Origin of the sequence: Rubrivivax gelatinosus (assembly GCF_004340905.1) — a bacterium.
GTDB lineage: Bacteria > Pseudomonadota > Gammaproteobacteria > Burkholderiales > Burkholderiaceae_C > Rubrivivax > Rubrivivax gelatinosus.
In genome coordinates, this window is record NZ_SLXD01000016.1 from 1 (window position 1) to 114,222 (window position 114,222).

Here is a 114,222-nt window from a genome sequence, read left to right on the forward strand (position 1 = left end):
CATCGCCATCAGCGTCTCCTCGTGAGCGGTGCTGCCAGCGTAGAAGTTCACTGGCTCACTGCGTGAGACTGCTGAGGCACGTTGCTAATCAGGAGACCCGAAGACAGGAAAACCCCCAGCGGGCTTCGAAAACCAATGCGCGATCAAGATCAGCGTCGCCCTTCATGGCGCTGGCATCGAGATGAAGTCCTTCAAGGGCGCCGCCATTCACCTGAATGGCAAGAAGACAGCGATTCGCGCGTCGGAGTTGGCGGGATGGCTAAAACTACAGCCGTTCTGCGGCCTGCCAGCCAAGGCAGCCGTGATCACGGGCAGCGACTGGCAGGAGAGAATCAAGGATCGCACCGGCATCGTCTACTTCGAAGACTATTGGGCGCGCCAAGGGGAAACCGCGACTCCGACAGGTGACCACATCGATCTGTGGGACGGCAGCGGGCTCACTTACAGCGTGGTCAACCGTGTACGCAGAATGGGAGTTCAACAACTGCGCTGGCTTCCCTGGCCGCTGGATGGTCTCAATTTCAGCGACCTTGCCGCAAGCCGCCAAATCCTGTTCTGGGAGATCAAGTGAAGGCCCTCGCCGGCAAACTCGCCGTGGCGGCTCTTCTCTGCGTGCTGGCGCTCGTATCCGCCTACGCACTGCATTGGCGCAGCGCGAACCTCTCAGAGCGAGCGCGCCTGCCCATCGCACCCGAGGCGGACTTTTCGGCGATGGCCATCGCCACCCGCGCGATCACGCCGGCCACCCCCGGCGCTCCGCCCATCAAGGCGTGGGAACGCTGCGCGCTGGGCGCAGCACGGTGTGAACAGCGGCCGCGGGCAGTGGAGGCTCGCTGCCAAGCCGGCGTCGCGCTGATCGCCGAGGCCGACTGGCCTGCCTTGCGACGCATACCGACCGAAGACCTGCCCGGGGTCGAACACCCGGACTCGTACCGGACGATGAAGCTTTGCCCGCCGTGAGCGCGCGCGACGTTCAGCGACTCAATGCGTCAGCGCGCCAGCTCCGCCCGCATCGCCGCGATGACCGCCGCGTAGTCCGGCTGGCTGAAGATCGCGCTGCCGGCCACGAAGGTGTCGGCCCCCGCATCCGCCACACGCCGGATGTTGTCGACCTTGATGCCGCCGTCGACTTCCAGCCGGATGTCGCGGCCCGAGGCGTCGATGATCTGGCGCGCCTTCTCGATCTTGCGCAGCGCACCGTCGATGAAGCTCTGCCCGCCGAAGCCCGGGTTGACGCTCATGATCAGCACCAGGTCGACCTTGTCGATCACCCACTCCAGCACGTCCAGCGGCTCGGCGGGGTTGAAGACCAGGCCCGCCTGGCAGCCTTCGGCCTTGATCAGCTGCAGCGTGCGGTCGACGTGCGTGCTGGCGTCGGGGTGGAAGCTCACCAGGTCGGCGCCGGCCTTGGCGAAGGCCGTGGCCAGCGCGTCCACCGGCTGCACCATCAGGTGCACGTCGATCGGCGCTTCGGTGTGCTTCCTCAGCGCCTGGCAGACCATCGGGCCGAAGGTCAGGTTCGGGACGTAATGGTTGTCCATCACGTCGAAGTGGATCCAGTCGGCGCCGGCGGCGACGACGTTGCGGACTTCCTCGCCCAGGCGGGCGAAATCGGCCGACAAGAGCGAAGGAGCGATGCGGTACGTGGTCATCCGGAAATTCTAGGGGCCTGCCTACAATGCCCCGATGGCCCAGCCCCGGTTCGATTGCAGCGTGCGCGTGCAGTACCTGGAGGACCGTTCGGAACCGCCGGACGGCCCCTTCGCCTTCGCGTACACGGTGACCATCCGCAACACCGGCGACATCGCGGCCCAGCTCGTCGCGCGCCACTGGGTCGTCACCGACGCCCAGGGCCAGGTGGAAGAGGTGCGCGGCCTGGCCGTCGTCGGCCACCAGCCGCTGATCGCCCCGGGCCAGAGCTTCGAATACACCAGCTGGACGATGATCGCCACGCCCATCGGCCGCATGAGCGGCACCTTCTTCTGCATGACCGAGGACGCGCACGCGTTCGACGCGCCGGTGGCCGAGTTCGCGCTCGTCTCGCCGAGCCAGCTGCACTGAGCGGCCGCCCGCGCCGATGACGCAGCCGACCTGGGACCTCAGCGCCCTCGTCAAAGCCGCCGACCCCGCGGCCGCCCCCGCCGCCCGCCACCTCTGGCTGGTGCGCCTGATCGAATGGCTGCGCCACGCACCGGCCTCGCGCCGCGCCGACGCCCCGGTCGGCCCGCCGCTGGCGCGCCTGGGGCTGCTGCTCAAGGCCGCCGACGGCCAGCCCGAGTTCCGCGCCCGGCTGCAAGGCATGCTGGCCGGCTTCTGGCGCGAGGTCGACAAGGCGGCGCTGTTCGCCGAATTCGGTTTCGGCGCGCGCCATTCCCTGTTCGGCGAGGTCGGCCGCCGGCTGCGCGTGCAGTGGCTGCCGCAGACGCCGGACACACCCGACCTGGCCGAACTCTTCCAGCTGCTGTTCCGCCCCGCCGACGCACGCTGGATCGAGCGCCTGGACGACGCGACGCTGGAACGCATCGCCACCCTCGTCGACCCCGACGGCGCCAGCGGCTGGCGCACGGCGATGCTCGACGCGATCACGATCCTCGTCAGCGCGGTGCATTCCAGCGGCTACCTCTCGCCGCTGCGCCGGCGCATGGACAGCCAGGCGCTGGCCGGAGAGCCCTTCCGCCAGCTCACGCGCGCGGCCGACGCGGTTCGCGAAGCCGTCGTCGAGGGCCGCCACGCCGACGCACTGCGCGAGGCCAACCTGCTGCGTGGCCTGCTCGACGCCTGCCGCCGGGCCGCGGCCAGCGTCACCGGGCACCTGGAGGAGTACGGCGTCTCGGTGGACATCGTCTACGAACTCGACCAGATGGCCCGGCGCACGCAGCGCATCGAGATGCTGCTGGACTGCGTGCTCGCGCCGCAGCCGATGCCGGCACTGCGGGCGCTGGTGCTGGAACTGCTGCGCGTGGCCGAAGACGACCGCGGCCTGCGCCGGCTGCTGGCGCGCCACTACTCGCTGCTCGCGCGCCAGGTGGCCGAACGCAGCGCCGAGACCGGCTCGCACTACATCACGCGCGACCGCGGCGAATGGCGCGAGATGCTGCGCATGGCCGCCGGCGGCGGCGCGGTCATCGCCGGCACCACCTACCTGAAGTTCGCCATCGCCGCGCTCGGCCTGGCGGCCTTCTGGTCGGGCTTCTGGTCGGGCGTGAACTACGCCGCCAGCTTCGTCGTCATCATGCTGCTGCACTGGACGGTGGCGACCAAGCAGCCGGCGATGACGGCCCCGGCGATGGCCGAATCGCTGGCCGCCGGCACCGGCGACGCCGAGATCGAGGCCTTCGTCGACCGCGTCGCGCAGCTGATCCGCTCGCAGGCGGCGGGCATCATCGGCAACCTCGCGGTCTGCGCGCCGATCGCGCTGACGATCCAGCTCGCCTGGGAAGGCATCTTCGGCGTGCCGCTGGTCGGCGAGCGCCAGGGCGAGTACGTGCTGCACTCGCTGACGCTGCTCGGCCCGACGCTGTTCTACGCCGCGTTCACCGGCGTGCTGCTGTTCGCCAGCTCGCTGATCGCCGGCTGGGCCGAGAACTGGTTCGTCTACCACCGGCTGGACAGCGCGATCGCCTGGAACCCCCGTTTCGTCGCCCGGCTGGGCGCGCCGCGCGCGCAGCGCTGGGCCGCCTGGTGGCGCGCCAACATCTCGGGGCTGGTCGCCAACGTCTCGCTGGGCATGATGCTCGGGCTGGTGCCGGCGCTGGCCTCGTTCTTCGCGCTGCCGCTGGAGGTGCGCCACGTGACGCTGTCCACCGGCCAGTTGGCCGCGGCCGCCGGCGCGCTGGGGCTGGACGTGCTGCGCGCGCCGGCGTTCTGGTGGTGCGCCGCCGGCATCCTGCTGACCGGCGTGCTGAACCTGACGGTGAGCTTCTGGCTCGCGTTCAAGGTGGCGCTGCGCTCGCGCGGCATCCAGGTGCGCGAGCGCCAGCGCATCACCGCGGCGATCTGGCGCCGCCTGCGGCGTGATCCACTGTCCTTCGTGCGGCCGCCGAAGGGCTGAGCCTGGACGCAGGACGCCGGAAGGCGTTCTGCGCCTGCCGAAGGCCCGAGCGCGATTGCACGCGCGAGGGCTGATCAGCCCCTGCCCGCCCAGCGCAGCGTCTGCCGCCGCACCACCTCGTTGAGCAGGTGCTCGCGCGCCTGCGTGGCGCGGATCCAGCAGGCGTCGTTGCCGTGGCCGACCAGTTCGCGGCGCAGGTACTGCAGCGCGCCTTCGGCGCGCAGGTCGGTGGCGTGCGGCTCCAGCCGCACCAGCAACGCCTGCAGATCCTCGCGCAGCGGGCGGTGCTCGCCGCTGCCGGGGTCGACGTACAGCGCGTCCAGCCCGAAGCGGCAGGCCTGGAAGCGGTTGAAGGTGTAGGGCAGGTAGTCGTCCTCGGCCGGCTGGAACGGGCGCTCGATGCGCAGCCAGCGTGCCAGGCACTGGATCAGCCCGGCCATCGCCGCGGCCTTCTCGATCGTCAGCGGCGTGTCCAGCACACGCACCTCGATCGTGCCGAACTCGGGCTTGGGCCGGATGTCCCAGTAGAAGTCCTTCATGCTCTTGACGACGCCGGTGCGCGTCATCTTGGCGAAGAAGACGCCGAAGTCCTCCCAGGTCAGCACGAAGGGCGCACGGCCCGACAGCGGGAACGCGAACACCGAGTTCAGCCGTGCCGAGTGGAACGCGGTGTCGGTGCCCTGCACGAAGGGCGAGGAGGCCGACAGCGCGATCAGGTGCGGGATGTAGCGCCCCAGCCCGTGCAGCAGCACCAGCGCCTCGTCGGCCGTCTGGCAGCCCACGTGCACGTGCTGGCCGAAGATCGTGAACTGCTTGGACAGGTAGCCGTAGAGCTCGCTGATCTGCTTGAAGCGCGGCTTGTCGAAGATGCGCCGCTGGCTCCAGTCCTGGAACGGGTGCGTGCCGCCGCCGGACAGCGCGACACCCAGCTTGTCGGCCGAGTACACGAGCGCGTCGCGGATCTCGGTGAGCTGCGCCAGCGCGTCGGCGTGGTCCTCGCAGATGCCGGTGGACAGCTCGATCATGCTGTCGGTGATCTCGGGCACGATGCTGCCGGGCAGCTTGCGCTTGCCCAGCACACGCAGCAGGTCGGCGGCCGCCGGCGTCAGGTCGTAGTCGTGCGTCGAGACGATCTGCAGCTCGAGCTCGACCCCCAGCGTCAGCGGGCGCGAATCGGAGAACTTCTCGAGGCTCATGCCGCCACCTCTGCCTCGGGCGAACGCCAGGTCGGTTCAGGCCGGTGTTCACCGGCCAGGCGCAGGCCCCACTGCACCGCCAGCGGCCCCAGCAGCTCCATGAAGGCGATGGCCGACAGCACGATGGGCACCACGGCCGGCGCGAAGCCCGGGTGCGTGAGCTGCAGGTCGGTCAGCAGCACCAGCACCGTGCCAGACAGCGGCGTCAGCGCCAGCGACAGCCCGGCCGCCTGGCGCCAGCCGATGCCGCTCCAGCGCGCGAACGCGAACACCGACGCGGTCTTGGCGATGCCGCGTGCGAGCAGCAGCACGATCGCCAGGCCGCCGCCCACCAGCACCGCGTCCAGCGTGACGACGCTGCCGACGACGACGAAGAGCATCAGCACCAGCACCCCCCCGGCGGTGCCGAAATGGCGCGGCCAGACCCAGGGGCGTTCGGTCGAGTTGCGCAGCAGCACGCCGGCCAGCAGCGGCACCAGCAGCGTCGACAGGTTCAGCAGCTGGGCGATGGTCAGTGCCAGCACGATCATGCCGAGCAGCAGCAGCGCCGCGTTCTCGTCGCGCAGGTCGAGCCGGCGCGCGACCCAGGCCACCAGCCGCGACAGCAGCGCCGCCAGCAGCACCGAGCCGCCGAAGGCCCACAGCGGCTGCGACACCGCACGCACCCAGTCGCCGCCGACGTCCAGATGCAGCCAGCCGATCACGAGCTTGTGCGCCAGCACCGCCAGCAGCGTGTTCAGCGCCGTCAGCACGATCATGCGTTCGGTCACCTGGCCGGCGGACTTCAGCTCGCTGGCCACCCGCGCGATCACCGCGCCCGAGGCACAGGTGCCCAGCGTCGCGCAGGCCAGCGCCACGTTGGCCGGCTGGCCGAAGGCGCGCAGCGCCAGATAGATCGCCGCCAGGCTGGCGAAGGCCTCGAGCGCGCTGGTGGCCAGCAGCGCCGGGTTGGCCTGCAGCCAGCGCAGGCGCACGCGGCTGCCGAGTTCGAACAGCAGCAGCGCCAGCGCCAGGTCGACGATCAGCCGCGCCGGCCCCTGCAGCACGCCGCCGCCCCAGCCGCCCAGGCCGATGGCCAGGCCGACCGCGCTGTAGCCGATGATGCGTGGCACGCCGAACGCACGTCGCACGCCCTCGCCCAGCAGCGCGCCGGCGACGAGCGCCAGCGCGCCCCAGAACGGCATCTGCGGGACCAGCGGCCACGACTCGATCTGCAGGTAGCCTGCAATGTCTTCGAGCATCCCTCTCTCCTTGTCAGCAGGAGAGACCTTGGGGCCGCGGCGGAGTTCCGTGCGCGCGCCCCCGGCCGCCGTCGGATCAGGCCTCGTCGTCGGGTCGGCGCTCGCCCCGGCGCCGCCCGGCGAACATCGTCCACCAGACGATCAAGACCAGCAGCACGAGTGCCGCCAGCGCCTCCAGCACAATCAGCACCATGCCCTGGATTCTCGCGCCGCGGCGCCACCGGGTCGCGGCCGGGGCCGCGGCCGTCGCGCTCGCCGCCTGCACCACCGTACCGCTGCCGCCGGAGCAGCCGGCTCCCGTCGAAGAGGCCCATCCTGCCGTCGCGCCTGCGCCGGCTGCCGACGCCGTCGATCGCGCCCGCTCACGCTGGATCCCGGCCGACTGGAGCGAACTGCCCGGCTGGACCGACGACCGCGTCGCCGAGGTCTGGCCGGCGCTGCGTGCCAGTTGCGGCCGGCCGGCGCCGGGCTGGGCCGAGGTCTGCGCGCGCGCGATGCTGGAACCCCCGGCCGACGACCGCGCGGCACGCGAGTGGCTCGCACGCTGGATGCAGCCCTGGCGTGTCGAGGCGCCCGACGGCCAGGTCGAAGGGCTGGCCACCGGCTACTTCGAACCGCTGGTCGAGGCCCAGCGCCAGCCGCGCGGCGCGTTCCGCGTGCCCTTGTACGGCCTGCCGGCGCCAGGCGTGATGCCCAGCCCCGGCTGGACGCGCCAGCAGCTGGACACGCTGGCGCCGGCCCGGGCCGCGCTGCGCGGGCGCGAGATCGCCTGGGTCGCCGACCCGCTGGACGCGCTGCTGCTGCAGGTGCAGGGCTCGGGCCGGCTGGCACTGACCGAGCCCGACGGCAGCCGGCGCCTGGTACGCCTGGCCTTCGCCGGCCACAACGAGCAGCCCTACAAGTCGGTCGGCCGCTGGCTGATCGAGCGCGGCGAGCTGACGCTGGACACCGCCTCCTGGCCGGCGATCCGGGCCTGGGCGCGGCGCAACCCACAGCGTGTTCAGGAGATGCTTTGGGCTAACCCTCGGGTCGTCTTCTTCCGCGAGGAGCCGCTGCCCGACCCGAACATCGGCCCGCGTGGCGCGCAGGGCGTGCCGCTGGTGCCGGGACGTTCGATCGCGGTGGACGCCGGCAGCATCCCCTACGGCACGCCGGTCTGGCTGGACACCACCGAGCCGCTGTCGGCGACGCCGCTGCGCCGCCTCGTCGTCGCCCAGGACACCGGCAGCGCGATCGTCGGCGCGGTGCGCGCCGACTACTTCTGGGGCTGGGGCGCCGACGCCGAAGCCCAGGCCGGGCGCATGAAGCAGCCGCTGCGGCTGTGGGCGCTGTGGCCGCGCGGAGCGCGGCCTCAATAGGCGCTGCCCCGGGGCGTGCGGCCGCAGCAGTTCAGCCGCGCGCCAGGCGTTCGCGCAGCCGCGGCCAGAACAGGTTCAGCGCCAGGCCGGACATCACCAGCACGGCGGCACCCAGCTTCCAGCCCGGCAGCGGCTCGGCCAGCATCAGCGCCGAAGCGCCCATGCCGAACACCGGCACCAGCAGCGCCATCGGCACCACGGTGGCCGCCGGGTGGCGCGCCAGCAGCCAGCCCCAGGCGGCGTAACCGAACAGCGAGTTGCCCACCGACTGCCAAGCCACCGCCGCCCAGGCGCCGGCGTCGGCACGCGCCAGCGACACCAGGATCAGCTCCGGCCCCTCGAGCAGCAGCGACAGCGCCGCCAGCGGCGGCAGCGCGAACAGGCTGGACCAGACGACGTAGCCCAGCATGTCGACCTTGCCGCTGTGGCGTGCGACGAGGTTGCCGCCGGCCCACGAGGCCGCGGCGCAGAGCACCAGCGCCAGCCCGAACGGCGTCGTCTGCGCGTCGGTGTGCCAGGCGATGACGCCGATGCCGGCCACCGCCAGCGCCAGCGCGCCCCACTGGAACAGGCGCACACGCTCGCCGGCGAGCACGATCGCCAGCCCGATGGTGAAGAACACCTGGGTCTGGATGACGAGCGAGGCCAGCCCGGGCGCGATGTGGCCGCGCATCGCGACGTAGAGCAGGCCGAACTGGCCGGCGCCGATCAGCACGCCGTAGGCCGCCAGGTGGCGCCAGGGCACCGGCGGGCGGCGGATGAAGAAGGCCGCCGGCAGCAGCACGAAGGCGAAGCGCAGCACCGCGAACAGCAGCGGCGGCAGCGTCGCCAGCGCCAGCTTGATGACGACGAAGTTGGTGCCCCAGACCGCGACGACAGCCAGTGCCAGCAGCAGATGGCGGCCGGGCAGGCCGCCGCCGTGCCCCGCTGCGGCCGTCACGCGACGACCACCCGGCTCTCGCCCTGGCGCAGCGCGTCCTGCAGCGCCTGCTCGGCGCGTGCGACGGTCTGCTCGACGGTTTCTCCCGCATGGTGTTCGACGAGCCCGGCGGAGAGGCTGAAGCGCAGTGCCGGCGCCTCGGGCAGCGCGCGCGCGCCGGCCACCGCCTCGCGCAGCCGGTCCAGCCCGGCGCGCGCCAGGGATGCCCGCGTGTCCGACATCAGCAGCATGAAGCGGGTCTCGTCCCAGCAGGCCAGCACGTCGGCGACCCGCACGCGGTTTGCCGCCTCCTGGGCGATGCCGCGCAGCAGCCGCGTCTCGCCGCCCTCGCCCAGCGCACGCGCCTCGGCGGCGAAGTCGTCGATCTGCAGCATCGCGATGCAGAAGGTGTGGCCCGACCGGATGCAGCGCTGGTGCTCCTGCTCCATCAGCTCGACCATGTGGCGGCGGTTGATCAGCCCGGTGAGTTCGTCGCGCGTGGCGAGCTGGCGGATGCGTTCCAGCGCGGCGCTCAGTTCCTCCTTCTGCTCGCGCGAGATCAGCCGCAGGCGCGACAGCCGCGCGGCGAGGATGGACGCCGCCGGCATCATCGTCGCCACCATCAGGAAGTGGCCCAGCTCGATGGCCGGCGGGTAACGCGCCGGATCCAGCAGCGCCATCGTGCCCATGGTCGCGCCGAGCACGCCGACGCCGAAGACGCAGACCCCGGCCATCTGGCGCATCGTCGACCTGAACATGCCGTACATCAGGATGACCATCACGACGGGGAAGACGCCGCCGCGGCCGGGCCCCAGCAGCGCGTAGGCCGCGGCGCTGCAGGCGATCGCGAAGTCCATCTGCAGCACCGACAGCGAGGGATCGGCCAGGCGCTCGGTCCAGCCGCTGCGGATCGCCGTGTACAGCGCGGCCATGCCGGCGAAGGCGACCGCCGTCCAGACCGCGACGCCGGTCGCCGGGGCGACGCCGATCCAGACGAAGTAGTGCATCGCGGCGATGCCGGCGCACATCGTGGACATCGCCAGCAGCGACTGCAGCAGCCGCGCCCGGCGGACCGGGTCGGGTGTCAGCAGGGCGTCGAGCAGGCGCATCGGCCTCGGGGTCCTCGCGTCAGAGAGCCAGCCCCCGAGGGTATCGCACTCGCGAGTCGGCGAATTGACGTCTAGGCCGGCACCGGCTGCAGCAGCGCGCGGTCGCGGCCCTCGCGTTTGGCGCGGTACATCGCCTCGTCGGCACGGGCGATCGCGGCGTCGAGGTCAGCCTCGCCCGCCCCGCCGCACGAGGCCACGCCGGCGGAAAAGCTCACCGTGTAGTCGGGGCCGACGACGGTCAGCGGCGCCGCGCGCAGGCGCTCGCGAAGCCGCGCCAGCACCGCCAGCGCCTGCTCCGGCGTGGTGGCCGGCATCAGCAGCAGGAACTCCTCGCCGCCCCAGCGTGCGAGCATGTCCTCGGCGCGCACCGTCTGCCGCGCCAGCTGCGCGAAGTGGCGCAGCACCTCGTCGCCCGCCGCGTGGCCGCGGCTGTCGTTGACCTGCTTGAAGCGGTCGAGGTCGATCATCGCGACGCACAGCGGCGCACCCGGTTCACGTGCGGCGCGCCGCAGCCGCTCGCCGGCGGCGCGGCGGTTGGTCAGGCCGGTCAGATCGTCCTGCGTGGCCAGCCGCTGGATGCGCTCGAGCGCGGCGGCGAGCTCGGCGCGCTCCTGCTGCGAGCGGCGCTTGAGCCGGCCGATCAGCGTCGCCAGCACCGACGAGACCGCCAGCACGATGGCGGCGAACAGCAGGTGCATCAGCTCGACACGCGGGTCGTAGCGATCGGGCTCCGCGGACGCCTTCCAGGCCATCACCAGCGCGATCGACAGGAACGAGCAGGCGGTCATCAGCCGCGTCTGGCGAGGGGTCAGCGTGAACATGCCGAACAAGGGCATCAGCACGAGCAGCAGCACCGCCGCGCCCCGCGCCGGCCCCGAGACGGCGTAGGCCCAGCTGATCGCCGCGACGGCCCAGGCGCCCTGCAGCATCGACAGCACGGCGTCGGAGGCCAGCCGCGGGCCGACGCCGCTGCGCATCAACAGGTAGAAGAGCGTCGCCCCGATAAGACTGAAGACCGCCAGCCGCATGGTGTGCGCCTCGTCGGCCAGGCCCAGCGTCGCCGCCGCGTGGTGCGCCAGCGACATCACGATGCAGGTCGCCCAGCCGACCAGGGTCAGCAGCGTCTGCAGACGCCGCTGCGGGTCACGCCCGAGAAGGAGATCGCCGAGGGGGACGGAGGCCGAGGTCAGCATGCCTCGGAATCGGCAAATCCGCGGATCACTTGAGCAAGGTCATCACGTTTTGATCAAATGCGTGAGCGGCAGCACGGCGCCTGCCTTGACTTCGCCGAGCGAGAAGCTGGTGTGCAGGTCCTTCACGTTGGGCAGCTTGAACAGCGTCTGCATGGTCCAGCGCGAGAAGGCGTCGAGGTCGGTGGCGACGACGTGCAGCTCGAAGGTGCCGGCGCCGCTGATGTAGTGGCAGGCCACGACCTCGGGCAGCGCGGCCAGCGCCAGCTCCAGCGCCTGCGTCGCCTCGGCGTTGTTGCGCTCGGCGTCGATGCGCACGAAGGCCAGCACGCCGAGGCCGACACGGCGGCGGTCGATCTCGGCGCGGTAGCCGGTGATGTAGCCCTGCTGCTCGAGCCGGCGCACGCGCCGCCAGGTCGGCGCCGGCGACAGGCCGATGCGTGTCGCGAGTTCGGCGTTGGACAGCCGCGCGTCGTGCTGCAGCGCCGCCAGGATCGCGACGTCGTGGCGGTCCAGACCCTGGCGCGAGCCGTCGGCAGCCTCGCCCTCGGAAGTCGTGGTTTTCCCTGAAACCGTCGTTTTGAGCACGTTTCTTTCTCCGGGTTGCGGCCTGCCGAAACGGCATTGCCCAAATCGTCGCCGACACGGCAAGACCCGGAAAGACAGGGCCAACCCTGCTGCCTACACTGGTCCGCAACCATCGGTCCGCCAGAGGCCAGCAGGAGACGAGATGAACGCACCCATGAGCGATGCGGTCCGCGAGGCGCTGGCCCGCGTGTCGCTCGACGACAAGTACGCCCTGGAGTCCGGCCGCGCCTTCATGAGCGGCGTGCAGGCGCTGGTGCGGCTGCCGATGCTGCAGCGCCGCCGCGACGAGCTCGCCGGCCTGAACACCGCCGGCTTCATCAGCGGCTACCGCGGCAGCCCGCTGGGCGGCTACGACCAGGCGCTGTGGGCGGCCAAGAAACATCTGGAGGCGCAGAACATCGTCTTCCAGCCCGGCGTCAACGAGGAACTGGGCGCCACCGCGGTCTGGGGCACGCAGCAGCTGGACCTGTTCCCCGAGGCGAAGAAGTTCGACGGCGTCTTCGGCCTCTGGTACGGCAAGGGCCCGGGCGTGGACCGCTGCTCGGACGTCTTCAAGCACGCCAACATGGCCGGCACCGCGCGCCACGGCGGCGTCGTCGCGATCGCCGGCGACGACCACGTCGCCAAGAGCTCGACCGCGGCACACCAGAGCGACCACATCTTCAAGGCCTGCGGGCTGCCGGTGTTCTTCCCGGCCAGCGTGCAGGAGATCCTGGACCTGGGGCTGCACGCGATCGCGATGAGCCGCTTCAGCGGCCTGTGGACGGCGATGAAGACGATCCAGGACATCGTCGAGAGCAGCACCACCGTCGACATCGACCCGGGCCGCGTGCAGATCGTGCTGCCCGAGGACTTCGCGATGCCGCCCGGCGGCCTGCACATCCGCTGGCCCGACACGCCGCTGGAGCAGGAAGCGCGGCTGATGGACCACAAGTGGTACGCCGCGCTGGCCTACGTGCGCGCCAACCGGCTCAACCACGACGTCGTGCGCGGCGCGCACGACCGCTTCGGCATCATCGCCAGCGGCAAGTCCTGGAACGACACGCGCCAGGCGCTGGCCGACCTGGGCCTGGACGACGCCGCCTGCCGCGCGCTCGGCATCCGGCTGCACAAGGTGGCCGTGGTCTGGCCGCTGGAGGCGACCGCGACCCGCGCCTTCGCCGAAGGGCTGGACGAGATCCTCGTCGTCGAGGAGAAGCGCCAGATCATCGAGTACCAGCTGAAGGAAGAGCTCTACAACTGGCGCCCCGACGTGCGCCCCAACGTGCTGGGCAAGTTCGACGAGCCCGAGGGCGAGGACAGCGGCGGCGAATGGAGCCGCCCCAACCCGAGCGAGAACTGGCTGCTGCGCGCCAAGGCCGACCTGACGCCGGCGATCATCGCGCGCGCCATCGCCCGGCGGCTGAAGAAACTCGGCGTGCCGGCGGAGGTGGCCGCACGCATGGACGCCTGGCTGGCCGTGGTCGACCGGCGCGAGCGTGAACTCGCCGCCGCCGGCCCCGACACCGGCGCGCGCCCGCCCTGGTTCTGCAGCGGCTGCCCGCACAACACCAGCACCCGCGTGCCCGAAGGCAGCCGCGCGCTGGCCGGCATCGGCTGCCACTACATGGCGACCTGGATGGACCGCGCGACGACGACCTTCTCGCAGATGGGCGGCGAAGGCGTCGCCTGGGTCGGCCAGGCGCCGTTCTCCAAGGACGGCCACGTCTTCGCCAACCTCGGCGACGGCACCTACTTCCACAGCGGCATCCTGGCGGTGCGCCAGAGCATCGCCGCCGGCGTCAACATCACCTACAAGCTGCTCTACAACGACGCCGTCGCGATGACCGGCGGCCAGCGTGTCGGCGAGCGCCCCGAAGGCCACTCGGTGCCGCAGATCGTCAAGAGCCTGGTCAGCGAAGGCGTGGCCAGGCTCGTCGTCGTCACCGACGAGCCGGGCAAGTACAGCGGCGTGATGCTCGAGCCCGGCGTCACGGTGCACCACCGCGACGAGTTCGACCGGCTGCAGAACGAGTTCCGCACGATCCGCGGCACCAGCGTCATCGTCTACGACCAGACCTGCGCCACCGAGAAACGCCGCCGCCGCAAGCGCGGCACGATGGCCGAGGCCGACTCGCGCGTCGTCATCAACGAACTCGTCTGCGAAGGCTGCGGCGACTGCAGCGTGCAGAGCAACTGCCTGTCGGTCGAGCCGCTGGAGACCGAGTTCGGCCGCAAGCGCCGCATCAACCAGAACAGCTGCAACAAGGACTTCTCCTGCGTGAAGGGCTTCTGCCCGAGCTTCGTCACGGTGCAGGGCGGCACGCTGCGCAAACCGGCGCCCAAGGCGCGGCCGGCGCTGGACGCGCTGCCCGCGGTGCCCGAGCCGGCGCTGCCGGTGGCCGAGCAGGCCTGGGGCATCCTCGTCGCCGGCATCGGCGGCACCGGCGTCATCACCCTCGGCCAACTGCTGGGCATGGCCGCGCACCTGGAAGGCAAGGCCGTCATCACGCAGGACGCCGGCGGCCTGGCGCAAAAGGGCGGCGCCGCCTGGAGCCACGTGCAGATCGCCGAGCACCCGGAGATGCTGCGCACCAGCAAGGTCGACACCGCCAAGGCCGACCTGCTGATCGCCTGCGACGCGATCGTCGCCGCGTCCAAGGCCACGCTGGCGACGCTGGCGCCGGGCCGTAGCGCCGTCGTGCTGAACACGCACGGGACGCCGACCGCGGCGCTGATGGGCAACCCCGACTGGCAGTCGCCCGCCGGCGCCTGCGAGGCGGCGCTGCGCGCCAGCGTCGGCGACGCGGCGCTGGGCGCCTTCGACGCCGAACAGGCAGCCGAGCGCCTGCTCGGCGAGACGATCTACACCAACCCGCTGCTGCTGGGCTACGCCTGGCAGATGGGCCGCATCCCGCTGTCGCGTGCGGCGCTGATGCGCGCGATCGAGCTCAACGGCGTGCAGGTGCAGAAGAACCAGGCGGCCTTCGAATGGGGCCGGCGCTGCGCCCACGACCTGGCCGCGGTGCAGTCGCTGACCGCCGCGCGCCAGGTCATCGACATCGTGCGCCGGCCGTCGCTGGACGAGATCGTCGCTCGCCGCGCCGACTTCCTCGTCGGCTACCAGGACGCGGCCTATGCCGCCCGCTACCGCGGCTTCGTCGAGCAGGTGCGCGAGGCCGAACGGCCGCTGGGCACGACGAAGCTCGCCGAAGCCGTCGCGCGCTACCTCTTCAAGCTGATGGCCTACAAGGACGAGTACGAGGTCGCACGGCTGCACAGCGACCCGGCGTTCCACGCCAGGCTGGACACGATGTTCGAAGGCGACTTCAAGCTCGTGCACCACCTGGCGCCGCCGATGTTCGCGTCGCGCAACGAGCGCGGCGAGCTCGTCAAGCGCCGCTACGGCCCCTGGCTGCACCACGTCTTCCCGCTGCTGGCGCGCTTCAAGCGCCTGCGCGGCACGGCCTTCGACCCCTTCGGCCGCAACCCCGAGCGCGTCGTCGAACGCCGGCTGATCGCCGACTACCGCGCCGCGATCGAGGAGATCCTCGCGGGGCTGGACGCGGCGCGGCTGCCGCTGGCGCTGGAGATCGCACGCCTGCCCGAGGACATCCGCGGCTACGGCCACGTCAAGGAACGCCACCTCGCCGCAGTGCGCCCGCGCTGGGAGTCGCTGCTGGCACGCTGGCGTGCCAACACCCCCGCGCCTGCCGCGCCGCAGACCGCCAGCGCCCGATAGACTGGGGCGCATGAAGCCGCCCGCCCCACCCGCCTGGTACGCGCTCGGCACCGCGATGCGCGCCGACCTGCGACGCGTGCCCTTCATCGTCGGTGACCTCGTCGTCGGCGCGGTCGCGGCGGGTGAACTCGACGCGCTGCGGGCCTTCGACGAACTGCAGGTGCACGACGACGGCGTCGTGCTCGCCGTCGCACCCGACGAACGCGACGCTGCGCTGGCGCGCCTCAACGGCGCCTTGCGCGACGCCGGCCGGCTGCGCGGCTGGCGCGACGAGCCCTTCCCGCTCTACGACCCGGCGACGCTGACGGTGCTGGCGCACTTCGAACGCGCCGCAGCACGCTACTGGGGCACGCTGACGCTGGGCGCGCACGCCACCGGCTGGGTCGCCGGGCCCGACGGTCGGCCGGCGGCGCTGTGGATCGCCCAGCGTTCGTTCACCAAGTCCACCGACCCCGGGCTGCACGACAACCTGATCGGCGGCGGCGTGCCGATCGGCCAGACACCCGAAGAGACGCTGGTGCGCGAAGCCTGGGAGGAAGCCGGGCTCGATCCCGAACTGATGGCCCCGCGCCGCCCCGGGCGCGTGCTGCGCACCGCGCGCGACATCCCCGAAGGCCTGCAGCACGAGCTGATCCACGGCTGGGACCTCGAGCTGCCGGCCGGCGTCGTGCCGCGCAACCAGGACGGCGAGGTGCACGCCTTCCGGCTGCTGGACGTGGAGGCGGCCCTGGCGCTGGCCGCCACTGCGGCGATGACGGTGGACGCGGCGCTGGTGACGCTGGACTTCGCCGTGCGCCACGCCCTCGTCGACGACGACGCGACGCTGGCGCTCCTGGCGCCGCTGGTCGTGGGACGGTCCGGCTAGGCACCGGCTCAGGGCCCGCGGCGTTCAGGCGCTTTCACCTGCGCTCACCGGGGCGATCAAATCCGTTGAACCGTCGTGCGGGGGCCGGCCGGAATACTGCCGGTCATGACACACCCCGCCCGCTACGACGCCGTCGCCGTCGCCTTCCACTGGCTGCTGGCGCTGGCCATCGTCGGCGCCTTCTGCGTCGGCTTCTACATGGCCGACCTGCCGCTGTCGCCGACGCGGCTGAAGCTCTACAACTGGCACAAGTGGGCCGGCGTGCTGATCCTCGCGGCCTCGGCGGCACGCCTGCTGTGGCGGATGTCGCACCGCCCGCCGGCCGACCTGCCGGGCCCGGCCTGGCAGCAGCGTGCGGCGCACGCAGCGCACTGGGCGCTGTACGCGCTGTTCTTCGCCGTGCCGCTCTCGGGCTGGGCCTACAGCTCGGCGGCCGGCTTCCCGATCGTGCTCTTCGGCGTGCTGCCGCTGCCCGACTTCGTCGCCGCCGACCGCGCCTTCGCCGAGACGATCAAGCCGTTGCACGGCCTGCTGGCCTACACGCTGGCCACCGTCGTCGTGCTGCACGTCGCCGCAGCGATCAAGCACCAGTTCATCGACCGCGACGGCCTGATCGACCGCATGCGCCTCGGCCGCCGCTGACCCTTCACCCGGAGAAAGACCCGACCATGTCCACCCCCCTGCTCTCCCGTGCCGCCGCGCCGCTGGCGCTGGCCGCCGCGCTGCTGGCCACGCCCTGGGCCGTGAAGGCCCAGACGCCCGCGACGCTGGTGCCCGCGGCCAGCGAGATCACCTTCACGACGACGCCGATGGGCGTGCCGGTCGAAGGCAAGTTCGGCAAGTTCTCGGCCCAGGTCGCACTCGACCCGAAGAAGCCCGAGACCGGCAAGGTCGTGCTGACGATCGACACCGGCAGCGCCCGTTTCGGCACGCCCGAGCTCGACGGCGAGATCGGCAAGCCGGTGTGGCTGTCGACGGCCAAGTTCCCGCAGGCCATGTTCCAGTCGACGCGCATCAGCGCCGCCGGCGGCGGGCGTTTCCAGGTCGCCGGCAAGCTGACGATCAAGGGCGCGTCGCAGGACGTGGTCGTGCCGGTGCAAGTCACCCAGGCCGGCGGCACCAGCACCGCCACCGGCACGCTGAAGATCAAGCGCCTGGCCTTCAAGGTCGGCGACGGCGAATGGGCCGACACCTCGATGCTCGCCGACGAGGTGCAGATCCGCTTCAAGCTCGCGCTCACCGGCCTGGCGCCGCTGTGAGCCCCGTTCACACCACCCCCGCAACAGGAGTCCCGATGAAGACCTTCGCCACCGCCGCGCTGCTCGCCGCCGCCGCCTTCGCCGCCCAGGCCGAACCCGTGACCTACAAGGTCGACCCGACGCACGCCGCCGCCTTCTACGAGATCGCCCACTTCGGCACCAGCACCAACCGCGGCCGCTTCCCGGTCAAGGAAGGCACGGTGCAGATCGACCGCGCAGCCAAGACCGGCCGGATCGACATCACGATCGACGTCGCCAACGTCGGCACCGGCGTCGCCGCGATGGACAAGCACCTGAAGGGCGCGGACTTCTTCGACACCGAGAAGCACCCCACCGGGCGCTTCGTCGCCGACAAGCTGACGTTCAGCGGCGACAAGGTCACCGAGGTCTCCGGCGCGCTGACGCTGCTGGGCAAGACCCACCCGGTGACGCTGAAGGCGACGAACTTCAACTGCTACCAGAACCCGATGCTCAAGCGCGAGGTCTGCGGCGGCGACTTCGAGGCGACGATCAAGCGCAGCCTGTGGGGCGTGAACTACGGCCTGCAGTACGGCTTCGCCGACGACATCAGGCTGCAGATCCAGGTCGAGGGCGTGCGCCAGTAAGACCCTCGCCTGCGTGCCGACAGGGCCGCCGTGTGCGGCCCTGTTCCGTTTCGCTACACGCGCGGGCACGGGGAACAGGGGGTTACACCGGGTTGCCCGGGACCAAGGGGGACTCAATAGTCGTCCGGCCGCTCGCGACAGATGAGCAACCCCTAGGAGACACCCCATGCACGACGCCCCCCCGCCGGCGCCCCGCCGCCGTTTCCTGAAGAAGGCCGCCGCCGGCGCCGCCGGCGCCGGTGCGCTGGCCGCGCCGATGGTCGCCACCGCGCAGACCGTCACGCTGCGCTTCCAGAGCACCTGGCCGGCCAAGGACATCTTTCACGAGTACGCCCAGGACTTCGCCCGCAAGGTCAACGACATGGCCGGCGGCCGGCTGAAGATCGAGGTGCTGCCCGCCGGCGCCGTCGTGCCGGCCTTCCAGCTGCTCGAGGCCGTCGCCAAGGGCACGCTCGACGGCGGCCACGGCGTCATGGCCTACCACTACGGCAAGAACACCGCGCTCGCGTTGTGGGGCTCGGGCCCGTCCTTCGGCATGGACGCCAACATGCTGCTGGCCTGGCACAAGTACGGCGGCGGCGACGCGCTGCTGGCCGAGATCTACAAGAGCCTGAACATGGACGTTCGCTCGTTCCTGTACGGGCCGATGCCGACGCAGCCGCTGGGCTGGTTCAAGAAGCCGATCGCGCGTGTCGAGGACCTGAAGGGCGTCAAGTTCCGCACCGTCGGCATCGCGGTCGACGTCTTCACCGAGATGGGCGCGGCGGTGAACCCGCTGCCCGGCGGCGAGATCGTGCCGGCGCTGGACCGCGGCCTGATCGACGGCGCCGAGTTCAACAACGCCAGCTCAGACCGCGTGCTCGGCTTCCCCGACGTCAGCAAGGTCTGCATGCTGCAGAGCTTCCACCAGAGCAGCGAGCAGTTCGAGATCCTGTTCAACGGCGCCAAGTACAACGGCCTGCCGGCGGACATGAAGAAGATCATCGAACACGCCGTCGAGGCGTCCAGCTCGGACATGAGCTGGAAGGCGATCGACCGCAACTCGCGCGACTACATCGAGCTGAAGACCAAGGACGGCGTCAAGTTCTACAAGACGCCCGACGCGATCCTGCGTGCCCAGCTCGCCGCCTACGACAAGGTGGTCGAGAAGAAGTCGGGCGAGAACCCGTTCTTCAAGCGTGTCATCGAGAGCCAGCGCACGTTTGCCCAGCGCGCCGGCGCCTGGCAGAAGGACTACGGCGTCGACATGAAGATGGCCTGGAACCACTACTTCGCGCGCGGCTGACGCGACGCGCCTGCCGAGCCAGGCCACCGGCGGCCCCGGTGGCCTTTTCTTCGGTCCTCCGGTCCTCGTGACCGCCCCTCCCGAGGGAGTCGATGCAATCCTTGCTGCTCGCGGTGGACCGGCTGTCCACCTGGATGGGACAGCTGTTCGCCTGGACCATCGTGCTGCTGACCTTCGGCATCAGCGCCGAGGTGTTCTCGCGCTACGTGCTCAACGAGCCGCACGACTGGGCGCTCAACGGCCAGATCATGCTCTACGGCGCGCTGTTCATGATGGCCGGCGCCTACACGCTGGCCAAGAACAACCACGTGCGCGGCGACGTTCTCTACGGCTTCTTCAGCCCGCGCACACAGGCCGCGGTGGACCTGGTGCTGTACCTGCTGTTCTTCCTGCCCGGCATCGTCGCGCTGACCTGGGCCGGCTGGACCTACGCGATGGAGTCCTGGGCGATCCGCGAGAAGACCTTCTCGGCGACGCCGCTGCCGCTGTACCCGTTCAAGTTCGTCATCCCGCTGGCCGGCGCGCTGCTGCTGCTGCAGGGGGCGGTGGAGATCGTGCGCTGCGTGCTCTGCCTGCGCGACGGCCGCTGGCCCTCGCGCGGCGAGGACGTCGAGGAGGTCGACGTCGACAAGCTGAAGGCGATGGTGCACGTGAAGGACGAGGACATCGCCGCGCTGGACCGCTACGTGCAGGCGAAGGAGCACTGAGTGAAGCTGCGCAAGGAACTGTGGTTCGGCTTCACGCTGATGGCGCTGATCCTGGCCGGCGTCGCCGTCGTGCTGGGCCGCGCCGAGACCATCACCAGCGGCCACCTCGGCCTGCTGATGCTGGGGCTGATCGTCGTCGCGATCATGCTCGGCTTTCCCACGGCGTTCACGCTGATGGGCATGGGCATGATCTTCACCTGGATCGCCTACGAGCGCGACACCGGCAAGACGCTGGACCTGATGGTGCAGTCGGCGTTCAAGGTGATGAGCAACGACGTGCTGATCTCGATCCCGCTGTTCGTCTTCATGGGCTACCTGGTCGAACGCGCCAACCTGATCGAGAAGCTGTTCAAGAGCCTGCATCTGGCGATGGCGCGTGTGCCGGGCTCGCTGGCGGTGGCGACGCTGTTCACCTGCGCGATCTTCGCCACGGCCACCGGCATCGTCGGCGCGGTCGTCACGCTGATGGGGCTGCTGGCGCTGCCGCAGATGCTCAAGAGCGGCTACGACATCCGGCTGTCGGCCGGCGCGATCACCGCCGGCGGCTGCCTGGGCATCCTGATCCCGCCGTCGGTGATGCTGATCGTCTACGGTGCGACGGCCGGGGTGTCGGTGGTGCAGCTCTACGCGGGCGCCTTCTTCCCCGGGCTGATGCTCGCCGGGTTGTACATCGTCTTCGTCATCGGCCTCGCGATCGTCAAGCCGGGCTGGGCGCCGCCGCTGGCGCCCGAGCTGCGCGTCGTGCCGCTGCCGCTGGCCACCGCGCGTTTCGCCGAAGGGGCGCAGCGCGCGCTGCCGGTGCTGCTGGCCGCGCTGAAAGGCCGCCGCAACGCCGACGTGCCCACCGGCCACCTGCTGCGCCAGCTGGCGATCGTGCTGATGCCGGCGCTGCTGTTCGCCGCGGTGGCGACCGGAGCACACCGGCTGGTCACCGCGCCGGTGCCGGCGCCGGAGACGGTGGCCTCGGGCGGGCTCGCCGAGATCGGCGAGGAAACCGCCGCACGCGACGAGGGCGGCCTCGCCGAGCCACCCACCGAGGGACTGGCCGAGCCGCCGGGGTCGGGTGAGCTGGCCGAACCGCCGTCGTCCGGGGCCGTCGAAGAACCGCCCGGCGCCGAAGCCGCAGCCCCGGCCGGGGGCAGCGTCGCCCAGCCTGCAGGCGCCGCGGACGGCGCACCCGCCGCGGCCGCTCGACCGGCCCCGCGCGGCTACTGGATCGGCGTCGGCACCGGCGCGGTGGCGCTGCTGGCCTTCTACGCGCTGCTCAGCTTCCAGCGTCTCGAGATCTTCAAGATGCTGCTGAGCTCGTTCTTCCCGCTGATGGCACTGATCATGTCGGTGCTGGGCTCGATCGTCTTCGGCCTGGCCACCCCCACCGAGGCTGCGGCCGTCGGCGCGCTGGGCGGCTTCGTGCTCGCCGCGGCCTACCGCCAGCTGACCTTCGGCGTCGTCAAGGAGAGCGTGTTCCTGACCGCCAAGACCAGCGCGATGGTGTGCTGGCTGTTCGTCGGCTCGGCGATCTTCTCGTCGGCCTTCGCGCTGCTGGGCGGCCAGGAACTGGTCGAGCAGTGGGTGCTGTCGATGAACCTGACGAAGACCGAGTTCCTGCTGCTGTCGCAGGTGATCATCTTCATCCTGGGCTGGCCGCTCGAATGGACCGAGATCATCGTGATCTTCATGCCCATCTTCGTGCCGCTGCTGGACAACTTCGGCGTCGACCCGCTGTTCTTCGGCCTGCTGGTGGCGCTGAACCTGCAGACCGCATTCCTGTCGCCGCCGGTGGCGATGGCCGCCTTCTATCTGAAGGGGGTCAGCCCGCCGCACGTGACGCTGAACCAGATCTTCGCCGGCATGCTGCCGTTCATGGGGATCCAGATCATCGCCATCGCGCTGCTCTACGCCTTCCCGGCGATCGGGCTGTGGCTGCCGCAGCTGCTGTACCGCTGAGACAAGCGCGGCGGGGCGAACCCCGCCGCGCTTGAAGGCTTCAGTCGGCCAGCGAACGTGCGAAGGCGAACACCGAGTTCGGCGCCCGTGTGGCCACCGCACGCGGCGCCGGACGCGGCATCGCCAGCGCGCGGCGCCGCGGCGTGACCTCGATGTCCACGCCCTTGGCGCGTTGCTCCTCGAGCAGCGACTCCAGCGTGATGCCGGACATGTGCTGCATCATCACCGCGTCGAGTTCGGCCCACAGCGCCTGGCCGGGCGTGACCTCGGCGGCAGGCGCCGGCCGGTCCTCGACCGCAGCCACCACGTCGGCGATCGTGATCGCATCGGCGCGACGGCCCAGCGTGTAACCGCCGCCGGGGCCGCGCGTGCTCTCGACGAGCCCCTGGCGGCGCAGACGGGCGAAGACCTGCTCCATGTACGACAGCGACACCTGCAGGCGGCCGCAGATGGCAGCCAGGGCCACGGGGCCGGCCTGCTGGCGCAGGCCGAGATCGACGAGGGCGTTGACCGCGAATCGGGTCCGGGTGCTCATGCGCATGGCAGGTTTCCTTTCTTGAGTCCGACGGAGAATCTAAGGTCGCATTCACTTCGCGTAAATGCGATATTTGAAGAAGCAAGGTTCGCAAAACTCGAAGCATGAACTTCAAGCACCTGCACTACTTCTGGGTCGCCGCCCGCGCGGGCGGCGTCGTGAAGGCCGGCGAGCAGCTGCACACGACACCGCAGACGCTGTCGGCGCAGATCAAGCTCCTGGAAGACCGTCTGGGACGCCGTTTGTTCCGCAAAAGCGGGCGCAAGCTGGAACTGACCGAAGACGGGCGTGTCGCGCTGGGCTACGCCGACGAGATCTTTGCGCTGGGCAACGCGCTGGAGGCAGCGCTGCGCCAGCCCAGCGGCGGTGAGCGGGTGCTGGAGCTGCGCGTGGGCGTGGCCGACTCGGTGCCCAAGTCGGTGGCCTACCGGCTGCTGGAGCCGGCGCTGGCCCTGCCGGACCGCGCGCGCATGGTCTGCCACGAGGGCAAGTTCACCGACCTGCTGGCGCAGCTGGCGCTGCACCGGCTGGACCTGGTGATCGCCGACGAGCCGCTGTCGCGCCGCGTCAGCGTCAAGGCCTTCAACCACCCGCTGGGCGGCAGCCCGACGAGCTTCGTCGCCGCGCCGGGCCTCGCGCTGGACGGCGAGTTCCCGCGCTGCCTGGACGGCGTGGCCATGCTGGTGCCCGGCGCCGCCTCGCCGCTGCGGCCGCAGCTCGAAGCCTGGCTGACGCGGCACGGCGTGGCACCGCGCATCGTCGGTGAGTTCGACGACGGCGCGCTGACCCGCGCCTTCGGCCGCGCCGGCCGCGGCGTCTTCCTCTGGCCCACCGCGCTGGAGGCCGAACTGGTGGCCCAGGACGGCGTGCGCGTGGTCGGCCGCAGTGACGAACTGATACAGGATTTCTTCGCGATCTCGGTCGAACGCCGTCTCACGCACCCCTGCGTCGTCGCGATCACGCAGGCCGCGCGACGCGACCTGTTCACCGGATGACGATCGCGGCGAGCGTGCGCTCACATCGCACACACGCGCCGACACGCGGCCCGATGGCGGCGTGGAGCGGGGGTAGTGGCGGGTGGGCGTCATCGTCGGCGGAAGCGGTTGAGAGCGAGCATCACCGCTACAGAAGGCCGGCAAGGGGTAAAAGTTCCCCTTCGTCTTGTCGGACATCGCCGCATCCTGTCGCGCGCAGTCGCAGCACGTCGCCCGGCGCTGGCACCACGACGGTGCCTGCGTACAGTGCTTTCATCGCCCACGGCGCGCCCCGAACACCATGAGCCCCGCCTCCCGCAATCCCAATGACTTCGACTGGCCCCTGATGCGGGACCGCGTCATCCGCGCCTTCCACGTCTACGCCAACTGGCTGGTGGGCATCAGCTGGAAGCGCTTCATCGTCCTGTCGCTGCTGCTGCTGATCGCGGCGTCGATCCTTGAGGAGATGCCGCCCTTCCGCTGGACGGTCACCGAGACGATCGAGAGCGACCCCCCGGTGCGCACCGTGCGCAAGCCGGTGCAGCCGCCGGCGCCACCGGTGGTCGTCGCGCCCCAGCCGCCGAAGCCGGCCTCCGGCGCCTCCAGCGGTTCGCTGGACATCCGCATCAACGAACACGGCATCCGCATCACGCCCCCGGACGCCGAGCCGGCCGCCCAGGCGGCCTCCGCCGCCGCGTCGGCCGCCGAGATCGCCCAGCAGGCTGCCTCGACGGCCGACGACGGCATCACGATCAACGTGCCGGCCAACGTCGACCGCGAGGCCATCCGCGAAGCGATCCAGGAAGCCCGCGACGCGATCCGCGAGGCCATCGAGGACCAGAAGCAGGCCGCGCGCGACGCCGCCGACGCGGCCCGGGATGCCGCCGAAGCCGCCCGCGAGGCGGCCGCCGACGAGGAGGAGATCGTCATCGACAGCGGCGGCCGCCGCGTGCGCCGCATCCACTGGGGCGACTTCCTCAGCAACCTGGCGCTGCTGTGGATCCTGGGCTCGGCGCTGATCAAGGCGACCTACAAGGGCCGCATCCAGGCCGAGGCCAAGGCCGCGCAGGCCACCGAGACCGCCGAGGCCGAGGCGCTGCGCCGCCAGGTCGTCGAGGCGCGCATGGCGGCGATGCAGGCCCAGGTCGAGCCGCACTTCCTGTTCAACACGCTGGCCTCGATCGACCACCTGATCGAGACCGACCCGCAGCGCGCCAGCCAGATGCAGAAGAACCTGATCGCACTGCTGCGCGCCAGCATGCCGACGATGCGCGAGACCAGCGACGGCGGCGTGCGCGAGCTCGGCCGCGAGATCGCCGTCATCCGCCCCTACCTGGAGATCCTGAAGGTGCGCATGGAGGAACGCCTGGCCACCGTGCTCGACGTGCCCGAAGGCCTGCTGTCGGCCGAGTTCCCGCCGATGATGATCCAGACCCTGGTCGAGAACGCGATCAAGCACGGCCTGGAACCCAAGCCCGAAGGCGGCTCGCTGACCGTTCGTGCGCAGGTCGTGCACGGCAAGCTGCAGGTGACGGTGGCCGACACCGGCCTGGGCTTCGGCAAGGCCGCCACGGCCGGCACCGGCGTCGGCCTGGCCAACGTGCGCGAGCGCCTGCAGATGCTCTACGGCCTGAAGGCCACACTGGCGATCACCGAGAACCAGCCCAGCGGCACGGTCGTCACGATCACGGTACCGTACCGCCCGGTCGAAGGCGCGGCGACGGCCGCCGCCGCCACGGCCTGAACCCCGTCAGGACCATCCGATGAACGACAACGCCCCCGTGCGCGCCGTGCTCGCCGACGACGAGCGTCTGATGCGCGACCAGCTCCGCGCCCGCCTGGCCGAGGTCTGGCCCGAGCTGGAGATCGTCGCAGAGGCACGCAACGGCCTGGAGGCCGTCGAGCTCGTCGCCCAGCAGCGCCCGGACATCGTCTTCCTCGACATCCGCATGCCGGGGCTGACCGGCGTCGACGCGGCGCGCCAGATCGCCCAGCTGCCGCCGCGCGACGACGGCGACGAGGACGAACCGCTGCCCGAGATCGTCTTCATCACCGCCTACGACCAGTACGCGGTCGAGGCCTTCGAGCAGGGTGTGGCCGACTACGTGCTCAAACCCGCCGAACGCGAACGCCTGCAGCTCACCGTCGAGCGGCTGCGCAAGCGCCTGGCGGCCCGCCGCGGCGAAGGCGAGGACGCGCCGGCGGCGACGAACATGCAGCAGCTGCTGCACCGGCTGGCGGCGCAGCTGAACCCGGCGTCCGCGCCGCGTTACCTCGAATGGATCCAGGCCGGCGTCGGCAACGCGATCCAGATGATCCCGGTGCAGGAGGTGCTGTTCTTCGTCAGCGACGAGAAGTACACACGCGTGCAGACGGCGCAGGTCGAGGCGCTGATCAGGAAGCCGATCAAGGAGCTGGTCGACGAGCTCGACCCGCAGCGCTTCTGGCAGATCCACCGCAGTACGCTGGTGGCCGTCAACGCGATCTCGGGCGTCACACGCGACTTCCGCGGCCGCCAGATCGTCAGCGTGCGCGGCCACCCGCAGAAGCTGGAAGTCAGCCGCAGCTACAACGGCCTGTTCAAGGGCATGTGAGCGTGACGCCGCGCCGGGCCGTGCTCGGGATCGCCGGCATCGCCGCGCTGGCCATCGGCGCCGGCGAGCTGATGCGGCGATTCGGCCCCGCCGGGCCCTCGCCGCTCGTCGACGAAGCCGCGCCGCCGCTGGCCGGGCCGCGGCTGGACGATCCGGCGGCCGCGTGGTCGTCGGCCTCGCTCGCCGGCCGGCCCTGGCTGCTGAACTTCTGGGCCTCGTGGTGCGCGCCCTGCCGCGACGAACATCCGCTGCTCGTCGAACTGGCCGCCGAGCGCCGGCTGGCGATGGTCGGCGTCGCGCACCAGGACCGGCGCGACGCCGCGCGAGGCTGGCTGGCGCGCCAGGGCAACCCCTACGACACCGTGCTCGAAGACGCCGACGGCGCGCTGGCCGCGCCCTGGCGGCTGCCGGGCGTGCCGGCGACTTTCGTCGTCGACGGCAGCGGCCGCGTGCGCCTGCGCCGCATCGGGGCGCTGCGTGCCGCCGATCTCGACACCTGGGTGCGGCCGCTGCTGAAGGCGCTAGGCGTCTAGTCGGCGCTCGGCGCCGGAGCCGAGGCCTTGGCGGCCAGCGCGGCACGCAGCTTGGCCAGGCGCTCGCGCGGGTCTTCGCGGCCGGTGGCTTCGTTGAGCTTCATCTCGGCGATGAAGCGGCTGGGCAGCGCGGCGACGAGCTCGCGCCCCTTCTTGCGCCGGCGCAGCGTGCTGACCACCAGCGTGCGCCGGGCGCGCGTGATGCCAACGTACATCAGCCGCCGTTCCTCTTCCAGGCGCTCGGGCGTCATCTCCTCCTCGCCGGCGCGGAAGGGCAGCAGGCCTTCGTTGACGCCGGCCAGCACGACGTGCGGCCACTCCAGGCCCTTGGACGCGTGCAGCGTCGACAGCGTGACGACGTCCTGGTCCTCGCTGCGTTCGGCCAGGCTGATGATGACGGCGATCGTCTGCGCCACCTCCAGCACCGTCTGCTCGGGCCGGTCCTCGTCGCCGCCGGCACGGCGCGCGATCCAGTCGACGAAGTCGACGACGTTGCTCCAGCGCGAGGCGGCGATCTTCTCGCTCTCCTCGCCGTCGTGCAGATGGCGCTCGTAGCCGATGTCGGTGAGGAACTCCAGCATCAGCTTGCGCGCCTCGTCGCCGCCGCGCGTGTGGCGGGCACGCTCCTCCAGCGCGTTCACGTAGCGGCCGAACTCGTGCAGGGAGTCGACCGCCTTGCCCTTCAGCGCGGTCTTCAGCGTCGGCGAGAACAGCGCCTCGAACAGGCTGACCTTCCACTTGCCGGCGAACTCGCCCAGCGAAGCCAGCGTCTGGTGGCCGATGCCGCGTTTGGGTGTCGTCACCGCGCGCAGGAAGGCGGGGTCGTCGTCGGGGTTGACCAGCAGGCGCAGCCAGGCGCACAGGTCCTTGATCTCGGCGCGGTCGAACCAGCTCTGGCCGCCGGAGACCTTGTACGGAATCTGCGCCTGGCGCAGCTTCTGCTCGATGATGCGGGCCTGGTGGTTGGCGCGGTAGAGGATCGCGAAGTCGGCCCAGGCGATGCGCGCATCGGCGCCACGCAGCGCCTGGATGCGCGCGACGGCGCGTTCGGCCTCGTGCTCCTCGCTGTCGCACTCCAGCAGCCGCACCGGCTCGCCGTCGCCGAACTCGCTCCAGAGCTTCTTCTCGTAGATCTTCGGGTTCTGCGCGATGACGTTGTTGGCGGCGCGCAGGATGTGGCCGGTGGAGCGGTAGTTCTGCTCCAACGGGATGACCTTCAGCCGCGGAAAGTCCTGCGGCAGCCGCTTCAGGTTCTCGATCGTCGCGCCGCGCCAGCCGTAGATGCTCTGGTCGTCGTCGCCCACCGCGGTGAACGGCGTGTGCTCGCCGACCAGCGCCTTCAGCAGGTCGTACTGCACGGCGTTGGTGTCCTGGTATTCGTCGACGAGGATGTGGCGGAAGGTGGCCTGCCACTTCTCGCGCGCCTCGGCGTCGCGCGCCAGCAGTTTCAGCGGCAGCGAGATCAGGTCGTCGAAGTCGACCGCCTGGAACGCGGCCAGCCGCTCCTCGTAGCGTTTCATGACGACGGCGGCGACACGCTGGTCGTCGTCGGCGGCGGCACGGGCCGCGGCGTCGCTGTCCAGGCCCTGGTTCTTCCAGAGGCTGATCGTCCACTGCCAGCTGCGCGCCACCGCGTTGTCGTTGCAGCCGCCGGCCTCGCGCAGCACGCCCAGCACGTCGTCGCTGTCGAAGATCGAGAACTGCTCCTTGAGCCCCAGCCGCGAGCCGTCGGTCTTCAGCAGGCGCACGCCCAGCGAGTGGAAGGTGCTGATCGCCAGCTCCTTGGCGGCGCGGCCGCCGACGAGCTGCTTGGCGCGCTCGCGCATTTCGGCGGCGGCCTTGTTCGTGAAGGTGATGGCCGCGATCTGGCGCGGCTCCAGCCCGGCCTGCAGCAGGCGCGCGATCTTGTGCACGATGACGCGCGTCTTGCCCGAGCCGGCGCCGGCCAGCACCAGACACGGGCCGTCCAGGTGGTGGACGGCGGCGAGCTGGGCGGGGTTGAGCGTGGCGGGGGCTTCGGCCATCGGGGGCGGCGTCGGGGCAGGCGGGAGGGGCGCGCATCATAGGCCGTGGCGGCGGGGCCTGCCGGCCCCGCCCCTGCCCGCCCGGCGCGGCCGCCTACTCCACCACGAAGACCACCGCAGTGCGTGCCGGCAGCGTGAAGCGGCCGGCCGCGGTGTCGACGGCCGCTGTCGCCGCCCGCGTGTCCGCGGCGCCGGTGGCCCGGTGCACCGGGTGCAGCACCCAGGCCTTGCCGGCGTCCTCGGGAATCGTCAGCGTGCGCGCCTCGTCGTCGACGTTGACGAAGTACAGGATCTCGCCGAAGCCGGCGCCGGCGTAGCCGCTGCCGCTCAAGTGGCCGACCAGCACCGTCGGCACCTGCGAGGCGCCGGTGTTGCGGAAGGCCAGCCGCGCCTTGACGTCGGCGGCGCTGCGCAGCCGGAACAGCGTCGAGCTGGCGCGGATGCGCAGCAGGTCGCGGAAGGCGTCGCGTGTCCAGGCGATCTGCGCCGGCGGCGGCAGCAGCTCGGTGTCCGCGAGCAGCGGGCGCATCAGGTCCCAGTTCGAGCCGTTGTCGCCTTCGGGCGGCAGGCCGACGCCGAAGTTGTTGCTGGTGTAAGTCCAGTCCAGCTTGTTGAACCAGTCGCCCGAGTCGTAGCTGTTGCGGTCCAGCGACTTGCTGCGCAGCGTGTCGATGCCGGCATGGAAATAGGCGACACCCTGGCTGAAGACGTTGACCGCGGCGGCCAGCATCTGCACCCGGGCGCGGTCCTCGGCGCTGGTGGCCAGCGGCAGCTTGTAGACGCCGATGTCGAACAGCGTCTGGTTGTCGTGGTTCTCCACGTAGTTGACGACCTCGCCCGGCTGGCTGACGTAACCCGCCGGCTGGCCGTTGTAGTCGATGGCCTGAAGCTCGCGCGTGTCGCCGGTGTAGGTGCGCAGCGTGTAGTCGCGGATCGAGCCGGCGAGCCCGACACGCACCAGGTCGGCGGCGCGCAGCAGGTCGGTCGCCGTCTTGCCGCCGCCCAGCGCGTTCGGGTCGTAATACAGGCCGTTGACGTAGCCCTGGTTGGCGATCAGCGCATCACCGCCGTCGAACGGGCTGCCGCCGCGCACCGCGTCGCGCGCCCGGTCGCTGAAGGTCGCGATGCCCGAGCCGTTCAGCGACAGCTGCGAGGCCTGGACGAACCGCGCGCCGTCGGCGACCTCGCCGAAGTTCCAGCCTTCGCCGATCAGGTCGACGCGGCGGCCGGTCGCGGCGTCGACCGCGGCCTGGAGCTGCTCCATCACCGCACGCGGCTGGTGGCCCATCAGGTCGAAGCGGAACGAATCGATGCCGTACTGCGTCGCCCACAGCACGACCGAGTCGAGCATCAGCTTGCCCATCATCAGGTTCTCGGTCGCGGTGTTGGCGCAGCAGGTCGAGGTCTCCAGCTCGCCGACCGCGTTCAGCCGCTGGTAGTAGCCGGGCACGACTCGGTCCAGCACCGCCTTGTCGTTCTGGCCGGCCGCCGTCGTGTGGTTGTAGACCACGTCCATGCCGACGCGCAGCCCGGCCGCGTGCAGCGCCATCACCATCGAGCGGAACTCGCGCACGCGCGCCGCGCCGTCATCGGCGTCGCTGGCGTAACTGCCTTCGGGCGCGTTGAAGTGGAAGGGGTCGTAGCCCCAGTTGAAGCAGTCCTCGGACTTCACCGCGCCGACCGCCGCCTGCTGGGTGCTGCCGTCCGGCGCGCCGGAGATGGTCGGCGTCACGCAGCCGGTCTCGGGCACGGTGGCGATGTCGAACACCGGCAGCAGGTGCACGTCGGTCAGCCCGGCGCCGGCCAGCGCCGCGAGGTGGCGCATGCCGTTGGAGGCGGTGTCGGTGAAGGCCAGGTACTTGCCGCGGTGCGCCTCGGGCACGGTGGCGTCGTTGGCCGAGAAGTCGCGCACGTGCAACTCGTAGATCGACATGTCGGGCGCGGCGGCCAGCGCCGCCGGGCGCGTGTGGCCGTCCCAGCCGGCGGGTTTGAGCGCCGCCGCCGACAGGCTGGCGATGTAGCTGCGCTTGGAGTCGGCCGACAGGCTGACCGAGTACGGATCGGTGACGAGCTGGCGCACCAGGCCGACGCCGCGCACGAAGACCTCGACGACCCAGCGGTAGGTGCGCCCGGACAGGTCGCCGCTGCGCTCGGCGCGCCAGACGCCGGTGGCGGCGTCGAAGCTCGCCTTCTCCAGCGCGACGGTCGGGCCGGTGGCGCTGTCGTAGATCGCGACCGAGACCTTCTGCGCCGTCGGCGCCCAGAGCTTGAAGACCGTGCTCTCGGCCCCCGGCGTGACGCCGAGGTCGCCGACCGCGGCGGCGGCGGCGTACAGGTCGTCCAGCGCGCCGGGCAGCTGCGCCGTCGTCGCGTTGCGCACCTCGCCGTCGGCCGTCTCCTGCACCAGCACCAGCTGGCGCTTGAGCAGCTCGCCGATGCGCGACTGGTCGGCGCTGCGCACCGCCAGGCGCACGCCGGCGGCGACGAACTTGAAGCGCTCGGCGACCGCGGGGTCGAGTTCGGCGGTCGACACGTCCAGCGTCAGCGCGCCGTCGGCGCCGCTGACCTGGCCGCCACGCGGCGCCTGGATCTGGCCGCGCGAGGCAAGTAGAGCTTGAAGACGCCGGTCGAGTCCCAGCGCGGTGCCTGGATCAGCGCGCGCGTCAGCCAGTAGGCGCGCGCGTCGCGCGTCGACACCTGGCGCAGGTCGGGCGGCGCGGTGTAGACGGTGGCGTCGCCTTCGACGAGCCAGATCTCGCCGACGCCGGCGGTGGCCGCGAGCGTCTCGTAGTTGACGGCGATGTTGGCGTCGCGGCCGTCCTTGTCGTCGGGCGAGCCACCCGGCGGGCGGCCGTGGATGATGAACTCGAGCCCGGTGCGCGAGTCGTCGTCCTTCGGGTTGAGCACCGGGATGTCGAAGACGATCTCGCCTTCGCCGGCGCTGTAACCGGGCATCGCGTCGAAGGCGACGGCGGCCTGCCAGTCGCCGATCGTCACGCCGGGCAGGCGCGAGGCGTCCAGGCCGCTGCCGCTCCACAGGTGCAGGCCCCAGTTCGTGTAGCCGCCGTCGTAGCGGCGGTAGTGCACGCGCACCGTGTCCAGGTCGGGCGTTTCGGCGCCGACGGGGTTGCGTGCGTAGTTCGCCGTGTCGCCGGCGAGCTTGTAGATCGTGCTGCCTTCGGCCAGCGACCAGTACTGCTGCTGGTCGCCGGTGTTGCCCGACCAGCCCGAGGGTTCACGCTCCGAGCCACCCCCCTTGACGATGATGAAGTTGAAGGCCGAAGCCGCCACCGGCACGTCCCAGTAGCTGCCGGCGGTGTCGACGCCGTCGGGCGCACGGCCGGGCCAGCCACCCAGTGCCTCGCCCGGCGCGTTGTAAACATACAAGGTCCAGCCAGCGTAGTCGGCGTCCGGGCGGCTGTAGTGCAGGCGCACCGTGACCGGCTCGCCGGCGGTCTCGTCGGGCACTGCGGCGAGCACCTTCTTCAGATCGCTGGAGTCGCCGACCGATAGGTCGGAGCCCCCGCCGCCACCGCCTCCGCAGCCCGGCACGAAAGCCAGCACCACCGAGGTGAAAACGAGGGCCCACCAGCGCCGCAGCGCCTGCCACGATCCACTCATTTGTCGTCTCCTCTGACGTCCGGAGCCTCCGGCGGCAGACCGTCACCGCCGGGGCTGCCGATGCTATTGAGACGGCACGTGACGGCGACCCGAGCTAACCCGGTGTGTGGACCGTGACCGAGGGGGTGTAGCAGGACTACAGTCGAAGACGTTCCAGCGTCAGCCCCGAAACATGTCCACGACCACCCGCGCCTTCCGCCTTCCCGCCGTCGCCGCTGCGGCGGCCCTGCTCGTCGCCTGCGGAGGCGGCGGCGGGGGAGGCGGCGACGAAACGCTGCCCAGCGTCGACACCAGCAGCGTCACCGCAGCCGACCCCGGCAGCACGCTGGACGCCGGCTGGCAGCGCCGCGGCATCGCCCAGATCTTCGTGCGCAGCTACCAGGACAGCGACGGCGACGGCAAGGGCGACCTGCAGGGTCTGATCTCCCGCCTGGACTACCTGAAGGCACTCGGCGTCGGCGGCATCTGGCTGATGCCGGTCACCGCCAGTCAGGACCAGGACCACGGCTATGCGGTGAAGGACTACCGCGGTGTCGAGAGCGACTACGGCACGCTGGCCGACCTGGACGCGCTGGTCGCCGCGGCGCACGCGCGCGGCCTGGGCGTCATCGTCGACTACGTGATCAACCACAGCGCCGCCCAGCACCCGGCCTTCCTGAACTCGCGCTCGGGCAGCAGCAACGCCTTCCGCGGCTGGTACGTCTGGCAGAGCTCGCACCCCAGCGGCTGGAGCATCTACGGCAGCGACCCCTGGCACGCCTACGACGGCAGCTGGTACTTCGGGCCGTTCTGGGACCAGATGCCCGACTACGACCTGAGCAACACGACGGTTGTCGCCTGGCACCACGACAACCTGCGCTTCTGGCTCAACCGCGGCGTCGACGGATTCCGCTTCGACGCCGTCGGCAACCTCGTCGAGAACGGTGCCTCGGCCTGGGAGAACCAGCCGCCCAACCACGTGCTGATGGCCGCGGTGCGCGACATGGTCGGCGGCTACGAAAACCGCTACATGGTCTGCGAAGGCCCGAGCGACCCCGTCGCCTACGCCGCGAGCTGCGGCAGCGCCTTCGCCTTCGGCCACCAGAGCGACCTGATCGCCGCGGCGCAGGGCGACACGACGGCGATCGCCGCCGTCGCCGCCTATCCGAGCACGGCCCCGGCCGGCGCGGCGACCTTCCTGTCCAACCACGACAGCTTCGCCGGCCAGCGGCCCTACGACCAGCTCGGCGGCAACGTCGCGCAGTACAAGCTGGCGGCCGCCACCTACCTGCTGCAGCCGGGCATCCCCTTCATCTACTACGGCGAGGAGATCGGCATGGCCGGAGCCTCCTCGCTGGACGGCGACCCGAAGCTGCGCACGCCGATGAGCTGGACGGCCGCCGGCGGCTTCACGAGCGGCACGCCGTACCGCGCCCGGTCGGCCAACGTCTCGGGCTACAACGTCGAGGCCGAGGCAGCCGACGCCGATTCGCTGCTCGCCATCTACAAGACGATGCTGGCGCTGCGCGGTTCGCGGCCGTCGATCTCGGCCGGCGACTACCGGCAGCCGCAGGCCAGCGGCACGCTGCTGAGCTTCCAGCGCACGCAGGGCGGCGAACGCACGCTGGTGGTGCTGAACTATGGCAGCACGATCGAGACCGCCGCCCTCACCGGACTGCCCGGCGGCACGACGCTGCGCAGCCTGTACCCGGCCGGCGGGGGCAACACGGTCGTCAGCAGCAGCGGCGAGGCCTCGGTGCTGATGCCGGCGCGTTCGCTGCGCGTCTTCGACGTGCGCTGAACGGCGGCAGCTGCGGCGGCCGGCGGGCGCCGGCGGCGCGCGTCAGCCCTCGCGCGTGCAATCGCGCTCTGGCCTTCGGCAGGCGCAGAACGCCTTCCGGCGTCCTGCGTCCAAGCTCAGCCCTCGCGCGTGCAATCGCGCTCGGGCCCTCGGCAGGCGCAGGGCGCCTGCCGGCGTCCTGCGTCCGGCTTCAGAGCTGCTGCAGAACCTCGTAGCGCTTCTGCCGGTACTCCTCGTCGGTGATGAGGCCGTTGTCGTGCAGGCGCTTCAGGGTGCGCAGGCGCTGTTCCTGCTCCTCGAAGAAGCCGGCGTCACGCGGGCGCTGCGGCGCAGGCGCGGCGGCCCCCGGAGCAGCGGGCACCGGAGCCGGAACCGCCGCGGGAGCCGCACCCGGTGCAGCCGCCGCCGCGGGCGCCGGGGCGGCCGGCGCCGCAGCCGGCGGCGGCGCGACCAGCACCGACACCCAGTCGGAGCGCAGCTTGCGGCCGTTGGGCGCGTCGATGCGCACGCCGGCGTCCACCGGCGCGGCGCGGCGGCCGGGTTCGAACGCGATGCGGACGCCGGTGGCGCGGAACTGGCCTTCGAACTGCGCCCACACCATGCCGACGATGAGCTGCAGGCCATCGGCCGTGCGGAAGACGCGCCCGGTCGTCACCGTGCGCGGCACCAGCGGGCCGAACCCGCCGTGGCGGCCGGTGACGGCAAAAGCGACGTCCTGGCCCGGCTGCGCCTGCGCCAGCGCCTTGGCCAGCGCCGGCACCAGCGTCTTCAGCTCGTCTTCGCTGAACAGCTCCTCGTCCTTGGCGGCGTTGCGCAGCGGCGACAGCGCGGCCCGCAGCTGCTCCGACGGCAGCACCGCCGGGTGCAGCGAGGGCGCGGCGCCGGGCTCTGCCCGCTCGATGCGCACGTACTCGTGCGTGTCGGCGTAGACCGTGGATACGACGCGATCGGCACTGCTGTCGCGCAGGAAACGCTCGGCGCGTCCGGTGGACGACTGCGCGAACGCGATCGAAGCGGCGCAGGCCAGCAAGGCCGCGCTGCACACCGGGCGCCAGGCGCCGGACGGAAACACACGCATCGACAAGCTCCTCATGGCAGGGACACGGCCAGTGTCGCATGCCCGCGCACGCAGCCGGCAGACTGCCGCCGCGGCGCCCGAGCCTGCCCAGCCGCCGTAACAATCCTACATCAGGCCGCAGGGTCTGCCGCTAAGTGCTTGATTCACAACGATTGACAAAGCCCGGCAATAGAGTAAACCCGGTTTCATCGAGGTACGCCGATGTATATTCTCTACATCGGCATGCGCCAGGAGCGCAGGGGTCGTGGTGGTCGAGCCCGATCCGGGGCGCGATTGGCGGAGGTGCGAAAGGTGGCAGACGTCCGGTTGACGAACGTGAACAAGGCTTTCGGCGAGACGAAAGTGCTTCACGACATCAATCTGGAGATCCACGACGGCGAGTTCATGGTCTTCGTCGGGCCTTCGGGCTGCGGCAAGTCCACGCTGCTGCGCGTGATCGCCGGGCTGGAAGACATCACGTCGGGCGAGTTGCGCATCGGCGGGCGCGTCGTCAACGACGTGCCGCCGGCCGAACGCGGCATCGCGATGGTCTTCCAGTCGTACGCGCTGTATCCGCACATGACGCTGTTCGACAACATGGCCTTCGGCCTGAAGCTGGCCAAGATGCCGAAGGACGAGATCGACAAGGCCGTGCATGGCGCGGCCAAGATCCTGAACATCGAGCACCTGCTGGACCGCAAGCCCAAGGCGTTGTCCGGCGGCCAGCGCCAGCGCGTGGCGATCGGCCGCGCGATCGTGCGCAAACCCGAGGTCTTCCTCTTCGACGAGCCGCTGTCCAACCTGGACGCCGCGCTGCGCGTGCGCATGCGCTACGAGTTCGCCAAGCTGCACGAGAGCCTGAAGACGACGATGGTCTACGTCACGCACGACCAGGTCGAGGCGATGACGCTGGCCAACCGCATCGTCGTGCTGTCCACCGGCAAGGTCGAGCAGGTCGGCGCGCCGCTGGAGCTCTACGAATACCCGGTGAACCTCTTCGTCGCCGGCTTCATCGGCTCGCCGAAGATGAACTTCATCACCGGCGAGATCGTCTCGGCGGACGCCAGCGGCGCCAGCGTGCGCCTGCCCTCCGGCGCCGTGCTGCGCGCCGAGGTCGACGCCGCCGCCGCGCGGCCGGGCGACAAGGTGACGCTGGGCGTGCGCCCCGAGCATTTCGTCGTCGGTGCGGAGCACAACACGATCGAGGTCGAGCTGACCTTCGTCGAGTCGCTGGGCAGCCAGACGCACGGCTACGTCAGCTGCGCCGGCGTCGACGAGGCGATGACCTGCGAGCTCGGCGGCGGCTCCACCGCGATCGCCGGCGACCGGCTGAAGCTGGGCATCCCGCCGTCGCACTGCCACCTGTTCGACGCCGAGGGCCGCGCCTTCCGGCGCCTGTACCGCCTGCCGCAGCGCGAGGCCGCCTGAGACGGCCCGCACCGCGACGCTTTCGTTCCCACACCGTCAAGACAACGACTGAGGAGCCTCCATGACGACAACCATCAAGCCGATCGCCACCGCAGCAGCCATCGTCGCGTCCTTCGCCTTTGCCGGCGCCGCCAGCGCGCAGGAAGCCGGCAAGCTGCTGGTCTGGATCAACGGCGACAAGGGCTACAACGGGCTGCAGAAGGTCGGCGACGCCTTCACCAAGGCCACCGGCGTGCCGGTCACCGTCGAGCACCCGGAGGACGCCCCGGGCAAGTTCCAGCAGGCCGCCGCCGCCGGCAAGGGCCCGGACGTCTTCTGCTGGCCGCACGACCGCATGGGCGAGTGGGCGAAGTCGGGCCTGATCGTGCCGATCAACCCGCCCAAGAAGGTGCGCGACGACATCGAGGACACCGCCTGGAAGGCCTTCGGCTACCAGGGCAAGACCTGGGGCTACCCGATCTCGGTCGAGGCCATCGGCCTGGTCTACAACAAGGCGCTGGTGAAGACGCCGCCGAAGAGCTTCGACGACGTGATCAAGCTCGACAAGGAGCTGTCGGCCAAGGGCAAGCACGCCATCCTCTGGGACTACAACAACACTTACTTCACCTGGCCGATCCTGGCCGCCGGCGGCGGCAGCGTCTTCGGCCGTGACGCCAAGGGCGAGTACGACCCGGCCAAGGTCGGCGTCAACTCCGCCGGCGCGGTCAAGGGTGCCGAGCTGCTGGCCTCGATGATCAAGAACGGCAACATGCCCAAGGGTTCGGGCTACGCCGAGATGGAAGCCGCGTTCAACAAGGGCGACGTGGCGATGATGATCACCGGCCCCTGGGCCTGGGACAACCTGCGCAAGAGCAAGATCGACTTCGGCGTCGCGCCGATCCCCGACGTCGCCGGCAAGCCCTCGCGCCCCTTCGTCGGCGTGCTCGGCTGCATGATCGCCGCGCCCAGCAAGAGCAAGGACGTGGCCAAGGAGTTCATCGAGAACACGCTGCTGAAGGTCGACTCGCTGAAGACGATCAACGCCGACGTGCCGCTGGGCACGCCGGCGAACAAGGCCTTCTTCAAGGAGCTGTCCAACGACCCGAACATCAAGGCGACGATGGAGAACGCGCGCCGCGGCGAGCCGATGCCCAACATCCCCGAGATGGGCCGCTTCTGGTCCTCGATGGCCTCGGCGCTGGAGAACATCACCAACGGCCGCCAGCCCCCGAAGGAAGCGCTCGACGCCGCCGCCGCGCGCATGCTCGGCAAGTAAGCCGGCACGGCCGGCCACCGGCGGGCGCCCGCACGCGCCCGCCCGGTGCCACACGCACGGGGCGGCCTGGCGCCGCCCCGGTTCGAGCGACGGCGCCCGCGAGGGAGGCGCCACGGGACGACGATGGGACGAACCGACTGGGGCCGACTGCTGAAGTGGCCGTTCACGACGGTCACGGCGCTGGCCTGCCTGTGGCTGGTGTTCCGCATCTACGCCAGCGGCCAGCCGCTGTGGGCGCTGGCGCTGCTCGGGCTGTTCGGGCTGGGTTTCTTCGTCTACCTGTCCAACGTCGCCTTCGCCTACCGCTACCTGTTCCCGGGGCTGGCCGGGATGCTGGTGTTCGTCGCCTTCCCGCTGCTGTACACGGTGCAGATCGGGTTCACGAACTACTCCTCGTCCAACCTGCTGAGCTACGAACGCGCCAGCGCCTACCTGCTGGAGCAGACGACACCGGGCGAGGGCCACGGCTGGGGCTTCTCGCTGCACCCCGACGGCGACCGCCTGCGCCTGGTGCTGGCCCCGGGCCAGGCCGACGAAGACGAAGAGCCCGAGACCCGCGTCACGCGCAGCCTCGTCACGCCGGCGCTGGCGCTGGGCGGCGCGCAGGAGGTCCGGCTCGAGCCGCTGGCCGCCTCGGGCTTCACGCCCGGCGAGCCGCTGCCGCTGGGCGCGGTGCTGAAGAACCGCCAGGCGCTCGCGGCGCTGAAGCTCGTGCTGCCCGACGGCAGCGCGCTGTCGTACGCCGGCGTGCGCGAGTTCGCGCCGCTGGTGCCGACCTTCACGCGCGAAGCCGACGGCGTTCTCAAGCAGACCGCCACCGGCGTGCTGTTCCGCGCCAACGGCGACACCGGCTTCTACGAGAACGAAGCCGGCGAACGCCTGCAGCCGGGCTTCAAGGTCGGCATCGGCCTGGGCAACTACCTGCGCATGGTCGAGGACCCGGACTTCCGCGGCCCGTTCATCCGCATCTTCGTCTGGACCGTCGTCTTCGCCGGGCTGACGGTGCTGTTCACGCTGGCCGTCGGCACGACGCTGGCGGTGCTGCTGAACTGGGAGGCGCTGCGATTCCGCACCGTCTACCGCACGCTGCTGTTCCTGCCCTACGCGGTGCCGGGCTTCATCTCGATCCTGGTGTTCAAGGGGCTGTTCAACCAGAACTTCGGCGAGATCAACCTGATCCTGAACGCGCTGTTCGGCATCAAACCGTCGTGGTTCGCCGACCCGTTCCTGGCCAAGGTGATGATCCTGCTGGTCAACACCTGGCTGGGCTACCCGTACATCATGGTGCTCTGCACCGGGCTCATCAAGGCGATCCCGGCCGACCTGTACGAGGCCTCGGCGATCTCCGGCGCCAAGCCGCTGACCAACTTCTGGAAGATCACGGCGCCGCTGATCGTCAAGCCGCTGACGCCGCTCCTGATCGCGTCCTTCGCGTTCAACTTCAACAACTTCGTGCTGATCGCGCTGCTCACCAACGGGCGGCCCGACTTCCTCAACACCAAGGTGCCGGCGGGCACGACCGACATCCTGGTGTCCTACACCTACCGCATCGCGTTCCAGGACTCGGGGCAGAACTTCGGGCTCGCCGCGGCGATCTCGACGATCATCTTCTTCCTCGTGGCGATGCTGTCGATGGCCAACCTGAAGCTGGCCAAGGTCAACGACGAACGGAAGTAGCGCATGGCCATCGTCACCGGCAAGTCGCAACGCTGGCGCCTGATCGGCGCGCACCTGTTCCTGATCACGCTGATCGCGGTGACGGTGTTCCCGCTGCTGGCGATCATCTCGATCTCGCTGCGCCCGGGCAACTTCGCGACCGGCTCGCTGATCCCCGAGACCATCAGCTTCGAGCATTGGAAGCTCGCGCTCGGCATCCCCTACGAAGCCGCCGACGGCAGCCTGGTGCAGCCGCCCTTCCCGGTGCTGCGCTGGCTGTGGAACTCGGTGAAGATCGCCGGCATCTCGGCCTTCCTGATCGTCGCGATCTCGACCACCGCGGCCTACGCCTTCGCGCGGCTGAAGTTCCGCTTCAAGACGCAGATCCTGAACTCGATGCTGCTCCTGCAGATGTTCCCGGCGGTGCTGGCGCTGGTGGCGATCTACGCGATCTTCGAGGCCATCGGCAGCTACGTGCCCTGGCTGGGCATCGAGACCCATGCCGGGCTGATCGTCGCCTACCTCGGCGGCGTGGCGATGCACATCTGGACCATCCGCGGCTACTTCGACACGATCCCCGTCGAGATCGAGGAATGCGCCAAGGTCGACGGCGCGACGCACTGGCAGGCCTTCCGCTATGTGCTGCTGCCGATGGCGGTGCCGATCCTGATGGTGGTCTTCGTGCTCGCCTTCATCGGCGCGGTGATCGAGTACCCGGTGGCGTCGATCCTGCTGCGCCAGGAGCACAACCTGACGCTGGCCGTCGGCTCCAAGTACTTCCTCTACGAGCAGCGCTACCTCTGGGGCGACTTCGCCGCCGCGGCGGTGCTGTCGGGCCTGCCGATCACGCTCGTCTTCCTGTTCGCCCAGAAGTGGATCGTCTCCGGCCTCACGGCCGGTGGCGTGAAGGGCTGACGCACCTCACCGGACTGCGCCGCATGATGTTCCGCCGCTCCTTCGCCGCGCTCGCGGCCGCGCTCGCCCTGTCGTCCGCCGGGGCCGCCGACGAACCAGTCGCGCGCCCCGGGCGCTTCGCCGACAACCCGATCGTCTACTTCGTCGTCACCGACCGCTTCGCCAACGGCAACCCGGCCAACGACGGCAGCTACGGCCGCACGCGCGAGGCCCGGCCGCAGGACGACATCGGCAGCTTCCACGGCGGCGACCTCGCCGGCATCACGCAGAAGCTGCGCGAAGGCTGGTTCCGCGAACTGGGCGTCAACGCGATCTGGGTCACCGCGCCCTACGAGCAGATCCACGGCTGGGTGGTCGGCGGCAGCAAGGAGTTCAAGCACTACGGCTACCACGGCTACTTCGCGCTCGACTACACGAAGCTCGACGCCAACATGGGCACGCCGGCCGAGCTGCGCGAGCTGGTGGCCACCGCGCACGCCCAGGGCATCCGCATCCTGTTCGACGTGGTGATGAACCACCCGGGTTACGGCGACATCCAGAGCCTGTCCGAGTACGTCACCGAACCCGAGACCGACAAGAAGCGCGGCATGCTCTGGAAGGGTTACGAGGCGGCGACGCTGCGCGACTACCACTCGTGGATCGACTACAACGACCCGGCCTGGCTGCAGTGGTGGGGGCCGGACTGGATCCGCTCCGGGCTGCGCGGCTACACCGAAGGCGGCAGCGACGACCTCACGAAGCAGCTCGCCTTCCTGCCCGACTTCAAGACCGAGCAGGGCAAGCCGGTGGGCCTGCCGCCGTTCCTGAAGAAGAAGGCCGACACCGAGGCCGTCGAGCTGCCCAACACCACGGTGCGCGGCTACCTCGTCGCCTGGCTGTCGCGCTGGGTGCGCGACTACGGCATCGACGGCTTCCGCGCCGACACCGTCAAACACGTCGAGTACCCCTCGTGGACGGCGCTGAAGGACGCGTCGACCCAGGCCCTGGCCGAGTGGAAGGCCGCCAACCCGAAGGCCGCGATCGACGACGCGCCGTTCTGGATGACCGGCGAGCACTGGGGCCAGGGCATCGAACGCACGCGCCACTACGACATCGGCTTCGACAACATGATCAACTTCGACTTCCAGCGCCGCGCCGAGGCGAAGGGGGCCGAGCTCGACAAGGTCTACGCCGAGTACGCCCGCACGCTGGCCGCGCCGGCGACGCACAACGTGCTCTCCTACCTCTCCTCGCACGACACGAAGCTCTTCGACCGCAAGGCGATCCTCGACGGCGCGACGGCGCTGATGCTGGCGCCCGGCGGCGTGCAGATCTACTACGGCGACGAGAGCGCACGCCCCGACGGCCCGGCGGCCTACGGCGACCCGCAGCAGTCGACACGCTCGGACATGAACTGGGCCAGCCTGGACAGCGCGGCGCTGTCGCACTGGCGCAAGCTGGGCCAGTTCCGCGCCCGCCACGTCGCCGTCGCGCGCGGCAAACACTGGCAGATCGCCGCCCAGCCCTACACCTTCGCCCGCGTGCTGGCCGAGGACCGCATCGTCGCGGCCGTCGGCGCCAGCGGCCGCGTGACGATCAGCGTCGCCGACGTCTTCGCCGACGGCACGCGCCTGCACGACGCCTACGGCGGCGGCCGCGCGACGGTGGCCGGCGGCAAGGTGACGCTGGACGCCGACACGCGCGGCGTCGTGCTGCTCGAAGCGCTGAAGTGAACCAAGGAGGCCGCGGGTGGGCGGCCCGTTCGAACCCCACCGAAGGAGCAAAGATGAAACGACTCGCCTGGATCGCCGCACTCGGTACCGCGGCCCTGCTTTCGGCCGGCCCGGCCGCCGCGCAGGACGCGGTCAAGGCCGCCGAGGTGCCCGCCGACACGATCTCGCTGCACTACTACCGCCCGGACGGCAGCTACGCCGGCTGGGGCGTGCACTTCTGGGAATCGTTCGAGAAGGTCAAGGACGGCCAGATCGTCGGCCCGCGCGACAAGGCCGACATGCCGATCATGGGCATCAGCTGGGGCAGCCCGATGAAGCCCACCGGCCAGGACGGCTTCGGCATGTACTGGCAGGTCAAGGCCAACGAGTTCCGCAACGGCAAGATCAACTACATCATCCACAAGGGCGACAACAAGGACTGCACCAAGGACTCGACCTGGATGCTGCCGCAAGGCCGCCAGGTGTTCATCAACGCGGGCGACTGCACGCCGTACTTCACGCTCGAAGAGGCGCTGAAGGCGCGCAAGTGAGCTGATGGCGACGCCCGGCACGGCAGCGGGCGCGAGACAACAAAAAGGCGCTCCGAGGAGCGCCTTTGTCGTGAAGCGACGATTCGCGGACAGGGGTGCCGGTCGCCCGGCGCCCCGTCAGCCGATCACCACCAGGACTCGATCTGGAAGCCGTAGGTCGTGCCGTTGGTATCCGAACCGAAGCGGCCCGTGCTGCCGCCGGCCACACCACCCCACTGGTCACGCGCGGCGTCGTTCCACTTCGCGTGCGTCACGTACAGGCGCAGCTCCGGACGCGCCCAGAAGCCACGGCCGGCCACCAGCGTCGGGGCGATCGTGAACTTCGTGAGGTTCATCGTCTTCAGGTTGTCGGGCTTGACGCGGTCGTAACCGAGTTCGGCCTGCAGCTTGAAGTAGTCGGTGATGTGCCAGACCGGGCGCACGCCGATCGAGGTCCACGAGTAGTTGTCCTTCGTGTCCTGGTGCATGACCTGGTACATGCCGCTGAACGACGGCGCGAACTCGACCACGCCCCAGTCCAGGATGCGCCAGGTCTTGTTGTCGTTGTCGGCTTCGTAGGACGGATAGCCGAGCACCAGGTTGCTCGCCGAGCCCCGGCCGTACTGGACGGCCAGCTTGTTGAAGCCGCCGAACATCGGGATCATGTGCTGGGCCTGCACGAAGCTGCCGTTCTCGGCCTTCGCGCCGTCGGTCGAGTCCGCGCGGTTGAGTTCGAACGAGAAGTCCAGCGCGCCGGCCGCGCCCAGGCTCAGGCCTTCGTAGCGGAAGTCGTGGCGGGTCATGCCACGGTCGCCATCGGTGTTGCGCAGCAGCGCGTACGAGAACTTGCCCGGGCCGGCCTGGATGTCCTCGATGCCGGCGCCGTAGCCCGAGGTGTCGTGGTAATAGAAGTCCGTCATGTGGACGTCTTCACGCTTGTAGTAGCGCTTGCCGGCCCAGACGCTGGCGCCATTGAGCATCGGCAGGCCCTTCACCCCGATCCAGTTCTGGCGCAGCGCCCAATCCCGGTTGTCGTCCTTCAGGCTCTCGTAGTCTTCCTGCTTCGAGTAATCACCCTTGTACGCGAACATCAGGTGGTAGTCGAACTTGACCCCGTCCTTGCCGTCGTACAGGTTCTGGTCGAGCTGGGCTTCGCCGTAGGTTTCGCACTCGTTGCCCAGGCGGTACTTGCTGTAGGCGCCCGGCAGCGAGAAGCAGGTCTGGTCACCACCACCGCTGGTGACGCCGGAACCACTGCGGATGTAGCCGTGGAACTCCAGCGCGCTCGCGCCGGTGCTGAACAACGCAGCCGCGGCGGCCGCCGCCAATGGAAGAAGTCGGGTGTGAAGGCGAGACATCATGAACTCCTCATTCGTGGTCTATTGGTGATGGGGACGGCGAGGGGAAGAATTCGGCGGGCGCCCGTCGTGCAAGCCCCGGCCCGAATCGCGACCGTCGTCCGGCGGTCGCGGCAGTGCCGTCACGCGCGGGGTCTCGCAGTCCCCCGGCCCGACGGGCGCTTGGCTGGCCACGGCGCGTGCTCATGCGGCATGGCCCTGTGACGTGGCGCGGCGGCGCCGCGCCTCGATGGCCGCGGCGGCGCCGTAGAGCGCGGCGTACGGCTCGACGATCAGCGCCGTCGGGATCGCCTCGAGGTAGGCCCGGAAACGCCCCTTGGCCTCGAAGCGCTCGCGAAAGCGCGACGCGAAGAAGAAGTCGGCAAAACGCGGCACGATGCCGCCGCCGATGAACAGGCCGCCGCGGGCGCCGAAGGTCAGCGCGACGTTGCCGGCAAAGCCGCCGAGCATTGCGCAGAAGGTGTCCAGCGTGGCGCTGCACAGCGCGTCCGAGCCGTCGGCTCCGCGCGTGCCGATCTCCTCGGCACCGAGTTCGCCCGCGGCCTCGCCACGCACCCGGGCGACCGCCCGGTACAGCGTCGGCAACCCGATGCCCGACAGCAGACGCTCCGCCGAGACATGGGCGAACTCGGCACGCACGAGGCGCAGGATCTCGGCCTCGAAGTCATCGCCCGGCGCCAGCGTCGCGTGACCGCCCTCGCCGGCGACCGCACGCCAGCCATGCGCCGTCTCGAGCAGCCCGCCGACACCCAGCCCGGTGCCCGGCCCGAGCACGGCCAGCGCGCCGCGTGCGGCGGGCAGCGCCCCATGCGCCCGCAGCTGCGACGGCCCCAGGCCCGGCAGCGACAGCGCCAGGGCCTCGAAGTCGTTGAGCATCAGCAGCCCGTCCAGGCCGAGCGCAGCCTCGCTCTCGGCACGCGAGAACGACCAGGCGCTGTTGGTCAGTTCGATGCAGTCCTGCCCCACCGGGGTCGCGACCGCGAACGCCGCCCAGCACGGCAGCTGCCCGGCACCACCGGCCTGCAGCTCGGCCAGGTAGGCGCGCACCGCCTCGACCGGGCCGGCGTAGTCGACACAGCGAACGCGCCGGATGTCGCGCGGCGCCGCGCCGGCCCCGTCGACGAGCGCGAAGCGGGCGTTGGTGCCCCCGATGTCGGCCACCAGCCAGGGCCGCTGCGCGGCGCTGTCGCCGAGGTTCACGACAATCCCTCCCCCGCCGCGCACGACGAAGGCCGGCCGACGCTCGTGGCGACGATCGGGTGATGGTTCACGGGAGCCCTCCTCGACTCGAACCCGGCGCCGGAATCGGCACCTCCGCGATGCTCGGCAAGACGCTTGCAAAGCATGGAAAAGGTAGCAAAACTACAAGTACGCGACAAGCCAATGTTGCATGTGGGCAACTGAGGACTTCCCCCGGATCCCGGGCACGCCGGGCACGGGTACTGCTTCTTCCTCCTTGAAGCCGACCCGCGGATGCCACATCGTGGTGCGGGCAGTCCAGGATACGGATCTGACGGGATCAGTAGTCCGGCTACATCGTCACGTGGGGCGCACCGTCAGGCGCCCCGAAGCTCGGAACCGTCCATGACGCCTTTCGAAACTCCGCATCTGCTCGCCGACATCGGCGGCAACTACGCCCGCTTCGCGGTCGAGGCCGCGCCCGGCGCGTTCGGCCACGTCGCCTCGATCCCCTGTGCCGCGCACCCGGACTTCCACTCCGCGGTGCGGGCCTACCTGAGTTCGCTGCCGGCCGCGCTGGCCGCGTCCATCGCCCACGCGGCGGTGGCGATCGCCAACCCGGTCGAAGGCGACCTGGTGCGCATGACGAACTACCACTGGCAGTTCTCGATCGAGCAGATGCGCGAGCGGCTGGGGCTGCAGACCCTGGTCGTCATCAACGACTTCACCGCACTCGCCATGGCGCTGCCGCGCCTGTCCGGCGGCCAGCGCCGCCAGGTCGGCCCGGGCCAGGCACGCGAGCGCAGCGTCATCGGCGTCATCGGCGCCGGCACCGGCCTGGGCGTCTCGGGGCTGATCCCGACCGGCGACGGTTATGTCGCGCTCGGCACCGAAGGCGGCCACGCCAGCTTCGCGCCGCGCGACGAGCGCGAGATCTCGATCCTGCGCTATGCCGCACGCCAGCACGAGCACGTCTCGTTCGAGCGCCTGCTGTCGGGCCCCGGCCTGGAGCTGATCTACCGCGCCGTCTCCGAAGGCCACGGCTGCGAGCCGCTGGCGGCCACCGAGATCACGCGCCGCGCGATCGACCGCGGCGACGCGCTGTGCCTGCAGGCCGTGGAAGCCTTCTGCTCGATCCTCGGCACCGCCGCCGGCAACCTGGCGGTGACGCTGGGCGCCTTCGGCGGCATCTACATCGGCGGGGCCATCGTGCCGCGCCTGGGCGAGTATTTCGAGCGCTCGCCGTTTCGCGCCCGCTTCGAGGACAAGGGCCGCTTCAGCGACTACGTGCGCACGATCCCGACCTTCGTCGTCACCGCCGACAACGCCACCTTCGCCGGCGCCTCGGCGATCCTCGCCGAGCAGCTGCGGCGCATGGACGCGCAGCAGGACACCGCCGTGCTCGGCCTGATCCGGCGCGTGCGCAACAAGCTCTCGCCGGCCGAGCGCCGCGTCGCCGACCACGTGCTCGCGCACCCGCGGCCGACGCTGTCGGACCCGATTGCCGAGATCGCACGTGCCGCCTCGGTCAGCCAGCCGACGGTGATCCGTTTCTGCCGCTCGCTCGGCTGCGAGGGCCTGTCGGACTTCAAGCTGCGCCTGGCCTCCAGCCTCACCGGCACCGTGCCGGTCTCGCACATCCAGGTCACCGGCGAGGACACGATGCTGGAACTCGGCGTCAAGGTGCTGGGCAACACCGCGTCGGCGATCCTGCAGGTGCGCGAGCAGTTGAACCGCGACGCGATCGACCGCGCGATCGACCTGCTGACCGCCGCCGAGCGCGTGGAGTTCTTCGCCGTCGGCCACTACGGCGTCGTCGCCGACGACGCGCAGCTGAAGTTCCTGCGTTTCGGCGTGCCGTCGATGTCGGTCACCGAACACCGGCTGCAGGTGCTGACGGCCAACGTGATGCGGCCGTCCGACGTCGCCGTCATCATCAGCAGCAGCGGCCAGGTCGACGACCTGCTGGCGGTGGCCGACAAGGCGCACCAGCGCGGCACGCCGGTGCTGGCGATCACCGCCAGCCAGTCGCCGCTGGCGAAGAAGGCCGACGTCGCGATCATCGTCGACCACCTCGAGGACCCGTCGACGCAGGTACCGATGATCAGCCGCATCCTGCACCTGCTGGTCATCGACATCCTGGCCGTCGGCGTGGCGATGCGCCGCGGCGCCGAGCGCGTGGCCGAACTGCCGCGCGAGGAGATCGCCGGCTTCGACGAAGCACCGCTGGAGACACCGCCGCCGGGCGCGCGCCGTGCCGGCCCGGGCATCAGCACCGCCGGCCCGCTGGCCCATCTGACCGCGCACAGCCGATAAAATCGCGTGTTCCGCCCCGAGGAGCGTTGCGATGGCGTCGGCCACCAGGCTCGGGGCGAGCCGCGGCGCCCGCCGCGGCCCGAGGCAACGGCGCTCGTCCCATTCCCCCTGGAGTGAAGCGATGACCGTTGCCCTGCCCGCGATGCGCCTGTCGGGCCTCGAACCCGTCTCGATCGGCGAAGGAACGCTGTTCGTCAACATCGGCGAGCGCACCAACGTCACCGGCTCGCGCGCCTTCGCGCGCATGATCCTCGAGGGCCGCTTCGAGGACGCGCTGTCGGTCGCGCGCCAGCAGGTCGAGAACGGCGCCCAGGTCATCGACGTCAACATGGACGAGGCGATGCTCGACTCGGCCGCGGCGATGGACCGGTTCCTGAAGCTGCTGGCCACCGAGCCCGAGATCGCGCGCGTGCCGGTGATGGTCGACAGCTCCAAGTGGAGCGTCATCGAGACCGGGCTGAAGTGCCTGCAGGGCAAGGGCATCGTCAATTCGATCTCGCTGAAGGAAGGCGAGGCCGAGTTCAGGCGCCAGGCACGGCTGGTGCGCCGCTACGGCGCCGCCGCCGTCGTCATGGCCTTCGACGAGCAGGGCCAGGCCGACACCTACCGGCGCAAGACCGAGATCTGCGCGCGCGCCTACCGCATCCTCGTCGACGAGGTCGGCTTCCCGCCCGAGGACATCGTCTTCGACCCGAACGTCTTCGCGATCGCCACCGGCATCGAGGAGCACGCCAACTACGCCGTCGACTTCATCGAGGCGACGCGCTGGATCAAGCAGAACCTGCCCGGCGCCAAGGTCTCGGGCGGCATCAGCAACGTCTCGTTCAGCTTCCGCGGCAACGACCCGGTGCGCGAGGCGATCCACACCGTCTTCCTGTACCACGCGATCCAGGCTGGCCTGGACATGGGCATCGTCAACGCCGGCATGGTCGGCGTCTACGACGACCTGGACGCCGAGCTGCGCGAGCGTGTCGAGGACGTGGTGCTGAACCGCCGCGCCGACGCCGCCGAGCGCCTGATCGAGATCGCCGAACGCGCCAAGGGCGCGGCGCGCGACGACTCGGCGCGCCTGGCCTGGCGCGCCGGCACGGTGGAGGAGCGCCTGGCGCACGCGCTGGTGCACGGCATCACCGAGTTCATCGCCGCCGACACCGAAGAAGCCTGGCAGACGGTGCGCGCCGGCGGCGGGCGCCCGCTGCACGTCATCGAAGGCCCGCTGATGGCCGGCATGAACACCGTCGGCGACCTCTTCGGCCAGGGCAAGATGTTCCTGCCGCAGGTGGTCAAGAGCGCGCGCGTGATGAAGCAGGCGGTGGCCCAGCTGCTGCCCTACATCGAGGCCGAGAAGCAGGCGCTGCAGGACGCCGGCGGCGACGTCAAACCCAAGGGCAAGGTGATCATCGCCACCGTCAAGGGCGACGTGCACGACATCGGCAAGAACATCGTCACCGTCGTGCTGCAGTGCAACAACTTCGAGGTCGTCAACATGGGCGTCATGGTCCCGTGCCAGGACATCCTCGAGAAGGCGCGCATCGAGGGCGCCGACATCGTCGGCCTGTCGGGGCTGATCACGCCCAGCCTGGAGGAGATGCAGCACGTCGCCGCCGAGATGCAGCGCGACGCCTGGTTCCGCGAACGCGGCACGCCGCTCTTGATCGGCGGCGCCACCTGCAGCCGCGTGCACACCGCGGTGAAGATCGCGCCGCACTACGACGGCCCGGTGATCTACGTGCCCGATGCCTCCCGCAGCGTGGGCGTCTGCTCGGACCTGCTGTCCGACGAGCGCCAGGCGGCCTACCTGGCCGAGGTGCGTACCGACTACGAACACGTGCGCCGGCTGCACGCCAGCAAGAAGGCGACGCCGCTGGTAACGCTGGCCACCGCGCGTGCCAACCGCGCCCGCCCCGACTGGGCGGCCTACGAACCGCCGGCGCCGCGGGCGCCGGGCCGGCGCCTGTTCCGCCACTACGACCTGGCCGACCTGGCGCGTGTCATCGACTGGGGGCCGTTCTTCCAGACCTGGGACCTGGCCGGCCCCTACCCGGCGATCCTCGACGACGAGATCGTCGGCGAGGCCGCACGCCGGGTCTTCGCCGACGGCCAGCGCATGCTCGAGCGGCTGATCGAAGGCCGCTGGCTGCAGGCCAACGGCGTCGTCGCGCTGCTGCCGGCCAACACCGTGGACGAGGACACGATCGAGGTCTACACCGACGACAGCCGCAGCCAGGTCGCGATGCGCTGGACGCCGCTGCGCCAGCAGGGCGAGCGCCCGGTGATCGACGGCGTGCCGCGGCCCAACCGCAGCCTGGCCGACTTCGTCGCGCCGCGCGGGGTCAAGCCCGACTGGATCGGGATGTTCGCCGTCACCGCCGGCCTGGGTTGCGAGGAACGTGCGCAGCGTTTTGCCGAGGCCCACGACGACTACTCGGCGATCATGGTCAAGGCCCTGGCCGACCGCCTGGCCGAAGCCTTTGCCGAACGCCTGCACCAGCGTGTGCGCACCGAACTCTGGGGCTACGCCGCCGACGAGGCGCTGGCCGTCGACGAGCTGATCGCCGAGCGCTACCGCGGCATCCGCCCGGCGCCGGGCTACCCGGCCTGTCCGGACCATGGCCCCAAGCGCGCGATGTTCGAGCTCTTGAAGGCCACGGAGATCGGCATGGGCCTGACCGAGAACCTGGCGATGACGCCGGCGGCCAGCGTCAGCGGCTTCTATCTGGCGCACCCGGAGGCCTGCTACTTCAACGTCGGCCCGGTCGGCGACGACCAGGTGGCGGACTTCGCCTCCCGCGAGGGCATCAGCCGGGAAGACGCCGAGCGCCGGCTGGCGACGCAGCGCCGCTGAGGCCTCAGCCCGCGGCGTCGAGCCCGCGCTGCAGCTGCAGCGCCTCGGCCATCGCGGTGACACCGATCGTCGGGGCGGCGCCCAGGTCGGCGATCGTGCGCGCGACGCGCAGCGTGCGGTGCAATCGCCGGCCCGACCAGCCGAGCTTCTCGGCCGCCGTCTGCAGCAGGCGCCGCGCGGCGGCATCGGCAATGCAGCAGGTGTCGGTGCGTGCGGCGCCGAGCACGCCGTTGGGCTCGCCCTGGCGTTCGATCTGGCGCCTCCGCGCCGCGGCGACACGCGCGGCGACGAGCGCGGAACTTTCGCCGTCGGGCGCGGCCAGCAGCTCCGCCGGGCGCACCGCCGGCACCTCGATCTGCAGGTCGATGCGGTCCAGCAGCGGCCCCGACAGCCGGCTGCGGTAACGCGCCACCTGGTCGGCACCGCAGCGGCAGGCGCGGCCGGTGGCGGCGAAGGCGCCGAGCCAGCCGCAGGGGCAGGGGTTCATCGCCGCGACGAGCTGGAACCGCGCCGGGAACTGCGCCTGGCGCGCGGCACGCGAGATCGTCACCCGGCCGGTCTCCAGCGGTTCACGCAGCGCCTCCAGCGCGGCGCGGGCGAACTCGGGCAGTTCGTCCAGGAACAGCACGCCTCCGTGCGCCAGCGAGATCTCGCCCGGCCGTGGTGGCGAGCCGCCGCCGACCAGAGCCACCGCGCTGGCGCTGTGGTGCGGCGCGCGCACCGGGCGGCGGCCGAAACCGGCGCCGTCCAGCGCCTGCGGCGCCAGGCCTTGCAGCGCGGCGGCCACGAGCGCGTCGTCGTCGTCCATCGGCGGCAGCAGCCCCGGCAGGCGCGCCGCGAGCATCGACTTGCCGGTGCCGGGAGGGCCGACGAAGAGCAGCGAATGCTGCCCCGCCGCGGCGATCTCCAGCGCCCGCTTGGCGGCGGCCTGGCCGCGCACCTCGCGCAGGTCGGGCACCGGCTCGTCGGGGCCGGCCGGCGGCGCCCGCGCGGGTGCCAGCGGCTCGGCGGCCTCGCCGGGCAGCAGCGCCTGCACGACCTCGAGCAGCGTCGCCGCGCCGCGCACGTCCAGCCCGGCCACACGCGCGGCCGTGCCGGCGCTGGCCGCCGGCAGCACCAGCGTGCGCCCACCGCCTTCGCGCCGCGCGGCCAGCGCCAGCGCCAGCGCGCCGCGCACCGGGCGCAGTTCGCCGGCCAGCGAGAGTTCACCGGCGAACTCGTTGGCCGCCAGCCGTGCGGCGTCGAGCACGCCGTCGGCGGCCAGGATGCCGAGTGCGATCGGCAGGTCGAAGCGGCCCGACTCCTTGGGCAGGTCGGCCGGCGCCAGGTTGACCGTGATGCGCTTGTTGTGCGGGAACTGGAAGCCGCTGTGCTGCAAGGCCGCGCGCACGCGCTCGCGCGACTCCTTGACTTCGGTATCCGCGAGGCCGACGAGCGTGAAACAAGGCAGCCCGTTGGCGAGCTGCACCTCGACGTGCACCGCCGGCGCGTCCAGCCCGTCGAGCGCTCGGCTCGCCACCACCGCCAAGCTCATCTGCCGCCTCCCCGCGGCGATTGTCCGGGCCGCGGACGGCGCGCACGCGGCGGCGGCCTCGCACCAAGGGAGTGCACCAAAAGAGGGATGCACGGCGCCGTGCATCGCATGGAAGCCGGCCGCAGCCCGGTTCACCCCGGCTGTAACCGTTTGTGGTCACTGGCATGGAAGCTGCAGTAGGCGCCTTGGCACTCGCACCTCCGCACTCCAGCCCCTCATGAAGAGACTGATCCCGGCCGGCCCCGACACCGCAGCGACTCCCGCGGTGCAGGCGACGGACCGCGCGCATCCGGTGCCGAAGCACACCCCCGTCGCCACGGCCGGCCACGTCCGCACGGCGCGCTCCGGCGCGGCGTCGGCGGGCGGGCACACGCAACCCTAGAGGACCAGAGGACCGACCATGAAGATGGTGACCGCGATCGTCAAACCGTTCAAGCTCGATGAAGTGCGCGAGGCCCTCAGCGGCATCGGCGTTCAGGGCATCACCGTGACCGAGGTGAAAGGCTTCGGGCGCCAGAAGGGCCACACCGAGCTCTACCGCGGCGCGGAGTACGTCGTCGACTTCCTGCCCAAGGTGAAGATCGAAGCCGCCGTCGACGAAGCCATCGTCGACCGCGTCATCGAGGCGATCGAAGGCGCTGCCCGCACCGGCAAGATCGGCGACGGCAAGATCTTCGTCAGCTCGCTCGAGCAGGTGGTTCGCATCCGGACCGGCGAAACCGGCACCGACGCCCTCTGAAGGCGCGACCCGAGACCAACCCGAGATACCACCCCATCATGAAGAAACTGCTCTCGATCCTGGCCGTAGGGCTCGCGCTCCTGGGCTCGGTGGACCTGGCGCTGGCCCAGGACGCCGCCTCGGCCGCTGCCGCCGCCTCCGACGCCGTCGCCGCCGCACCCGCCGAAGCCGCTTCCGCGGTGGCCGAGGCCGCCGCCGAAGCCGCCCCGGCCGTCGCCGCCCCGGTGCCCAACAAGGGCGACGTCTGCTGGATGCTCGTCTCGACGCTGCTGGTGATCATGATGTCGATCCCCGGCCTGGCCCTCTTCTACGGCGGCCTGGTGCGCAGCAAGAACATGCTGTCGGTGCTGATGCAGGTGTTCGTCACCTTCTCGCTGATCACCGTGCTGTGGGTCGTCTACGGCTACAGCCTGGCGTTCTCCGAGGGCAACGCCTTCATCGGCGGCTTCGACCGGCTGTTCCTGAAGGGCATCTTCGACCCCGCGACCGGCGCGTTCGCGATGGGTGCGACCTTCAGCAAGGGCGTCGTGATCCCCGAGATCGTGTTCGTCGCCTTCCAGGCCACGTTCGCGGCCATCACCTGCGGCCTGATCGTCGGCGCCTTCGCCGAACGCGTGAAGTTCTCCGCCGTGCTGCTGTTCATGGTGCTGTGGTTCACCTTCAGCTACACGCCGATCGCCCACATGGTCTGGTACTGGATGGGCCCGGACGCCTACACCGGCCCTGAAGTCGTCGACGCGATGAACGCCAAGGCCGGCCTGCTGTGGCAGTGGGGCGCGCTGGACTTCGCCGGCGGCACCGTGGTGCACATCAACGCCGCCGTCGCCGGCCTGGTCGGCGCCTACATGATCGGCAAGCGCATCGGCTACGGCAAGGAAGCCATGGCCCCGCACAACCTGACGATGACCATGGTCGGCGCCTCGCTGCTGTGGGTCGGCTGGTTCGGCTTCAACGCCGGCTCGGCGCTGGAAGCGGGCAACAGCGCCGCGCTGGCCTTCCTGAACACCTTCTCCGCCACCGCCGCCGCGGTGCTGGCCTGGTGCATCGGCGAGGCGCTGATGAAGGGCAAGGCCTCGATGCTGGGTGCCGCCTCGGGTGCCGTCGCCGGCCTCGTGGCGATCACGCCGGCCGCGGGCAACGTCGGCATCATCGGCGGCCTGGTCATCGGCTTCATCGCCGGCTTCGCCTGCCTGTGGGGTGTCAACGGCCTGAAGAAGCTGCTCGGCGCGGACGACTCGCTGGACGTGTTCGGCGTGCACGGCGTCGGCGGCATCGTCGGCGCGCTGCTCACCGGCGTGTTCAACAACCAGGCGCTCGGCGGCCCGGGCCTGGTGACCGACTGGGTCACCGCCACGGTCGGCTCCAACGACATCCTGGCGCAGGTGCTGATCCAGGCCAAGGCGGTCGGCGTGACCATCGTCTGGTCGGCCGTCGTCGCCGCGGTCTCCTACAAGATCGTCGACCTGACGATCGGCCTGCGGGTGCCGGAAGAAGAGGAACGCGAAGGTCTGGACATCACCTCGCACGGCGAGACGGCGTACAACAAGTAAGCCGACTTGCACGACACCAGGGCCGCCTTCGGGCGGCCCTTTTTCTTGTCGGCGACGACTGCGCGGCGGATGAAGGCGGTGCTTGCGCTTCGCCGCGCCGCCCCCGCGTGCCAGAATTTCCGCCCAACCTCCCCCGCCTGGCCATGGTCCCCAATCTCGTCACCGCCCTCACCGGCCCGATCAACGAGCTCGAGGCGCGCGTCCTGGAGTCGATGCCGGCGATCGAACGCTGGTTCCGGCTCGAATGGATGGAGCACACGCCTCCGTTCTACACCTCGGTGGACCTGCGCAACGCCGGCTTCAAGCTCGCGCCGGTCGACACCAACCTCTTCCCCGGCAGCTTCAACCACCTGACGCCGCAGATGCTGCCGCTGGCGGTGCAGGCGGCGATGGCGGCGATCGAGAAGATCTGCCCCGAAGCCAAGAACCTGCTGCTGATCCCCGAGCGCCACACGCGCAGCCCCGAGTACCTCGCCAACCTGCAGTGCCTGATCCAGGTCTTCAACCAGGCCGGCCTGAACGTGCGCCTGGGCTCGCTGGACGAGGAGCTGAAGGCGCCGGTGCCGCTGGCGCTGCCCGACGGCGGCGAGCTGCTGCTCGAGCCGCTGCTGCGCGCCCGGGGCCGCCTGGGGCTCAAGGACTTCGATCCCTGCACGATCCTGCTGAACAACGACCTGTCGGCGGGCACGCCGGCGATCCTCGAAGACCTGCACCAGCAGTACCTGCTGCCGCCGCTGCACGCCGGCTGGGGCGTGCGGCGCAAGAGCCGGCACTTCCGCAGCTACGAGGAAGTCGCCAAGAAGTTCGCCAAGCTGCTGGGCATGGACCCCTGGCTGATCAACCCGATGTTCGGCCAGTGCGGCCAGGTCGACTTCGGCGAGGCCACCGGCCTGGAGTGCGTGCAGTCGGCCGCCGACCAGCTGCTGGCCAAGGTGCGCCGCAAGTACAAGGAATACGGCATCACCGAGAAGCCCTTCGTCGTCGTGAAGGCCGACAACGGCACCTACGGCATGGGCGTGATGACGGTGCGCGACGCCAAGGAGCTCGACGAGCTGAGCCGGCGCACGCGCGAGCGCATGAGCGTCGCCAAGGACGGCCAGCCCATCGGCGAGGTCATCATCCAGGAAGGCGTGCCGACGCACGAACGCGTGGCCGACGCCGCCGCCGAGCCGGTGGTCTGCATGATCGACCGCTACGTCGTCGGCGGCTTCTACCGCGTGCACGGCGAACGCGGCATCGACGAGAACCTCAACGCGCCGGGCTCGGACGTCGTGCCGCTGGCCTTCGCCGAGTCCAACCAGCTGCCGCGGCCGGGCGCCAAGCCGGGCGCCAGCGCGCCCAACCGCTTCTACATGTACGGCGTCATCGGCCGCCTGGCGATGCTGGCCGCGTCCTACGAGCTCGAAGCCACCGATCCCGACGCCGAGATCTACGAGTAGCCGAGCCCGGCCCTGCGGCGTGCGCGCGCACGCCGCGCCGGCATTCGATACGATCGCGCCGCACTGCGCGGCCGCGACGGCCGTCGTCTCGTGACCCCGCACCCGCCCACACCCCGCACGCCCGCCGCCCTCGCCACGCTCACGCTCGGCGCGCTGGGTGTCGTCTACGGCGACATCGGCACCAGCCCGCTGTACGCGCTGAAGGAGGTGTTCCACGCCGGGCACGTGCCGATGTCGCGCGAGAACATCCTCGGCGTGCTGTCGCTGATCTTCTGGACGATGACGATCATCGTCTCGCTGAAATACGTGCTGCTGATCCTGCGCGCCGACAACCGCGGCGAAGGCGGCCTGATCGCGATGCTGGCGCTGGCGACGACGGCGGTGGCCGAGAAGCCCCGGCTGCGCAGCGTCCTGCTGGCGCTGGGCATGTTCGGCACCGCGATCTTCTACGGCGACGGCGTCATCACGCCGGCGGTCTCGGTGCTGTCGGCCGTCGAGGGGCTGGAGGTCGCCGCGCCCCAGCTCGAACACTGGGTGGTGCCGATCACGCTGATCGTGCTGACCGGCCTGTTCACGGTGCAGCGGTTCGGCACCGGCGGCATCGGCCGCGCCTTCGGGCCGGTGACGATGGTCTGGTTCGCGGTGCTCATCCTGCTGGGCGCGCCGCAGATCGCCGAGCACCCGACGGTGCTGGTGGCGATGCTGCCGAGCTACGCGCTGCACTTCATCGTCGACCAGCCGCTGATCGCCTTCATCGCGCTGGGCTCGGTGGTGCTGGTGGTCACCGGCGGCGAGGCGCTCTACGCCGACCTGGGCCACTTCGGCAAGCTGCCGATCCGCATCGCCTGGTACGGGCTGGTGGCACCGGCGCTGGTGATCAACTACTTCGGCCAGGGCGCGCTGCTGCTGGAAGACCCGACGGCCGTCGAGAACCCCTTCTTCCTGCTCGCGCCCGGCTGGGCGCGGCTGCCGCTGGTGTTCCTGGCGACGGCGGCCACCGTCATCGCCTCGCAGGCGCTGATCACCGCGGCCTTCTCGGTCACCAAGCAGGCGATCCAGCTCGGCCTGCTGCCGCGGCTGCGCGTGGTGCACACCTCGGTGCGCGACACCGGCCAGATCTACGTGCCCTTCGTGAACTGGAGCCTGTACGCCTGCATCGTGCTGGCCGTCGGGCTGTTCGGCAGCTCGTCCAAGCTGGCCGCGGCCTACGGCATCACGGTGACGCTGGACATGACGATCACGACGATCATGACCTTCTTCGTGATCCGCTACGGCTGGAAGTACCCGCTGGCGCTGGCGCTCGGCGCCACCGGCTTCTTCCTCGCGATCGACATCAGCTTCTTCGCCTCCAACGTGCTCAAGCTGCTGGCCGGTGGCTGGTTCCCGCTGGTCATCGGCATCGCGATGTTCACGCTGATGCGCACCTGGGTCGACGGCCGGCGGCTGGTGGCCGAACGCCTGCGCGACGAGGCCATCGACCTGAGGAGTTTCCTCGAGGCGGTGTTCGTCAGCCCGCCGACGCGGGTGTCGGGCACTGCGGTCTTCCTGTCCGGAGAAGCCGGGCTGACGCCCAACGCGCTGATGCACAACCTGAAGCACAACAAGGTGCTGCACGAGTACAACGTCTTCGTCACCGTGCAGCACCACGAGGTGCCCTGGATCGGCTTCGACAAGCGGCTGGAAGTCGAGCCGCTGGGCCACCGCTGCTGGCAGGTGCGGCTGCACTTCGGCTTCATGAACGACCCCGACGTGCCCGAGGCGCTGAAGCTGCTGGAGGCCCGCGGCGTGCCGCTGGACGAGATGGAGACGAGCTACTTCCTGTCGCGCGACGCGGTGATCCCGACCTTCGGCGGGGGCATGGCGCTGTGGCGCGAAAAACTCTTCGCCAGCATGCACCGCAACGCAGCGGCGGCCGGCGACTTCCTGAACCTGCCCGCCAACCGCATCGTGGAGCTGGGGGCGAAAGTCGAGATATGACGGCCTGGCTCCCTCGCCCCCGCAGGGGGAGAGGGTTGGGGTGAGGGGCGGCGGCGGCACCCTCACCCCAGCCCTCTGCCGCAAGCGGGAGAGGGGGCAAGACGAATCCTGTATCGCCAACAGCGCCGCCATCTCCGTGCAACCGTCCCCAACACGCCACCGCCCGTCGCTGCGCGACCTGTCGCTGCCCGCCGTCGTCGCCGGCTTCGTTGCCGTGCTCGTGGGTTTCACGAGTTCGGTGGTCATCGTCTTCCAGGCGGCCGCGGCCTTCGGCGCCACGCCGGCGCAGACGGTGTCGTGGATGTGGGCGCTGGGCCTGGGCATGGGGCTCACCAGCGCCGGCTTGAGCCTCTGGTACCGCCAGCCGGTGCTCACCGCCTGGTCGACCCCCGGCGCGGCGCTGCTGGCCACCGCCGGCAGCGGTTTCTCGATGGGCGAGGCGGTCGGCGCCTTCGTGCTCTGCGCGCTGCTGATCACGGCCGCCGGCGCCAGCGGGCTGTTCGCGCGCGTGATGAACCGGCTGCCCCAGGCGCTGGCCGCGGCACTGCTGGCCGGCGTGCTGGCGCGTTTCGCCTTCGACGCCTTCGGCGCGATGCAGCACGAGTTCACGCTGGTCTTCGCGATGCTGCTGGCCTATCTCGCCGGGCGGCGCTGGTGGCCGCGTTACGCGGTGCCGGGCGTGCTCGCCGTCGGGGCCCTGATCGCCGCCGCACGCGGCCAGCTGCACCTGGGCGGCATCGAGTGGCAGTGGGCCCAGCCGGTGTTCACGATGCCCGAGTTCAGCCTGGCCGCGACGATCGGCCTGGCGCTGCCCCTCTTCATCGTCACGATGGCCTCGCAGAACCTGCCGGGTGTCGCCGCGCAGCGCGCCGCGGGTTACGACACGCCGGTGTCGCCGGTGGTCACGACGACCGGGCTGGCCTCGCTGCTGCTGGCGCCGTTCGGCGGCTACGCGCTGAACCTGGCGGCGATCACGGCCGCGATCTGCATGGGCCGCGAAGCGCACGAAGACCCGGCGCGGCGCTACTGGGCCTCGACGATGGCCGGCCTGTTCTACGTCGTCGTCGGGCTGCTCGGTGGCGCCGTCGTCGGGCTGATCGCCGCCTTCCCGAAGGAGCTGGTGCTGGCGCTGGCCGGCTTCGCGCTGCTGGGCACGATCGGCAGCGGCCTGGCGATCGCGACGAAGGACGAGAAGAGCCGCGAGGCGGCGCTGATCACCTTCCTCGTCACCGCCAGCGGCCTGAGCCTGTGGGGCGTGGGTGCCGCCTTCTGGGGCGTGGTCGCCGGCGCCCTGGCGCTGGCCGTGCAACACTGGCGCCCCACCCGTTAGGACCCCTGCGCATGGATCTGCTCTTCGTTGCCGACCCGCTGGAAGGCTTCAAGACCTACAAGGACAGCACCTTCGCGATGATGCGCGAGGCCGCGCGCCGCGGCCACGGCCTGCTGCACTGCGAAGCGCGTGCACTGCGCTGGCACAGCGGCGGCAGCGTCGTGGCGAGGACGCGCCGCATCGAGCTCAGCGGCGACGCGCACGACTGGTTCCGCGTCGTCGAGACCGCCGAGACGCGTGTCGCCGACACCGGCGCCGTGCTGATGCGCCAGGACCCGCCCTTCGACAGCGAGTACTTCTACGCCACGCACCTGCTCGGCCAGGCCGAACGCGAAGGCGCGCGAGTGTTCAACAAGCCGGCGGCGCTGCGCGATCACCCCGAGAAGCTGGCGATCATGGAGTTCCCGCAGTTCACGCCGCCGACGCTGGTGACACGCGACGCCGCCGCCGTGCGCGCCTTCCACGCCGAGCACCGCGACATCATCCTCAAGCCGCTGGACGGCATGGGCGGCATGGGCATCTTCCGCGTCGGTGCCGACGGCCTGAACCTGGGCAGCATCATCGAGACGCTGAACGCCGGCGGCACGCAGACGCTGATGGTCCAGCGCTACTTGCCCGAGATCGTGCACGGCGACAAACGCGTGCTGATCATCGGCGGCCGGCCGGTGCCTTACGTGCTGGCGCGCATCCCGCAGGGCAGCGAGATCCGCGGCAACCTGGCCGCCGGCGGCAAGGGCGTGGCCCAGCCGCTGGCGCCGCGCGACCGCGAGATCGCCGAGGCCCTGGGGCCGGTGCTGGCCGCCCGCGGGCTGCTGCTCGTCGGCCTGGACGTGATCGGCGAACGCATCACCGAGATCAACGTCACCAGCCCGACCTGCTTCCAGGAGATCCAGCAGCAGACCGGCTTCGACGTCGCCGCGATGTTCATCGACGCCCTCGAAGCCGCCCTGGCGGCTTAAGCGCGCACGAAGCGCAAGGCGCCGTTGGCGACACGGCGGCGCAGCGCCGTGACTTCCGGCGCCACCGCCTCGGGTTCGCCCTGCAGCGCACGCACGATCAGCGCGCCGAGGTCGGCCATGTGCCAGGGCGAAAAACCCAGGCGCACGATCTCCGGCACGCCCAGGCGCAGGCCGTTGGCGTCGCCGTCGATGGCCGCCACGCGCGCCGTCGGCAGGCCGATGCCGCAGGCCAGCAGGCGTGCCCGTTCCAGCCGGCGCGACGCCGCCTGGCCGCCGCCCCAGCGTGCGGCCTCGACAGCGAACTGGTGCGAGCTCGTCATGCCGCGTTCACGCGCGAACACCGGCAGCCCGGCCGCGGCCAGCGCTTCGGCCAGCGCCTTGGCGGTGGCCTGCATGGTCGCCGCGTACTCGCGGCCGTAGTCCTTCCAGTCGAGCAGGCCCAGCGCGAGCGCCGCGGTCTTGCCGGCGTCGAAGTTGGCCGTCAGCCCCGGATAGGCGATGGCGTCGATGCGTTCGAACAGCTCGGGCGCGTTGCCGACGACGAGGCCGCCGGGCGGGCCGCCCAGGCTCTTGTAGGTGCTCATCGTCATCACGTCGGCACCCTGGGCCAGCGGGTTCGGCCAGGCGCCGCCGGCGATCATGCCGGACAGGTGGGCGGCGTCGAACATCAGCGTCGCGCCGACCTCGTCGGCGATGCCCCGCACCGCCGCCACCGGGTGCACGAACAGGTTCAGGCTGCCGCCCAGCGTGATCAGCGCCGGCTTGAGCTCGTGCGCCAGCGTGCGCAGCGCGTCGACGTCGACGGTGTAGCCGTCGGCATGCACCGGCGCCGGCACCGTCTTCAGCCCGTAGAGCCCGGCGGCGCCGGCGGCGTGGTGCGTGACGTGGCCGCCGATCTCGGCCGGCGGCGCGATGATCGTGTCGCCCGGCTGGCAGGTGGCCATGAAGACGTAAAGGTTGGCCAGCGCGCCCGAGGCCACACGCACCTCGGCGAAGTGGGCGCCGAAGACCTCGGCGGCCAGCTCGGCGGCGACGACCTCGATGCGCTCGATCGCCTGCAGCCCCATCTCGACCTTGTCGCCCGGCCAGCCCAGCGAGGCACGCGGGCCCAGGCCGGCGGCCAGCAGCGCCTCGGCCTTGGGGTTCATCACGTTGGAGGCCGGGTTCAGGTTGATCCCGTCCTCGTCGTGGATGCGCCGGTTCTCCGCGACCAGGCGCGTGATCTCGGCGGCGGTGGCGTCGCTCGTGGCCGCCGCGGTGGACGCGGCGAGGGCTTGCACGAGGTTCTCACAGCGGGTGGGCACCCAGGCGCGGCGTTGCAGCATGCGGCCATCCTATGCCGGGGCGGGCGCGGGCGCTGCAGCCTGGCGGCGACAATCGCGCCATGGCTCTGATCACCCTCGCCGACGCCCACCTCGCGTACGGCCACGTGCCGCTGCTCGACGGCGCCGCCCTCGCACTCGAAGCCGGCGAACGCCTGGCGCTGATCGGGCGCAACGGCGCCGGCAAGTCCTCGCTGCTGAAGATCCTCGCCGGCCTGGAGAAGGCCGACGACGGCACGCTGCAGCTGCAGACCGGCGTGCGCCGCGTCTACGTCGCCCAGGAGCCGGTCTTCGAGGCCGGCAGCACGGTCTTCGACGCGGTCGCCGAAGGCGTGGCCGAGGCGCGTGCGCTGCGTGCGCGTTTCGAGGCCCACGCCGCCGGAGACGACCTGGACGCCTTGCAGTCGCGCCTCGAGGCGCTGGACGGCTGGACCTGGGAGCAGCGGGTCGACGAGGCGCTGCAGCGCCTGCAGCTCGCGCCCGAGTCCCGCGTCGACGCGCTGTCCGGCGGCATGAAGAAGCGGGTCGCGCTGGCACGCGCGCTGGTCGCCGCGCCCGACGTGCTGCTGCTCGACGAGCCGACCAACCACCTCGACATCGCCGCCATCGAGTGGCTGCAGGACCTGCTGACCGGCTGGCGCGGCTCGGCCGCCGGCGCGCGCGGCGCGATCGTCTTCGTCTCGCACGACCGCGCCTTCATCGACGCGGTGGCCACGCGCATCGTCGAGCTCGACCGCGGCCAGCTGCGCAGCTACCCGGGCAACTTCGCCGCCTTCGAGGCCGCCAAGCAGCGTGAACTCGAAGCCGAGGCGCTGGCCGCCGCGCGCGCCGACAAGCTGCTGGCCCAGGAAGAGGTCTGGGTGCGCAAGGGTGTCGAGGCGCGGCGCACACGCAGCGTCGGCCGCGTCGCGCGCCTGGTGAAGCTGCGCGAGCAGCGCCGCGCGCGCCGCGAGGTGCTGGGCCAGGTGCGGCTGGAGCTCGACGCCGGGCTGCCGCCGGGCAAGATCGTCGCCGAGCTGCAGGACGTGACGATGGGCTACGGCGAGCGCACGCTGATCGAGCGTTTCACCGCCACCATCCTGCGCGGCGACAAGGTCGGATTGATCGGCCCCAACGGCGTCGGCAAGACGACGCTGCTCAAACTCATCCTCGGCCAGCTCGAGCCGACCTCGGGCACGGTGCGCCGCGGCACCAACCTGCAGGTCGCCTACTTCGACCAGATGCGCGCCGGGCTGAAGCTGGACGCCACGCTGGCCGACACGATCAGCCCGGGCAGCGAGTGGGTCGAATTCGGCGGCACGCGCAAACACGTCAAGAGCTACCTCGGCGACTTCCTGTTCTCGCCCGAACGCGCCAACTCGCCGGTGCGCACGCTTTCGGGCGGCGAGCGCAACCGGCTGCTGCTGGCGCGGCTGTTCGCGCTGCCGGCCAACGTGCTGGTGCTCGACGAGCCGACCAACGACCTGGACATCGACACGCTGGACCTGCTGGAGGAGCTGCTGCAGGGCTACGCCGGCACCGTGTTCCTCGTCAGCCACGACCGGCGTTTCCTCGACGACGTGGTCACGAGCACGATCGCCTGGGAAGGCGACCCGGCCTGGGGCGGGCGTCCGGGGTTGTGGCGCGAGTACGAAGGCGGCTACGAGGACTGGAAGATCCAGCGCGCGCGCTCGCGTGCCGCCGCCGAGGCCGCGGCGCCGCCGCCGCCCGCCGCGCCGGCGGCCCCCGCGCCGCGCCCGGCCGCGGTGCGCACCAAGCTCAGCTACAAGGAACAGCGTGAACTGGAGGCGCTGCCGTCGCGCATCGAAGCGCTGGAAACCGAGCAGAAACAGATCGCCGAGCGCCTGGCCAGCAGCGAGCTCTACGTCAAGGAGCCGCAGGCCGTCGCCGGGCTGCAGGCGCGCCACGACGAGATCGAGACCGAGCTGATGCAGGCGCTGGAGCGCTGGGAGACGCTGGCCTCGTTCGGCGGCTGAGCGCGGCCGTCGCGCGGCGGCTCAGAACCAGCCGTCGGACGCCGCGGCCGGGTGCGAACGCGAGACGATCAGCCCGGCCTGCAGGTACAGCCCGTTGAGCAGCCGCATCGCGCGGCCGCGGTCGAAGCCCGGCCATTCGGTGATCTCGCGCAGCGAACTCGTCGAGCGGCGCAGCCGGTGCACGGCGGCGGCCAGCGTGCCGGCCATCTTCAGCGCCGACAGGTCGACGCCAGGCGCCAGCCGGTAGGCCGCGGGGCCGGCGATCTCGGGCAGAAGGTCTTCGCGTGCGCCACGCAGCGCCAGCTCCCACAGCAAGGGCCCCAGCGGTGCATGGCACTCGCGCTCGCCGACGCGCGCACGGTCCGGGTGGCCGGGCGGTCGCAGCAGCGCCGGCTCGACGTGCATCACGCGCAGCGCGGTCGGGTCGCCGGCCAGCAGTTCGGCCGGCGGCACCGGCGTGTGCACCAGACGTTGCGCCGGGAACACCGTCACCGGCACGACGCGCTGGCCGTCCTGCAGGTGCACCAGCAAGGCGCGGCCGTGGCGCACGCAGGCGGCCAGCACCTCCAGCACCTCCAGACCCTCGCCTTCGGCGCTGCGACCGTCGAAACGCATCAGGTCCTGCAGCAGCGAAGGATTCAGCCCGGACAGCCGGCTCGCGCCGGCATCGACATCGGGGCCGCGCGAGATCTCGTCGAGGTAACGCCGGAACGCACTGACGCTCAACAGGTCGGGCACCCCGGCCGGCAGCGTGGACTCGAACATACCGCTCATTCCCGCCTCACTCGGAAGCCGTGGGACCGATGGTACGGATGCAGGGTGACAAGAGGAAATCCGCCGTCATCCGGAGCCCGCCAGTTCGCGCAGGCGCAGCCAGAAGCCGGGCTCGGACGAGGTCGCGAAGTTCACCCGCATCAGCGTCGTCGGCCGCCGTGTCGGGTGAAACAGCACGCCCGGCGCGGTCAGCCAGCCCTCATCCAGCAAATTCTGAGCCAGGCGCTCGGTGTCGGCGCCGGTGTCGATCCAGCCAAATAGCCCTTGCGGCGGCGTGACGAATCGGCAGCCGGCGTCCTCGGCCAGACGCACGACGCGGGTGCGGGCGCCGTCGAGCCGGGCGACGATGCGCTCGGCATGGCGGCGCAGCAGCCCCTGCGACAGGCACCAGGCCAGCGCGTGCTCCAGCGGCCCCGGCGTGCCCAGCGAGCCGAGCAGCTTGGTGTCGATGAAACGTTCGACCAGCGCCGGCGCCGCGGCGACGAAGCCGACACGCCACTGCGGCGTCAGGATCTTCGAGAAGCCCGAGACGTAGACCGTGCGCCGCAGGCCGTCGAGCTGGGCCAGCCGCGGCGCGTGCGCCGGCGCCAGCCAGGCGTAGGTGTCGTCCTCGACGACGATGAAGTCGTGGGCCTCGGCCAGCCGCAGCACCTGGTGCGCAGTGGCGGCAGTCAGCGAGCTGCCGGTGGGGTTGTGCAGCACCGAAACGGTGACGTACAGCCGCGGTCGGTGCTCGCGCGCCAGCGCCTCCATCGCCGCCAGGTCGGGGCCGTCGGCGCCGCGCGGCACCGGCAGCAGCCGCATGCCGGCGGCCGTCAGGCGAGCGAACTCGACCGACCAGCCGGGTTCGTCGACCAGCACCGCATCGCCCGGGCGCAGCAGCGTGCGCGAGACGATGTCCAGCCCGTGCGTCGCGCCGATCGAGGTCATGATCTGGGCGGGGGACGCCGCGATGCCCAGGTCGGCCAGGCGTTGCGCCAGCGCATCACGCAGCGCGGCGTCGCCGGCCGGCTCGCCATAACGCAGCCAGGCGCCGGCGTCGCCGCCGCCCAGGCGGCGCAGCGCACGCTGCAGCAGCTCGGCGTCCAGCCACTCCTGCGGCAGCGTGCCCATGCCCGGCGCCGGCCGGCCCGACTGCGCCTGGAACATGCTGCGGATCAGCGCCGTCGCGTCCACCGGCAGCGGCATCGGCGCCGCGGCGCGCGAGGCCGGCAGGGCGCGCGCCGGCTGTGTCTCGCGCACGAAGAAACCGCGTTGCGGCCGGGCCTCGACCAGGCCCCGCGCCTGCAGCCGCTCGTAGGCGCCGACGACGGTGCTGGCGCTGACGCGGTGCCGACGTGCGCAGTCGCGCACCGACGGCAGGCGCGCACCCGGCGCGATCAGGCGCTGCGTGATGCGTTCGGTGAAACGTGCGGCCAGCTGCTCGGCCAGCGTCTCGCCGGCGGCGCGCGCCAGCACGGGGCTCTCGTCCATCGTCGTTCACTGTACTGGCGGCGACACCAATACAGATTCGGGTTGTGTACCGGCAAAGTGTACTGACACTGTGCTGCTTGCCGCCCCTAGACTGGGGTGATGACGACGTCCCCGCCCGCCCGAGACACGCGCCGCGGCCTGTGGCTGGGTGTGCTCGCCGTCGTCGTCTTCGGGCTGACGCTGCCGATGACGCGGCTGGCGGTCGGCGACGCGTCCGACCCGCAGCTGCCGCCGGGTTTCGTGACCGCCGCGCGCGCCGCGATCGCCGGGCTGTGCAGCGCCGCCTACCTGCTGGCGGTGCGCGCCCGGCCGCCGCGGCGCGCCTTGTGGCCGGCGCTGGCGGTCTGCGCTGCCGGTTCGGTGGTCGGCTTCCCGCTGTTCAGCGCGCTGGCGCTGCGCGAGGTCGACGCGATGCACGCGGCCGTCGTCAGCGGCGTGCTGCCGCTGGCCACCGCCGTCGTCGCCGCGATCACGCTGCGCCAGCGCGCGTCGGCCGCTTTCTGGGTCTGTGCCGTGGCCGGCTGCGTGCTGGTGCTGGGTTTTGCCGCCTGGAGCGGCCACGGCCGCGTTCAACCGGCCGATGCCTTGCTGCTGCTGGCGGTGTTCAGCGCCGCGGCGAGCTACGTCGCCGGCGCGCGCGTGTCGCTGGAGATCCCGCCGGCGCAGACCGTGTGCTGGGCACTGCTGTTCATGCTGCCGCTGACGCTGCCGGCGGCGCTGCTGCAATGGCCGCCGACGCCGGTGCGCGCGGGCGCCTGGGCGGCGCTGGGCTACGTCTCGCTGTTCTCGATGTGGCTGGGCTTTTTCGCGTGGTACCGTGGCCTGGCGCTGGGCGGCGTGCTGCGCGTCAGCCAGGTGCAGCTGCTGCAACCCTTCGTCGCCTTGCTGGCCGCGGTGCCGCTGCTGGGCGAGACCCTGGATGCGGCCACCGTCGGCTTCGCCGCCGCGGCGGTGGGCCTGGTGGCGCTGGGGCGCCGCTTTTCGGCGGCACCCGCGGCCGCGCCCCGCGCGCCGTCACCGGCCTGGCGGCCGGCCGAACCCGAACCCGATCCCGAACCTGGAGCGATGACCCGATGAGCTGGCAGATGGCCCGCCGCGCCGAGCGGCTGAATCCTTCGACGATCCGCGAGATCCTGAAGCTGACCGAGAAGCCGGGCATCGTCTCGCTGGCCGGCGGCCTGCCGGCGGCCGACGGGTTTCCGGTCGAGGTGATGGCCGAGGCCACCGCACGCGTCTACCGCGACAGCGGCCGCGAGGCGCTGCAGTACGCCGCCAGCGAAGGCTACGGCCCGCTGCGCGAATGGATCGCCACGCGCCTGGCGGCGCAGGGCCTGGACGCCGACCCGGCGCGCATCCTCGTCACCACCGGCTCGCAGCAGGGGCTGGACCTGGTCGGCAAGGTGATGATCGACCCCGGCAGCCGCGTCGCCGTCGAGTCGCCGACCTACCTGGGCGCGCTGCAGGCCTTCAACGCCTACGAGCCCGAGTTCGTCGCCGTCGAAGGCGACGACGAAGGCCCGCGCCCGCAAGGCCTGGCCGCCGTCGCCGGCGCACGTTTCATCTACCTGCTGCCCAACTTCCAGAACCCGAGCGGGCGCTGCCTGGGCGACGAGCGCCGCCGTGCGCTGGCCGCCGCGGCGGCCGCCGCCGGCCTGCCGATCGTCGAGGACAACCCCTACGGCGACCTCTGGTACGACCAGCCGCCGCCGGCGCCGGTGTCGGCGCACGCCGGCGACAACGCGCTGTACCTGGGTTCGTTCTCCAAGGTGCTGGCGCCGGGGCTTCGGCTCGGCTGGATGCTGGCGCCGCGCACGCTGTATCCCAAGCTGCTGCAGGCCAAGCAGGCGGCCGATCTGCACACGCCGGGCTTCAACCAGCGCATCGTCTACGAGGTCGTGAAGGACGGTTTCCTCGAGCAGCACGTGCCGACGATCCGCGCGCGTTACGCGGCGCACCGCGACGCGATGCGCGCCGCGCTGGAAACGCACCTGCCCGCCGGCTGCCGCTGGCAGGTGCCCAACGGCGGCATGTTCTTCTGGATCGAACTGCCGGCAGGCCTGGACGCGACGACGCTGCTGCCGGCCGCGGTGGCCGCCGGCGTCGCCTACGTGCCGGGCGCGCCCTTCTTCGCCGACGGCGGCCACGCCAACACGCTGCGGCTGAGCTTCGTCACCGTGTCGCCGGAGCAGATCGAACGCGGCATCGCGCTGCTCGGCGGGGTGCTGAAAGAGGCCCTGGCATGACAACCCGGCACTTCCACCAGGTCGACGTCTTCGCCGCCGAGGCGACGAAGGGCAACCCGCTGGCCGTCGTGCACGACGCCGGCGGGCTGGACGACACGCAGATGGCCGCGTTCGCACGCTGGACCCACCTGTCCGAGACGACCTTCCTGCTGCCGCCCACCGAGCCCGGCGCCGACTACCGGGTGCGCATCTTCACGCCCGGCGGCGAGCTGCCGTTCGCCGGCCATCCGACGCTGGGCAGCGCCTGGGCCTGGCTGGCCGCCGGCGGCACGCCGCGCGAGGCCGGCGTCGTCGTCCAGCAGTGCGGCATCGGTCTGGTGCGGCTGCGCCGGGCCGCCGGCCGCCTGGCCTTCGCGGCGCCCCCGCTGCTGCGCAGCGGCCCGGCCGACGCGGCCACGCTGGCGCAGGCCGTGCGCGCGCTGGGCGTGGCGCCCGAGGACGTCGTCGACCATCAATGGGTCGTCAACGGCCCCGAGTGGCTGGCGATCCGTCTGCGCACACGTGCCCAGCTGCTGGCCCTGAAACCCGACATGGTGGCGATGGGGCCGCTGAAGCTGGGTGTCGTCGCGGTGGAGGACGACGGCGAGACCGCCGCCGAGGTGCGCGCCTTCGTGCCCGGCGTCGGTGTCGACGAAGACCCGGTGACCGGCAGCCTGAACGCCGGCCTGGCGCTGTGGCTGATCGGCGCCGGCGTGCTGCCGGGGCGTTATGTCGCCGCGCAGGGCACGGCGCTGGGCCGCGCCGGGCGTGTGCATGTCGAACAGGACGGCGACACGGTGTGGATCGGCGGCGAGGTCACGCCCTGCATCGCCGGCAGCGTCACGCTCTGAGCCGGGACGGGCGAGAGCTGAGGATCACGATGCAAACCACCGAAGAACTGTTCCGCGACGACGCGACGCTGGCCGAGTGCGACGCGACGGTGCTGGCCGTCGAGACCGACGGCGGCATCGTGCTCGACCGCACGGTGTTCTACCCGCAAGGCGGCGGCCAGGCCGGCGACGCCGGCGCGCTGATCGCCGCCGACGGCCGCCGTGTCGCCATCGCCGACACACGCAAGCACCCCGAGCACCCGGGGGTCGTCGTGCACCGCCCGGCCGAAGGCGCCGATCTGTCGTGGCTGGCGCCCGGCACCGCCGTGCGCGCGGCGATCGACGTCGCCCGCCGCCAGGCGCACCGGCGTTTCCACAGCGCGACGCACCTGCTGTGCGCGCTGGTGCCGCAGCCGGTGGACGGCTGCTCGATCACCGCCGGCTACGCGCGGCTGGACTTCCACATGACCGAGCCGCTGGACAAGGACGCGCTGACGGCCGGCCTGGCGCGCCTGGTCGCCGAGGCACGGCCGGTGCGCACACGCTGGATCTCCGAGGACGAACTGGATGCGAACCCGCAGCTCGTGCGCAGCATGAGCGTGCAGCCGCCGCGCGGCCACGGCCGCGTGCGCCTGGTCGAGATCGAGGGCGTGGACCTGCAGCCCTGCGGCGGCACGCACGTCGGCAACACGGCCGAGATCGGCGCGGTCGTCGTGACCAAGATCGAGAAGAAGTCCGCACGGACCCGGCGCGTCGTGCTCGGCTTTGCTGGAGGCTGAAGCGAAATCGGCGAAGCGGGCCTGAGCCTCGCTTCGCCGATGGGCGAGTGTTCAGCGGCGCCGCAGCGCCGCGGCGATCACTTTTCCTTGAACTTGTCGTGGCAGCCCTTGCAGGCGCCGCCGGTCTCGCCGACCGCGGCCTTGATCTGGGCGAAGTCACCGGTCTTGCCGGCGGCGTCGAGCTTGTCGACGGCGGCGGCGAACTTGTCGGCAGCGGCCTTGAAGCCGGCAGCGTCGGACCAGACCGCGGGCTTGGCCTCGGTGCCGTGGCCCTTGTCGGTGCCCGGGCCGAAGGCGGTCAGCGGCAGCTTGGACAGCGTCGAGACCAGCGCGATGTTCTCGGCGGCGACCTTGGCGTCGAACGGCGCCTTGCCTTGTGCCATCGCGGCGACACGGCCGAAGTGGTTCGCGATCAGCGTGAACGCGCTCTGCCGGTACTCGATCGCGTCACCCGGCTTCTGGAACTGGGCGGCGGCTGGCAGCGCAGTGGCCAGGCCGGCCAGGCCGGCAGCCACGAGCAACATCTTCTTCATGCGGGCACTCCGTTGTGGGTTATGCAGGGTGCGCGGGCGCAGCGCCCGGCGGCGCGGAGTCTATAACCCCACGCGCCGATACCACCCCGGGTTTCGACAAACACGGCGTGGATCGCCGACATCCGGCGGCAGCGCCTCCGGTTGGCGTTATGGTTGCGCCTCGAACCTCGCAACAAGGAGCCTGCGACATCCCATGGCCGCCATCGAACCGACGTCCCGCCCGACCCGCATCTGGGACCTGCCCACACGCCTGTTCCACTGGGCGCTGGCCGCTGCGATCGTCGTCTGCTTCGTCAGCGGCAAGATCGGTGGCAACGCGATGGAGTGGCACTTCAAGGCCGGCTACGTCGCTTTCGGGCTGATCGCCTTCCGCCTCGTCTGGGGCCTGGTGGGCGGCCGCTGGTCGCGATTCGTGCACTTCATCTACGCGCCCGGCACGGTGCTGCGTTACCTGAAGGGCCGCACGCGGCCCGAGGAGATGATCGAGGTCGGCCACAACCCGCTGGGCAGCTTCTCGGTCTTCGCGCTGCTGGGCATCGTCTCGCTGCAGATCGCCACCGGGCTCGTCGCCGACGACGAGATCGCCAACACCGGCCCGCTGTGGCGTTTCGTCGAGAGCGAGACCGCGCTCGACGCCACCGCCTGGCACAAGGGGCCGGGGCAATGGATCATCATCGCCCTCGTGTCGCTGCACATCGCCTCGATCGTCTTCCACCGCCTGCGCGGCCACAACCTCGTGCTGCCGATGCTCACCGGCGACAAGCCGCTGCCCGCCGGCACGCCGGCCAGCGCCGACGGCTGGTCGCAACGCCTGCTGGCGCTGGTGCTGGGCGCCGCGGCCTGGGCGCTGGTCAGCTGGGTGGTGTCGCTCGGCGCGCTGAGCTGACGCCGTGGACACGCCCGACATCCAGCTCGTCGAGCCCGCCACCGGCGACGACACGCTGCTGGACGCGGCGCGCGAGATCCTGCGCGAGTACGCCGAGGGCCTGGACATCGATCTTTGTTTCCAGAGCTTCGACGAGGAGCTGGCGCAGCTGCCCGGCGACTACGCCGCGCCGGCCGGCACGCTGCTGCTGGCGCTGGTCGACGGCCAGGTGGCCGGCTGCGGCGCCTTCCGTGCGCTGGCCGACGTCGACTACACCAACGCCTGCGAGATGAAGCGCCTGTACGTGCGGCGCGCCTTCCGCGGTTTCGGCATCGGCCGCATCGTCGCGCAGGCGCTGCTCGAGCGCGCGGTGCAGGCCGGCTATTCCAACATGCTGCTCGACACGCTGGACGACATGGAGGCCGCACGCGGCCTCTACGAGTCGCTCGGCTTCGAGGAGATCCCGCCCTACTACTACAACCCGATTCCGGGGGCGCACTACCTGCGCGCCGACCTGGCCGACGGTCTGACACGCTGGTGACCCCATGACCCCCTCCTGCCTCGAACTCCGTGCCGGCGATCTGCGCCTGGCCCTGCGCCCTGACCTCGGCGGCTCGATCGCCGGCCTCTGGCTCGGCGAACTGCCGGTGATGCGCAGCACCGAACCCGCCGAGCTGGCGAGTTCGCGCCTGGCGGCCTGCTACCCGCTGGTGCCGTACTCCAACCGCCTGGGCTACCGCCGCCTGCGCTGGCACGGCCATGACCACACGACCGCGCCCAACGAAGCCGGCAGCCCGCATTCGCTGCACGGCATCGCCTGGCAGCGCGGCTGGGAGGTGCTGGAGGCCGACGCGACGAGCGCGACACTGCGCCTGGCGCACCCGGGCGACTCGCACTGGCCCTTCGCGTTCGAGGTGCTGCAGCGTTTTGCCCTCGAACCCGACGCGCTGAAGGTCGCGCTGGAACTGCGCAACACCGGCGGCGAACCGCAGCCGGTCGGCCTGGGCTGGCACCCGTACTTCCCCAAGCGCGCACGCAGCCGGCTGCACGCCGAGGTCGCCCAGCGCTGGGACAGCGACGCCAGCGGCCTGCCGACGCGCGCCGTGCCGCAGCCGGGCATCGACGCCGACGTCGCCCACCTGAGCTTCGACCACTGTTTCGACGGCTGGAGCGGGCCGGCACGCCTGCGCGACGAGAAGCTGTCGCTGCGCCTCACCTCGTCGATGTCGCGCCTGGTGGTCTACACGCCGCCGACCAAGCCCTACTTCTGCGTCGAGCCGGTGAGCCACGTCAGCAACGCGGTCCACATGGCCGACCCGCTGGCCAACGGGCTGGTCGACGTCGCGCCGGGCGCCGGCACCGAGGCCTGGATGCGGCTGGACATCGCCGCCGTCTGAGGATGCAGATCGACGCCCTGCCCGTCGCCGCCTGCGGCACCGGCGAGTCGCCGTTCTGGTGGCCCGAGCAGGGCGCGCTGTACTGGTGCGACATTCCAGGCCGGCGCGTGCACCGCTGGCGAGCGCGCGACGGCGCGCACGACAGCTGGGACCAGCCCGAGGAAGTCGGCTGCGTCGCGCCTCGGCTCGACGGCGGCCTGATGCTGGCGCGCCGCGACGGCCTGTTCCGCCTGGACCTGACCACCGGCGCGACGAAGCGCCTGGCGCCGCCACCCTACGACCGCGCCTCCCAGCGTTTCAACGACGGCAAGGCCGACCCGCAGGGCCGCTTCTGGGCCGGCACGATCTGCGAGCCACGGCTGCCGCCGCGTGCCGCGCTGTACCGCTGGGCCGACGACACGCTGGAACTGCAGTTCGACGCCGCCAGCACCAGCAACGGCCTGGCCTGGAGCCCCGACGGCACGACGATGTACTGGTGCGACACGCAGGCCCACCGCATCGAGGCCTTCGACTTCGACGCCGGCGACGGCTCGCTGTCGCGGCGGCGGCTGTTCCACCAGTTCCCGCTCAAGCCCGCCGACGGCTCGCTCGACGGCTACGTCGGCCGCCCTGACGGCGCCGCGGTCGACGTCGAGGGCGGCTACTGGGTGGCGATGTACGAAGGCGCGCGGCTGCTGCGTTTCGCGAGCGACGGGCGCGTGCTCGCCGACCTGCCGCTGCCGGTGCGCTGCCCGACGATGCCGTGTTTCGGCGGCGCGGACCTGCGCACCCTGTACATCACCAGCGCCATGCCCAAGGGCGCGGCCGGGCCGCTGGACGGCCGCGTGCTGGTGCTGCGCGTGGACGTGCCGGGTCTGCCGGTGAACTTCGTTCACGCGTGAAGCCCGCCAACGAGGACCGCGCACGCCGCTGGGCGCGCCTCACCGAACGCCGCGACTGGGACCTGCTCGTCGTCGGCGGCGGCGCCACCGGGCTGGGCGTGGCGCTGGACGCCGCGGCACGCGGCTTGTCGGTCGCGCTCGTCGAGTCGCACGACTTCGCCCAGGGCACCTCGTCGCGCGCGACCAAGCTCGTGCACGGCGGCGTGCGCTATCTCGCGCAGGGCAACGTGAACCTGGTGCGCGAGGCGCTGCACGAACGTGCCGCGATGCTGTCCAACGCGCCGCACGTCGCCCAGCCGCTGCCTTTCGTGATGCCGGGCTACCACTGGTGGGAGCGCGCCTTCTACGGCACCGGCCTCAAGCTCTACGACACGCTGGCCGGCGCCCGCGGGCTGGGCGCCACCGAATGGCTGGCCAGCGCACGCGTGCGTGCGCTGCTGCCCGGCGTGCAGCCGCGCGGACTGTGGGGCGGCGTCAAGTACTGGGACGGCCAGTTCGACGACGCCCGCTACGCCGTGCTGCTGGCGCGCACCGCGGCCGCACGCGGCGCCGTCGTGCTGAACCACTGCGCCGCCGTCGCGCTGCAGCGCCGCGACGGCCGCGTGCACGGCGTCGTCGTGCGCGACGCCGAGACCGGCGCCGAGGCGACGCTGTCGGCACGCTGCGTCGTCAACGCCGCCGGCGTCTGGGTCGACACGCTGCGCGAGCTGGATCGCGAGGCCGGTGCCGTGCCGCGCAAGCCGCTGGTGGCGCCCAGCCAGGGCGTGCACCTGGTCGTCGACCGGCGTTTCCTGCCCGGCACGCACGCGCTGCTGGTGCCCAAGACGGCCGACGGCCGTGTGCTCTTCGCCGTGCCCTGGCTGGGCAAGCTGATCCTCGGCACCACCGACACGCCGCGCGAGGACCTGGCGCGCGAGCCGCAGCCCTTCCCGGCCGAGGTCGACTTCATCCTGCGCGAGAGCGCGCGTTACCTGCAGCAGGCGCCGCGGCGCGAGGACGTACGTTCGGTCTGGGTCGGCCTGCGCCCGCTGGTGCGCCACGACGGCGAAGCCGGCGACACCAAGGCGCTGTCGCGCGAGCACACCGTGCTGGTGTCGCCCAGCGGCCTGGTCACCGTCACCGGCGGCAAGTGGACGACCTACCGCGCGATGGCCGAGGACGTGCTGGAGCGCTGCATGGCGCAAGGCCTGCTGCCGCGCCGGCCGGCCGGCGCGACGGCGCGGCTGCAGCTCGTCGGCGCGGCGCCGGGGCACTCGCTGACGGCGCCGCCGGGCGAACACCTCTACGGCAGCGAAGCCGCGGCGCTGCGCGCGCTGCCCGGCGCGGACCACTGGCTCTGGCGCGATGGCGACGGCGGCCTCAGCGAGGCGATGGTGCGTTTCGCCGCCCGCCACGAGGCGGCACGCACGGTCGAGGACGTGCTGGCGCGGCGCTCGCGGCTGCTGTTCCTGGACGCGGCGGAGGCCGGCCGCCTGGCCGGCGCGGTGGCCGCGATCCTCGGCGACGAACTCGGGCGTGAGCTCGACCCGGCGCCGTTCGAGGCGCTGGCCGCGCGCTACGCGCGGCTGCCCTGATCAGGCCGGCGGCGCCACGGCCGGCAGTTCGGCCAGCATCCCGCGCACCTCGGCCGGGCTGAGGATCTCGCTGAGCACACGCGGCGCGCCGCCACCCGGCGCGTACAGCGCGTAGACCGGCACGCCGCTACGACCCAGGCGCGCCAGCTCGGCGGTGATCGCCGCGTCGCGGCGCGTCCAGTCGGCGCGCAGCAGCACGACACCGCGCGCGCGGAACTCGGCCAGCACCTCGTCGCGCGACAGCGTCGTGCGTTTGTTGACCTGGCAGGTCACGCACCAGGCCGCGGTGAAGTCGACGAAGACCGGCTTGCCCTCGGCCAGCGCCTGCGCGGCACGGTCGGCGCTCCAGGGCTGCCAGTCGGTTTCGGCGGTGGCTGCCGCCGATGGCGCTTCGCGCCAGGCCGGCAGCGCCCAGGCCAGCGTCGCGCCCAGCAGCGCCAGCGACAGCAGCCCGAAGCCGGTGCGGGCCCGCGCGCCGAGCGCATGCGAACCGAAGGCCCAGGCGGCAAAAGCCAGCGCCACCAGCAAGGCCAGCAGCGCCGCGGCGCCGTCGATGCCCGCCTGCTGGCCCAGCACCCAGACCAGCCAGACCACGGTGGCGAACATCGGGAAGGCCATCACGACCTTGAAGTGCGCCATCCAGACGCCAGGGCGCGGCAGCGCGCCGGCCAGCCGCGGCCAGGCGCTGGCCAGCAGGTAGGGCGCGGCCATGCCCAGGCCCAGCGCGGCAAAGATGGTCAGCGCCTGCGCCGCCGGCAGCGTCACCGCGACGCCCAGCGAGGCGCCCATGAACGGCGCCGTGCACGGCGAGGCAACGGCGACCGCGAGCACGCCGGTCAGCAGCGAGTCGACCAGCGGATGGCGCGCACGCGCCGCCGCCCACGACGACGGCAGCACCGAGCCGAACTCGAAGACGCCGGCCAGGTTCAGGCCGATCAGCGTGAACAGCACGGCCAGCGCCGCGACGACACCCGGCTGCTGCAGCTGGAAGCCCCAGCCGAGCTGCTCGCCGCCGGCGCGCAGCGCCAGCAGCAGCCCGGCCAGCGCGACGAAGGAGGCGACCACGCCCGCGGTGTAGGCCAGCCCGCCGGCCAGCAGCTTGCCGCGGTCATGCGCGTGCGCGGCAAAACCCAGCACCTTCAGCGACAGCACCGGGAAGACGCAGGGCATCAGGTTCAGCAGCAGGCCGCCGCCGAAGGCCAGCGCCAGCGCCAGGGCCAGGCTGGTGTCGGCCGGCGGCGCGGCAGGCGTGGCCAAGGGTTCGGTGCCCGCCACGGCGTCGGCCACCGGCGGCCAGGCGCCGGCGACGGCGGCCGTGATCTCCAGGCCGGCCGGCGCGCCCTCGCGCACCAGCACCAGCTCCAGCGCCTGCGGCGACTCGGTGCGCTGAGGGTCGATCTCCAGGCGTGCGGTCCAGGACGCGCCCGACCACGAGGCCTGCGGCAGCGCGGCATGACGCAGCGCGCCGGCGGTGGCCGGCAGCACATCGAGCGCGGCGCCCTGCCAGTCGGAGGGCAGGCCCTGGAGCTCGACGACGACGGCCTGGCCTTCGATGCGGGCGCTGGCGGTCGTGCCGGCGGCGGGCACGGGCCGCGCGGCCTCGGCGGCGGCGAACTCGGCGGCGTGCGTCGCGATCGCCTGCTCGCGCGGCAGCGACAGCGTGAACTCGCCCGACTCGGGGATGCAGACCTCCTTGCACACCAGCCACTCGGCGTGCAGCGTGAGGTCCAGGCGATCGCCCTTGAAACCGTCGGCGATCGTCAGCGGCACCGCCAGCAGCAGCGTGCCGTCGTAGCCGAAGTTCATCAGCGGCCCGACCGGCAGGCGCTGCGGCGTCGGCCAGCGGATGCCGCCCGCGGCGGCGCCCTCGGGCAGCGTCCAGGTGAAGCTCGTCGGCAGGCCCGAGTCGCCGGGGTTCTTCCAGTAGCTGTGCCAGCCGGGCTGGTGGCGCAGCAGCAGGCCCAGCGCCATCGGCCGGCCGGGACCCAGCCCCTCGGGCGCGTGGGCGACGAGTTCGGCCCGCACCTGGGGGGTCGTCACGACGGCGCCCGGAGCCGCGGAAGCGGGCGGCGCGGCCAGCGCGACAACGAGGCAGGCGAGGGACAGCAGCGGGCGCAGGAGCAGCATCGGAAACGGGCCGGCGGCCAGGGCCGTCGAGAGGGGCGCAGCGGGCGCCGAAGGGCCCCGATTGTCCGCCAGCGCCCGCTGCCGCGACGGCCTCGACCCGGCGCCGCGCAGGGCCGCCATAGCGCGTTTCCGGGTGTTCCGGTTTGACCGGGGTTTATCCGTATAATGCGCCGGCTTTGCTGTCCGCTTCCCCCGACTCATCATGGCGATCGACCGAAAACTGCAGGCCGACCCGTGGGAGGACGATGAGGACGCGACGGACCTGGCTGCCTTCAAGCCGCTGACCCGCGAGCAAGCTCGCGTCCTGCGCCAGAAGAACCCGCTGCTGTCTCCGTGGCGGGTGATCCTTGCCCAGGTGGTGGTCGGCGTGGTGGTGGCGCTGCTCGCAGCGTTGATCACGGGCCGCCTGGCAGCCGGATGGTCGGCGCTTTACGGCGCTGCCACCGTGGTCCTGCCGAGCGCCCTGATGGCGCGCGGTGCGACCAGCCGCTTCAGCATCATGTCGCCCGGCTCCGGTGCCGTCAGCTTCATGTTGTGGGAGTCGGTGAAGATCGCGGTTTCGGTCGCCATGCTGATGCTGGCGTCGAAGCTCGTGCAGGACCTGAGCTGGCCGGCCTTGCTGGCAAGCCTGGTGCTGTGCATCAAGACCTACTGGGTCGCGCTCCTGTGGCGCGGCCGCTGACACGACGACACGGGACGATCACGACATGGCAGCCGAAGGAACCGCAGGACACGCGCCGACCGCGGGCGAGTACATCGTCCACCACCTGCACCACGCGCAGACCGGTCACCAGACCGGGGTCGTCGACTTCTCGGTCATCAACCTGGACTCGGTGTTCTTCGCCGTCACGCTGGGCATCCTGACCTGCGGCCTGCTGTGGATGGCCGCCCGCAAGGCCACCTCCGGCGTTCCGGGCCGCTTCCAGGCCGCCGTCGAGCTGCTCGTCGAGATGGTCGACAACCAGGCCAAGGACATCGTGCACAACGCCCAGAGCCGCAAGTTCGTCGCCCCGCTGGCGCTGACGGTCTTCATCTGGGTCTTCATGCTCAACGCGATGGACCTGCTGCCGGTCGATCTGCTGCCCTGGCTGTGGCAGACCGCCAGCGGCAACCCCGAGGCCTACCTGCGCGTCGTGCCGACCGCCGACCTGTCGATCACGATGGCGCTGTCGGGCACGGTGCTGCTGCTGTGCCTGTACTACAACCTGAAGATCAAGGGCATCGGCGGCTTCGCGCACGAACTCGTCACCGCGCCGTTCGGCACGAGCAAGAACCCGCTGTTCGCCGTGCTGCTGGGCATCGTCAACCTCGCGATGCAGCTCGTCGAGTTCGTCGCCAAGACCATCTCGCACGGCATGCGGCTGTTCGGCAACATGTATGCCGGCGAGCTGATCTTCCTGCTGATCGCGCTGCTCGGCGGTGCTTTCACCCTTTCCGCCAGCGGTCTGGTGCTGTCCCTGCTGCACATCGTGGCCGGGACCGTCTGGGCCATCTTCCACATCCTGATCATCACGCTGCAGGCGTTCGTGTTCATGATGCTGACGCTGGTGTACATCGGTCAGGCGCACGACTCGCACTGACGGTTAGCCCCGGGGCGGATCCCTGCCCCATCTTCCCCTTTCTCCACTTTCGCATTTAGCAAGGAGTCATCATGGAACTCATCGGTCTCGTCGCTCTCGCCGCCGGCCTGATCATCGGTCTCGGCGCCGCTGGCGCCTGTATCGGTATCGGCGTCATGGGCAGCAAGTACCTCGAATCGGCCGCGCGTCAGCCCGAGCTGATGGGCGAACTGCAAACCAAGATGTTCCTGCTGGTCGGCCTGATCGACGCGTCGTTCATCATCGGCACGGGTATCGCGCTGTGGTTCACCACCGCCAACCCGTTCCTCGGCCAGATCGCCGCCCTGGCGAAGTAATCCGGCACGCGGCCTTCAGCGCCGCGAATCGGACGGCTCAGCGCGACGCAGCCGTTTATCGCCACAAGCGTTTCGAGGACACAAAGTGAGCATCAACGCGACACTGATCATCCAGATGATCGTGTTCCTGATCCTGGTCGGGTTCACGATGAAATTCGTCTGGCCGCCGATCGTCAAGGCGCTCGACGAGCGCGCCGCCAAGATCGCCGACGGTCTGTCGGCGGCCGACAAGGCCAAGTCCGATCTGGCGGCTGCGAACCAGCGCGTCGAGCAGCAACTCTCGGTTGCGCGCAACGATGCCCAGAAGCGTCTCGCCGACGCCGAGCGTCTCGCGCAGCAGATGATCGAGGAAGCCAAGGGGCGTGCCACCGAGGAAGGGGCCAAGATCATCGCTGCGGCGCGAGCCGAAGCCGAGCAGGAAGCCGTGAAGGCCCGCGAAGCGCTGCGCGAACAGGTCGCCGGGCTGGCCGTCAAGGGCGCCGAGCAGATCCTGCGTCGCGAGGTGAATCCCGGCGTTCACGCCGAGCTGCTGTCGCGCCTGAAGGCGGAGCTCTGACATGGCGGAGCTCGCGACTGTCGCCCGGCCGTACGCCGAAGCGCTGTTCCAGGCCGCCGGCGGCGACGCCGCGGCCCTGGCGCCGCAGATCGACGCCCTGGCCGCCGTGGCGGGCAACGCCGAACTGCGCCAGTTCGCCGACCACCCGAAGGTGCCGGCCTCGCAGGTCTACGACGTCATCGCCGGCGTCGTCGGCCAGGCGCTCGACCCGCGCATGGCCAACCTGCTGCGCACCGTCATCGAAAACGGCCGCCTCGTGGCGCTGGCCGAGGTCGCGGCCCAGTTCCGCGCCCTGGTCAACGCCTCCGGCGGCGTCTCCGACGCGACGGTCTACAGCGCGTTCCCGCTCGACGGCGCGCAGCTCGCCGAGGTCACGGCCTCGCTCGAGAAGCGCTTCGGCCGCAAGCTGAACGCGCACGTCGAAGTCGACCCGGAGCTGATCGGCGGCGTGCGCGCCGTCGTCGGCGACGAGGTGCTCGACACCTCGGTCCGCGCCCGTCTCGAACAGATGAAGGCCGCCCTGACCGCCTGACAGCCGTCGAGCGTGCGCCCTTCGAGGAGAACCTATGAACCTGAATCCCGCTGAAATTTCCGAGCTGATCAAGAGCCGCATCGAAGGCCTTGGCGTCTCGACCGACATCCGCAACCAGGGTACGGTCGTCTCGGTGACCGACGGCATCTGCCGCGTTCACGGCCTGTCCGAGGTGATGGCCGGCGAAATGCTGGAGTTCCCGCCCACCGCGAGCGGCCAGCCGACCTACGGCCTGGCTCTGAACCTCGAGCGCGACTCCGTCGGCGCGGTGATTCTGGGCGAGTACGAGCACATCTCCGAAGGCGACACCGTCAAGTGCACGGGCCAGATCCTGTCGGTGCCGGTCGGCCCCGAGCTGATCGGCCGCGTCGTCAACGCGCTCGGCCAGCCGATCGACGGCAAGGGCCCGATCAACGCCAAGATGACCGACGTCATCGAGAAGGTCGCCCCGGGCGTGATCGCGCGTAAATCGGTCGACCAGCCGGTGCAGACCGGCCTGAAGTCGATCGACTCGATGGTGCCGATCGGCCGTGGCCAGCGCGAGCTGATCATCGGCGACCGCCAGACCGGCAAGACCGCGGTGGCGATCGACGCGATCATCAACCAGAAGGGTCAGAACATGACCTGCATCTACGTCGCGATCGGCCAGAAGGCTTCGTCGATCAAGAACGTGGTGCGCTCCCTGGAACAAGCCGGCGCGATGGACTACACCATCGTCGTCGCGGCCTCGGCGTCGGAATCGGCGGCGATGCAATACGTGTCGGCCTACTCTGGCTGCACGATGGGCGAGTACTTCCGCGACCGCGGCCAGGACGCCCTGATCATCTACGACGATCTGTCCAAGCAGGCCGTCGCCTACCGCCAGGTCTCGCTGCTGCTGCGCCGCCCGCCGGGCCGCGAAGCCTTCCCTGGCGACGTGTTCTATCTCCACAGCCGTCTGCTCGAGCGTGCCGCGCGCGTGAACGCCGACTACGTCGAGGCCTTCACCAAGGGCGAGGTCAAGGGCAAGACCGGTTCGCTGACCGCGCTGCCGATCATCGAGACCCAGGCCGGCGACGTGTCCGCCTTCGTGCCGACGAACGTGATCTCGATCACCGACGGCCAGATCTTCCTGGAAACCAACCTGTTCAACGCCGGCATCCGCCCCGCGATCAACGCCGGCATCTCGGTGTCGCGCGTCGGTGGCGCCGCGCAGACCAAGCTGATCAAGAGCCTGTCGGGCGGCATCCGTACCGACCTGGCGCAGTACCGTGAACTGGCCGCGTTCGCGCAGTTCGCCTCGGACCTCGACGCTGCCACCCGCAAGCAGCTCGACCGCGGCGCGCGCGTGACCGAACTGCTCAAGCAGGCCCAGTACTCGCCGCTGCCGATCAGCCTGATGGCCGCGACGCTGTACGCCGCCAACAAGGGCTACCTGGACGACATCGACGTGAAGAAGGTCCTCGCCTTCGAGCACGGCCTGCACCAGCACCTGAAGTCGAGCCACGCCGCACTGCTGGCCAAGCTCGAGAACGACAAGGCGATGGACAAGGCCGCCGAGGAAGAGCTGGCCGGCGCGATCGCCGCGTTCAAGAAGTCCTTCGCCTAACCGGGAGCCCAGACCATGGCGGTCGGCAAGGAAATTCGCGGCAAGATCAAATCGGTGGAGAACACCAAGAAGATCACCAAGGCCATGGAAATGGTCGCCGCCTCCAAGATGCGCAAGGCGCAGGAGCGCATGCGCGCCGCGCGCCCGTACGCCGACAAGGTGCGCAACATCGCTGCGCACCTGTCGGAAGCCAACCCGGAATACAAGTCGCCTTACCTGCGCACCGGCGGCACGACGAAGAAGGTCGGCTTCATCGTCGTGAGCACCGACAAGGGCCTGTGCGGCGGCATGAACACCAACATCCTGCGTGCCGTCACGCAGAAGATGAAGGAAGTTCAGTCGGCCGGCGGCTCGATCGCGACGGTGGCGATCGGCAACAAGGGCTTCGGCTTCCTGAACCGGATCGGCGCGCAGGTCATCAGCCATGCGATCCAGCTCGGCGACGCACCGCAGCTCGAGAAGCTGATCGGCCCGGTCAAGGTCATGCTCGACGCCTTCGTGGCCGGCGAGATCGACGAAGTGCACCTCTGCTACACGAAGTTCATCAACACGATGAAGCAGGAGCCGATGGTCGAGCCGCTGCTGCCGCTGGCGCCCGCGCGCCTGGAGCAGACCGCCTCCGAGAAGAAGGCCTACGCCTGGGACTACATCTACGAGCCCGAGGCGTCGGTGGTCATCGACGACCTGCTCACGCGCTACATCGAGGCCCTGGTCTACCAGGCCGTGGCCGAGAACATGGCCAGCGAGCAGAGCGCGCGCATGGTCGCGATGAAGGCCGCCACGGACAACGCCGGCAACCTGATCGCCGAGCTCAAGCTCGTCTACAACAAGACCCGCCAGGCCGCGATCACGAAGGAACTGACGGAAATCGTGGGTGGCGCCGCCGCCGTCTAAAGATACGAATCGAAGGAAGCTCAAAATGGCACAAGGCAAGATCGTTCAGTGCATCGGCGCCGTCGTGGACGTGGAGTTCCCGCGCGACCAGATGCCCAAGATCTTCGACGCACTGAAGCTCGAAGGCTCGCCGCTGACGCTGGAAGTGCAGCAACAACTCGGCGACGGCGTCGTGCGCACCATCGCGCTCGGCTCGTCGGACGGCCTGCGCCGCGGCCTGATGGTCACCGACACCGGTGCCGGCATCACCGTGCCGGTCGGCAAGGCGACGCTGGGCCGCATCATGGACGTGCTCGGCAACCCGATCGACGAGCGTGGCCCGGTCGACCAGACCCACACCGCGACGATCCACCGCAAGGCCCCGGCCTACGACGAGCTGTCGCCGTCGCAGGAACTGCTGGAAACCGGCATCAAGGTCATCGACCTGATCTGCCCGTTCGCCAAGGGCGGCAAGGTCGGTCTGTTCGGCGGCGCCGGCGTCGGCAAGACCGTCAACATGATGGAGCTCATCAACAACATCGCCAAGGCGCACTCGGGTCTGTCCGTGTTCGCCGGCGTCGGTGAGCGCACCCGCGAGGGCAACGACTTCTATCACGAGATGTCGGACTCCAAGGTCGTCGTGCAGGAGAACCTGTCCGAGTCCAAGGTGGCGATGGTCTACGGCCAGATGAACGAGCCGCCGGGCAACCGTCTGCGCGTGGCGCTGACCGGCCTGACGATGGCCGAGGCCTTCCGCGACGAAGGCCGCGACGTGCTGTTCTTCGTCGACAACATCTACCGCTACACGCTGGCCGGCACCGAAGTGTCCGCGCTGCTGGGCCGCATGCCGTCGGCGGTGGGCTACCAGCCGACGCTGGCCGAGGAAATGGGCCGCCTGCAGGAGCGCATCACCTCGACCAAGGTCGGCTCGATCACCTCGATCCAGGCCGTGTACGTCCCTGCGGACGACCTGACCGACCCGTCGCCGGCCACGACCTTCGCCCACTTGGACGCCACCGTCGTTCTGTCGCGTGACATCGCCGCGCTGGGTATCTACCCCGCCGTCGACCCGCTGGACTCGACCTCGCGCCAGATCGACCCGAACGTCGTCGGCGAGGAGCACTACAGCACGACGCGTGCGGTGCAGGCCACGCTGCAGCGCTACAAGGAACTGCGCGACATCATCGCGATCCTGGGCATGGACGAGCTGTCGCCGGAAGACAAGCTGGCTGTCGCCCGCGCCCGCAAGATCCAGCGCTTCCTGTCGCAGCCCTTCCACGTCGCCGAGGTGTTCACGGGCACGCCGGGCAAGTACGTGCCGCTGAAGGAAACGATCCGCGGCTTCAAGATGATCGTCAACGGCGAGTGCGACCACCTGCCGGAGCAGGCCTTCTACATGGTCGGCACGATCGACGAAGCCTTCGAGAAGGCCAAGAAGATCCAGTAAGCGGCCCCCGGGGCGCCTGGCGCCCCGCCGCTTCCTGATCCTTCTTCCATCCGAGGACCCCCATGGCCAAGACCATTCACGTCGACGTCGTCTCCGCCGAGGAGAGCATCTTCTCGGGCGAGGCCAAGTTCGTCGCGCTGCCGGGCGAGAACGGCGAGCTCGGCATCCTGCCGCGCCACACGCCGCTGATCACCCGCATCAAGCCGGGCGCGGTGCGCATCGAGCGCGCCGACAACGGCGAGGAGGAGTTCGTCTTCGTCGCCGGCGGCATCCTGGAAGTGCAGCCCAACGTCGTGACGGTGCTCGCCGACACGGCCATCCGCGGCCACGACCTCGACGAGGCCAAGGCCACCGAGGCCAAGCGCCTGGCCGAGGAAGCGATGCGCAACGCCAAGAGCGACATCGACCTGGCGAAGGCGCAGAGCGAGTTCGCGGCCATGGCCGCGCAGATCGCCGCGATCCAGAAGCTGCGCCGCAAGTAAGCTGCGACGTCCGCACGACGGGCCGCCCGCGCGAGAGCGCCGGCGGCCTTTTCATTGGCCGCATGCCGGGGGCATCATCGGCGCATGGGCAAGAAGACGAAACACGGCGACGGCACCAACGGCAAGATCTCCAAGGCCGATTACCTGGCGCAGCTCGAGCCGCTGGAGCTGCAGCTCAACGACCTCGCGCGCTGGCTGCAGCACACCGGCAAACGCCTGCTGGTGCTGATCGAGGGCCGCGACACCGCCGGCAAGGGCGGCGTCATCTCGGCGATCTCCTCGACGCTGAACCCGCGCCAGTGCCGCACCGTCGCACTGCCCAAGCCGACCGAGCGCCAAGCCACGCAGTGGTACTTCCAGCGTTATGTCGCGCACCTGCCGGCCGCCGGCGAGATCGTGCTCTTCGACCGCAGCTGGTACAACCGCGCCGGCGTCGAGCGCGTGATGGGCTACTGCAGCGAGGCCCAGGCCAAGGCGTTCCTGAAACAGGCGCCGGTGTTCGAGAAGCTGCTCGTCGACGACGGCATCCTGCTGCTGAAGTACTGGCTCACCGTCGACCAGGAACGCCAGGAGCTGCGTTTCGCCGACCGCCTGGCCGACCCGCTCAAGCGCTGGAAGCTCTCGCCGGTGGACCTGCAGGCGCGCACGCGCTACGCCGAATACGGCCACGCCCGCGACGTGATGCTCAAGGCCACTCACACCGCGCACGCGCCGTGGACGCTGGTCGACTTCAACGACCAGCGCATCGGGCGCCTGCGCCTGATCCGCGACCTGATCGACCGCATCCCCGACCGCAAGGTGCCCGAGGCGAAGCTCGAGTTCCCGCCGCTGGGGCACCCGCCGCTGGTCGAACGTTTCGACGGGCCGCTCAAGCCGATCTGAACGCCTGCCGGCGCGCTGCGGCGCCGTGCCGCCCGGGCTTTAGAATCCGATGCGAACGCTTCGCATTCCCAGCCGAAGCCCTGTCCCGTGCAGCATGACCCAGGCCCTGAGCCCCCCCCACCACGAGGTCGCCGGCCTGTACCGCGAGCACCATGGCTGGCTGCACGGCTGGCTCTGGCGCAAGCTGGGCAATGCCTTCGAGGCCGCCGACCTGGCGCAGGACACCTTCATGCGCCTGCTCTGCTCGCCCGCCCACCCCGACGCCGGCCCTCTGCACGAGCCGCGGGCCTATCTCGCGACGGTGGCGCGGCGCCTGCTGCTCAACCACCTGCGGCGCCAGTCTCTGGAGGCGGCGTATCTGCAGGCCCTGCACGCCCTGCCGCCGGCCCACCAGCCCTCGCCCGAACAGCGGGTTCTCACGCTGGAGGCGCTGCAGGAGGTCGACGCCATGCTCGACGGCCTGCCGCCGAAGGTGCGCACGGTCTTCGTGCTGGCCCAGGTCGAGGGCCTGAGCTACGCCGACATCGCCGCCGAACTCGGCATCGGGCTGCGCTCGGTGAAGCGCTACATGGCGCAGGCGATGGCCGAGTGCATCTTGCTGGGCGCATGAGGCCCCAGGCTGCCCCGATGAGCGCAGCGCAGCAGTCCGTGCTCACGCGCGAGGTGGCGATGCAGGCGGCCGAGTGGTTCGTGCGGCTGAACGCGGGCGGCGCGAGTGCCGCCGACCACGACGCCCTGGCCGCCTGGCGCGCCCAGGCCCCGGCGCATGAACTCGCCTGGCAGCGCGCCCAGCAGGTGAGCCGTCAGGCGGCCGCCGTGCCCGCCGTGCTGGCGCGGCCGACGCTCGCGCGGCCGCAACGCCGGCGCCAGCTGCGCACGCTGGCGCTGCTGATCGCGGCCCCGGGGGCCGGCTGGCTGGGTTGGCAGACGCTACCCGCCGCGTCGCGCGCCTCGGCCGCGTACACCACGGCCACCGGCGAGTGGCGGCCATGGACGCTGGCCGACGGCAGCCGCATGGTGCTGGACACCGCCAGCGCCGCCGACGCGCACTTCGGCCCCGACCTGCGCCGGCTGCAGCTGCACGCCGGCGCGCTGCTCGTCGAGACCGCGCGCGACCCGCGGCAGCCGCCACGGCCCTTCGTCGTCGACGTCGACGCCGGCCGCGTGCGCGCGCTCGGCACACGTTTCACGGTCCGGCTGCACGACGAGCGCTGCCAGGTCGCGGTGCTGGACGGCGCAGTGGATATCGCGCCGCGCGACGGCGCTGCAACACGGCGCCTGCACGCCGGCGAACAGGCCGTGTTCGACCGCCGCGCGGTGCAGCCAGCGCACGCGGCGCCGCCCGCCGCGGCCCTCTGGGCACGCGGCGTCCTGGCCGTCGACGACATGCGCCTGGACGAGTTCCTCGCCGAGCTGTCGCGCTACCGCCCCGGCATGATCCGCTGCGAGCCCGCGGTGGCCGGGCTGCGCCTGAGCGGCGCCTTCATGCTCAACGACACCGACGCCGTGCTGGACAACCTCGCCCGGCTGCTGCCGGTGCGTGTGCTCGAACGCACGCGCTACTGGATCACGGTCGCCCCGCGCGGCGCACGCTGAAACCGCCTGCTGGCCCCTTTCGAACCCTTCGCGTGTCCTGTTCGATGGCAGCTCCCTGCCTGACAGCGACCACAGCGAAGGAACCCCCATGACCCCAGGACCCCGCAGCCGCCGCGCGCAGACGCGCCGCCGGCCCGGCGCCATGCCCCTGAGCCGCGCCGCCGGCGCCTGTGCCACCGTGCTCGCGCTCGGCGCGATGCCCTCGGCGATCCCCGCCGCCCACGCCCAGTCGGCGGCCGTGCAGGCGGCCGCCGACACGGCCACCCACGACTTCCAGGTGCCCGCCGGCCCGCTGGGCGCCGCGCTGCCGGTGTTCGCCGCGGCGGCGGGCGTGAGTGTCAGCGCCGATCCCGCCGTGCTGGGCGAGCGCCGCACCCGCGGCCTGCAGGGGCGCCACACGACCGCCGACGGCTTGCGCCTGCTGCTCGACGGCACCGGGCTGCAGGCGCTCGCGCTCGGGCCGGGGGGCTACGTGCTGCGTGCAGCCTCCGCCCAGGCCGGCAGCGAGACCGCCGCCGCGCAGAGCCTGCCGGCGCTCACGGCGCGCGCCGCCGCCGACCCCGCCGCCACCGAGGGCACGGGCTCGTACACCACGCGCCGCATGAACACGGCCGCCCGCCTGCCGATGTCGGTGCGCGAGACGCCGCAGTCGGTCAGCGTGCTCACGCGCAGCCAGATCGAGGACCAGAACCTGACGACGCTGGACGATGCGGTGCGCAACGTCACCGGCCTGACGATGCAGAAGGGCTACTACGCCGGCGAGTCGGGCAGCTTCAGCGCCCGCGGCTTCGCCGTCTCCAACCTGCTGATCGACGGCCTGCCGACCAGCACCGGGGCCAACGGCACCTTCAACGCCGACAACGACTCGCTGGACATCTACGACCGCGTCGAAGTCGTGCGCGGCGCCACCGGGCTGACCACCGGCGCCGGCACGCCGTCGGCCGCGATCAACCTCGTGCGCAAGCGCCCGACGGAGGAGTTCCAGGGCAGCGTCAGCCTGAGCCTGGGCCGCTGGAACAACGTGCGCAGCGTCGCCGACGTCGGCGGGCCGCTGAACGAGGCCGGCACGCTGCGCGGCCGCGCCGTCGTCAGCGCCCAGGACAGCGAGCGTTTCTACGACACCGCGCACGACCGCAACCACCTCTTCTACGCCATCGTCGAGGCCGACCTGACACCGGCCACCGTGGCCACCCTCGGGCTGTACCACCGCAAGGTGGACAACGACGGCTTCATCCCGGGGCAGCCGACCGCGGCCGACGGCAGCTTCCTGCCCGGGCTGGACCGCTCGAGCAACTACGCCAACGACTTCGACTACTGGCACCAGACCGACAACACCGCCTTCGCCGAACTCGAGCACCGCTTCGCCGGTGGCTGGCAGGCCCGCCTGGCCGCCACCTGGAAGCGCCCGGAGCAGGACATGGTGTACTCCAACCTGAGCCGCATCGACGGCGTGCTGCACCAGGACACCCAGCACTACCGGCTGGACAACCGGCAGGACAGCTACGACGCCTCGCTGCAGGGGCCGTTCGAGCTCTGGGGCCGGCGCCACGAACTCGTGCTCGGCGCCAGCTACCGCCGCTACGACAACCGCAACTGGGGCGGCTGGGCCGATTACGCCTGGAGCGCCGACGGCCCGGTGGTCGATCCCTACGACTGGGACGCCTCGGCGGTCGCCGAGCCCGACATCGACATGTCGCTGTGGCGCTACTCGTACACGACGCGCCAGAAGGCGCTCTACGCGGCGACGCGGCTGCAGCTCGCCGATCCGCTGAAGCTGGTGCTCGGTGCGCGCCTGAGCGCCTACGAGTTCCGCAACCACGGCAACGGCACGGGCTACGAGGTCGACGACGAGTTCACGCCGTACGCCGGGCTGGTCTACGAGATCGACGCGCGGCATTCGGCCTACGCCAGCTGGACCGAGATCTTCGAGCCCCAGTCCAGCCGCGACCGCGACGGCCAGCTGCTCGACCCGATCACCGGGCGCAACTACGAGCTCGGGGTCAAGGGCGAGTACCTCGACGGCCGCCTCAACGCCAGCCTCGCCGTGTTCCTGATCGAACAGCGCAACCGCGCCACCGACGACCTCGACGGCCCCAACCCCTGCCCCGGCAGCAGCTGGGGCTACTGCAAGCGCGCCTCGGGGGAAGTCGAGAGCAAGGGCGTCGAGATGGAGCTCAGCGGCGCGCTGACCCCGGCCTGGCAGCTCACGGCCGGCTACACCTACGCCGCCGCCAAGTACACGCAGGACAGCAACGCCGCCAACATCGGCCGGCTCTACGACAGCGACCTGCCGCGCCACCAGTTCAAGCTGTCGACGCGCTACCGGCTGCCGGGTGAACTCTCGCGCTGGCGTGTCGGCGCCAAGGTCTACGCCCAGAACAGCGTGGTCTCGAGCGACGACAGCCGCATCCGCCAGGGCGGCTGGGCGGTCTGGGGCCTGAGCGCGGGCTACCAGGCGAGCCCGGCGCTGGACCTGCAGCTCAACGTCGACAACGTCTTCGACCGGCGCTACTACGAGACCCTCGGCTGGGCGACCGGCGGCAACGTGTTCGGCTCGCCGCGGGCCGCGACGCTGACCGCGCGCTATTTCTTCTAGCGCCGGGCCGGCGCGCCGCCGTCAGCGCACGTGCGGCGCGTCGGGCAGCTCGTTCGGGTTGCGCTCGCCCTCGGCCAGCGGGAAGTGGCGCACCAGCAGCGTGTCGACGGCATCGATCGCCTGCGCCAGCCCGTCCTCGAAACGCCCGGCGCGGAAAGCCTCGCGCATCGTCGCGACGACCGTCTCCCAGTGGCCGGCCGGCGCGTGACGCATCACGCCGCGGTCGGCGACGACCTCGATCGCGTGATCAGCCAGCAGCAGGTAGATCAGCACGCCGTTGTTGGCCTCGGTGTCCCAGACGCCGAGTTCGGCGAACACCGCGAGTGCCCGCTCGCGCACCGGCCGCTGCAGCCACGGCCAGGGCAGCCCGGCTTCGATGCACAGCCGGATCTCGCCCGAATGCCGGGCCTCGCTGGCGCGCACACGCTCGCCCAGGCGCGCCATCGCCGCAGCGTCCAGCACCCGGCGCACGTCGCCCTCGTCGGCGAACAGATGGCGCCACCCGCGTGCGATGTCCATCACCAGCCTCCCGAGGCGCCGCCGCCGCCGAAACTGCCACCACCACCGGAGGAAAAACCTCCGCCGCCGAAACCACCACCGCCGCCACCGCCGAAGCCGCCTCCTCCGCCCCAGCCGCCGCCTCCCCAGCCGCCACCGCCGCGGCCCGAGCCGCCGCCGATCTGGCGCAGCACCGACGCGAAGCTGAAGACCAGGCCGAGCACCAGTGCGGCGACGCCGACCCCCGCCGCGACCAGCACGCTGGCCGTCACCCACCACGCGACGCCGCCGGCGATGCCGGCCGTCAGCGGCACGCCGAGCTTGCGGCCGAGCGCCCGCGACAGCACCGTCGCCATCACCGGCACGCCGAAGAACAGCAGCAGCCCCCAGTCCTGGATCTGCGTGCCGTCCTCGCCGCGTGCGGCACCACCTTCGGGCGCCGGCAGCTGCTCGCCGCGGATGCGCGCGATCAGCTGGTCGACGCCGGCGTCCAGCCCGCCGGCGTAGTCGCCCTCGCGGAACGCGGGCCGGATCGCCCGGTCGATGATCTGGCGCGCCGCCAGGTCGGGGATCGCGCCTTCGAGCGCCCGCGCGACCTCGATGCGCACGCGCCGGTCGCCCATCGAGACCAGCACCAGCACGCCGTCGCCGACCTCGCGCCGGCCGATCTTCCACTGGTCGGCCACGCGCCAGGCGTAGGCGGCGATGTCCTCGGGCGCGGTGTCGGGCACGATCAGCACGACGATCTGCGGCCCGGCCTCGGCCTCGAAGGCGGCCAGCTTGGCTTCGAGCGCGTCGCGCGCCGCCGGCGCCAGCGTCGCCGTCTGGTCGATGACACGCGCCGTCAGCGCCGGCACGGGCTTCAGCCCGCCCTGGGCGAAGACCGCCGGAACGAACAGCGCCAGCCCCAGGGCCAGCGCGCGCAGCAGGCGCTGCATGGTCAGGCGCTCACCGGGACGCCGGGCTCTCGAAGTTCACCGCCGGCGGCCGGCTGATCGCCGCCTCGTCCTGGACCTGCAGACTGGGCTTGACCTCGTAGCCGAAGACCATCGCCGTCAGGTTGTTCGGGAAGCTGCGTGCGAGCACGTTGTACTCCTGCACCGCCTGGATGTACTGGTTGCGCGCGACGGTGATGCGGTTCTCGGTGCCTTCGAGCTGCACACGCAGGTCCTGGAAGCCCTGGTTGGCGCGCAGGGCGGGATAGTTCTCGCTGACCACCAGCAGGCGCGACAGCGCGCCCGACAGCTCGCCCTGCGCCGCCTGGAACTTGCGGAAGGCCTCGGGGTTGTCGACCAGCTCGGGCGTGGCCTGGATCGACGTGGCCCGCGCGCGCGCCTCGACGACTCGGGTCAGCGTCTCCTGCTCGAAGCTGGCCTCGCCCTTGACGGTGGCGACCAGGTTGGGCACCAGGTCGGCGCGGCGCTGGTACTGGTTCAGCACCTCGGCCCAGCGCGACTTGGTCTGCTCGTCCAGGCGCTGGAAGTCGTTGTAGCCGCAGCCCGACAGGGCCAGCACGACGCCGAACACCGCGATCCACCTCGTCAATCCCATTGCGTCCTCCTTCTTGGGCGCCCGATGCTACGACGGCCGACGGCCCCACGGGCGGCGCTGGCCTGCGGCGGCTACGATCGCTCACGATGTCCGCCGCCCCCCTGCCGCCGCCTGCCCGTTGCCTCGCACCGCGCGAGCGCGCGCTCGTCGTCGGAGCCGGCGGCGTGCTGGGCTCGGCGCTGCTGGCCGAGGCGCTCGTCGCGGGGCGTTTTGCCCAGGTGGCGGCGCTGGTCGCGGCGCCGCTGGCAGCGACGCTGGAGGGCTTCGCCGCGCTGCCCGAGGCCGCACTGGACGCGCCGGCGGCGCCGGTCGCCGACATCGCCTTCGTCGTCCTCGAACGTGACCGCCATGCCAACGGCCGCGACGACGCCTTCGTGCGCCCGGACCCGGCGCAGCTGCCGGCACTGGCTGCGCGGCTGCAGGCCGCCGGCGTGCGCCGGCTGGTCGTCGTCGTGCCGCACGCGCCGGCGCTGCTGCCGGCTGCGCTGGCCCAGGGCTTCGCGTCGCAGACCGAACACGCGGTCGCGGCGCTGGACTTCGAACACTGCGTCTTCCTGCGTGCAGCGCAGGGCGCGACGCCCGAGGCCGGGCGCTCCGGCGTCGAGCGCCTGGTCGGCTGGTGGCTGTCGCAGCTGCGCTGGATGATCCCGGCCCCGCAGGCGGCGGTGCGCACGGTGCGCCTGGCGCAGCTGGTCGTGGCGATCGGCCGGCTGCTGCCCGCCACGGCGCCGGGCACACGCGTGCTGGCGCCCGAGCAACTGGCCGACGCCGCACGCGAGCCTGACGAGAACCAAGCCGAGATCAAACTGGCGGCGGCACTGGCACGGCGATAATTCGCCGATGTTCGCCCCCCTCCAAAACGACCAGTTCCTGCGCGCGTGCCTGCGCCAGCCCACGACCCACACGCCGCTCTGGCTGATGCGCCAGGCCGGTCGTTACCTGCCGGAGTACCGCGCCACGCGCGAGAAGGCGGGCAACAGCTTCATGGGTCTGGCCACCAACCCGCAGTACGCCACCGAGGTGACGCTGCAGCCGCTGGACCGCTACGCGCTGGACGCGGCGATCCTGTTCTCCGACATCCTGGTCGTGCCCGACGCGATGGGCCTGGGCCTGAGCTTCGGTGCCGGCGAAGGCCCGCGTTTCGCACATCCGGTGCGTGACGAAGCCGCGGTCGCGGCGCTGCAGGTGCCCGACCTGGACAAGCTGCGCTACGTCTTCGACGCCGTGACGCTGATCCGCAAGTCGCTCAACGGCCGCGTGCCGCTGATCGGCTTCTCCGGCAGCCCCTGGACGCTGGCCAGCTACATGGTCGAAGGCGCCGGCTCGGACGACTACCGCATCATCAAGCAGATGCTGTACGCGCGCCCCGACCTGCTGCACCGCATCCTCGACGTCAACGCCCAGGCCGTCACCGCCTACCTGAACCAGCAGATCGAATGCGGCGCCCAGGCGGCGATGATCTTCGACAGCTGGGGCGGCGTGCTCGCCGACGGCGCCTTCCAGGAATTCAGCCTCGAGTACACGCGCCGCGTCGTCGCCGGCCTGAAGCGCGAACACGACGGCCAGAAGATCCCGGTCATCGTCTTCACCAAGGGCGGCGGCATCTGGCTCGAGCAGATCGCCGCGATCGGCGCCGACGTCGTCGGCCTGGACTGGACGGCCAACCTGGGCGACGCCCGCCGTCGCACCGGCGACCGCGTCGCGCTGCAGGGCAACCTGGACCCGGCGGTGCTGTTCTCGACGCCCGAAGTCATCGCCAAGGAAGCGGCCAAGGTGCTGGACAGCTTCGGCGCCCCGCAGCGTGCCGACGGCGGCTGGGGCGGCCACGTCTTCAACCTCGGCCACGGCATCAGCCAGCACACGCCGCCGGATCACGTCACCGCGCTCGTCGAAGCGGTGCACAACCATGGCCGCCTGCTTCGCGCGGCCGGTAAGTGAGTGCTCAGGGCAGCGTTTGCCCTTCTCGAAGGCTTGACTTATCCCCAGAATAGGTGCTGCGCCCAGGCGCCGCACCGTCCCCGACACAACGGCCCCTCCGGGGCCGTTTGTCTTCGCTAAGTTATTGATTTTTATAGGCTCGGTTGGCTGCCGCTAAAACGCGCAAAGAACCTCCGGGCTTGCAGAATCAAGGACTTGGGCGCGCTGGACGCAGCTTCTGCACAAAGTTATCCACAGAAGCTGTGGGCAGGTCCGAAAAGCCTTCCGACACAAGGACTTGGGGACGATCCTTGAGAAGCCACCGAGCTTTCGCACGCAAGTGACGAGCCGATGACGAACCGTATCGCCGTCGCCGTCGAGACACCCCAGCACACGGGGGTCGGCGTGCTCGACTACCTCGCCGACCAGGCCTGGCCACCCGGCACGCTGCTGCGCGTGCCGCTGGGGCGGCGCGAGGTGCCGGGCATCGTCTGGCACCGCGCCGGCGACACCGAGCTCGCCGACGACGCGCTGCGCCCGGCCGGCCCGCCGCTGCAGGCGCTGCCGCCGCTGGGCGAGGCCTGGCGCCGGCTGGTCGAGTTCGCCGCCGGCTACTACCAGCGGGGGGTCGGCGAACTGGCGCTGTCGGTGCTGCCGCCCGAGCTGCGCAAGCTCGACGACGTGCAGCTCGCGCGCCGCGTCGCCAAGCTGGCCAAACTCGCACCGCCGCCGGCCGCCGAGCCACCACCACGGCCCGAGCCCAGCGCCGAACAGCAGGCCGCGCTGGCCGCCCTGGCCGAAGGCACGGCGCCGGCGCTGCTGCACGGCGTCACGGGCAGCGGCAAGACCGAGGTCTATCTGCGCGCCGCCGAACAGGCGCTGGACGCCGGCGGCCAGGTGCTGGTGCTGGTGCCCGAGATCAACCTGACACCGCAGCTCGAAGCACGATTCGCCGCGCGTTTCCCCGGCCGGCGCCTGGTGAGCCTGCACAGCGCGCTGACGCCGGCGCAGCGGCTGAAGAACTGGCTGCAGGCCCACCTGGGCACGGCCGACCTGGTGCTCGGCACGCGGCTGGCGGTGTTCGCGTCGCTGCCGCGGCTGGGGCTGGTCGTCGTCGACGAGGAGCACGACCCCTCGTTCAAGCAGCAGGAAGGCGCCCGCTACTCGGCGCGCGACCTGGCCGTCTGGCGCGCCCACGACGCCGGCGTGCCGGTGCTGCTGGGCTCGGCGACGCCGTCGCTGGAGACCTGGCAGCGCGTGCAGGAAGGCCGCTACCGGCGGCTGGCGCTGGACGCACGCATCGGCGGCGGCGCGATGCCGCGCGTGCGCGTCTTCGACATGGGCCGGCTGCCGCGCCAGCGCGGTGTCGACGCGCCGGTGCTGGCGCCGCCGGTGCTCGACGCGCTCAAGCAGCGGCTCGAACGCGGCGAGCAGAGCCTGCTGCTGCTCAACCGCCGCGGCTACGCGCCGGTGCTGCACTGCGGCGAATGCGGCTGGAAGAGCGGCTGCCCGCACTGCAGCGCCTGGCGCGTCTTCCACAAGGGCGACCGCACGCTGCGCTGCCACCACTGCGGCTTCACCGAACGCGTGCCGCGCGCCTGCCCCGACTGCGGCAACCAGGACATCGCGCCGATCGGCCGCGGCACCGAGAAGCTCGCCGAGCAGCTGGCCGAACTGCTGCCCGAGGCGCGTGTCGCTCGCATCGACGCCGACAGCACACGCGGCGCTGGCGCGCTGGAGCAGCAGCTGGGCGCGGTGCACGCCGGCGAGGTCGACGTGCTGGTCGGCACGCAGATGGTGGCCAAGGGCCACGACTTCCGCCGCATCACGCTGGTCGTCGCGGTGAACCCGGATTCGGCGCTGTTCGCCAGCGACTTCCGCGCCCCCGAGCGCCTGTTCGCGCTGCTGATGCAGGCCGCCGGCCGCGCCGGGCGCGACGCCGAGCAGGCGGCACGCAGCGAGATGTGGATCCAGACCTGGAACCCGAAACACGCGCTGTTCGACGCGCTGAAGCGCCACGACTACGCGGCGTTTGCCGCCAGCCAGCTCGAGGAGCGCCGCAGCGCCGGGCTGCCGCCGTTCAGCCACCTGGCGCTGCTGCGGGCGGAAGCCAAGAGCGCCGAGGTCGCCACCGCCTTCCTCGACGAAGCCGCGACGCTGGCCGAGGGCGTCGAGACGATCGGCCTGTACCCGGCGGTGCCGCCGGCGGTGTCGCGCGTGGCCGACGTCGAACGTGTGCAGATGCTCGTCGAGTCGACGTCGCGGCCGGCGCTGCAGCGTTTCCTCGCCGGCTGGCTGCCGCAGCTGCACGCGCTGCGCCCGCATCACAAAGGCCTGATCCGCTGGGCCGTCGACGTCGACCCGCTGGCAATCTGAACATGCATCTGGACCTGCTGCACCTGGCGATCGAGGTCGCCGCGACGCTGGCCTTCTTCACCGCCGGGCTGCTGGCGGCGGCGCGCAAGCGGCTGGACGTCGTCGGCTCGTTCTCGGTGGCCTGTCTGTCGGCCTTCGGCGGCGGCACGATGCGCGACCTGCTGCTCGACCGCCGGCCCTTCTTCTGGGTCGACAACGCCGACTGGCTGTGGGGGCTGATGCTGCTGACGCTGCTGGCGATGCGTTACCTCGACCACCGCCACGTCTCGACGACGCAGCGTGCGATCCAGTGGCCCGACGCGCTGGGCCTGGGCCTGTTCGCCGCCAGCGGCACGCAGATCGCGCTGGCCGCCGGCATGCCGCCGCTGATCGCGGTGCTGATGGGCACGATGACCGCGGCCTGCGGCGGCGTGCTGCGCGACATCGCCTGCGCCGAGGTGCCGACGGCCTTCAACGACCACCAGCCTTACGCCCTTTGCGCCTTCGTCGGCGGCTGGCTGGTCGTGCTCGGCGAGCACTGGGGCTGGCCGCCGGGCCCCAGCCTGGCCGCCGGCGCCGCGCTGGCTTTCGGCCTGCGTGCCGGGACGCTGTGGCGCGACCTGCGCCTGCCGGAGTGGCGCGCCGGCCGGCGCTGAAACGGGAACGCCGTTTGCCGTTTCGCGGCTTTGCTTTCCGCGGAGCCCGCGCATGGCGGACTGGATCACCGGCTTCATCGAGACCCACGGCTACTGGGCCATCGCGGCGCTGATGGCGCTGGAGAACGTGCTGCCGCCGATCCCGTCGGAGCTGATCATGCCCTTCGCCGGGTTCCACGCCGCGCGGGGCACGCTGGACCCGGCACTGGTCGTCGCCGCCGGCGCCGCCGGTTCGCTGGCCGGCACGCTGCCCTGGTACTGGCTCGGCCAGCGTCTGGGGCAGCGCCGGCTGGAGCACCTGGCCGAACGCCACGGCCGCTGGCTGACGGTGTCGCGCGACGAGGTCGAACGTGCGACACGCTGGTTCGAGCGCCACGACGCCCGCGCCGTCTTCGGCGGCCGGCTGGTGCCGGCGGTGCGCAGCGTGATCTCGGCGCCGGCCGGCGTCGCACGCATGGCGCTGCCGCGTTTCCTGCTGTGGTCCACCGCCGGCACGCTGATCTGGTGTTCGGCGCTGGCCGGCGCCGGCTTCACGCTGGGCGAGCGCCACGAAGCGGCGGCACGCTGGATCGGCCCGGTGTCCGAGGCCATCGTCGTCGCCGCGCTCGCCGCCTGGTTGTGGCGCGTGCTGCGCCGGCGCTGATCAGCCCGGCTGCACGCCCATCCAGGCCACCAGCGCGCTGAAGCTGAAGAAGGCCAGCGCCGTCGAGACCATCACCACGCGCGCCACCGGCCCGGCGTCGGCGCGGTAGCGCTCGGCCAGCAGCGGCACGTTGCTCGCGCTGGGCAGCGCGGCGGCCAGCGTCAGCACCATCGCCTGCTCGGGCGACAGCGGCACGCCCAGCACGATCAGCCCCAGCGCCAGCGCGGCCACCAGCGCCGGGTGCACCACGAGCTTGACCGCGGTGATCGCCGCCACGCCGCCCCAGCGCGTGCCGTGGCCGGCGCGCTGGCCGGCGCGCCAGAGCACGGCGCCGACGGTGAACAGCGCCACCGGCGTCGCGGCGTCGGCCAGCATGCGGACCAGCACGTCCACCGGCCCCGGCAGGCCGACGCCGGCGACCGAGAACACGGCGCCCAGCGCCGTCGCCCAGGGCAGCGGGTTGCCGAAGGCGCCGCGCAAAGCCAGCGCCAGCGCGCGCCGCGTGCCGTGGCCGGCGGCGTCGCCGGCCTGGGCGAGCGCGATGCACAGCGAACTCGTCACGAAGACGTCGATCAGCAGCACCGCGATCGTCGGCCCGGCGGCCTGCGGCCCGAGCAGGCCGACGAGCAGCGGCACACCCATGAAACCCGAGTTCGGGAAGGTCGCGACGAGCGCGCCGAAGGACGCGTTCTTCAACCCGGCGCGGCGCCACGTGAAGCCCAGCACGCCGCCGACGACGACCGCCGCCGCGCCCAGCCAGCACAGCAGCACCGCCGGGTCGAGCAGCTGCGAGATCGGCGTCGCCATCGCCAGGCGCAGCAGCATCGCCGGCAGCGCGAAACACTGGACGAAGACGTTGAGGCCGGGGATCGCGCTCTCGGGCAGCAGATGCAGCCGGCCGGCGGCGTAACCCGCCGCCACCAGCGCGAAGAAGGGCGCCGTCACGGCGAGGATGGACAACATCGCCGCGAGTATCGCAATGGCTCGGCGTCCGAGCGGCGTCCGCCGCCCGGACGCCGAGCCTGCGGCTGTAACGCACAGCTCCCCCGAGCCCCCTCCAGGAGGGTGCTCCAGCTCGTTCGACGACACCCTCCAGCCTCCCTCCGTGAGGGAGGCTCCAGTCAGTCCGACGACCGCTTCATCGCCGACGATCGCTGACGAATTGGCCATGCGTTCTTCGACGTCCTGCTAGCCTCGCACCCGTCAGAGGAGGAAGCGATGGCCGACGAGACGAAACCCCGTTCCCGGACGATGCGTGTGCTGCACGGCCTGTGGTGGCTGGTGGACACCGGGCGCCGGGCGCTGCTGAACCTGCTGCTGCTGGCGGTGATCGCCGCCGTGGCCTGGACGCTGCTGCACCGCGGGCCGCCGCCGCTGGCGGACAAGACGGTGCTCGTCGTCAACCCGCAAGGCCCGGTGCGCGAGCAGTTCAGCGGCAGCCTGCGGGAGAACGCGCTGCAGAAGGCGCGTGGCTCGGAACTTGAGCAGACGCGGCTGCGCGACCTGCTGACCGCGCTGGACGCCGGCGCCACCGACGCGCGCATCACGAGCGCGCTGCTGGTGCTCGACGACTTCGCCGGCGCCGGGCTGCCGACGCTGCGCGAGGTGGCCGCCGCGGTCGACCGCTTCCGCGCCAGCGGCAAGAAGGTCGTCGCCTGGGGCTCGAACTACGACCAGCGCCAGTACTACCTCGCCGCGCACGCCGACGAGGTCTGGCTGCACCCGATGGGCGGCGTCGAGATCAGCGGCTACGGCGGCCGGCGCACCTACTTCAAGGACGCGCTGGAACAGCTGGGCGTCACCGCGCATGTGGTGCGCGCCGGGCGCTTCAAGAACGCCGCCGAGACCCTGGCCGCCAGCGGCCCGTCGCCGGAGACCGAAGAAGCCGACCGCGAGCTCTACGACGGCCTGTGGGCCGACTACACCGCGGCCGTCGAGCACGCCCGCCGCCTGCCGGCCGGCAGCCTGGCGCAGGCGATCGCCGAACTGCCCGAGCGCCTGGCCGCCGCCGGCGGCGACCCCGCCAAGCTCGCCGCCCGCGAAGGCCTGATCGACGCGATGAAGACCCGCGACCAGCTGCGCGCGGCGCTGATCGCTCGCGGCGAACGCGACGGCGAGAGCTTCCGCCAGATCGGCTTTGCCGACTACGCGGCACGTTTCACGCCGCCGGCGGCCGGCCCCGCGGTGGCGGTGGTCGTCGCCGAGGGCCCGATCGTCGACGGCGAGGCCGGCCCGGGCACGGTCGGCGGGCTGTCGACGGCGGCGCTGGTGCGGCGCGCACGCGACGACGATTCGGTGCGTGCCATCGTGCTGCGCGTGAACTCGCCCGGCGGCAGCGCCTTCGGTTCGGAGCTGATCCGGCGTGAGCTGGAACTCGCACGCAGCGCCGGCAAGCCGGTGGTCGTCTCGATGGGCGACGTCGCCGCTTCGGGCGGGTTCTGGATCTCGACCTCGGCCGACGAGATCGTCGCCGACCCGGCGACGATCACCGGCTCGATCGGCGTCATCGCCGTGCTGCCGACCGCCGAACGGGCGCTCGAACGCCTCGGGCTGAACACCGAGGGCTACCGCACGAGCTGGGCGGTCGACGCCTACGACCCGCGCACGCCGCTGGATCCGCGCATGGAGCAGGTGCTGCAGTCGACCATCGGCCATGTCTACGGCCAGTTCCTCGACCGTGTCGCCGCGGCGCGCAAGACGACGCCGGAACGCATCGACGAGATCGGCCAGGGCCGCGTCTGGAGCGGCGCACAGGCGCGTGTTCGCGGCCTCGTCGACCGCAGCGGCGGCCTGCGCGACGCGCTGGCCGTCGCCGCGGCGCGAGCCAAGCTCGCACCGGGCTACCGCGTGAAGTACATGGAGAAAGCCCCGGGCCGCGCCGAACGCCTGATGGCCTGGTTCGGCGGCCTGGGTGTCAGCGCGCTGCAGCCGGCGCTGGACGCCGCGCTGCCGCCGCCGCTGCCGGCGCCGCTGGCCGAGCTGAAGCAGCAGACCGCCTGGCTGCTGCAGGCCAGCGAGGGCCGCCGCCCGGCGGCCATGGCCCACTGCGAGTGCGCGGCGCCGTGAACCGCCGGCTGCCCGGCACAGCCGGGCGCAGCGCTCAGGCCGCCGCGACCAGCCCGGTGAACAGCGGGTCGCGGCGCGAGCGCGGCCGGTAGGCCGAGACGCGGCGCGCGATCTCGGCGATGTGGTCGGGCGTCGTGCCGCAGCAGCCGCCGACGATGTTGAGGAAACCCGCTTTCGCGAAGTCCTCCATCAGCGCGCCGGTGACCGGCGGCGTCTCGTCGAAGCCGGTCTCGCTCATCGGGTTGGGCAGGCCGGCGTTCGGGTAGCAGCTGACGTAGGTGTCGTCGGCGATGCGCGACAGCTCCTCGATGTAGGGCCGCATCAGCGCCGCGCCGAGCGCGCAGTTCAGGCCGATGGCCAGCGGCCGCGCATGGCGCACCGAGTGCCAGAACGCGCCCACCGTCTGCCCGGACAGGATGCGCCCGGAGGCGTCGGTGACGGTGCCCGAGACGACGACCGGCAGGCGCTCGCCGCGCGCTTCCATCAGCTCGTCGAGCGCGAAGATCGCCGCCTTGGCGTTGAGCGTGTCGAAGATCGTCTCGACGAGGAACAGGTCGACGCCGCCGTCGAGCAGCGCCTCGGCCTGCTCGCGGTAGGCGTCGCGCAGCTGGTCGAAGCTGACGTTGCGCGCGCCGGGGTCGTTGACGTCGGGGCTGATGCTGGCGGTGCGCGGCGTCGGGCCCAGCGCGCCGGCGACAAAACGCGGCTTGTCGGGCGTGGCCGCGGCGTCGGCGGCTTCGCGCGCGACGCGCGCCGACGCCAGGTTCATCTCGCGCGCCCAGTGCGCCAGGTCGTAGTCTTCCTGGGCGACGGTCGTCGCGCCGAAGGTGTTGGTCTCGATGATGTCGGCGCCGGCGGCCAGGTACTGGGCGTGGATCTCGCGGATCACGTCGGGCCGCGTGATCGACAGCAGGTCGTTGTTGCCCTTCAGGTCTTTCGGATGCTCGCGCAGCGCCTCGTTGCGGAAGTCGGCCTCGCCGAGCTTCCAGCGCTGGATCATCGTGCCCATCGCGCCGTCGATGACGACGATGCGCCGGGGCAGCAGGTCGGCCAGGGCCTGGCCGCGGGTGTAGGCGGGCGTGCGGGCGTTCATCGCCGCATTGTGCCCGCCCCTTCAGTGCAGGGTCAGCGGCTGCTGCGCGAGCTGGGCGTAGCCGGCGATGAAGTCGTCGAAGGCCTCGGGGCCGGGGTCGCGTTCGACCAGGTCCTGCACGCCGCGGCGAAAGCTCTCGGCGATCGCGCCCTCGATCCAGATGTCGGTGCGCGCGAGCTTGTCGACGATCTCGTAGCCGCCGCGCGCCGGGATGCCGGCTTCGGCCGGCAGTTCGACCCGGACGACGACGAAGGTGTCGGATTGGTACAGCATCTGCATGGGCCGCAGTTGGCCGCGCCGGCGGCCATTTCAAGAGCCGGCGGCGAGGAGGCGATGGTCGGCCTCGGCGCCGGTCTCGGCGACGCGGCTTCTCCAGCGCACCGGCAGCCAGCCGCGTGCCGGGTCCAGCCAGACCTCCAGCGCGGGCTCGTACGGGCGCTGCGCGGCGCTTTCCAGCCGCAGCGCGGCCAGCACCGGGCCGGCCGGCAGCGCCAGCGGCTCGACGCCGCGGACCTCGAACCGCCGCCAGCCGGCATCCCCCCGGGCGCCGGCGACGAAGAGTTCGACCGCCGCGCCGGGCCCGAAACGCTGCGGCGCCGCGGCGACGACGCCGGCCAGCTGCAGCAGCCAGCTCAGCCGGTCCTGCGCGCCGGGCTGCAGCGGCTGCTCGCCGGCGCCGCCCGAGAAGCTGATGCGGCCGAGCTCGCGGCGGAAGTTGGCCGCGCGCACGTCGCGCTGGCGCCGGCGCTCGACCAGGCGCTCGGGCTCCAGCCCGTGCACGCCGACGGTGCCGCGGCTGGCCCAGCCGTCGCCGGCGCCATCGGCCAGCTCGAGGCGGTAGCCGGCGGCATCGTGTTCGAAGTCCAGCCGCAGTTCGTCCTCGGCCTCGCCGCGGCGGCGCTGCCAGCGCAGCTGCTGCGGCGGCGGCAGCTGCACGGCGTACAGCGGCGGCGGCGCGAGCACCGCGGCCGGGTCCAGCGCCCGCGGCGCCACGCGGCGTGGTCTCGGCTCGGCCGGCGGCGGCAAGGGCTGCGCCACCGGCACCAGCACGACGCCGGCCACCGGCGACACCGTGCGCCCGGCCACCGGCGGCCGGTTCAGCGCGTCCAGCAGCACCAGGTGCAGCGCCGCCAGCCCGGCAGCCAGCGCCGCGGCCGCCGGCCAACGCCGGCTGCGGCGTGGGGGCGACACGGGGCGGGGCGCGGGCATCGCAGAATGCTGCCCGGTCCCCGAACCTCCGCCGATCCCCCTCGCCCATGAAACTTGCCACCCTGAAGGACGGGTCGCGCGACGGCCAGCTCGCCGTCGTCTCCCGCGACCTGAAGCAGGCCCACTTCGCCACCGGCATCGCCACCCGGCTGCAGCAGGTGCTCGACGACTGGAACTTCGTCAGCCCGCAGCTCGAGGACCTGTACACCGCGCTGAACCATGGCAAGGCGCGCCACGCTTTCGCCTTCGACACGCGCCAGTGCATGGCGCCGCTGCCGCGCGCCTGCCACTGGGTGCAGGTCGGCGCCTATCCCGACGCCGCCGAACGCGTGCTGCGTTCGCTCGGCGTCGAGCCGCCGGCCACGCTGCGCGAAGCGCCGCCGGTGCTGGCCGCCGCGGGCGACGGGCTGCTCGGCGCGCACGACGAGGTCGAGTTCGCCGCCGCCTCGACGCGGCGCGACTTCGGCCCGCAGCTGGCCGTCGTCACCGGCGACGTCACCGCCGGCACGCCGGCCGACCGTGCGCTCGACGGCGTGCGCCTGGTGCTGCTGGCCAACGCCTGGCGCGGCGACGACGGCGACGCCGCGCCGCCGGCGGCTTTCGCCCCGGTCGCCGTGACGCCCGAGGAACTGGGCGAGGCCTGGCGCGGCGGCAAGCTGGCGCTGACGGTCGAGACCCGCCTCGACGGCCGGCGCTTCGCCCGCCTGGACGCCGCCGCCGGCATGCGCTGGCATTTCGGCCGGCTGATCGCACGCGTGGCCGCGACCCGCGGCCTGGGCGCCGGCGCGATCGTCGGCAGCGGCACGATCGGCGCCAAGGACATCGCCGACGGCGCCGGCTGCCTGGCCGAGCGCCGCGCCGCCGAGGCCGCCGCGGGCACCGAGCCGACGACCACCTGGCTTGCAACCGGCTCGACGCTGCGCGTCGAAGCCTTCGCCGCCGACGGCTCCAGCCCCTTCGGCGCGATCGAACAACGTGTCTCGGAGATCGGCGAATGAAGCTCCTGGCCCGTTGGAAGCGCCGCCTTGCCACCGCCGTGCTCGCGCTCGGCGCGCTGCCGCCGGCGCTGGCGCAGGACTGCCCGCCGCCGGTGGACCCGACGCCGGCGCCGGCCGCCGACCGCGGCCCGCTGTGGACCCTCGAACGCGACGGCCACCGCTCCTGGCTCTACGGCACGCTGCACCTGGGCAAACCCGGCTGGACCGTGCCCGGCCCGCGCGTCGCGCAGGCGCTGGCCGGCGCCGACGTCGTCGCGCTCGAACTCGATCCCGACGACCCGGCGGTGCAGCGCGTCATCGTCACCGAGGCGCTGCGCCCGGTGCCGCCGCTGCCGCCGGCGCTGGCCGAGCGGCTGCAGCGCGCCGAACGCGCCGCCTGCGTCGACAACCCCGGCCTGGCCGCGCTGCACCCGGCGATGCGCGCCATCGTCGTCACGCTGGCCGAGGCGCGACGCGCCGGGCTGGACACCGCCTGGGGCCAGGAGCCCGCGCTGGCGACCGCGGCCCGTGCCGGCGGCCGCAGGCTCGTCGCGCTGGAGACCGCCGAAGCCCAGGCGGCGCTGCTGATGCCGCGCGAGGCGAAGGCCATCGCCGCCACGGTGGAGCGTTCGCTGCAGCCGCTGGAGTCGGGCGGCGGCACCGAGCAGCTGCGGCGCCTGGCCAGCGCCTGGGAACGCGCCGACGTCGCGACGCTGGAAGACTACGAGCAGTGGTGCGACTGCGTCGCCGACGACGCCGACCGCGCCGCGCTGCACGAACTGATCGACGCCCGCAACCCGGCGCTGGCCGACGCGATCGAGGCCGAACACGCACGTGGTGGCCGCGTGTTCGCCGCCGTCGGCGCGATGCACATGGTGGGCGAGCAGGGCCTGCCCAGGCTGCTGGCCGCACGCGGTTTCGTCGTGCGCGCCGTGACGCCGGCGCGCTGAACGGCCACCGGCGCACAATGGACCGACAACGCCACAGGAGGAGACCGCCATGACGGGTGCCACCGACTTCGCGAAGATGCTGCCGGGCTACGACTTCCTGCAGGGCCTGCTGCAGAACGCCGGCGCCGGGATGCCGAACATCGGCCAGTGGATCGCGCCGACGCTGAACCCCGACGAGCTGGAGAAACGCATCTCCGAGCTGCGCACGGTGCAGTTCTGGCTCGAACAGAACGCACGCCTGCTGGGCACGACGATCCAGGCGCTGGAGGTGCAGCGCATGACGCTGTCGACGCTGCGCTCGATGAACGTGCCGATGCCCGACCTGCGCGAGGCGCTGAAGCTGCATCCGCAGCCTGCCGCGGCGCCCGAAGCGGCCACGCCGGCCGCCGAGGAACCGCCCAAGGCGCCGCCGGCGATCGACCCGATGCAGTGGTGGGGTGCACTCACCAAGCAGTTCGGCGACATCGCCAGCGCCGCGATGCCGGACGCGCGCGGTGCCGCCACGCCGGCCGCGGCAGCGGCGAAGAAAACCGCCCGCCCGGCCGCGGCGAAGAAACCCGCGGCCAAACGCATCGCCGCCCCGCGGCGCCCCCGGTCGACCTGAAGCGCCAGCCGATGCCGAGCTTCGTCACCGGACACGCCACCCACCCCGACTGGCGCATGGCGCTGGCGCTGGCCGCGGCGCAGATCGACGCCGCGCGCGCCGCGCTGGAAGCCGGCCCCGGCGGCCCGCCGACGCTGGGCTTCGTCTACCTCACCGACGCCTACGCGCCGCAGGCCGAAGCGCTGCTCGACGAGCTGCGCCAGCGCTGGCCCGGCGTCGCCTGGGTCGGCAGCGTCGGTGTCGGCGTCGCCGCCAGCGGCGTCGAGTACTTCGACGAACCGGCGCTGGCGCTGATGCTCTGCGACCTGCCCGCCGGCTGCTTCGAGGTCTTCTCCGGCGTGCGCCCGCTGCACCGCATCGCCGCCTTCAGCGCGCTGGTGCACGCCGACCCGGCGACGCCCGAGCTCGCCGAGCTGATCGCCGAACTCAGCGACCGCGTCGACAGCGGCTATCTGTTCGGCGGCCTGGCCGCGTCGCGTTCGGCCACCGTGCACCTGGCCGACGGCGTCTGGCAGGGCGGCCTGTCCGGCGTCGCCTTCACCGAGGACGTCGCGCTGCTGTCGCGCGTGACGCAGGGCTGCCAGCCGGTGGGGCCGGTGCGCACGATCACGCGCGCCGAGCGCAACCTCGTTGCCGAGCTCGACGGCGCGCCCGCGCTGCCCTGCCTGCTGCACGACCTGGGGCTGGACGCGGCGCACGACCCGCGCGACGCGCTGCCGCGGCTGCGCGCCACGCTCGCCGGCCTGACCGACGGCGACCAGCAGGCCGTGGGCCGCGGCGGCCAGTTCGGCCCCGAGGTGCGGGTGCGCCATCTGGTCGGCCTGGACCCGGGCCGCAAGGCGGTCGCACTCACCGACATCGTCGAGCCGGGCATGCGGCTGGCGTTCTGCACGCGCGACGTCGACGCCGCCCGGCGCGACCTGGTGCGCATCTGCAGCGAGATCCGCGAGGAACTCAGCCCGGCGGCGCCCGACGCGCCGGGCAGCGCGCTGGCGGGCCGCCGCATCGAGGGCGCGATCTACGTCAGCTGCGCCGGCCGCGGCGGGCCGCACTTCGGCGGCGCCTCGGCCGAACTGCAGATCGTGCGCCATGCACTCGGCGACGTGCCGCTGGTCGGCTTCTTCGCCGGCGGCGAGATCGCGCACCGCCACGTCTACGGCTATACCGGGGTGCTGACGGTCTTCACCGGCCGGGCCTGAAAGCGGAGGTAAGCCGGCGCGGGCCCTTGTTGCGTGCTGCCCCCCGGCCGCATGCGGGCACAACAAGGGCTTACAGCGTCGCGGCGCGGTGACGGCTACCTTCACGGACCCGTCGGCCGCGCACGATGAACGACCAGCCCTCCACGCCAGAACGTCTCGCCCAGGCCGCGCACGCGCTGCCCCCCGGCGTCAGCGCCTGGCCGCCCGGGCACCGGCTCGGCGGCTTCGAGTTCCGCGGCGTCGTCGCCGTGCGCAGCACCTCGATCGTCTACCGCGGCTGGGACCACGGGCTGGAAGTGCCGGTGGCGCTGAAGGAGTACCTGCCGGCCGCGCTGGCGCGGCGCGGGCCTTATGGCGACATCGGGCCGGCAGAGCCGGCGCAGGCCGAGCTCTTCGAACACGGCCTGCGCGCCTTCATCGACGAAGGCCGGCGGCTGGCGCGCTGCGACCACCCGTCGATCGCGCGTGTCCTGCATCTGCTGCCGGCGCACGGCGGCGCCTGCCTGGTGATGCCCTGGTACGCCGGCCGGCCGCTGGCCGAGCTGCGGCGCGAGATGAGCGGCCCGCCCGACGAACCGGCGCTGCGTGCACTGCTCGACGCCCTGCTGGCCGCACTGCACGAGTGGCACCGCGTCAACGGCGTGCACGGCGGCCTGCATCCGGCCGGCGTGCTGCTGCTCGACGACGACCGGCCGCTGCTGCTGGGGCCCGGTTATGCCGAACGTGCGATTGCCCTCGGCGGCCCGGCGATGGCCGCGCTGGAGCCCGGTTTCGCCGCACCCGAGATCGACGAGGACCCGGCGCGCATCGGCTCCTGGAGCGACGTCTTCGCGCTCGCGCAGCTGGCGCGTTTCGCGATCACCGGCCTGCTGCCGCCACCGGCGGGGCGCACGACGGAGCCTCTGGCGGCGGTCGTCGAACGGCTGTTCTTCGATCACCCGTCGGCGCGCTACGGTCCGGCGCTGCTGGCGACGCTGGACGCCGCGGTGTCGCCCGACATCGCCGCGCGGCCGCAGAGCATCGTCGAGTTCGCCGCCTGGCTGGCCAACGGCCCGCCGCGCCGCAGCGCCACGGCACGCGCCGAACCGGCGATCGACGTCGAACTCGACCTCCCGGCGCCGGAACCGGCGCCGGTTCCGGCACCCGCGGCGGCCCCCGCGGCCGCACGCCCCGGGCCACGAGGCCGACTGGGCCGCGGCGCCACGAACCCGGGGCACACGCCGGACTGGTCGCGCTGGCCCGAAGAAACGCCCCCCGCCGGCGCGGCCCCCGCGGCCGGCGCGGCCGCGTCGACCCCGGAACGTGTCGCCGCCGCACGCCACGGCGCCCGGCGCGACCCGCCGCTGGTGCCTTTCCAGTTCGAGCCCGCCACGACACCCGGGCCGATGCCCGCCCGGCCCGCTGCCGACGAGGAGCCCGACGCCGCCACCGTGGACCTGATCCAGCGCGTCATCGAGACCCTCCCGCCGGCACCGCCGCGGCGTGATGGCGCGGCACGCGAGCCTGCCGCGCCGCCCGCCACGCCGCCCGCGCCGACCGCACGCACGCTGCCGCTGGAGCCGCCCCCGCGCGACAGCGTGATGCGCTGGATGCTCGCCGCCCTGGGCCTGGCTGCCGCGCTCGGCCTGGGTTTGTGGTGGCATGAGACCCGCGGCCCCGATGCCCGACCGGCCACCCTGCAGGCGCAGCCGGCCGCCGCCGCCCCGGTGGCACCGGCCTCGCAGCCGGTGCTCGCCGAGCCCGCCGAGCCCGCCGCGCCGCCGCCGGTGGCCGTCGAGACGCCGCCCGTCGTCCCGGCCGATCCCGCGCCGCCGCCGGCCGCGCCGCCGCCGCGCGAGGAGTTCCTCGACCCGCCCCCCCGTGCCGCCGGCCCGGCCACGCCGCGGGCCGCGTGCGGCGAGCGCAGCGGCTTTGCGCTCTACCGCTGCTTCCAGCAGCAGTGCGATCGTGCGGCCTGGGCGCGCCACGCGCAGTGCGTGGAGTTCCGCGCCACCGACCGCGTGCCCGGATGAGCGACAGCCGACGGCACGGAAGGCCCTGACCCCGGGGCGGCGCGGGACGTGCCCCGCGCGCTACAGTCCTCCGCAGCCCGCCGCCAGCTCCCCGCGCATGAACGCACCCCTGCCCGCCGACGCCGCGACTTCCGCCGCCGAGGCCCCGCCCGACGCCGCCACGCGCGCCCGCCGCCAGGCCGAGGTCGTCGCCGCGCTGGGCAAGGTGCTGCCGGCGCACGCGCTGCTCTGGCAGCGCGAGGACACCACGCCCTACGAGTGCGACGGCCTCACCGCCTACCGCCAGCTGCCGCTGGCCGTCGCGCTGCCCGAGACCGAGGCCCAGGTCTCGGGCGTGCTGCGCGCCTGCCACGCGCTGGGCGTGCCGGTGGTCGCACGCGGCGCCGGCACGGGGCTGTCGGGCGGCGCGATGCCGCACGCGCTGGGCGTGACGCTGTCGCTGGCCAAGTTCAACCGCATCCTCGCCATCGACCCGCTGGCGCGCACGGCCACCGTGCAGTGCGGCGTGCGCAACCTGGCCATCAGCGAAGCGGCGGCGCCGCACGGCCTGTACTACGCACCCGACCCGTCGAGCCAGATCGCCTGCACGATCGGCGGCAACGTCGCCGAGAACTCCGGCGGCGTGCACTGCCTGAAGTACGGGCTGACGATCCACAACGTGCTGCGTGTGCGCGGCTTCACCGCCGAGGGCGAGGCCGTCGAGTTCGGCGGCCTGGCGCTGGACGCGCCGGGGCTGGACCTGCTGGCCGCGGTCATCGGCAGCGAAGGCATGCTGGCCGTCGCCACCGAGGTCACGGTGCGCCTGGTGCCCAAGCCGCAGCTCGCACGCTGCATCATGGCCAGCTTCGACGACGTGCGCCGTGCCGGCGACGCGGTCGCGGCGATCATCGCCGCCGGCATCATCCCCGCCGGGCTGGAGATGATGGACAAGCCGATGACTGCCGCGGTCGAGGACTTCGTGCACGCCGGCTACGACCTGACGGCCGAGGCCATCCTGCTGTGCGAGAGCGACGGCACGCCCGAGGAAGTGGCCGAAGAGGTGAAGCGCATGCTGGACGTGCTGACCGGCTGCGGCGCGACGCGGCTGGAGGTCAGCCGCGACGAGGCCCAGCGGCTGCGTTTCTGGAGCGGGCGCAAGAACGCCTTCCCGGCTTCGGGCCGCATCAGCCCGGACTACCTCTGCATGGACTCGACGATCCCGCGCAAGCGCCTGGCCGACATCCTGCTCGCCATCCAGCAGATGGAGCAGACCTACGGCCTGCGCTGCGCCAACGTCTTCCACGCCGGCGACGGCAACCTGCACCCGCTGATCCTCTACGACGCCAACGACCCCGACCAGCTGCGCCGCTGCGAGGCCTTCGGTGCCGACATCCTGGAGACCAGCGTGCGCCTGGGCGGCACGATCACCGGCGAGCACGGTGTCGGCGTCGAGAAGCTGGCCAGCATGTGCGTGCAGTTCAGCCCCGAGGAACGCGCCCAGATGGCGGCGCTGAAGACCGCCTTCGACCCCGCCGGGCTGCTGAACCCCGGCAAGGTGATCCCGACGCTGGTGCGCTGCGTCGAAGGCGGCAAGCAGCACGTGCGGCGCGGCCTGCTGGCCTTCGCGGAACTGGAGCGTTTCTGACGATGACGGCACACGATGACGCGGCCCTGGGCCGCCTGGTCGAACGCGTGCGGGCCGCGGCGGCCGACGGCACGAAGCTCGAGATCGTCGGCGGCGGCAGCAAACGCTGGCACGGCGAAGCGCCCGCCGGCGAGCCGCTGCAGACGGCGGATCTGGCCGGCATCAGCTCCTACGAGCCGAGCGAACTGGTCGTCACCGCACGCGCCGGCACGCCGCTGGCCGAGCTGGAGGCGGCGCTGGCCGAACGTGGCCAGTGGCTGGCCTTCGAGCCGCCGCGTTTCGAAGCTGGTGGCACCGTCGGCGGCATGGTCGCCGCGGGCCTGGCCGGCCCCGGCCGCGCGGCCTCGGGCAGCGTGCGCGACTTCGTGCTCGGCGCGACGATGCTCAGCGGCCGCGCCGAGGTGCTCACCTTCGGCGGCCAGGTGATGAAGAACGTCGCCGGCTACGACGTGCCGCGGCTGCTGGCCGGCTCGCTGGGCGTGCTGGGCCTGATCTGCGAGGTCTCGCTGAAGGTGCTGCCGCGGCCGCCGGCGGTGGCCACGCTGCGTTACGAGTTCGGCGAAGCCGAGGCGCTGCAGCGCCTGGCGGCCTGGTCGGCGCAGCCGCTGCCGATCTCGGCCAGTGCCTGGTGGGACGGCACGCTGGTGCTGCGCCTGGCCGGCGCCGCCGCCGCGGTGCAGTCGGCCTACGAGAAGCTGGGCGGCGAACCGATCGCGCCGACGCTGGCCGACGGCTTCTGGACCGGGCTGCGGGACCAGCAGGACGAGTTCTTCGCCGGCGCCCGCGCGGCGGTCGACCGTGGCGCCGCGCTGTGGCGGCTGTCGCTGCCGCCGACCGCACCGCCGCTGGGCCTGGCCGGCGAGCAGCTGATCGAATGGGGCGGCGGCCAGCGCTGGCTGTGCACGCCGCTGCCGGCCGCCGCGGTGCGCGCCGCCGCGGCGGCCGCCGGCGGCCACGCGACACGCTGGCGCGGCGCCGGCGACGGGCCGGTGTTCACGCCGCCCAAACCGCCGCTGGACCGGCTGCACCGCCAGCTGAAGGACGCTTTCGACCCGGCGCGCGTCTTCAACCCCGGCCGCCTGTTCCCGGATCTCTGACGATGCTCGACTACTACAAGCGCCGCGCCGCCTACTACGAACGCGTCTATCACAAGCCCGAGCGCCAGGCCGACCTGCGTGCGATGGAAGCCTCGCTGGCGGCGCCGTTCGCCGGCCGGCGTGTGCTCGAGATCGCCTGCGGCACCGGCTGGTGGACACCGCACGCCGCGCGCGACGCGCGGCGCTGGCTGGCCACCGACGCCAACCCCGAGACGATGGACGTCGCACGCGCCAAGGCGCTGCCGGCGGCCGTCGAGTTCCGCCAGGTCGACGCCTACACGCTGGACGGCCTGGGCGACGAGTCCTTCGACGCCGCGTTCGCCGGCTGCTGGTGGAGCCACGTGGCGCTGCAGGCCCTGCCCGGCTGGCTGGCGACGCTGCACGCGCGGCTGGAACCCGGCGCGCGTGTCGTCATGCTGGACAACAGCTTCGTGCAGACGAGCAGCACGCCGCTGACGCGCCGCGACGAAGCCGGCAACACCTACCAGGACCGCGTGCTCGACGACGGCAGCGTGCACGAGGTGCTGAAGAACTTCCCGACGCCCGACGAGGCTTCCGCCGTGCTCGGCCCGCGGGCCCGCGATCCGCGCTGGACCGCGTACGAGCACTACTGGGTGCTCGACTACACGCTCGCCTGATGCAGACCCATCTGTCGCCCGAGTTCCGCGGCACGCCCGAAGGCGAGGAGGCCGAGGCCATCCTGCGCCAGTGCGTGCACTGCGGTTTCTGCACCGCCACCTGCCCGACCTACCAGCTGCTCGGCGACGAGCTCGACGGCCCGCGCGGCCGCATCTACCTGATCAAGCAGCTGCTCGAAGGCGCGCCGGTCACGCGCAGCACGCAGCTGCACCTGGACCGCTGCCTGACCTGCCGCAACTGCGAGAGCACCTGCCCCAGCGGCGTGCAGTACGGCCGCCTGGTCGACATCGGCCGCCATCTTGTCGAGCAGCGAGTCGAGCGCCCGCGAGGCGAACGCACGGCGCGCTGGCTGCTGAAGGAAGGCCTGACCTCGTCGGCCTTCGGCACGGCGGTGGCCGCCGGGCGCGCGCTGCGGCCGCTGCTGCCGGCGCGCCTGAAGGACAAGGTCACCGCCGCGCCGGGCGCGCGCGCCAGGCTCTGGCCGCAGCGCGAGCACAAGCGCAAGGTGCTGATGCTGCTGGGCTGCGTGCAGCCCTCGCTGGCGCCGAACATCAACTCGGCGACGGCGCGTGTGCTCGACGCCGCCGGCATCCAGACCCTGGTCGCCGACGAAGCCGGCTGCTGCGGCGCGATCCGCGGCCACCTCGGCGACACCGAGGGCTCGCTCGCGGACATGCGCCGCAACATCGACGCCTGGTGGCCGCTGATCCAGGGCCTGACCTCGCAGGGCCGTGTCGAGGCGCTCGTCCTCAACGCCTCGGCCTGCGGCTCGACGGTCAAGGAGTACGGCCTGGCGCTGGCGCAGGACCCGGCCTACGCCGCCAAGGCGCGCCGCGTCGCTGAACTCGCGCGCGACGTCGGCGAGCTGCTGCCGGACATCGTCGCCGCGCTCAGACCCCGGCTGAAGATCGCGCCCGGCACACGTGTCGCCTACCACCCGCCGTGTTCGCTGCAGCACGGCCAGAAGCTGCGTGGCGGCGTCGAGGACGGGCTGCGCGAGCTGGGTTTCGACGTGCGCCTGGCGGGCAGCGAGAGCCATTTGTGCTGCGGCTCGGCCGGCACCTACAGCGTGCTGCAGCCCGAGCTGTCTCAGGCGCTGCGCCGGCGCAAGCTGGCGAACCTGGAGCCGCTGGAAGCGGGCGTCATCGTCTCGGCCAACTTCGGCTGCATCCAGCACCTGCAGGGCGGCACGAAGACGCCGGTGCGGCACTGGATCGAGCTGCTGGACGAACTGATCGCCTGAATCGTGTCCTCAGGCGGCCGCGGGCACCGGCTGCGGCTTCGAACGCAGCGCCCAGGCGACGCCGGCGATCAGCAGCGCGATGCCGGCCAGCGTGTCGGCCGGCGGCCACTGGCCGCGCAGCACGAAGGCGTAGGCCAGGCCGGCCAGCGACTCGAAGACGATCAGCTGGCCGGCCAGCGTCGTCGGCAGGCGCTGGCTGGCTTCGTTCCAGCACAGCGTGCCCAGCCAGGAGCACAGCAGCGCGACGACCAGCATCAGGCCGACGAAACGCCAGGGCGTGGGCCCCAGCGGCCCGCCGAGGTCTATCCAGCCCGCGGCCGACGCTCCGGCCAGCATCAGCGCCCCGGTCAGGGCCAGCGGCAGCGTCGCCAGCCCCTGCGCAGTGGCCCAGGTCGACGGCGAGCGCTCGGGGTGGGCGCGCAGCCAGTCGGCGTTGCGGATCGGGTACCAGGTCCAGCAGGCCATCGCGCCGACGGCCAGCAGCGCGCCCAGGGCATAACGGCCGCGGTCGGCGTCGGGCGCGAGCTGCGCCAGCTCGGCGCGGTTGACCAGCGCCAGCCCGGCGGCGATCAGCAGCAGCGAAGGCGCGAGCTGGCGCCACGACAGCAGCCCGTCGCGGTGCCGGTTGCGGCGGTTGGAGGCCACCGCGATGACCAGCGGCAGCGTGCCGATGATCATCGTCGGCAGCGGCCCGCCGGCGCGCTGGATCGCCGAGGACAGCAGCAGGTAATAGAGCAGGTTGCCGACCAGCGCCAGGCGCAGCGCGTCGGCCCAGTCGGCGCGTGTCAGCTCGCGGATGCGCGCCCGGTCCAGCCAGGCCAGCGGCAGCGCGATCAGGCCGAAGGCGAGGTAGCGCCCGACCGACAGCATCGCCGGCGGGTAGGCCGCGAGCAGCAGCGGGGCGACGAAGATCAGCCCCCACATCAGCCCGGCGGCAAGGGCGAACAGGGTTCCGGAGACGAGCGCGGCACGGTGGGACATGGGCGCATCGTGCCGCGGCGGCGCGCGGCGGTCTTGTACCGGATTGCGCCGGCTTCGTCGGCACCGGCAAGGCTTCGTCGCACGGGATCGCCCAGCGCCGCGGCCCTGGCCAGAATCGACGGCTTCGCCGTCCACGAGACCTCCCGATGCCGCTTCGTACGCTGGCCGTCGCCGCCGCCCTGACCCTGGGCTCGGCCGCCACCCTCACGACCGCCCTGGCCGCCCCGGCGGCCGCTGCCTCCCGCGCCGACAACGCCGCCACGCGCGCCCTGCACGCCTTGTTCGCACGCCACTGGGAAGACAGCGCGCGCCTGTACCCCGAGTGGGCCACCTGGCGCGGCGACCACCGTTTCGACGACCGGCTGGGCGACGTCTCGCCCGAAGCCGAACGCGCCGCCACCGCGCAGGAGCGCCGCTGGCTGGCCGAGGCGCGGGCAATCCCGCGCGCGCGGCTGTCGCCGCAGGACCGCGTCTCGCTGGACCTGTTCATCGAGCAGCGCGAACGCCACCTCGCCGAGCAGCCGTTCGAAGGCTGGCGCAGCCTGCGCATCGAGGCGATGGGCGGCGTGCAGTCCGATTTCTCCAGCCTGCTGCGGATGATGCCGATGGACGGCCGCGCCGACGCCGCCAAGGTGCTGGCGCGCATGGCGGCGCTGCCGCGGCGCATCGACCAGGAGATCGCGCTGATGCGCCACGGCATGGCGCTGGGCTGGGTGCCGGCGGCGCCGGTGCTCGAGCGCGCCATCGCCCAGATCGACGCCCAGCTGCCCGCCGACCCGGCCGCCGGCCCCTTCTTCGAGCCTTTGCGCCGCCTGCCGCCGGCGATGG

At 71.8% G+C, this 114,222-nt stretch carries 98 protein-coding genes, 1 pseudogene and 1 riboswitch (1 of these 100 only partly in view); of the genes and pseudogenes, 71 read left to right on the top strand and 28 right to left on the bottom strand.

The genetic code is table 11. The annotated features are described in order from the left end of the window. Positions 1–136: 136 nt before the first annotated feature. Positions 137–571, top strand: a pseudogene (locus EV684_RS20915) (T6SS effector amidase Tae4 family protein); the annotation flags it as partial. Further along, complete coding sequence (locus EV684_RS20920) at positions 568–960, top strand: hypothetical protein (protein ID WP_132649289.1); 393 nt, start codon at positions 568–570, stop codon at positions 958–960. The pseudogene EV684_RS20915 and the gene EV684_RS20920, both read left to right, overlap by 4 nt. Positions 961–989: 29 nt before the next feature. Here EV684_RS20920 and rpe read toward each other — a convergent pair whose 3' ends face one another. Then, entirely contained in the window at positions 990–1,652 is a 663-nt protein-coding gene (gene rpe, locus EV684_RS20925; RefSeq protein ID WP_132649290.1) for a ribulose-phosphate 3-epimerase, read from the bottom strand. Positions 1,653–1,686: 34 nt separating this feature from the next. On the opposite strand from rpe, the gene apaG reads away from it, so the two are divergent. Together apaG and EV684_RS20935 are read left to right on the top strand one after the other, a co-directional pair. Further along, entirely contained in the window at positions 1,687–2,061 is a 375-nt protein-coding gene (gene apaG / locus EV684_RS20930; protein WP_132649291.1) for a Co2+/Mg2+ efflux protein ApaG, read from the top strand. Positions 2,062–2,077: 16 nt separating this feature from the next. Beyond that, a complete protein-coding gene (locus EV684_RS20935) occupies positions 2,078–4,051 on the top strand; it encodes a site-specific recombinase (RefSeq protein WP_132649292.1) in 1,974 nt (657 codons plus the stop codon). 74 nt (positions 4,052–4,125) lie between these two features. Here EV684_RS20935 and EV684_RS20940 read toward each other — a convergent pair whose 3' ends face one another. Together EV684_RS20940 and EV684_RS20945 are read right to left on the bottom strand one after the other, a co-directional pair. Beyond that, on the bottom strand, positions 4,126–5,247 hold the full coding sequence (locus EV684_RS20940) for a YbdK family carboxylate-amine ligase (RefSeq protein WP_132649293.1): 1,122 nt from the start codon (positions 5,245–5,247) through the stop codon (positions 4,126–4,128). Further along, positions 5,244–6,488, bottom strand: coding sequence for a cation:proton antiporter (locus tag EV684_RS20945; protein WP_132649294.1), 1,245 nt, complete (start codon positions 6,486–6,488; stop codon positions 5,244–5,246). Before EV684_RS20945 ends, EV684_RS20940 begins: the two co-directional genes overlap by 4 nt. A gap of 191 nt (positions 6,489–6,679) precedes the next feature. Here EV684_RS20945 and mltA point away from each other — a divergent pair, with 191 nt between their 5' ends. Further along, the gene (mltA, locus tag EV684_RS20950) at positions 6,680–7,846 is read left to right on the top strand and encodes a murein transglycosylase A (protein WP_132649295.1); all 1,167 of its coding nucleotides are present in this window, start codon (positions 6,680–6,682) and stop codon (positions 7,844–7,846) included. A 31-nt stretch (positions 7,847–7,877) separates the two neighbouring features. On the opposite strand, the gene EV684_RS20955 is transcribed toward mltA, so the two are convergent. The 4 genes from EV684_RS20955 to EV684_RS20970 all read right to left on the bottom strand — a co-directional run bounded on the left by EV684_RS20955 (position 7,878) and on the right by EV684_RS20970 (position 11,652). Continuing rightward, entirely contained in the window at positions 7,878–8,756 is an 879-nt protein-coding gene (locus EV684_RS20955) for an EamA family transporter (protein ID WP_200222453.1), read from the bottom strand. A gap of 26 nt (positions 8,757–8,782) precedes the next feature. Beyond that, positions 8,783–9,874, bottom strand: a complete 1,092-nt coding sequence (locus EV684_RS20960; RefSeq protein WP_132649297.1) for a GGDEF domain-containing protein — start codon at positions 9,872–9,874, stop codon at positions 8,783–8,785. Positions 9,875–9,945: 71 nt separating this feature from the next. Continuing rightward, positions 9,946–11,067, bottom strand: a complete 1,122-nt coding sequence (locus EV684_RS20965; protein ID WP_132649298.1) for a GGDEF domain-containing protein — start codon at positions 11,065–11,067, stop codon at positions 9,946–9,948. 42 nt (positions 11,068–11,109) lie between these two features. Continuing rightward, positions 11,110–11,652, bottom strand: a complete 543-nt coding sequence (locus tag EV684_RS20970; protein ID WP_200222452.1) for an Lrp/AsnC family transcriptional regulator — start codon at positions 11,650–11,652, stop codon at positions 11,110–11,112. A gap of 142 nt (positions 11,653–11,794) precedes the next feature. Here EV684_RS20970 and EV684_RS20975 point away from each other — a divergent pair, with 142 nt between their 5' ends. The 8 genes from EV684_RS20975 to EV684_RS21010 all read left to right on the top strand — a co-directional run bounded on the left by EV684_RS20975 (position 11,795) and on the right by EV684_RS21010 (position 22,041). Further along, positions 11,795–15,373 (top strand): indolepyruvate ferredoxin oxidoreductase family protein, encoded by a 3,579-nt coding sequence (locus tag EV684_RS20975; RefSeq protein ID WP_132649299.1) that lies wholly within the window; start codon positions 11,795–11,797, stop codon positions 15,371–15,373. Between the two features lie 10 nt (positions 15,374–15,383). Beyond that, positions 15,384–16,238 (top strand): NUDIX hydrolase, encoded by an 855-nt coding sequence (locus EV684_RS20980; RefSeq protein WP_132649300.1) that lies wholly within the window; start codon positions 15,384–15,386, stop codon positions 16,236–16,238. 105 nt (positions 16,239–16,343) lie between these two features. After that, a complete protein-coding gene (locus EV684_RS20985; RefSeq protein ID WP_132649301.1) occupies positions 16,344–16,880 on the top strand; it encodes a cytochrome b in 537 nt (178 codons plus the stop codon). 26 nt (positions 16,881–16,906) lie between these two features. After that, positions 16,907–17,497: a YceI family protein gene (locus EV684_RS20990; protein ID WP_132649302.1), complete on the top strand. Its 591-nt coding sequence runs from the start codon at positions 16,907–16,909 to the stop codon at positions 17,495–17,497. Positions 17,498–17,532: 35 nt separating this feature from the next. Further along, on the top strand, positions 17,533–18,102 hold the full coding sequence (locus tag EV684_RS20995) for a YceI family protein (protein ID WP_132649303.1): 570 nt from the start codon (positions 17,533–17,535) through the stop codon (positions 18,100–18,102). A gap of 166 nt (positions 18,103–18,268) precedes the next feature. Then, entirely contained in the window at positions 18,269–19,387 is a 1,119-nt protein-coding gene (locus EV684_RS21000; protein ID WP_132649304.1) for a TRAP transporter substrate-binding protein, read from the top strand. A 92-nt stretch (positions 19,388–19,479) separates the two neighbouring features. Continuing rightward, the gene (locus tag EV684_RS21005) at positions 19,480–20,094 is read left to right on the top strand and encodes a TRAP transporter small permease subunit (RefSeq protein WP_132649305.1); all 615 of its coding nucleotides are present in this window, start codon (positions 19,480–19,482) and stop codon (positions 20,092–20,094) included. Continuing rightward, on the top strand, positions 20,095–22,041 hold the full coding sequence (locus EV684_RS21010) for a TRAP transporter large permease (protein WP_132649306.1): 1,947 nt from the start codon (positions 20,095–20,097) through the stop codon (positions 22,039–22,041). A 40-nt stretch (positions 22,042–22,081) separates the two neighbouring features. On the opposite strand, the gene EV684_RS21015 is transcribed toward EV684_RS21010, so the two are convergent. Continuing rightward, positions 22,082–22,582, bottom strand: a complete 501-nt coding sequence (locus EV684_RS21015) for an Rrf2 family transcriptional regulator (protein WP_132649307.1) — start codon at positions 22,580–22,582, stop codon at positions 22,082–22,084. 98 nt (positions 22,583–22,680) lie between these two features. Between EV684_RS21015 and EV684_RS21020 the strand changes: the two genes are divergently transcribed. The 4 genes from EV684_RS21020 (at position 22,681) to EV684_RS21035 (ending at position 26,677) form a co-directional block, all read left to right on the top strand. Next, entirely contained in the window at positions 22,681–23,571 is an 891-nt protein-coding gene (locus EV684_RS21020; RefSeq protein ID WP_132649308.1) for a LysR family transcriptional regulator, read from the top strand. 280 nt (positions 23,572–23,851) lie between these two features. Continuing rightward, on the top strand, positions 23,852–25,294 hold the full coding sequence (locus EV684_RS21025; protein WP_132649309.1) for a sensor histidine kinase: 1,443 nt from the start codon (positions 23,852–23,854) through the stop codon (positions 25,292–25,294). A gap of 19 nt (positions 25,295–25,313) precedes the next feature. Then, the gene (locus EV684_RS21030) at positions 25,314–26,144 is read left to right on the top strand and encodes a LytR/AlgR family response regulator transcription factor (protein ID WP_132649310.1); all 831 of its coding nucleotides are present in this window, start codon (positions 25,314–25,316) and stop codon (positions 26,142–26,144) included. A 2-nt stretch (positions 26,145–26,146) separates the two neighbouring features. Next, positions 26,147–26,677, top strand: a complete 531-nt coding sequence (locus tag EV684_RS21035; RefSeq protein ID WP_243651248.1) for a redoxin domain-containing protein — start codon at positions 26,147–26,149, stop codon at positions 26,675–26,677. Here the strand turns inward: EV684_RS21035 and EV684_RS21040 are convergent. From EV684_RS21040 to EV684_RS24620, 3 genes are all read right to left on the bottom strand, one after another. Further along, positions 26,674–28,701 carry an ATP-dependent helicase gene (locus EV684_RS21040; RefSeq protein WP_132649312.1) on the bottom strand — a complete coding sequence of 676 codons (2,028 nt, stop codon included), beginning with the start codon at positions 28,699–28,701 and terminating at the stop codon, positions 26,674–26,676. The two genes, EV684_RS21035 and EV684_RS21040, sit on opposite strands and share 4 nt — an antisense overlap. Before the next feature lie 94 nt (positions 28,702–28,795). Then, positions 28,796–31,339 carry an alpha-1,6-glucosidase domain-containing protein gene (locus EV684_RS21045; RefSeq protein ID WP_310733573.1) on the bottom strand — a complete coding sequence of 848 codons (2,544 nt, stop codon included), beginning with the start codon at positions 31,337–31,339 and terminating at the stop codon, positions 28,796–28,798. Continuing rightward, positions 31,243–32,322 (bottom strand): pullulanase-associated domain-containing protein, encoded by a 1,080-nt coding sequence (locus tag EV684_RS24620; RefSeq protein WP_310733571.1) that lies wholly within the window; start codon positions 32,320–32,322, stop codon positions 31,243–31,245. The genes EV684_RS21045 and EV684_RS24620 overlap by 97 nt, the downstream gene beginning before the upstream one ends. A gap of 172 nt (positions 32,323–32,494) precedes the next feature. Between EV684_RS24620 and EV684_RS21050 the strand changes: the two genes are divergently transcribed. Continuing rightward, entirely contained in the window at positions 32,495–34,102 is a 1,608-nt protein-coding gene (locus tag EV684_RS21050) for an alpha-amylase family glycosyl hydrolase (RefSeq protein ID WP_132649313.1), read from the top strand. 190 nt (positions 34,103–34,292) lie between these two features. Here EV684_RS21050 and EV684_RS21055 read toward each other — a convergent pair whose 3' ends face one another. Continuing rightward, on the bottom strand, positions 34,293–35,180 hold the full coding sequence (locus EV684_RS21055; protein ID WP_132649314.1) for an SHOCT domain-containing protein: 888 nt from the start codon (positions 35,178–35,180) through the stop codon (positions 34,293–34,295). 291 nt (positions 35,181–35,471) lie between these two features. On the opposite strand from EV684_RS21055, the gene EV684_RS21060 reads away from it, so the two are divergent. The 6 genes from EV684_RS21060 to EV684_RS21085 all read left to right on the top strand — a co-directional run bounded on the left by EV684_RS21060 (position 35,472) and on the right by EV684_RS21085 (position 42,655). After that, positions 35,472–36,587 (top strand): ABC transporter ATP-binding protein, encoded by a 1,116-nt coding sequence (locus tag EV684_RS21060; protein WP_132649315.1) that lies wholly within the window; start codon positions 35,472–35,474, stop codon positions 36,585–36,587. Between the two features lie 61 nt (positions 36,588–36,648). Next, positions 36,649–37,842, top strand: a complete 1,194-nt coding sequence (gene malE, locus EV684_RS21065) for a maltose/maltodextrin ABC transporter substrate-binding protein MalE (RefSeq protein WP_132649316.1) — start codon at positions 36,649–36,651, stop codon at positions 37,840–37,842. A 123-nt stretch (positions 37,843–37,965) separates the two neighbouring features. Next, a complete protein-coding gene (malF, locus tag EV684_RS21070) occupies positions 37,966–39,519 on the top strand; it encodes a maltose ABC transporter permease MalF (RefSeq protein WP_132649317.1) in 1,554 nt (517 codons plus the stop codon). 3 nt (positions 39,520–39,522) lie between these two features. Continuing rightward, complete coding sequence (gene malG / locus EV684_RS21075; protein ID WP_132649318.1) at positions 39,523–40,413, top strand: maltose ABC transporter permease MalG; 891 nt, start codon at positions 39,523–39,525, stop codon at positions 40,411–40,413. Positions 40,414–40,436: 23 nt separating this feature from the next. Beyond that, positions 40,437–42,125 (top strand): alpha-amylase family glycosyl hydrolase, encoded by a 1,689-nt coding sequence (locus EV684_RS21080; protein ID WP_132649319.1) that lies wholly within the window; start codon positions 40,437–40,439, stop codon positions 42,123–42,125. 53 nt (positions 42,126–42,178) lie between these two features. After that, the gene (locus EV684_RS21085; RefSeq protein ID WP_132649320.1) at positions 42,179–42,655 is read left to right on the top strand and encodes a pullulanase-associated domain-containing protein; all 477 of its coding nucleotides are present in this window, start codon (positions 42,179–42,181) and stop codon (positions 42,653–42,655) included. A 125-nt stretch (positions 42,656–42,780) separates the two neighbouring features. Here the strand turns inward: EV684_RS21085 and EV684_RS21090 are convergent, their stop codons facing one another. Together EV684_RS21090 and glk are read right to left on the bottom strand one after the other, a co-directional pair. Next, positions 42,781–43,992 carry a maltoporin gene (locus EV684_RS21090; RefSeq protein WP_165908557.1) on the bottom strand — a complete coding sequence of 404 codons (1,212 nt, stop codon included), beginning with the start codon at positions 43,990–43,992 and terminating at the stop codon, positions 42,781–42,783. Between the two features lie 183 nt (positions 43,993–44,175). Further along, positions 44,176–45,192, bottom strand: a complete 1,017-nt coding sequence (glk, locus tag EV684_RS21095; RefSeq protein WP_132649322.1) for a glucokinase — start codon at positions 45,190–45,192, stop codon at positions 44,176–44,178. Positions 45,193–45,576: 384 nt separating this feature from the next. Here glk and EV684_RS21100 point away from each other — a divergent pair, with 384 nt between their 5' ends. Together EV684_RS21100 and metH are read left to right on the top strand one after the other, a co-directional pair. Then, positions 45,577–47,487, top strand: coding sequence for a glucokinase (locus EV684_RS21100; protein WP_132649323.1), 1,911 nt, complete (start codon positions 45,577–45,579; stop codon positions 47,485–47,487). 12 nt (positions 47,488–47,499) lie between these two features. Beyond that, positions 47,500–47,590, top strand: a riboswitch (S-adenosyl-L-homocysteine riboswitch). Positions 47,591–47,608: 18 nt separating this feature from the next. Then, positions 47,609–50,332 carry a methionine synthase gene (gene metH / locus EV684_RS21105; protein WP_132649324.1) on the top strand — a complete coding sequence of 908 codons (2,724 nt, stop codon included), beginning with the start codon at positions 47,609–47,611 and terminating at the stop codon, positions 50,330–50,332. A gap of 4 nt (positions 50,333–50,336) precedes the next feature. On the opposite strand, the gene EV684_RS21110 is transcribed toward metH, so the two are convergent. Continuing rightward, positions 50,337–51,866: a YifB family Mg chelatase-like AAA ATPase gene (locus tag EV684_RS21110; protein WP_132649325.1), complete on the bottom strand. Its 1,530-nt coding sequence runs from the start codon at positions 51,864–51,866 to the stop codon at positions 50,337–50,339. A gap of 400 nt (positions 51,867–52,266) precedes the next feature. Between EV684_RS21110 and EV684_RS21115 the strand changes: the two genes are divergently transcribed. From EV684_RS21115 to gshB, 6 genes are all read left to right on the top strand, one after another. After that, on the top strand, positions 52,267–52,605 hold the full coding sequence (locus tag EV684_RS21115) for a P-II family nitrogen regulator (protein ID WP_014426485.1): 339 nt from the start codon (positions 52,267–52,269) through the stop codon (positions 52,603–52,605). Between the two features lie 38 nt (positions 52,606–52,643). Then, the gene (locus EV684_RS21120) at positions 52,644–54,155 is read left to right on the top strand and encodes an ammonium transporter (RefSeq protein WP_132649326.1); all 1,512 of its coding nucleotides are present in this window, start codon (positions 52,644–52,646) and stop codon (positions 54,153–54,155) included. A gap of 143 nt (positions 54,156–54,298) precedes the next feature. Further along, positions 54,299–55,594, top strand: coding sequence for a glutamate--cysteine ligase (gshA, locus tag EV684_RS21125; protein WP_132649327.1), 1,296 nt, complete (start codon positions 54,299–54,301; stop codon positions 55,592–55,594). A gap of 90 nt (positions 55,595–55,684) precedes the next feature. Beyond that, positions 55,685–57,571, top strand: coding sequence for a potassium transporter Kup (locus tag EV684_RS21130; RefSeq protein ID WP_132649328.1), 1,887 nt, complete (start codon positions 55,685–55,687; stop codon positions 57,569–57,571). A gap of 136 nt (positions 57,572–57,707) precedes the next feature. Then, positions 57,708–58,901 carry a benzoate/H(+) symporter BenE family transporter gene (locus EV684_RS21135; protein WP_132649329.1) on the top strand — a complete coding sequence of 398 codons (1,194 nt, stop codon included), beginning with the start codon at positions 57,708–57,710 and terminating at the stop codon, positions 58,899–58,901. 11 nt (positions 58,902–58,912) lie between these two features. Beyond that, the gene (gene gshB, locus EV684_RS21140; RefSeq protein ID WP_132649330.1) at positions 58,913–59,860 is read left to right on the top strand and encodes a glutathione synthase; all 948 of its coding nucleotides are present in this window, start codon (positions 58,913–58,915) and stop codon (positions 59,858–59,860) included. Here gshB and EV684_RS21145 read toward each other — a convergent pair. Further along, positions 59,857–61,185, bottom strand: coding sequence for a serine hydroxymethyltransferase (locus EV684_RS21145; RefSeq protein WP_132649331.1), 1,329 nt, complete (start codon positions 61,183–61,185; stop codon positions 59,857–59,859). The genes gshB and EV684_RS21145 overlap by 4 nt on opposite strands. Before the next feature lie 59 nt (positions 61,186–61,244). Between EV684_RS21145 and EV684_RS21150 the strand changes: the two genes are divergently transcribed. Continuing rightward, positions 61,245–63,158 carry an ATP-binding cassette domain-containing protein gene (locus EV684_RS21150; RefSeq protein ID WP_132649332.1) on the top strand — a complete coding sequence of 638 codons (1,914 nt, stop codon included), beginning with the start codon at positions 61,245–61,247 and terminating at the stop codon, positions 63,156–63,158. A 21-nt stretch (positions 63,159–63,179) separates the two neighbouring features. Here EV684_RS21150 and EV684_RS21155 read toward each other — a convergent pair whose 3' ends face one another. Both EV684_RS21155 and EV684_RS21160 read right to left on the bottom strand, forming a co-directional pair. Then, on the bottom strand, positions 63,180–63,923 hold the full coding sequence (locus tag EV684_RS21155) for a hypothetical protein (RefSeq protein ID WP_132649333.1): 744 nt from the start codon (positions 63,921–63,923) through the stop codon (positions 63,180–63,182). Positions 63,924–63,998: 75 nt separating this feature from the next. Then, on the bottom strand, positions 63,999–65,405 hold the full coding sequence (locus EV684_RS21160) for an aminotransferase-like domain-containing protein (RefSeq protein ID WP_132649334.1): 1,407 nt from the start codon (positions 65,403–65,405) through the stop codon (positions 63,999–64,001). Between the two features lie 99 nt (positions 65,406–65,504). On the opposite strand from EV684_RS21160, the gene EV684_RS21165 reads away from it, so the two are divergent. From EV684_RS21165 to EV684_RS21180, 4 genes are read left to right on the top strand one after another with little or no spacing between them, the layout of a single operon-like run. Beyond that, positions 65,505–66,482: a DMT family transporter gene (locus tag EV684_RS21165; RefSeq protein ID WP_132649335.1), complete on the top strand. Its 978-nt coding sequence runs from the start codon at positions 65,505–65,507 to the stop codon at positions 66,480–66,482. Then, on the top strand, positions 66,479–67,648 hold the full coding sequence (locus EV684_RS21170; protein ID WP_132649336.1) for an aminotransferase-like domain-containing protein: 1,170 nt from the start codon (positions 66,479–66,481) through the stop codon (positions 67,646–67,648). The genes EV684_RS21165 and EV684_RS21170 overlap by 4 nt, the downstream gene beginning before the upstream one ends. Further along, positions 67,645–68,478: a PhzF family phenazine biosynthesis protein gene (locus EV684_RS21175; RefSeq protein WP_132649337.1), complete on the top strand. Its 834-nt coding sequence runs from the start codon at positions 67,645–67,647 to the stop codon at positions 68,476–68,478. Before EV684_RS21170 ends, EV684_RS21175 begins: the two co-directional genes overlap by 4 nt. Before the next feature lie 29 nt (positions 68,479–68,507). Then, a complete protein-coding gene (locus EV684_RS21180) occupies positions 68,508–69,236 on the top strand; it encodes an alanyl-tRNA editing protein (RefSeq protein ID WP_132649338.1) in 729 nt (242 codons plus the stop codon). A gap of 77 nt (positions 69,237–69,313) precedes the next feature. Here the strand turns inward: EV684_RS21180 and EV684_RS21185 are convergent, their stop codons facing one another. Further along, positions 69,314–69,769, bottom strand: a complete 456-nt coding sequence (locus EV684_RS21185; protein ID WP_132649339.1) for a c-type cytochrome — start codon at positions 69,767–69,769, stop codon at positions 69,314–69,316. Positions 69,770–69,962: 193 nt separating this feature from the next. Here EV684_RS21185 and EV684_RS21190 point away from each other — a divergent pair, with 193 nt between their 5' ends. From EV684_RS21190 to EV684_RS21210, 5 genes are read left to right on the top strand one after another with little or no spacing between them, the layout of a single operon-like run. After that, positions 69,963–70,655: a cytochrome b/b6 domain-containing protein gene (locus EV684_RS21190; protein ID WP_132649340.1), complete on the top strand. Its 693-nt coding sequence runs from the start codon at positions 69,963–69,965 to the stop codon at positions 70,653–70,655. A gap of 4 nt (positions 70,656–70,659) precedes the next feature. Further along, a complete protein-coding gene (locus EV684_RS21195) occupies positions 70,660–71,175 on the top strand; it encodes a GNAT family N-acetyltransferase (protein ID WP_132649341.1) in 516 nt (171 codons plus the stop codon). 4 nt (positions 71,176–71,179) lie between these two features. Beyond that, positions 71,180–72,031: an aldose 1-epimerase gene (locus EV684_RS21200; RefSeq protein ID WP_132649342.1), complete on the top strand. Its 852-nt coding sequence runs from the start codon at positions 71,180–71,182 to the stop codon at positions 72,029–72,031. Between the two features lie 2 nt (positions 72,032–72,033). Then, positions 72,034–72,912 carry an SMP-30/gluconolactonase/LRE family protein gene (locus tag EV684_RS21205; protein ID WP_132649343.1) on the top strand — a complete coding sequence of 293 codons (879 nt, stop codon included), beginning with the start codon at positions 72,034–72,036 and terminating at the stop codon, positions 72,910–72,912. Next, the gene (locus EV684_RS21210) at positions 72,909–74,486 is read left to right on the top strand and encodes a glycerol-3-phosphate dehydrogenase/oxidase (RefSeq protein ID WP_132649344.1); all 1,578 of its coding nucleotides are present in this window, start codon (positions 72,909–72,911) and stop codon (positions 74,484–74,486) included. The genes EV684_RS21205 and EV684_RS21210 overlap by 4 nt, the downstream gene beginning before the upstream one ends. Here EV684_RS21210 and EV684_RS21215 read toward each other — a convergent pair whose 3' ends face one another. After that, positions 74,487–76,613, bottom strand: a complete 2,127-nt coding sequence (locus EV684_RS21215; RefSeq protein WP_132649345.1) for a protein-disulfide reductase DsbD family protein — start codon at positions 76,611–76,613, stop codon at positions 74,487–74,489. A 202-nt stretch (positions 76,614–76,815) separates the two neighbouring features. On the opposite strand from EV684_RS21215, the gene EV684_RS21220 reads away from it, so the two are divergent. The 13 genes from EV684_RS21220 to EV684_RS21280 all read left to right on the top strand — a co-directional run bounded on the left by EV684_RS21220 (position 76,816) and on the right by EV684_RS21280 (position 89,080). After that, a complete protein-coding gene (locus tag EV684_RS21220; RefSeq protein ID WP_132649346.1) occupies positions 76,816–77,295 on the top strand; it encodes an ATP synthase subunit I in 480 nt (159 codons plus the stop codon). Positions 77,296–77,320: 25 nt separating this feature from the next. Beyond that, positions 77,321–78,193: a F0F1 ATP synthase subunit A gene (gene atpB / locus EV684_RS21225; protein WP_132649347.1), complete on the top strand. Its 873-nt coding sequence runs from the start codon at positions 77,321–77,323 to the stop codon at positions 78,191–78,193. A 71-nt stretch (positions 78,194–78,264) separates the two neighbouring features. Beyond that, positions 78,265–78,528: a F0F1 ATP synthase subunit C gene (atpE, locus tag EV684_RS21230; protein ID WP_009858582.1), complete on the top strand. Its 264-nt coding sequence runs from the start codon at positions 78,265–78,267 to the stop codon at positions 78,526–78,528. An 85-nt stretch (positions 78,529–78,613) separates the two neighbouring features. Then, positions 78,614–79,084, top strand: a complete 471-nt coding sequence (locus tag EV684_RS21235) for a F0F1 ATP synthase subunit B (protein ID WP_132649348.1) — start codon at positions 78,614–78,616, stop codon at positions 79,082–79,084. Between the two features lies 1 nt (position 79,085). Then, positions 79,086–79,616, top strand: coding sequence for a F0F1 ATP synthase subunit delta (locus tag EV684_RS21240; protein ID WP_132649349.1), 531 nt, complete (start codon positions 79,086–79,088; stop codon positions 79,614–79,616). A 34-nt stretch (positions 79,617–79,650) separates the two neighbouring features. Continuing rightward, positions 79,651–81,204, top strand: coding sequence for a F0F1 ATP synthase subunit alpha (gene atpA / locus EV684_RS21245; protein WP_132649350.1), 1,554 nt, complete (start codon positions 79,651–79,653; stop codon positions 81,202–81,204). Between the two features lie 15 nt (positions 81,205–81,219). After that, positions 81,220–82,098 (top strand): F0F1 ATP synthase subunit gamma, encoded by an 879-nt coding sequence (gene atpG, locus EV684_RS21250; RefSeq protein WP_132649351.1) that lies wholly within the window; start codon positions 81,220–81,222, stop codon positions 82,096–82,098. A gap of 25 nt (positions 82,099–82,123) precedes the next feature. Next, positions 82,124–83,524, top strand: coding sequence for a F0F1 ATP synthase subunit beta (atpD, locus tag EV684_RS21255; RefSeq protein WP_132649352.1), 1,401 nt, complete (start codon positions 82,124–82,126; stop codon positions 83,522–83,524). 62 nt (positions 83,525–83,586) lie between these two features. After that, entirely contained in the window at positions 83,587–84,006 is a 420-nt protein-coding gene (locus EV684_RS21260) for a F0F1 ATP synthase subunit epsilon (protein ID WP_009858588.1), read from the top strand. Positions 84,007–84,090: 84 nt separating this feature from the next. Further along, positions 84,091–84,888, top strand: coding sequence for a polyphosphate kinase 2 (ppk2, locus tag EV684_RS21265; protein ID WP_132649353.1), 798 nt, complete (start codon positions 84,091–84,093; stop codon positions 84,886–84,888). Positions 84,889–84,982: 94 nt separating this feature from the next. Beyond that, on the top strand, positions 84,983–85,498 hold the full coding sequence (locus tag EV684_RS21270; RefSeq protein ID WP_132649354.1) for a sigma-70 family RNA polymerase sigma factor: 516 nt from the start codon (positions 84,983–84,985) through the stop codon (positions 85,496–85,498). Positions 85,499–85,515: 17 nt separating this feature from the next. Next, on the top strand, positions 85,516–86,484 hold the full coding sequence (locus EV684_RS21275) for a FecR domain-containing protein (RefSeq protein WP_132649355.1): 969 nt from the start codon (positions 85,516–85,518) through the stop codon (positions 86,482–86,484). Positions 86,485–86,572: 88 nt separating this feature from the next. Continuing rightward, entirely contained in the window at positions 86,573–89,080 is a 2,508-nt protein-coding gene (locus tag EV684_RS21280) for a TonB-dependent siderophore receptor (RefSeq protein ID WP_200222457.1), read from the top strand. 21 nt (positions 89,081–89,101) lie between these two features. Here the strand turns inward: EV684_RS21280 and EV684_RS21285 are convergent, their stop codons facing one another. Genes EV684_RS21285 through EV684_RS21295 form a run of 3 tightly spaced genes read right to left on the bottom strand, consistent with a single transcriptional unit; the run spans position 89,102 to position 91,129 of the window. Next, positions 89,102–89,599 carry a TPM domain-containing protein gene (locus EV684_RS21285; protein WP_132649356.1) on the bottom strand — a complete coding sequence of 166 codons (498 nt, stop codon included), beginning with the start codon at positions 89,597–89,599 and terminating at the stop codon, positions 89,102–89,104. After that, the gene (locus EV684_RS21290) at positions 89,599–90,516 is read right to left on the bottom strand and encodes a TPM domain-containing protein (RefSeq protein ID WP_132649357.1); all 918 of its coding nucleotides are present in this window, start codon (positions 90,514–90,516) and stop codon (positions 89,599–89,601) included. The genes EV684_RS21285 and EV684_RS21290 overlap by 1 nt, the downstream gene beginning before the upstream one ends. A 10-nt stretch (positions 90,517–90,526) precedes the next feature. Next, positions 90,527–91,129 carry a LemA family protein gene (locus EV684_RS21295; protein WP_132649358.1) on the bottom strand — a complete coding sequence of 201 codons (603 nt, stop codon included), beginning with the start codon at positions 91,127–91,129 and terminating at the stop codon, positions 90,527–90,529. Positions 91,130–91,215: 86 nt separating this feature from the next. Between EV684_RS21295 and EV684_RS21300 the strand changes: the two genes are divergently transcribed. From EV684_RS21300 to EV684_RS21320, 5 genes are all read left to right on the top strand, one after another. Beyond that, positions 91,216–91,962: a Rossmann-fold NAD(P)-binding domain-containing protein gene (locus EV684_RS21300; protein ID WP_132649359.1), complete on the top strand. Its 747-nt coding sequence runs from the start codon at positions 91,216–91,218 to the stop codon at positions 91,960–91,962. Between the two features lie 7 nt (positions 91,963–91,969). Then, the gene (gene hemE, locus EV684_RS21305) at positions 91,970–93,067 is read left to right on the top strand and encodes a uroporphyrinogen decarboxylase (protein WP_132649360.1); all 1,098 of its coding nucleotides are present in this window, start codon (positions 91,970–91,972) and stop codon (positions 93,065–93,067) included. Between the two features lie 330 nt (positions 93,068–93,397). Further along, on the top strand, positions 93,398–95,422 hold the full coding sequence (locus EV684_RS21310) for a primosomal protein N' (RefSeq protein WP_132649361.1): 2,025 nt from the start codon (positions 93,398–93,400) through the stop codon (positions 95,420–95,422). 2 nt (positions 95,423–95,424) lie between these two features. Next, positions 95,425–96,057 carry a trimeric intracellular cation channel family protein gene (locus EV684_RS21315; RefSeq protein ID WP_132649362.1) on the top strand — a complete coding sequence of 211 codons (633 nt, stop codon included), beginning with the start codon at positions 95,425–95,427 and terminating at the stop codon, positions 96,055–96,057. A gap of 52 nt (positions 96,058–96,109) precedes the next feature. Next, entirely contained in the window at positions 96,110–96,700 is a 591-nt protein-coding gene (locus tag EV684_RS21320; RefSeq protein ID WP_132649363.1) for a DedA family protein, read from the top strand. Here the strand turns inward: EV684_RS21320 and EV684_RS21325 are convergent, their stop codons facing one another. Continuing rightward, a complete protein-coding gene (locus tag EV684_RS21325) occupies positions 96,701–97,663 on the bottom strand; it encodes an AEC family transporter (protein WP_132649364.1) in 963 nt (320 codons plus the stop codon). A gap of 255 nt (positions 97,664–97,918) precedes the next feature. Between EV684_RS21325 and sppA the strand changes: the two genes are divergently transcribed. Further along, positions 97,919–99,766 (top strand): signal peptide peptidase SppA, encoded by a 1,848-nt coding sequence (sppA, locus tag EV684_RS21330; protein ID WP_242478730.1) that lies wholly within the window; start codon positions 97,919–97,921, stop codon positions 99,764–99,766. A 34-nt stretch (positions 99,767–99,800) separates the two neighbouring features. Here the strand turns inward: sppA and EV684_RS21335 are convergent, their stop codons facing one another. Genes EV684_RS21335 through EV684_RS21345 form a run of 3 tightly spaced genes read right to left on the bottom strand, consistent with a single transcriptional unit; the run spans position 99,801 to position 102,068 of the window. Beyond that, the gene (locus EV684_RS21335) at positions 99,801–100,859 is read right to left on the bottom strand and encodes a homocysteine S-methyltransferase family protein (RefSeq protein ID WP_132649365.1); all 1,059 of its coding nucleotides are present in this window, start codon (positions 100,857–100,859) and stop codon (positions 99,801–99,803) included. 21 nt (positions 100,860–100,880) lie between these two features. Next, complete coding sequence (locus EV684_RS21340) at positions 100,881–101,132, bottom strand: BTH_I0359 family protein (protein ID WP_310733572.1); 252 nt, start codon at positions 101,130–101,132, stop codon at positions 100,881–100,883. A gap of 36 nt (positions 101,133–101,168) precedes the next feature. Beyond that, entirely contained in the window at positions 101,169–102,068 is a 900-nt protein-coding gene (locus EV684_RS21345) for a DUF3108 domain-containing protein (protein WP_207896861.1), read from the bottom strand. Positions 102,069–102,115: 47 nt separating this feature from the next. On the opposite strand from EV684_RS21345, the gene EV684_RS21350 reads away from it, so the two are divergent. The 9 genes from EV684_RS21350 to glcF all read left to right on the top strand — a co-directional run bounded on the left by EV684_RS21350 (position 102,116) and on the right by glcF (position 112,413). Continuing rightward, the gene (locus EV684_RS21350) at positions 102,116–103,066 is read left to right on the top strand and encodes a fumarylacetoacetate hydrolase family protein (protein WP_132649368.1); all 951 of its coding nucleotides are present in this window, start codon (positions 102,116–102,118) and stop codon (positions 103,064–103,066) included. After that, positions 103,063–103,995 (top strand): TraB/GumN family protein, encoded by a 933-nt coding sequence (locus EV684_RS21355; protein ID WP_132649369.1) that lies wholly within the window; start codon positions 103,063–103,065, stop codon positions 103,993–103,995. The genes EV684_RS21350 and EV684_RS21355 overlap by 4 nt, the downstream gene beginning before the upstream one ends. Before the next feature lie 49 nt (positions 103,996–104,044). Then, on the top strand, positions 104,045–104,599 hold the full coding sequence (locus EV684_RS21360; protein ID WP_132649370.1) for a PhaM family polyhydroxyalkanoate granule multifunctional regulatory protein: 555 nt from the start codon (positions 104,045–104,047) through the stop codon (positions 104,597–104,599). Positions 104,600–104,610: 11 nt separating this feature from the next. Next, a complete protein-coding gene (locus EV684_RS21365) occupies positions 104,611–105,798 on the top strand; it encodes an FIST signal transduction protein (protein ID WP_132649371.1) in 1,188 nt (395 codons plus the stop codon). Positions 105,799–105,923: 125 nt separating this feature from the next. Then, the gene (locus EV684_RS21370) at positions 105,924–107,810 is read left to right on the top strand and encodes a serine/threonine-protein kinase (protein ID WP_132649372.1); all 1,887 of its coding nucleotides are present in this window, start codon (positions 105,924–105,926) and stop codon (positions 107,808–107,810) included. A 97-nt stretch (positions 107,811–107,907) separates the two neighbouring features. Then, positions 107,908–109,434: an FAD-linked oxidase C-terminal domain-containing protein gene (locus tag EV684_RS21375; protein ID WP_132649373.1), complete on the top strand. Its 1,527-nt coding sequence runs from the start codon at positions 107,908–107,910 to the stop codon at positions 109,432–109,434. 2 nt (positions 109,435–109,436) lie between these two features. Further along, the gene (gene glcE, locus EV684_RS21380) at positions 109,437–110,531 is read left to right on the top strand and encodes a glycolate oxidase subunit GlcE (RefSeq protein ID WP_132649374.1); all 1,095 of its coding nucleotides are present in this window, start codon (positions 109,437–109,439) and stop codon (positions 110,529–110,531) included. 2 nt (positions 110,532–110,533) lie between these two features. Then, entirely contained in the window at positions 110,534–111,169 is a 636-nt protein-coding gene (locus tag EV684_RS21385) for a class I SAM-dependent methyltransferase (protein ID WP_132649375.1), read from the top strand. After that, positions 111,169–112,413 carry a glycolate oxidase subunit GlcF gene (gene glcF / locus EV684_RS21390; RefSeq protein ID WP_132649376.1) on the top strand — a complete coding sequence of 415 codons (1,245 nt, stop codon included), beginning with the start codon at positions 111,169–111,171 and terminating at the stop codon, positions 112,411–112,413. Before EV684_RS21385 ends, glcF begins: the two co-directional genes overlap by 1 nt. Before the next feature lie 9 nt (positions 112,414–112,422). On the opposite strand, the gene EV684_RS21395 is transcribed toward glcF, so the two are convergent. Continuing rightward, entirely contained in the window at positions 112,423–113,394 is a 972-nt protein-coding gene (locus tag EV684_RS21395; protein ID WP_132649377.1) for a DMT family transporter, read from the bottom strand. Between the two features lie 146 nt (positions 113,395–113,540). On the opposite strand from EV684_RS21395, the gene EV684_RS21400 reads away from it, so the two are divergent. Beyond that, positions 113,541–114,222, top strand: the 5' portion of a protein-coding gene (locus EV684_RS21400; protein WP_132649378.1) for a DUF885 domain-containing protein. It continues 1,121 nt past the right edge of the window; only the first 682 of its 1,803 coding nucleotides appear in the window; it begins with the start codon at positions 113,541–113,543; its stop codon lies beyond the right edge, outside the window.

Coding starts and splice junctions, on each gene's coding strand:
- atpB (WP_132649347.1), top strand. CDS start 77,321: ATGGCAGCCGAAGGAACCGCAGGACACGCGCCGACCGCGGGCGAGTAC.
- EV684_RS20960 (WP_132649297.1), bottom strand. CDS start 9,874: ATGCGCCTGCTCGACGCCCTGCTGACACCCGACCCGGTCCGCCGGGCG.
- EV684_RS21200 (WP_132649342.1), top strand. CDS start 71,180: ATGACCCCCTCCTGCCTCGAACTCCGTGCCGGCGATCTGCGCCTGGCC.
- EV684_RS20995 (WP_132649303.1), top strand. CDS start 17,533: ATGAAGACCTTCGCCACCGCCGCGCTGCTCGCCGCCGCCGCCTTCGCC.
- EV684_RS20935 (WP_132649292.1), top strand. CDS start 2,078: ATGACGCAGCCGACCTGGGACCTCAGCGCCCTCGTCAAAGCCGCCGAC.
- EV684_RS20975 (WP_132649299.1), top strand. CDS start 11,795: ATGAACGCACCCATGAGCGATGCGGTCCGCGAGGCGCTGGCCCGCGTG.
- EV684_RS21160 (WP_132649334.1), bottom strand. CDS start 65,405: ATGGACGAGAGCCCCGTGCTGGCGCGCGCCGCCGGCGAGACGCTGGCC.
- EV684_RS21340 (WP_310733572.1), bottom strand. CDS start 101,132: ATGCTGTACCAATCCGACACCTTCGTCGTCGTCCGGGTCGAACTGCCG.
- EV684_RS21260 (WP_009858588.1), top strand. CDS start 83,587: ATGGCCAAGACCATTCACGTCGACGTCGTCTCCGCCGAGGAGAGCATC.
- EV684_RS21055 (WP_132649314.1), bottom strand. CDS start 35,180: ATGCGTGTGTTTCCGTCCGGCGCCTGGCGCCCGGTGTGCAGCGCGGCC.
- EV684_RS21180 (WP_132649338.1), top strand. CDS start 68,508: ATGCAAACCACCGAAGAACTGTTCCGCGACGACGCGACGCTGGCCGAG.
- EV684_RS21295 (WP_132649358.1), bottom strand. CDS start 91,129: ATGGGATTGACGAGGTGGATCGCGGTGTTCGGCGTCGTGCTGGCCCTG.
- EV684_RS21275 (WP_132649355.1), top strand. CDS start 85,516: ATGAGCGCAGCGCAGCAGTCCGTGCTCACGCGCGAGGTGGCGATGCAG.
- EV684_RS21080 (WP_132649319.1), top strand. CDS start 40,437: ATGATGTTCCGCCGCTCCTTCGCCGCGCTCGCGGCCGCGCTCGCCCTG.
- apaG (WP_132649291.1), top strand. CDS start 1,687: ATGGCCCAGCCCCGGTTCGATTGCAGCGTGCGCGTGCAGTACCTGGAG.
- EV684_RS21170 (WP_132649336.1), top strand. CDS start 66,479: ATGAGCTGGCAGATGGCCCGCCGCGCCGAGCGGCTGAATCCTTCGACG.
- EV684_RS20990 (WP_132649302.1), top strand. CDS start 16,907: ATGTCCACCCCCCTGCTCTCCCGTGCCGCCGCGCCGCTGGCGCTGGCC.
- EV684_RS21050 (WP_132649313.1), top strand. CDS start 32,495: ATGTCCACGACCACCCGCGCCTTCCGCCTTCCCGCCGTCGCCGCTGCG.
- atpA (WP_132649350.1), top strand. CDS start 79,651: ATGAACCTGAATCCCGCTGAAATTTCCGAGCTGATCAAGAGCCGCATC.
- EV684_RS24620 (WP_310733571.1), bottom strand. CDS start 32,322: ATGAGTGGATCGTGGCAGGCGCTGCGGCGCTGGTGGGCCCTCGTTTTC.
- EV684_RS21020 (WP_132649308.1), top strand. CDS start 22,681: ATGAACTTCAAGCACCTGCACTACTTCTGGGTCGCCGCCCGCGCGGGC.
- EV684_RS21025 (WP_132649309.1), top strand. CDS start 23,852: ATGAGCCCCGCCTCCCGCAATCCCAATGACTTCGACTGGCCCCTGATG.
- EV684_RS21370 (WP_132649372.1), top strand. CDS start 105,924: ATGAACGACCAGCCCTCCACGCCAGAACGTCTCGCCCAGGCCGCGCAC.
- hemE (WP_132649360.1), top strand. CDS start 91,970: ATGTTCGCCCCCCTCCAAAACGACCAGTTCCTGCGCGCGTGCCTGCGC.
- ppk2 (WP_132649353.1), top strand. CDS start 84,091: ATGGGCAAGAAGACGAAACACGGCGACGGCACCAACGGCAAGATCTCC.
- EV684_RS21040 (WP_132649312.1), bottom strand. CDS start 28,701: ATGGCCGAAGCCCCCGCCACGCTCAACCCCGCCCAGCTCGCCGCCGTC.
- EV684_RS21320 (WP_132649363.1), top strand. CDS start 96,110: ATGGCGGACTGGATCACCGGCTTCATCGAGACCCACGGCTACTGGGCC.
- EV684_RS21145 (WP_132649331.1), bottom strand. CDS start 61,185: ATGCTGCAACGCCGCGCCTGGGTGCCCACCCGCTGTGAGAACCTCGTG.
- EV684_RS21375 (WP_132649373.1), top strand. CDS start 107,908: ATGAACGCACCCCTGCCCGCCGACGCCGCGACTTCCGCCGCCGAGGCC.
- EV684_RS20985 (WP_132649301.1), top strand. CDS start 16,344: ATGACACACCCCGCCCGCTACGACGCCGTCGCCGTCGCCTTCCACTGG.
- EV684_RS21175 (WP_132649337.1), top strand. CDS start 67,645: ATGACAACCCGGCACTTCCACCAGGTCGACGTCTTCGCCGCCGAGGCG.
- EV684_RS21185 (WP_132649339.1), bottom strand. CDS start 69,769: ATGAAGAAGATGTTGCTCGTGGCTGCCGGCCTGGCCGGCCTGGCCACT.
- EV684_RS20965 (WP_132649298.1), bottom strand. CDS start 11,067: ATGCTGACCTCGGCCTCCGTCCCCCTCGGCGATCTCCTTCTCGGGCGT.
- EV684_RS21220 (WP_132649346.1), top strand. CDS start 76,816: ATGGCGATCGACCGAAAACTGCAGGCCGACCCGTGGGAGGACGATGAG.
- glcF (WP_132649376.1), top strand. CDS start 111,169: ATGCAGACCCATCTGTCGCCCGAGTTCCGCGGCACGCCCGAAGGCGAG.
- EV684_RS21005 (WP_132649305.1), top strand. CDS start 19,480: ATGCAATCCTTGCTGCTCGCGGTGGACCGGCTGTCCACCTGGATGGGA.
- EV684_RS21110 (WP_132649325.1), bottom strand. CDS start 51,866: ATGAGCTTGGCGGTGGTGGCGAGCCGAGCGCTCGACGGGCTGGACGCG.
- atpG (WP_132649351.1), top strand. CDS start 81,220: ATGGCGGTCGGCAAGGAAATTCGCGGCAAGATCAAATCGGTGGAGAAC.
- EV684_RS21270 (WP_132649354.1), top strand. CDS start 84,983: ATGACCCAGGCCCTGAGCCCCCCCCACCACGAGGTCGCCGGCCTGTAC.
- EV684_RS21000 (WP_132649304.1), top strand. CDS start 18,269: ATGCACGACGCCCCCCCGCCGGCGCCCCGCCGCCGTTTCCTGAAGAAG.
- EV684_RS21015 (WP_132649307.1), bottom strand. CDS start 22,582: ATGCGCATGAGCACCCGGACCCGATTCGCGGTCAACGCCCTCGTCGAT.
- EV684_RS21385 (WP_132649375.1), top strand. CDS start 110,534: ATGCTCGACTACTACAAGCGCCGCGCCGCCTACTACGAACGCGTCTAT.
- EV684_RS21085 (WP_132649320.1), top strand. CDS start 42,179: ATGAAACGACTCGCCTGGATCGCCGCACTCGGTACCGCGGCCCTGCTT.
- EV684_RS21280 (WP_200222457.1), top strand. CDS start 86,573: ATGACCCCAGGACCCCGCAGCCGCCGCGCGCAGACGCGCCGCCGGCCC.
- EV684_RS21300 (WP_132649359.1), top strand. CDS start 91,216: ATGTCCGCCGCCCCCCTGCCGCCGCCTGCCCGTTGCCTCGCACCGCGC.
- EV684_RS21355 (WP_132649369.1), top strand. CDS start 103,063: ATGAAGCTCCTGGCCCGTTGGAAGCGCCGCCTTGCCACCGCCGTGCTC.
- glcE (WP_132649374.1), top strand. CDS start 109,437: ATGACGGCACACGATGACGCGGCCCTGGGCCGCCTGGTCGAACGCGTG.
- EV684_RS21310 (WP_132649361.1), top strand. CDS start 93,398: ATGACGAACCGTATCGCCGTCGCCGTCGAGACACCCCAGCACACGGGG.
- EV684_RS21395 (WP_132649377.1), bottom strand. CDS start 113,394: ATGTCCCACCGTGCCGCGCTCGTCTCCGGAACCCTGTTCGCCCTTGCC.
- EV684_RS21290 (WP_132649357.1), bottom strand. CDS start 90,516: ATGCAGCGCCTGCTGCGCGCGCTGGCCCTGGGGCTGGCGCTGTTCGTT.
- EV684_RS20980 (WP_132649300.1), top strand. CDS start 15,384: ATGAAGCCGCCCGCCCCACCCGCCTGGTACGCGCTCGGCACCGCGATG.
- EV684_RS21360 (WP_132649370.1), top strand. CDS start 104,045: ATGACGGGTGCCACCGACTTCGCGAAGATGCTGCCGGGCTACGACTTC.
- EV684_RS21030 (WP_132649310.1), top strand. CDS start 25,314: ATGAACGACAACGCCCCCGTGCGCGCCGTGCTCGCCGACGACGAGCGT.
- EV684_RS21365 (WP_132649371.1), top strand. CDS start 104,611: ATGCCGAGCTTCGTCACCGGACACGCCACCCACCCCGACTGGCGCATG.
- EV684_RS21315 (WP_132649362.1), top strand. CDS start 95,425: ATGCATCTGGACCTGCTGCACCTGGCGATCGAGGTCGCCGCGACGCTG.
- gshA (WP_132649327.1), top strand. CDS start 54,299: ATGGTCCCCAATCTCGTCACCGCCCTCACCGGCCCGATCAACGAGCTC.
- EV684_RS21215 (WP_132649345.1), bottom strand. CDS start 76,613: ATGCTGCTCCTGCGCCCGCTGCTGTCCCTCGCCTGCCTCGTTGTCGCG.
- EV684_RS21100 (WP_132649323.1), top strand. CDS start 45,577: ATGACGCCTTTCGAAACTCCGCATCTGCTCGCCGACATCGGCGGCAAC.
- EV684_RS21325 (WP_132649364.1), bottom strand. CDS start 97,663: ATGTTGTCCATCCTCGCCGTGACGGCGCCCTTCTTCGCGCTGGTGGCG.
- EV684_RS21205 (WP_132649343.1), top strand. CDS start 72,034: ATGCAGATCGACGCCCTGCCCGTCGCCGCCTGCGGCACCGGCGAGTCG.
- malE (WP_132649316.1), top strand. CDS start 36,649: ATGACGACAACCATCAAGCCGATCGCCACCGCAGCAGCCATCGTCGCG.
- rpe (WP_132649290.1), bottom strand. CDS start 1,652: ATGACCACGTACCGCATCGCTCCTTCGCTCTTGTCGGCCGATTTCGCC.
- atpE (WP_009858582.1), top strand. CDS start 78,265: ATGGAACTCATCGGTCTCGTCGCTCTCGCCGCCGGCCTGATCATCGGT.
- EV684_RS20945 (WP_132649294.1), bottom strand. CDS start 6,488: ATGCTCGAAGACATTGCAGGCTACCTGCAGATCGAGTCGTGGCCGCTG.
- EV684_RS21150 (WP_132649332.1), top strand. CDS start 61,245: ATGGCTCTGATCACCCTCGCCGACGCCCACCTCGCGTACGGCCACGTG.
- metH (WP_132649324.1), top strand. CDS start 47,609: ATGACCGTTGCCCTGCCCGCGATGCGCCTGTCGGGCCTCGAACCCGTC.
- EV684_RS21345 (WP_207896861.1), bottom strand. CDS start 102,068: ATGCCCGCGCCCCGCCCCGTGTCGCCCCCACGCCGCAGCCGGCGTTGG.
- gshB (WP_132649330.1), top strand. CDS start 58,913: ATGGATCTGCTCTTCGTTGCCGACCCGCTGGAAGGCTTCAAGACCTAC.
- mltA (WP_132649295.1), top strand. CDS start 6,680: ATGCCCTGGATTCTCGCGCCGCGGCGCCACCGGGTCGCGGCCGGGGCC.
- EV684_RS21120 (WP_132649326.1), top strand. CDS start 52,644: ATGAAGAAACTGCTCTCGATCCTGGCCGTAGGGCTCGCGCTCCTGGGC.
- sppA (WP_242478730.1), top strand. CDS start 97,919: ATGGCCGACGAGACGAAACCCCGTTCCCGGACGATGCGTGTGCTGCAC.
- EV684_RS21190 (WP_132649340.1), top strand. CDS start 69,963: ATGGCCGCCATCGAACCGACGTCCCGCCCGACCCGCATCTGGGACCTG.
- malG (WP_132649318.1), top strand. CDS start 39,523: ATGGCCATCGTCACCGGCAAGTCGCAACGCTGGCGCCTGATCGGCGCG.
- EV684_RS21350 (WP_132649368.1), top strand. CDS start 102,116: ATGAAACTTGCCACCCTGAAGGACGGGTCGCGCGACGGCCAGCTCGCC.
- EV684_RS21240 (WP_132649349.1), top strand. CDS start 79,086: ATGGCGGAGCTCGCGACTGTCGCCCGGCCGTACGCCGAAGCGCTGTTC.
- EV684_RS21285 (WP_132649356.1), bottom strand. CDS start 89,599: ATGGACATCGCACGCGGGTGGCGCCATCTGTTCGCCGACGAGGGCGAC.
- EV684_RS21335 (WP_132649365.1), bottom strand. CDS start 100,859: ATGAACGCCCGCACGCCCGCCTACACCCGCGGCCAGGCCCTGGCCGAC.
- EV684_RS21090 (WP_165908557.1), bottom strand. CDS start 43,992: ATGTCTCGCCTTCACACCCGACTTCTTCCATTGGCGGCGGCCGCCGCG.
- EV684_RS21165 (WP_132649335.1), top strand. CDS start 65,505: ATGACGACGTCCCCGCCCGCCCGAGACACGCGCCGCGGCCTGTGGCTG.
- EV684_RS21155 (WP_132649333.1), bottom strand. CDS start 63,923: ATGTTCGAGTCCACGCTGCCGGCCGGGGTGCCCGACCTGTTGAGCGTC.
- EV684_RS20940 (WP_132649293.1), bottom strand. CDS start 5,247: ATGAGCCTCGAGAAGTTCTCCGATTCGCGCCCGCTGACGCTGGGGGTC.
- malF (WP_132649317.1), top strand. CDS start 37,966: ATGGGACGAACCGACTGGGGCCGACTGCTGAAGTGGCCGTTCACGACG.
- EV684_RS21115 (WP_014426485.1), top strand. CDS start 52,267: ATGAAGATGGTGACCGCGATCGTCAAACCGTTCAAGCTCGATGAAGTG.
- atpD (WP_132649352.1), top strand. CDS start 82,124: ATGGCACAAGGCAAGATCGTTCAGTGCATCGGCGCCGTCGTGGACGTG.